Raw genomic sequence first — 114,165 nt, 5'->3', positions numbered from 1 at the left:
GCCGTCGAGGAAGCTCGATGTCGGCCGGATATCATAAGCTACGCCGAAGGATTTCAGGAAACGGTCTGCCAGCGCTCGCGTCGTATGATAACCGTCGGACGGCAGCAGGATACGGTCGTCGGCTTTGAGCAGACCGAAAAATACCGCCGAGATGGCAGCCATCCCCGAGGGAAAGGCAACGCATGGGGCGTCTTCCAAATGCGCCAGCATGTGCTCGACCGCATCCCAGGTCGGATTGCTGAAGCGGCCATATTGATCGAAGCCGGTGGCGTCGCCGGGCGCATGAAAGATGGCGGCCATCGTCAGGGGCAAGGGGATGGGGTCGCCCTTGGCAAGCCTGCCGCGACGCAGATGGGGAAGTGCCGCGGCGCGCGACTTGGCTGTTTCGGACATGGTTTCAAACCTCGTTACTAACCGGAAAAGAAGATGCCGAGGCTATGCGGGGCAGCGATCCGCAGCAAGCCGCCTCCGGTTGGACCACACGGCTCTAAACGCTTCGTTAGGCTTAATAGAGGATAAAGACCGGAGTGCCGTCAAAGCTGCTCTCCCCAGTCGTGGCAGGCGCGTTTTGAAGACTGTTCCCGTTGACGCCCATAACACCCCATGATATCCCATTCCGATACTCAAGCCTTCGTTCCGTGTCAGGGTGAAGCGTACGCCAATCGGGCAGCCGCGGCGGCTGCGCGTTTGCCTGCGTTCGCCCGTCATGATGAAGCGGGTTTTGGAAGTCGACCGGGGCGGGGCGGCGCGGACGGGAAGATGCAGAGGGGTGCGGCGGCGCAAGCGGCCGTAACGCGTAATGGACCGGTTTCTGTCGAACGCGGTGAACAGGATCGATGCGAAGGGACGGGTGTCCGTGCCGGCGCATTTCCGTGCCGTTGTGCAGAAACGCGGCTATTCGGAACTTTATGCGCTACGCTGCCTGGATCGCCCGGCGATGGATGTCGGTGGGCTCGACCTGCTCGATCGCTACGAGCAGCGTATCGCCCAGGAAGACCCGTTCCTGCAGACGGCGGACGACATGTCGTTCTTCTGCCATGGCGATGGAACGTTTCTGAAGCTCGACCAGGACGGCCGTATCACGATGAGCGATTTCATTCGCGAGCATACCGGCATTTCAGCGGAGGTGGCCTTCGTTGGCCGCGGCAATTTCTTTCAGATCTGGGAGCCGGGACGGCTCAGCGCCTATGGGACGGAAGCACGCGCCCGGCTTTTGCAGCTTCGGCAGGGCACGAAGTCCGGGGAGCGGCCGGAATGATGGCGGGCGACGGCGATGAAGTTCATGCCGTTGGCGGACCAGCCCGTCACATTCCGGTCCTCCTTGCCGAAGTTCTGGAGGCGCTGGCGCCGACAAAAGGCGAGGTGATCGTCGACGGCACGTTCGGTGCCGGCGGCTACACCAAGGCCATTCTGGCAAGCGGAGCCTCGGTCGTCGCCATCGACCGCGATCCGGATGCGATCGCGGCGGGGCGGGCCCTTGAACAGCAGTCCGGCGGCAAGCTCAGGCTTGTCCAGGCACCGTTCTCCACGCTCGACGAGCAGGTTGAAAGTGCCGATGGCGTCGTGCTCGACATCGGCATCTCCTCCATGCAGATCGACCAGCCGGAGCGCGGCTTTTCGTTCCGGGCCGATGGACCGCTCGACATGCGCATGGCGCAGGCGGGCCTGAGCGCCGGCGACGTCGTCAATACCTTCAAGGTGGGCGATCTTGCCCGCATCTTCGGTTTTCTCGGCGAGGAACGCCATGCCGGGCGCATCGCCCGCATGATCGAGAGCCGTCGCGAAAAACGCCCCTTCGAGCGCACGCTCGACCTTGCCGATGCCATCGAGACGCATATCGGTCGCGCGCCAAAAGACAAGATCCATCCGGCCACCCGCGTTTTCCAGGCGCTGCGCATCTTCGTCAATGACGAACTCGGCGAACTGGCCAAGGCACTGTTTGCCGCCGAGCGCGTGCTGAAACCGGGCGGCCGGCTTGCCGTGGTGACCTTCCATTCGCTCGAGGACCGCATCGTCAAGCGCTTCATCGCCGACAGAGCCGATTCAGCCACCGGATCGCGGCATCTGCCCGAGGCGCAGGCGCGCACCGCCACCTTCACCAAGAAGGGCGGCGGCGTGACGCCTGGCGATGCCGAGATATCGGCAAATCCGCGGGCGCGCTCGGCAAGGCTGCGCGCTGCGATCCGTACAGAGGCGCCGGCCCGTGCCGGCGATTTTTCGATTTTCGGCCTGCCAAAACTGCCTGGCCCAAAGCTTCCCGGCGCCGATCGACCGGGAGAGAGGTGAGCACGTGTTTCGTACCAGCGACATAGTCCTGATCGCCGTCATGGTTTCGGCAGCTGCCCTGACCTACAAGACCAAGCGCGAGGCCGAGGAGCAACTGGCGGCAGTGCACAAGATCCAGGCGCAGATCCGTTATGAAGAGGACACGATCGACCTGCTCAAGGCGGACTGGAGCCTGCTTACCCAGCCGTCGCGCCTGCAGAAGCTCACCGAAATCTACAAATCGCAACTCGGACTCGAGCCGGTCAACGCGCGGCAGATCGTCGGGCTGGACGATCTGCCGGCGAAACCCGTCAACATCGAGGACCTTTCATCGCAGCGGCTGGGTGGCATGGCCGATGTCGGCGGCAAGGATCCCGTGGTGACCGGAGGCATCGTCCAATGATCACCGGATTTCCAATGGCTGCCAGATTTCCAAAGATTGGGAGGCTGCTGAATCGCGGTTCGAAGCCCGGCGCGGGCGGATCGATCGTGGTCGAAGGTGCCCGCAAGGCGACCGGTGGCAAGGGCAGGACCCGCATCGTCATGACGATGGCGGTGTTCTTCGGCATCTATTCGACCATTGCCGGGCGGCTGGTTTATCTGGGTTTCCAGAATCCCGACCTGTCGGGCGGCCCGCAGAGCCGGGTGACGGCATCGCGACCCGACATCGTCGACCGTAACGGCGAAGTGCTGGCGACCGACATCAAGACCGCGTCGCTGTTTGCCGAACCGCGCCGCATCGTCGATGCCGACGAGGCGATCGAAAAGCTGTCGACGGTACTTCCCGAGATCGACTACGAGCAGACATACAACAAGCTGAAGAGCGGCGCCGGCTTCGTCTGGCTGCAGCGTCAACTGACACCGAAGCAGCAGGCCGACATCATGCAGCTCGGCATCCCCGGCTTCGGCTTCCGCACCGAAAAGCGCCGGTTCTATCCGGCCGGCGAAACCTCGTCCTACATTGTCGGCCTCACCAACATCGACAATCAGGGCATCTCCGGCATGGAGAAATACATCGACGAACAGGGTTTGAGCGACCTTCAGGCGTCGGGCCTGGCGGTAGCCAAGGATTTGAAGCCGGTGCAGCTCTCGATCGACCTGCGCGTCCAGCATATACTGCGTGACGAGGTCGCCACCGGCATGGAAAAGTACCATGCGATCGCGGCGGGCGCCGTTGTGCTCAACGTCAAGACCGGCGAGGTGCTGGCGATGGCCTCGGTTCCGGATTTCGATCCGAACAATCCCTATAACGCTCAGGACAAGGACCGGCTCAACCGTATGTCGGCCGGCCTCTACGAAATGGGCTCGACCTTCAAGAGCTTCACCACCGCCATGGCGCTCGATTCCGGCAAGATAACGCTGCAAAGCCGCTTCGACGCGTCGCGCCCGATCAGGATCGGCCATCAAACCATCCATGATTTCCATGGCAAAGGCCGGGTGCTGTCGGTGCCGGAAGTGTTCATCTACTCGTCCAACATCGGCTCGGCCAAGGAAGCCGAAGCGGTTGGCATCGACGGACACCGCGAATTCCTGCATCGCCTGGGAATCCTCGAGAAGATGCAGACCGAACTGCCGGAAGTCGCTCGGCCGACCGAGCCCAAGGTCTGGAAGCAGGTCAATTCGATTACTATCGCCTTCGGCCACGGCGTGTCGACGACGCCGCTGCAGACAGCGGTCGGCTGCGCCGCGCTGATGAATGGCGGCTATCTGATGGACCCGACCTTCCTGCCGCGCACGCAGGAGCAGGCGATGGCGGTGGCCAAGAAAGTGGTCAGCGACAAGACCGTCGAGGGCATGCGCTATCTCTATGCACTCAATGCCGAAAAGGGATCCGGCCGCAATGCACGGGTGCCAGGATACCGGGTGGGCGGCAAGACGGGAACGGCGGAGAAGGTCGTCAACGGCCGCTACTCGAAGGAAAAGAATTTCAACGCCTTCGTTGCGGCTTTCCCAATGGACGATCCGCAATACATAGTGCTTACGATCGCCGACGAACCGAAGCCGGAAAAGCCCGGCATGGGTGCTACGGCCGCCTCGAACGCGGGCATCATGGCTGCAAACATCATCCGACGTGCGGCTTCCATGCTTGGCGTGAAGCCAGATTTCAGCCATGAAAATGGTGCAACGCTGGTTTCCTATCAATGATTCTTGGGGCGCGCCGGCAACTGCGCGCTATTTTGTTGCGATGAACGGGGTTCGATGAAGCTGAAAAATCTAGCCGGTATCCTGCCTGTCGGGGGGACAGCTTCCTTCGACATGGAGGTTACAGGGATTTCGTCGGATTCCCGCCAGGTAACACGGGGTGTCGTCTTTTTCGCGCTCACCGGCTCCAAGGCGGATGGCGCAGCCTATGCAGCCGATGCCGCGAGCCGCGGCGCTGCAGCGATCGTGGTCGGCAAGGGCAGTGCGGTCGCCGGGCTGCCAGTTCCAGTTCTTGTCGTAGACGATCCGCGCCTTGCGCTGGCGCTGAGTGCTGCCCGTTATTTCGGCAAGCAACCGCAAACCATGGTCGCGGTGACCGGCACCAGCGGCAAGACCTCCGTCGCCGCATTCACCCGACAGATATGGGAGCAGGCGGGTTTGGTCGCCGCTTCGATCGGCACGACCGGTGTGGTGGCGCCGGGCCGCAACGAATATGGCTCGCTGACCACGCCGGATCCGGTCGCGCTGCACAGGCTGCTCAAGGAGTTGGCGGAGGCCGGCGTCACCCACGCCTCGATGGAAGCGTCCAGCCATGGCCTCGACCAGCGCCGGCTCGACGGCGTCAAGCTTGCGGCCGGCGGCTTCACCAATCTCGGCCGCGACCATATGGACTATCATCCGACGGTCGAGGACTATCATCGCGCCAAATTGCGTCTGTTCGACGCGCTGCTGCCGAAGGGCGCGCCGGCCATCATCTTTGCCGATGACCCGTGGTCGGAGCCGACGATCAAGGCGGCGCGGGCAGCGGGACTGAACGTGCTGACGGTCGGCCGCCACGGCGATTTCCTGCGGCTGAAGCGGGTCGAGCACGAGCGCCACCGCCAACGCGCCGAGGTCGAAGTTGACGGCGTTCTCCATGAAGTCGACTTGCCGCTGGCCGGCGACTTCCAGATCGCCAATGCGCTGGTGTCAGCGGGCCTCGCCATTTCGACTGGAACATCTGTTGCCAAGGCATTGATAGCGCTAGAGAAATTGAAGGGTGCACCGGGGCGGCTCGACCTCGTTGGGACGGCTGCCAATGGCGCGCCGGTCTATGTCGACTACGCGCACAAGCCGGATGCGCTGGAAAACGTGCTGGCTTCGGTGCGCCCCTTTACCACCGGCCGCGTCATCGTCGTATTCGGTTGCGGCGGTGATCGCGACCGGGGCAAGCGGCCGATCATGGGCGAGATCGCCACAAGACTGGCCGACGTCGTCATCGTCACCGACGACAATCCCCGCTCGGAAGTCCCCGAGACGATCCGCGCCGCGATTCTCGCGGCCGCACCTGGCGCCATCGAGATCGGCGACCGGCGCAAGGCCATCCACGAGGCGGTCGGGATGCTTCACGCTGGCGACACGCTGATCGTGGCCGGCAAGGGCCATGAGGAAGGCCAGACCATCCGCACCGAGACCCTGCATTTTTCCGACCATGAGGAAGTTCGCTCGGCGCTGCGGGAGCAAGCGGCGTGAGCTATCTGTGGACCTCCGAGGCGCTGGTTGCCGCCATGGATGGCCGGCCGCTCGGTCCGATGCCTGAGGGCATCGCCGGCATTTCCATCGACAGCCGCAGCCTGCAGCCGGGAGACGCTTTCTTCGCCATCAAGGGCGAGGCCATGGACGGCCATGATTTCGTCACCGCCGCCATCAAGACGGGCGCCGGCGTGCTGGTCGTCGCCGAGGGCAAGCTGCCGTCGCTGGGACGGCTGACGGCACCGATGATCGTTGTTGAAGACGTGCTCGTCGCGCTGGAAAAGCTCGGTGTTGCCGCGCGCGCACGCTCAAACGCGAGGGTGATTGCCGTGACCGGATCGGCGGGCAAAACCACCACCAAGGAAGCACTGCGACACGCTCTCTCCGCGGTCGGTACCGTGCATGCATCGGCCCAGTCGTTCAACAATCACTGGGGTGTGCCGCTGACGCTGGCGCGCATGCCGCAGGATTGCGACTATGCCGTCTTCGAGATCGGCATGAACCATCCGGACGAGATCCGGCCTCTGGTCAAGATGGTCCGGCCGCATGTCGCCATCATCACGCTGATCGCCGCCGCTCATCTCGGCTTCTTCCGCAACATGGACGAGATCGCCAAGGCCAAGGCGGAGGTTTTCGAAGGGCTGGAGCCCGGTGGCGCTGCCCTTCTCAACCGCGACGACTCGCGCTGGAAGCTGCTGGAGAAGTTGGCGAAAGAGGCCGGCGTCGAGCATGTTTACGGGTTCGGCGAGAATGCCCGGGCGACCTTCAAACTGATCAAATGCGAGCTCAATGCCGATCACTCCGTCATCACCGCTAAGATTGGCGGGCATGAGATCGTCGCCAGGATCGGCGCGCCGGGCCGCCATATGGTGCAGAATGTGCTGGCGGTGCTGGGTGCAGCGCATCTGGTCGGCGCCGACGTCACCAGGGTTGCGCAGGCGCTGGCCGATCTTTCGCCCGAACGCGGACGCGGCAAGCGCTATGTGTTGCGTCATCCCAAGGGGCCGATCACGCTGATCGACGAGAGCTACAACGCCAATCCGGCGTCGATGAGCGCTGCGATGGCACTGCTCAACACGACACCGGTGTCGGGCGAAGGCAGGCGCATTGCCGTGCTCGGCGATATGCTCGAGCTCGGCAGCCATTCGGCGAAATTGCATGCCGCGCTTGCCGACCTGATCGTCGGCACCGACACGCGCACGGTTTTTCTCGGCGGTCCGGAAATGCGGGCGCTGGCCGACGTCTTGCCCGGCGAGATCAGGACGGAGTACCGCGCCGGCGCGGAAGATCTGAAACCGGTTCTTCTATCGGAATTGAAGCCCGGCGACGTGGTCATGATCAAATCGTCGAAGGGCATAGGCTTTTCAAAGCTGGTCGAGGCGTTGCTCGGCACGTTTCCGGCGGAAGCCACAACCAGCAGACAGACCTAGGATCGGTCCGGGGGACGCAAGCGCATGCTAACACTGCTCGTCGAATTTGCGGACAAGATCTCGGTCTTCAACGTCTTCCGCTACATAACATTCCGCACCGGCGGAGCGCTGATCACAGCGGCGCTGATCGTGTTCATCTTCGGACCGACCATCATCAATTCGCTGAGGCTGCGGCAAGGCAAGGGCCAGCCGATCCGCGCCGACGGGCCGCAGACGCATTTCAAGAAGGCGGGAACGCCGACCATGGGCGGACTGATGATCCTGTCCGGCATCGTCGGTTCCTCGCTGCTGTGGGCGAACCTGTCGAGCATCTACGTCTGGGTGGTGCTGCTGGTGACACTGGGATTTGGCTCAATCGGCTTTTACGACGACTACCTCAAGGTGACGAAGCAATCGCATCTCGGCTTTTCCGGCAAAGCGCGGCTGGGGCTCGAATTCGTCATCGCAGGCATCGCCGCCTGGGTGATCATGCATAACGGCCAGGCGCCCTTCTCGTCATCGTTGACATTCCCTTTCGCCAAGGAGTTTCTCGTCAATCTCGGCTGGTTCTTCATCCCGTTCTCGTGCTTCGTCATCGTCGGCGCCGGCAATGCGGTGAACCTGACCGACGGCCTCGACGGGCTGGCGATCGTGCCGATCATGATCGCCGCCGCATCCTTCGGCGTCATCGCCTATCTCTCCGGCAATGCAGTGTTCGCCGAATATCTGCAGATTCATTTCGTACCCGGCACCGGCGAACTTGCGGTGGTCCTTGGAGCGGTGATCGGCGCCGGGCTTGGCTTCCTCTGGTTCAATGCGCCGCCGGCGGCGATCTTCATGGGCGACACCGGCTCGCTGGCGCTGGGTGGGCTGATCGGCACGGTCGCGGTGGCGACCAAGCACGAGATCGTGCTGGTCATCGTCGGCGGCCTGTTCGTCGTCGAGATATTCTCGGTCATCATCCAGGTCGGCTACTTCAAGATGACCGGCAAGCGCGTCTTCCTGATGGCGCCGATCCACCATCATTTCGAAAAGCTCGGCTGGACCGAAAGCCAGGTGGTGATCCGCTTCTGGATCATCGCCGTCATCCTGGCGCTGGTCGGCCTGTCGACCCTGAAGCTCAGATAGGAGGCCGCTTGATCCCCGCCGCATCCTTTTCAGGCAAGCGCGTTTCGCTCTTCGGGCTCGGCGGCTCGGGGATTGCTACGGCGCGCGCACTGATCGAGGGCGGCGCGGATGTGCTGGCCTGGGACGACAATCCCGACAGCGTCGCCAAGGCCGGCGCGCTCGGCATCACGACAGCGGACCTGCGCGGCGCGGACTGGGCGAGGTTTTCCGCCTTCGTGCTGTCGCCCGGCGTGCCGCTGACGCATCCCAAGCCGCACTGGACCGTCGAGCTCGCGCGGGGCTCAGGCGTCGAGATCATCGGCGACATCGAGCTTTTCTGCCGCGAGCGGACAGCGCGGGCGCCGGCAACGCCCTTCATTGCCATCACCGGCACCAACGGCAAGTCGACGACCACGGCATTGACGGCGCACATCCTCAAATCGGCTGGGCGCGACACGCAGATGGGCGGCAATATCGGCCGCGCGGTGATGACGCTTGATCCGCCGCAGCCTGAGCGGCACTATGTGGTTGAGTGCTCTTCCTACCAGATCGATCTTGCCCCCTCGATCAATCCGACGGCCGGTGTGCTGCTCAATCTGACGCCGGACCATCTCGACCGCCATGGCACGATGCAGCACTACGCCTCGATCAAGGAGCGGCTGGTGGCCGGCAGCGAGACGGCAATCATCGGTGTCGACGATTCCTGGTGCGCCCAGATCGCCGATCGGCTGGAGCGAGCGGGCCGGCAGGTCATTCGGATCTCCAAGCGCCTGCCGCTGACCGACGGCTATTTCGCCGACGGCACCAACCTGATGGAAGCCGTGCACGGCCGCTACAGCCGGGTCGCCTTCCTCGAAGGCATCGGCTCGTTGCGCGGCCAGCACAATGCGCAGAATGCGCTGGCCGCCGCCGCCGCCTGCCTCAAGGTCGGGCTCGAGCTCGGCGAAATCCAGTCCGGACTGGAGAGTTTCCCGGGGCTGGCGCACCGCATGGAGCAGGTCGGCCGCAAGGGCCATGTGCTGTTCGTCAACGATTCCAAGGCGACCAATGCCGATGCCGCTGCACCAGCGCTGTCGAGCTTTGCGCGTATCTACTGGATTGCCGGCGGCCTGCCGAAAGAGGGCGGCATCGAGCCGTTACGCGGCTTCTTCCCGCGCATCGCCAAGGCCTATCTGATCGGCGAAGCTGCGCCGGCCTTTTCCGCGACGCTGGGCGAAGCGGTGCCCTACGAGATATCAGGCACGTTGGCGGCGGCAGTCGAACACGCCGCTCGCGAAGCGGCCAGGGATAGTAGCGGCGAGGCAGTGGTGCTGCTGTCGCCGGCCTGCGCCAGTTTCGACCAGTTCAAGAATTTCGAAGTCCGCGGCGAGGCGTTCAGGCAAGCCGCAACCGCCATTGATGGCGTGAAGCCCATCGGAGGGACACGATAATGCAAAGCCGTCTCGACAAAAGCCCTGTGGCGACCTGGTGGTGGACGATCGATCGCTGGTTCCTGGCGGCGTTCCTGTCGCTGATGGGGCTCGGCATCGTTTTGTCCTTCGCCGCAAGCCCGGCGGTGGCCGAGCGCATCGGGCTAGACAGTTTCCACTTCGCGACACGCCAGATTATCTTCACCATTCCGGCGCTTGGGGTAATGCTGGCCGTCTCGTTCCTTGAATCCAGGCAGATCCGGCGCATGGCGCTGGTCATGTTGTGCATCATGCTGTTTCTGATGGTGGCGGTGCTCTATATCGGCGTCGAGGTGAAGGGCGCGCGGCGCTGGGTGTCGCTAGCCGGCCTGTCGATCCAGCCGTCCGAGTTCCTGAAACCGGCCTTCGTCATCATCTGCGCCTGGCTGTTCGCCGAGCACAAGCGGCAGCCCGACATTCCGGGCAATCTGTTCGCAATGTTGCTGCTTGCGCTGGTCATCTCGCTGCTGGTGGCGCAGCCTGACCTGGGGCAAACCATGCTGGTGCTCGGCACCTGGGGGGTGATGTTCTTCATGGCCGGGTTGCCGTGGCTGTGGATCGTCGCGCTGGGTGCTGCCGGCGTCGGCGGCGTGTTCGCCGCCTATGCGGTGTTCCCGCACGTTGCCGGCCGCATCGACCGCTTCATGACCGGCGAGGGCGACACGTTTCAGGTCGACATGGGCCGCGAGGCGCTGATCAATGGCGGCTGGTTCGGGGTCGGGCCAGGCGAGGGTACCGTCAAGCGGGTCATCCCCGACAGCCATGCCGACTTTGTCTTCTCCGTCGCCGGCGAGGAATTCGGGCTGATCATGTGTTTCTTCATCATGTCCATCTTCGGCTTCATCGTGCTGCGCGGTCTCAACACGGCACTCAGGGAGCAGGACGATTTCACCCGCTACGCGGTGGGCGGCCTGGTCACGGTCTTCGGGCTGCAGTCGGTCATCAACATGGCCGTCAATCTGCAGCTGATGCCGGCCAAGGGCATGACGCTGCCGTTCATCTCCTACGGCGGTTCTTCGCAGATCGCGATCGCCATCTCGATGGGCATGGTGCTGGCGCTGACGCGCAAGCGCCCGGAAAAGCGCAAGCAGCTGGGCTTCATGCCGCCGCCGCGTGCGATGCCGGCGGAGTGAGATGGCGAAGGGGGTTATCCTTCTCGCGGCGGGCGGAACGGGCGGACATCTGTTCCCGGCCGAGGCGCTGGCACATGAACTGACCAGGCGCGGCTGGACGGTGCATCTTGCGACGGACGACCGTGCCGAGCGCTTTGCCGGGCAGTTCCCGGCGGCCGCCATCCATCCGATCCAGTCGGCGACGATGGGCTCGAAGAATCCTTTTGCCATGCTCGCCGCGTTTTGGAAAATCTGGCGCGGGGTTAGGCAGGCATCGGCCGTCATCGCCAGCATCAAGCCCGCCATCGTGGTCGGCTTCGGCGGCTATCCGACACTGCCGCCGCTTTACGCGGCGACCCGGCGCAAGGTGCCGACGCTGATCCACGAGCAGAATGCGGTGATGGGCCGCGCCAACCGGGCGCTCGCCGGCCGCGTCGACGCCGTTGCCGGCGGGTTCCTGCCGGAAGACATCAGTGCCACTGGCGCCAAGACGGTGACCACCGGCAATCCGGTCAGGCCGCAAGTATTGGAAGCGGCAAATACACCCTATGCTGCATCGGCCGGCGAAGAGCCGTTCCGGTTTCTGGTGTTTGGCGGCAGCCAGGGCGCGCAGTTCTTTTCCGATGCGGTGCCGGCGGCGATCGCCCGGTTTTCCGATGCACAGCGTAGGCGACTGGCGATCACGCAGCAGGCTCGCGCCGACGATGTGACGCGGGTGAAAGCCGCCTATGCTGCGCTTGGCATCGAGGCCGAGGTGTCGCCCTTCTTCACCGACATGGCGGCGCGGCTCGCGGCGGCGCATCTGGTGATGTCGCGCTCCGGCGCGTCGACCGTATCGGAAATCGCGGTGATCGGCAGGCCGGCGCTGCTGGTGCCTTATCCGCACGCGCTCGACCACGACCAGGCGGCGAATGCGGCCGCCCTTGCCGCAGCGGGTGGCGCCGAGGTGTATCCGCAATCCACGCTTTCGGCGGAGCGGATCGCTGCGCTTGTCGGCGGGCTGATGGATGATCCAGGCAGGGCGGCGACAATGGCTGCGGCGGCGAAATCGTCCGGTAAACCGGACGCAGCGCGGTTGCTCGCCGATCTGACAGAGGCTATTGCGTCCAGGAAATCCGTTTCGGAATTCAGGAAGGAGACGCGCGCATGAAGATGCCACAGACGATCGGCCTCGTGCATTTCATCGGCATTGGCGGCATCGGCATGAGCGGCATCGCCGAGGTGCTGCACAATCTCGGCTACAAGGTGCAGGGATCCGATCAGGCCGACAGCGCCAATGTGCAGCGGCTGCGCGACAAGGGCATCGAATGCTTCGTCGGCCATCACGCCGAGAATATCGGCGATGCCGAAGTGGTTGTCGTCTCGACGGCGATCAAGAAATCCAATCCGGAGCTGAAGGCCGCGCGCGAGAAACTGCTCCCCATCGTCCGGCGCGCCGAAATGCTGGCCGAGCTGATGCGCTTCCGGCAGGCGGTCGCGATCGGCGGCACGCATGGCAAGACGACGACGACTTCGATGGTGGCGACGCTACTCGATGCCGGCGGGCTCGACCCGACGGTGATCAATGGCGGCATCATCAATGCCTATGGCACCAATGCCCGCATGGGCGACGGCGAATGGATGGTGGTCGAGGCCGACGAGAGCGACGGCACCTTCCTCAAGCTGCCGGCCGAGATTGCCGTCGTCACCAATATCGACCCCGAGCATCTCGACCATTACGGCTCCTTCGACAAAGTGCGCGAGGCGTTTCGCCAGTTCGTCGAGAATGTGCCGTTCTACGGCTTTGGCGTGATGTGCACCGATCATCCCGAGGTGCAGGCGCTGGTCGGCCGCATCGAGGACCGGCGCGTCATCACCTATGGCGAAAATGCGCAGGCCGACGTGCGCTTCACCAATCACCGCATGGACGGCCCGACCTCGGAATTCGACGTGGTGATCCGCGACCGCAAGACGCACGGCCAGATAACGATATCAGGTCTGCGGCTGCCCATGCCCGGGCGCCACAATGTCTCCAATGCGACGGCGGCGATTGCCGTCGCGCATGAGCTCGGCCTTTCGGCTGAGGCAATCAAGAAGGGTCTGTCGTCCTTCGCGGGCGTCAAGCGGCGCTTCACCCATACCGGTTCGTGGAACGGTGTCGATGTGTTCGACGATTACGGTCATCATCCGGTCGAGATCACGGCGGTACTGAAGGCTGCGCGCAGCGCTACCAAGGGCCGCATCATCGCCGTTACCCAACCGCATCGCTTCACCCGGCTGCGCGATCTGTTCGACGAGTTTTCCGTCTGCTTCAACGACGCCGATACGGTAATGGTGGCGCCCGTCTATGCGGCCGGCGAGGAACCGATCGACGGCGTTACGTCCGACGCACTGGTGTCGCGCATCCGCTCCGGCGGCCATCGCGACGCACGCTACATCGAGGGTCCGGCGGCGATTGCGCCGATCGTGCGCGAGGTGGCGAAGCCGGGCGATTTCGTCGTTTTCCTCGGCGCCGGCAACATCACCCAATGGGCCTATGCGCTGCCCAAGGAACTCGGCGGGACCATCTCATGATGCGCGGCCAGGCGTTGATCGAGAAGCTTGGCGACCGGCTTGCCGGACTGCGCGGCCGCATCACGCCCAATGCCGAGATGGACAAGATCACCTGGTTTCGAGCCGGCGGGCTCGCGGACGCATTGTTCCAGCCGGCCGACGAGGACGATCTTGCCGCGTTCCTGAAGGCGGTGCCGGAGGAAATTCCGCTGACCATCGTCGGCGTCGGCTCGAACCTGCTTGTCCGTGACGGCGGCATTGCGGGCTTTGTCATCCGGCTTTCGGCCAAGGGCTTTGGCGAGACCGAAGTGATTGCGCCGACCACGATCAAGGCGGGCGCCGCGACACCCGACAAGCGCCTTGCGACCGTCGCCTATGATGCGGGCATCGGTGGCTTTCATTTCTACCACGGCATTCCCGGCGCCATCGGCGGAGCGCTGAGGATGAACGCCGGCGCCAATGGCGTCGAGACGCGCGAGCGTGTGGTCGAGGTGCGGGCGCTCGATCGCAAGGGCAATGTTCATACGCTGAGCAATGCCGACATGGGCTATGCCTATCGCCATTCCGCAGCGCCGTCCGGGCTGATTTTCACATCGGCGCTGCTCGAAGGCGTTCTCGAGGACAAGGCGGCGATCAAGGCTGCGATGGATGCTGTCCAGAACCATCGCGAGACCGTGCAGCCGATCCGCGAAAAGACGGGTGGCTCGACCTTCAAGAATCCCGAGGGCACCTCGGCCTGGAAGGAAATCGACAAGGCCGGCTGCCGCGGCCTGATGGTCGGTGGGGCGCAGATGTCGCCGATGCATTGCAACTTCATGATCAACACCGGAACGGCCACAGGCTACGAGCTTGAATATCTCGGTGAGACGGTGCGTGCGCGTGTGCTCGAAAGATCGGGCATCCGGCTGCAGTGGGAGATCAAGCGCATCGGCAATTTTCGGCCGGGCCATGCCGTCCAGGAATTTCTCGGGCAGTTGCTTTAGGCAAGCCGACCGCCGTTGCCTTTCGGACTCATGAATTCACATTTTGCTGCCGTTTTTGCGGAAAGTGAATCCATCGGAATCGTAAGCACTTGCCAGCGAATCAACTCTCTGATTCTCTGCCCTGAAGCGTTTCCTGATTTGAGTCGTTTCGACGCGTTACTCGCGTTTCCGTCTGGGGGGCAACCTGCCGGGAGACTCGGACTCAATGTTGCGGAAACACGGGAGCGAAATTGCTCGGGCGCATTTGAGTGCGTGCGATGCTTTTCGGGGCATGCACGATGGTGCAGGCCTGCTGTGAGAGGAAATGACGGGGAATGACAAGCAAGCACGTGGCCGTCCTTCTGGGTGGATTCTCGTCCGAGCGGCCCGTGTCCCTGTCGTCGGGCAAAGCTTGCGCCGATGCGCTCGAGGGAGAGGGCTACCAGGTGACCCGCGTCGACGTCTCGCGCGACATCGGCTCGGTGCTCAGCGCGCTCAAGCCTGACGTGGTCTTCAACGCGCTGCACGGCCCCTTCGGCGAGGATGGCACCATCCAGGGGATCCTTGAATACCTAGCAATTCCCTATACCCATTCCGGTGTGCTTGCCTCGGCGCTCGCGATGAACAAGGAACAGGCCAAGAAGGTCGCTAAGGCGGCCGGCATTCCGGTGGCGGAATCGAAGGTGGCCAATCGCTTCGCCATCCAGAACAAGCACCCGATGAAGCCGCCCTATGTCGTCAAGCCGGTCAACGAAGGGTCGAGCTTCGGTGTCGTCATCGTGCATGAAGGCCAGTCGCATCCGCCGCAGATCATCGGCTCGTCCGAGTGGAGATACGGCGATACGGTCATGGTCGAGCGTTATGTGCACGGGCGGGAATTGACCTGCGCGGTGATGGGCGATGTGGCGCTCGGTGTCTGCGAGATCATCCCGACCGGCCATTCCTTCTACGACTATGATTCAAAATACGTCGCGGGAGGATCAAAACACGAATGCCCGGCAAAACTTTCACCGAATATTTACCAAAAAATACAGACACTGACGCTCAAGGCTCACCAAGCTATCGGCTGTCGGGGCGTTTCCCGGTCGGACTTCCGTTATGACGATCGTCACTCCGAAAACGGCGAAATTGTCTGGCTCGAGGTCAACACCCAGCCGGGCATGACGCCGACGTCTTTGGTGCCGGAAATCGCCGCGCAAGCGGGACACTCGTTCGGCGATTTGTTGAGTTGGATGGTGGAGGACGCTTCGTGTCTGCGTTGAAGTGGGGACAGGGCAAGGGGAAGGGCGCGGCCGGGCCGGCGCTGTTCGGCATGCCGTTGTCGTTCGACCATTTCGTGCTGCCGCGCCTGCTCCGCCGGCCGGTGCGCGTGCTGGCGCGCCTCGGCGAAGGCGACTTCGAAGCGCCGCCCTATTGCGCTGCCATGCTGTCGGCAGCATTGCTTATTTCGAGCAGTGCCTATGCCGCCTATCTCGGCGGACATGCCGACGCCATCGTCCAGAGTGTCACCGCCCGCACCGGCTTTGCCGTCGACCAGGTCAAGGTCGTCGGCAACCGCGAAACGTCCGAGATCGATATTCTCGACAGGCTAGAACTCGACGGCTGGACCTCGCTGATCGGCTTCGATGCCGAAGCCGCACGCGAACGCATCACCACGCTGCCCTGGGTCGAAGCCGCGGCAGTGCGCAAGGTCTACCCGCATACGCTGGAAGTGCGCGTCGAGGAACGCGAGCCGTTCGCGCTGTGGCAGCAAGGCAGCGCGCTTTCGGTCATCGAGAAATCCGGCACCGTCATTGCGCCGTTCTCCGGCGGCAAGCAGATATTGCTGCCGCTGATCATTGGCACCGGCGCACCGGCCAAAGCGCCGGATTTCCTAGCCAAGATCAAGAATTATCCGGAGCTCGCCGCGCGGATCAAGGGCTATATCCGCATCGGCGAACGGCGCTGGGATCTCAAGCTTGAAAACGGCATCACGATCAAGCTTCCCGAAGACGGTGAGGATCAGGCGATTGCCGACCTGGTCAGGATGGACCACGAGAACGGGCTTTTGACGCGCGACATCGCCGCCGTCGACATGCGCCTGTCCGATCGTCTGGTCGTCCAGTTGACGCCGGAAGCGGCGACACAGCGCCAAGCCGCGCTCGACGAAAAGCCCAAGATGCTGAAGCGCAAGCCGGAGACGAAGATATGAGCTGGCTTGGCGGCAATAGCGATGCCTCGTCGCGCCGGTCCGGCATCCTGACGGTGCTGGATGTCGGCTCCAGTAAGGTCTGCTGCGTGGTGGCCAAGCTCAAGCCGCGCGACGATGGCAAGCTGCTGCGCGGACGCTCGCATCGCATTCAGGTGATCGGCATCGGCCACCAGAAATCGCAAGGCGTGAAATCGGGCGTCGTCATCGATCTCGACCGTGCCGAGCACGCCATCCGTCTTGCCGTCGACGCCGCCGAACGCATGGCGGGACTGACGGTCGATTCGCTGATCGTCAACATGACTGCCGGCCGGCTGAAGAGCGAGGCTTTTTCGGCCACCATCAATCTCGGCGGCCATGAGGCCGACGAGGCCGACATCAAGCGCGTGCTTGCCGCCGGCGCCAAGCAGGCGCTGCGGGCCGAGCGCGAGGTGATCCATTCGCTTCCCGTTGCCTTTTCGCTGGATGCCGAGCGCGGTGTGCGCGATCCGCGCGGCATGGTTGGCGACCAGCTTGGCGTCGACATGCACGTGCTGACAGGCGACGCGGCGCCCTTGCGCAATCTGGAGCTCTGCATCAACCGCTCGCATCTGTCGGTCGAGCGCATGGTGGCGACGCCCTATGCCAGCGGGCTAGCCGCCCTGGTCGACGACGAGCTCGAAATGGGCGCGGCCTGCATCGACATGGGCGGCGGCACGACGACGATCTCGGTGTTTTCGGAAGGCAAGTTCGTCCATGGCGACGCCATCGCGATCGGCGGTAACCACGTCACGCTGGATATGGCCAAAGGCCTGTCGACCTCGCTCGATGCCGCCGAAAGGCTGAAAGTGATGCACGGCTCGGCGCTGCCTGGCAGTGCCGACGACCGCGACCTGGTCTCCATCCATCCGATCGGCGAGGACGGCGAGGTGCCGTTGCAGATCCCGCGCTCGGTGATGACGCGCATCATCCGCGCCCGCATCGACGAGACGCTGGAATTGCTGCGCGACCGGCTGAACAAATCCGGCTACGGCAACGCCGTCGGCAAGCGTGTGGTGCTGACCGGCGGCGCCAGCCAGCTTGCTGGCCTGCCCGAAGCAGCACGCCGCATTCTCGGCCGCAATGTGCGCATCGGACGCCCACTTGGCGTGGCAGGCCTGCCCGAGGCGGCCAAGGGGCCGGCTTTCTCGACGCCCGTCGGGCTTCTGATCTACCCGCAGATGGCGAGCTTCGAGAGCCGCCCGGCGAAGGGAATTTCCGGTCTTCGGATGACCGGAACAGGCGGAAAACTGCATCGAATGAGTCAGTGGTTGAGAGACAGTTTTTAATTTGACGGGGACAGCCCCATAGGCGGCCGCGGCGGCGAAGCGGCGGGAAAGGCAAAGGACGAAGACAATGACCATCAATCTGCAGAAGCCGGACATCACCGAGCTCAAGCCGCGCATCACCGTGTTCGGTGTCGGCGGCGGCGGCGGCAATGCCGTCAACAACATGATCACCGCCGGCTTGCGCGGCGTCGAGTTCGTGGTGGCCAACACCGACGCGCAGGCACTGACGATGTCGAAGGCCGAGCGGCTGATCCAGCTCGGTGCGCATGTCACCGAGGGTCTCGGCGCCGGATCGCAGCCTGAAGTCGGGCGCGCGGCGGCGGAGGAATGCATCGACGAGATCATCGATCATCTCTCCAACACGCATATGTGCTTCGTCACTGCCGGTATGGGCGGCGGCACCGGCACCGGGGCGGCCCCCGTCGTCGCGCGCGCTGCCCGCGAAAAGGGCATCCTCACCGTCGGCGTCGTCACCAAGCCGTTCCACTTCGAAGGCCAGCGCCGCATGAAGACGGCCGACATGGGTATCGAGGAACTGCAGAAATGCGTCGATACCTTGATCGTCATTCCCAACCAGAACCTATTCCGGCTGGCCAATGACAAGACCACCTTCGCCGATGCCTTCGCCATGGCCGACCAGGTGCTCTATTCGGGCGTTGCCTGCATCACCGACCTGATGGTCAAGGAAGGGCTGATCAATCTCGACTTCGCCGACGTCCGCTCGGTCATGCGCGAAATGGGCAAGGCGATGATGGGAACCGGCGAGGCTTCGGGCGAGGGCCGCGCAATGGCCGCGGCGGAAGCCGCCATCGCCAACCCGCTGCTCGACGAGACCTCGATGAAGGGCGCCAAGGGCCTGCTGATCTCGATCACCGGCGGCCGCGACCTGACCCTGTTCGAAGTCGATGAGGCGGCAACGCGCATTCGCGAAGAGGTCGACCAGGACGCCAACATCATTCTGGGCGCCACCTTCGACGAGGAACTCGAGGGCGTTATCCGCGTGTCGGTGGTCGCCACCGGCATCGATAAATCGGCGGCCGAAATCGCTGCCGCGCCGATCGCCATCCGCACGGCTCCGCCGAAGCCGGTCAGCCGCCCGGCGGCTCAGGTCACGGAAATGCGGCCGGCGGCTGCCCAGCAACCGATCTATGAACCACGTGCTGCCGATCCGGTCGCCGAGGCCATTCAGCTCGCCGAGGCAAATGCGGTAGCGATGGCGCAGGCCCGCCCGGCACCGGTAGCCCATGCGGAAGACTTCCGCCCGCAGAGCAAGATCTTCCAGGCGCCTCCGGCTCAGCCGCAGCCGACGATGCAGCCAGCGGTTCAGCAAGTGATGCAGCCCGCTCCGCATCGTGAAATGCCGCAGCCGGTTGCCGCAGCACCCCAGCGCATGCCGCGGGTCGAGGATTTCCCACCGCAGGTGAAGGCCGAAGTGGAAGCCAAGGCCCGCCCGGCCGACCACGAGAACAGCGGCCCGATGGGCTTGCTCAAGCGCCTGACCAACGGCTTGACCCGCCGCGAAGAGGAGCCTGCACGGCTGCAGCCGGCGCAGCCGCGCGAACCGAAACTGCGCCAGGCGCCGGCGGAAGTGCGCCGCCTAGCCAGCCAGGATCCGCAACTTTACGCGCCGCGCCGCGGCCAGCTGGACGAGCAGGGCCGACTGACGCCGCAGGGCCGGGCTGTCCAGGAAGACGATCAGTTGGAGATTCCCGCCTTCCTGCGCCGACAGGCCAATTGATCTGTTGACGGTTCGTAACATTTGTTAACAGGCGAGCAGGAAACTGTTCGCCTGTTAACATTAAAAGCGATTTTAAAACAAAGACTTATGAGGCATTCCCGCTCCGGACCGCGGTTACAAAGAGTAAGAAACCGTGATTTGGAGTCTCCCTACGGGACCATTATCTTCGCCACCGACCAAAGTCGGTTTGCTGGGAGTCTTGGGGAAGTGGCCCTGCCTGCCGATCAATCAAGAGCCGCGCCCTCAGGGCGGATGAAGCGGACCTAGGCAGTGTGGGCTATGGGGATTGTTTTGCACGACTATCAGACGACACTTAAATCGCGTGCGACGCTGACCGGCATCGGCGTTCACAGCGGCACCCCGGTCACCGTCCATTTCCTGCCGGCAGATGCCGATACGGGTGTCGTCTTCCAGCTTTCGAATGCAAGCGGAAGCCACGAATTTCGCGCGCTCGTCTCCGAGGTCGGTGCCACCGACCTCTGCACCATGCTTGGCGATCCGCAAGGCGAGCACATTGCTACGGTCGAGCATCTGATGGCGACGCTTTTCGGCCTTGGGATCGACAATCTCGTCATCGAAATCGACGGCCATGAGGTGCCTATCCTCGACGGCAGCGCAGTGATGTTCGTCGAGGCCATTGACCAAGCAGGCATCGAAACGCTGCCGGTCAAGCGTCGCTACATCAGGGTGGTCAAGCCGGTTCGCATCGAGAACGGCGCCTGCTGGGCGGAGTTCAGGCCCTATGACGGCACGCGCTTCGAGATCGAGATCGATTTCGAAAGCCCGGCGATCGGGCGCCAGCTTTTTGCATCCGACATGAATGCCGACATTTTCCGCCGCGACGTCGCGCGGGCTCGCACTTTCGGTTTCATGAAGGACGTCGAGCGGCTATGGGCGGCCGGCTATGCGCTCGGCTCCTCTTTGGAAAACTCCCTGGTGATCGGCGACGACAACCGTGTGATCAACATGGGAGGCGTGCGCTATCCCAACGAGTTCGCGCGCCACAAGACGATGGATGCGATGGGCGACCTGGCGCTCGCCGGTGCCCGGTTCATCGGCTGCTTCCGCTCCTACCGCGGTGGCCACAGGCTGAACGCCGCGGCGTTGCGCCGCCTCTTGTCCGACCGTTCGGCTTTCGAGATCGTTGAGACGACGCGCCGCGAGCGCGGGCGTACTGCCGAGATGAGCGCCGTCAATGCGCCCGTCTTTGCGCCCTGGATGATCTGATTCTTAAGGTCTTACGGCTCCTGTTGCGGTCAAGCTGTGTTGCATGGATGCATCACCGGCCGGCCAAATTACGCAGCTTTCCAGGTGGCGCCAAACCGCCATAAAAATGTGCGATTGGCCGGGGATAGCGTTGCCGGGCAAGGCAATTATGGTTTATGGCTGCTGCCGTCGACTGAAATGACGCCGAAAGGGCGGAATCCAAACATGTTTTTCAAGCGAGTTGGTCAATCGAAGGCGCTGCGGCGGGCTGTTTTCCTGGCGCTTTCGGTGGTCGTTCCATCGCTGTTTCTGTCGGCCTGCATGTCGTCCGAGAAGGACGTCGATCTGTCGACCTATGTCGATCAGACCGAGCCGGCCGACGTGCTCTACAATCAGGGTCTCGCCAATCTGAATGCCGGGCGACTGCAGGAGGCAAGCCGCAAATTCGATGCCGTCGACCGCCAGCATCCATATTCCGAATTCGCCCGCAAATCGATGGTGATGGGTGCCTTTGCCGACTATCGTCAGGGCAACTACGACGAGGCGATCGGTTCGGCCAAGCGCTACCTGACGCTCTACCCGTCGACCGACGATGCAGCCTATGCCCAGTATATTATCGGGCTGAGCTACTACCGACAGATCAAGGACGTCACCCAGGACCAGAAGGAAGCGCGTCTTACCGCGCAGACGATGCAGGACCTGGTAACGCGCTGGCCGACTTCCGAATATGCCGACGATGCCAAGGAGAAGATCCGCTTCGCCAACGATCAGCTCGCCGGCAAGGAGATGCAGATCGGCCGCTATTATCTTGAGCGCCGCGAATATATCGCAGCCGTCAAACGGTTCCGCAACGTCGTGGAGAACTACTCCAACACACGCCATGTCGAGGAGGCGCTGGCGCGTCTTACCGAGAGCTACTATGCGATGGGGCTGACGTCGGAAGCGCAGACCGCTGCGGCCGTGCTCGGCACCAACTATCCCGACAGCCAGTGGTACAAGGACTCCTACAAGCTCCTGCAGAGTGGTGGGCTCGAGCCGCGCGAGAATGCCGGATCGTGGATCTCCAAGGCCGGGAAGCTGATCACCGGCGCCTGAGCGGCGCGTCACCATGCTCTCCAGGCTGTCGATCCGCGATATCGTTCTGATCGAGAAGCTGGACATCGACTTCTCGTCCGGCCTTTCGGTGCTGACCGGCGAAACCGGCGCCGGAAAGTCCATCCTGCTCGACGCCTTGTCGCTGGCGCTTGGCGCCCGCGGCGACGCCTCGCTGGTGCGGCATGGCGCGGCGCAAGGCCAGATCATCGCTGTCTTCGACGTGCCGCGCAACCACCCGGCCCGTATGCTGCTCGCCGAGAACGCCATCGAGGACGACGGCGACATCATCCTGCGCCGCGTCCAGACGGCGGACGGCCGCACGCGCGTGTTCGTCAACGACCAGCCGTCCAGCGTGACGCTGATGCGCGACGTCGGCCATGCGCTGGTCGAGATCCACGGCCAGCACGACGAGCGCGCTTTGGTCGATCCCGGCGCGCATCGCGAGTTGCTCGACAGTTTCGGCGGTCATCTGGGTGCCGCGCGGGCAACAGGCGAGGCGTGGCGGCACTGGCGTACCTGCGAGCAAGAATTTTCACGGCACCGGGCCAAAGTCGAGGCAGCTGCCCGCGAGGCCGATTATCTGCGTGCAGCGGTTGCCGAATTGACCAGGCTCGATCCGCAACCGGGCGAAGAGACCGAGCTGGCCGAACTGCGCGCCGCGATGATGCGGGCGGAAAAGATCGCCTCGGAAATCCACGACGCCCAGGATGTACTCTCGGGTCCGTCCTCGCCCTTGCCGCAACTGGCCAGCCTGCTCAGGCGGCTGCAGCGCAAGGTGACCGAAGCGCCCGGCCTGCTCGAGGATGTCGTCAAATCGCTCGACGAGGCGATGCTGTCGCTCGACGCGGCGCAGTCGGGCGTGGAAGCAGCGCTGCGCGCCACCGAATATGATCCGCAGCGGCTGGAGAAGGCTGAGGAGCGGCTGTTTTCGCTGCGTGCCGCCTCGCGCAAGCACAGCGTCGCCGTCGATGACCTGGCGCAATTGCGTGACACCATGGCTGCCGACCTTGCCGATCTCGACGCCGGCGAGGAGCGCCTGCATGCGCTGGAGAAACAGGCTGCAGCGGCAAGCCAGGCCTATGACATTACGGCGGCCCAGCTGTCGTCGCTTCGCCATGCGGCGTCCGTCGGGCTGACCAAGGCGGTAATGGCCGAACTGCCGGCGCTGAAGCTCGAACGGGCCGAGTTCATCGTCGAGATCGCAAGCGATGCCGAGAGCCGCATGGAAGAAGGCATCGACCAGGTCGAGTTCTGGGTGCGCACCAATCCCGGCACCAGGCCCGGCCCGATGATGAAGGTCGCTTCCGGCGGCGAGCTTTCGCGATTCCTGCTGGCGTTGAAGGTAGCACTCGCTGACCGGGGCTCGGCGCCGACCTTGGTCTTTGACGAAATCGACACCGGCGTCGGCGGCGCGGTTGCCGACGCTATCGGCCAGCGGCTGGCGCGGCTGGCAAAACGCGTGCAGGTGCTTTCGGTCACGCATGCACCGCAAGTGGCGGCGCGCGCTGCGACGCATTTCCTGATCTCCAAATCGGGCGGGGCCGACCGGGTCTCGACCGGCATCGCCGAGATGGACCGGGCGGCGCGGCAGGAAGAGATCGCACGCATGCTCGCCGGCGCCACCATCACCGACGAGGCGCGCGCAGCGGCCGAGCGGCTGCTGCGGGAGAACACCGCGGCAGCCTAGAGCGGTTCATTGTTTCACGGAAACGCCGAACCGCTCTACCACTTTGTTTGCGCAATTCCAGACGGAAAGCCGTTTCACACTTTTCCTGGAATTGCTCTAGAAGAGTTCGTTTCCGGCGCTCGCGACCGGAGTCAGGGTATGGCTCCATCCTGCTGTTCAGGAATGATTTTCCGTGTCTGGTCTCTCCCTCATGAGAGAATCCTGTTCTATTGTGTCGCGCCACCGTGGAGGGAGCAGTGCATGGACGAAAAACCAGTCGATTCGCTCAGCGAAAGCGAGGCGGCAAGCGAGTTGAAGCGGTTGGCGCAGGAGATCGCCGAGCACGACCGGCGCTACCATGGCGAGGACGCGCCGATAATCACGGATGCGGAATATGATGCGCTGACGCGGCGCAACCTCGCCATTGAACAGCGCTTTCCTGCTTTGGTGCGCGAGGATTCGCCCTCACGCAGGGTCGGCGCGCCGCCGGCGGAAGGCTTTGCCAAGGTGCGTCATGCGGTGCCGATGCTCAGCCTCGCCAAGGCCTATACCGACCAGGATGTCGCCGATTTCATCGTACGTGGCCGGCGGTTCTTTGATCGCGACAAGGATCTGGACATCGCCTTCACAGCTGAGCCGAAGATCGACGGGCTGTCGGCTTCGCTGCGTTATGAAGGTGGTGTGTTCGTGCAGGGAGCAACGCGCGGCGACGGCGCCGTTGGCGAGGACATCACCGCCAATCTGAGGACCATCGCCGACATTCCCAAGACCTTGAAGGGATCGGGCTGGCCCGAGGTCATCGAAATACGCGGTGAGGTCTACATGACCTACGCGGAATTCGAGGCGTTGAAGCAACGCTCGGCGGCGATCGGCGGCCAGGATTACGTCAATCCGCGCAATACGGCCGCCGGGTCGCTCCGTCAGAAAGACCCGTCCGTTACCGCCAGCCGCAACCTCAAGTTCTTTGCCTACGCCTGGGGCTTTACCACAAAGGATCCGGCTCCTACCCAGTACGATTCCGTGCAGAAATTCGCGGAGTGGGGATTCAAGGTCAGCCCGCTGATGGTCCGGGCAAGATCGGTCGAGGAACTGGTCGCGCATTATCACCTAATCGAGACCCAGCGCTCATCGCTTGGCTACGACATCGACGGCGTCGTCTACAAGGTCGACCAGTTGGAATTGCAGCGCAGATGGGGTTTCGTCACTGGCGAACCGCGCTGGGCCGTGGCCCACAAATTTCCAGCCGAACAGGCGATGACGACCGTGCTCAGGATCGACATTCAGGTGGGCCGTACCGGCACGCTGGCGCCCGTTGCCCGGCTTGCGCCCGTTACGGTCGGCGGCGTGGTGGTGGAGAACGTCACGCTTCACAATGAGGATTACATCAAGGGCTTGGACAGCAACGGCCAGCCGATCCGCGACGGCTATGACGTGCGTATCGGCGACACGGTGGTCATCCAGCGGGCAGGGGACGTCATTCCGCAGATCGTCAGCGTCGTCGCCGACAAGCGTCCGCCAGATGCCGTGCCCTACGAATTCCCGCACAAATGTCCGATCTGCGGCTCACCCGCAACGCGCGAAATCAACGAGAAGACCGGCAAGGAAGATTCCCGCCGACGTTGCACCGGCGAACTGATCTGCCCTGCACAGGCCGTCGAAGGATTGCGCCACTTTGTGTCGCGCGGCGCACTGGATATCGAAGGCCTGGGCGCGGAAAACATAGACCTGTTCTTCAATGCCGGGTTGATCAGGACAGCCGCCGATATCTTCACTCTCAGGGACCGCCGTCCCGCCGTCACCAAGGCGCTGGCGGAGCGGCGGGAAGAGCAGGCCAGGCAGCGTGAGGCCGCATCGGGCAAGACGCGCAAGAATGTACGCAGTGTCGAGGAACGCAACTACGACGGCCTCGACAAGCTCTTCGCTGCCATCGACGCTCGCCGCGAACCGGAACTCGATCGCTTCATCTTTGCGCTGGGCATCCGCCATATCGGCGAAACGACGGCCGCTGTGCTGGCCCGAACCTTCTCGACGATCGAGGAGTTGATCCGCATTGGCAAGGAGACAGCAGCGGCAGCCGATCCACACACCGTTTTTCCTTCCATCAACGGCATCGGCGACACGGTGATAGGCGCGCTTCGCGATTTCTTCGGCAATGAACGCAACGACGCCGTGCTTGAAGCGCTGCTTACACAGGTCCACCCGAAGCCGTACATCGTGAACGTCTCAGCCGATAGTGCGGTTGCCGGCAAGACGATCGTGTTTACAGGCACGCTGGAAAAGATGACGCGGCCCGAGGCCAAGGCGATGGCCGAACGTCTCGGCGCGAAGGTCGCCGGCTCGGTTTCTGCGAAGACCGATCTCCTGGTGGCAGGGCCAGGCGCCGGTTCCAAGCTGAAGGACGCGACCAAATTCGGCATCGAGGTGATCGACGAGGACACCTGGCTGCAGCGGATCGGCAAGGGCGGGTGATGGCGGCTGCGTTCAACGGTTTTGGGCAAAAGGCCATTCCCTTCCTCAAGGCGCTCGATTTTCATCAGAGCCGGGAGTGGTTTTTGGAAAACCGCGATCTTTTCGAGCGGGACCTACGTGATCCCTTCGGCGATCTGGTCGAGACGCTCTCCGAGCGCTTCACGGCCGCGGGGCTCGGTTTGCGCGGCGACCGCAAGAAGTCGCTGTTCCGGATTAACCGCGACGTGCGTTTTGCCAAGGACAAACGGCCCTACAACCGGCATTTGTCGGCGATCCTTTCGCCCGACGGCACCAAGATGGAACAGGGCGTGTTCTACGTCCATATCGGGCTCGAGCGCTGCTTTGCCGCCATTGCCTGGTGGCAGCCCGGACCGGAGCTATTGCTGGCGCTACGCAACGCAATCGCGAAGCGGCCAGCTGAATTCCGCAGCCTCGTCGCGGCGCTGAAGAAGAATGGTCTCGAGTTCGACCCGGACGGCTGCATGAAGCGCACACCGCGCGGCTTCGAGCATATCGCCGAGCCCGATCTCGCTGCCGCGATCCGCAACCGGCATTTTGCCGTCCGGCACGCAATCGAGCCGGCGGATATCTACGGAGCTGGATTGGTCGACGAACTCATCGACTTCGTCATGCGGGCAAAACCGCTGCTCGACTGGGGCAGGGCGATCGAAGGCAAGGCTTCGCCGCGCTAGAGCGGGATGCGTTCAAATTGAACCGTGCATCCCCCTCTATCTGTCTGTTTTAGCCGCATTTCTGCGACGCCAAGTGATTCCACTTGGCTGCAAAATGCTCTAGCGGATAAATCAGACGGTCAAATGCGCCGCGCAGTGTAGAGGCTGGTGGTCATGTTGCGGGTTATGAAGCCTTGGAACTCGTCGCGGACGATGCGACCCAGCTCCGCCAGGATTGCTTCGCGGTCGCTGCGGATGTTGATATTGGAAAAAGTGGCATAGAGGGCGACCGTCTGGTCAGGATCGAGGACGAGCGACCAGACACTTGTCCGATGTTCGATGGCATCGAACGCGCCGGTTCGCTCCAGCGCCGCCACGCGGGCCTCGGCATCAAGGGCGAACGGAATACCATTTGAGCCCGCCGAAGGGCTCGAAGGCCCTTCAAGCAGTGCCTTCGTCGCATCATGAAAGGGATCGGGGCGACTGTTGTCGCCGAATACATTCCAGACCATTGCCCACCAGCCGCCCGGCCGAAGCAGCTCGGCGACCTTGACCAGCGCCGTGTCCTCATCCAGCCAATGAAAGGCAGTGGCGCTGACGCCGAGATCAAAACCGGCCTTCTTAAGGACGGCATCCTCAAACGCAGAGACGCTCACCGAGAGCGCCTTGTCCTGAATAGTCTCGCAAAGGAAAGTCGCGAGGCGAGAATCCGGCTCGATGGCGAGCATAGGGCTCGCGCCCAGTTCGAGTAAGCGGCGCGTAGCAGTTCCTGTACCTGCGCCAATCTCGAACGTCGTCGTGCCATGCGCGAGACGGCACCGTTCACATAGAATTTCGAATACCCAATCAGGATAGCCAGGCCGCGTCGCGTGATAGCTGCCGGGATCGGCGCCGAAGGCCAGGCAGCCGAATTTTGGATCGATGAAAAATTCGCTCATTGCAACCACCTCTGGGGAACCACCTCTGGCCCTGGTCTGTGGCCGCCACTTTTGGCAAGGACCGATGGGCGCCAACGGATATGCCCTCCCAGGTGCCAAGCGTCTGATTTTTATCCACTGGGCATGGAGCGCGCTTGCCGCGACGCTTCAGCTGTCATTTCCGCTGATCGTTTGCCTCAAGCGAATTGGTGTGACAAGCCGGACCGCCCTCCCTACATAGGCCTTCCCGAGGAGCGATCGATGTCGGCGGAAGCAATCTCCGAAAACAGTGCGAAAAGCGATTTCTGGGACGGCGTACGGCTCAGCATGCCCGTCGTGGTGGCGTCGGCGCCGTTTGCGTTGCTGTTCGGGGCGCTCGCAGTCGACAACGGGTTTTCCGTGCTCGAAGCGTTCCTGATGAGCGCAACGGTGTTCGGCGGCGCCAGCCAGATGGTCGGCATCGAGCTGTTCGGCCAGCATGTCGCGCCGTGGCTGATCGTGCTGTCGATCTTCGCGGTGAATTTTCGCCATGTGCTCTATTCGGCTGGCATCGGCCGGCGCATCGCGCATTGGCCACTGATCCAGCAGGCGATAGGCTACTTCGTGCTTACCGATCCGCAGTTCGCGGTGGCCGAGCGCAAGGCGGAGGCCGGCGAGACCGTCGGGTTCACGTGGTATATGGGGCTTGGGCTGCCGGTCTATGTGTTCTGGATCATCGAAAGCGCGCTCGGCGCGATGTTCGGCAAGCTTATTCCCGACACCCATGCGCTGGGCATCGACTTCCTGCTGCCGATCTATTTTCTCGGCCTGGTCATGAGCTTCCGCAAGCGGCCGCTGTGGCTGCCGGTGGTCGTCGCCAGCGCTGCCGCCTCCATCATTGCCTATAAAACGGTCGGCTCGCCCTGGCATGTCTCCATCGGTGCGCTGGCCGGCGTGCTGCTCGCCGTCATCCTGCCGCCCCGCCACAGTGGCGTGGAGGCACGGCCATGAGCACGACCTTGTGGATCATTATCGCCGCTTCGATCGCGACCTATCTGACCCGCATCGGCGGTCATCTGGTGATCTCACGCTTCGACCATATCCATCCGCGCGTCGAAGCCGGGCTGAACGCCGTGCCGGCGGCGGTGCTGACCACGCTGGTGGCGCCGGCGGCGCTCAGCGCCGGACCGGCGGAATGGGCCGCCTTGATCGTTGCCGGCCTGGTCTCACTGCGCGGCGGCCTGATGGCGATGTTCCTGGCGGGTGCTGCCGTGCTGATCCTCGCGCGGCAGCTCGTCGGCTGATCGACTTTTGCCCTGGCGGCGAGAGCACATATGCGCTTTGCCGTAGCGACTATTGCCGCGCCGACCCGCAACAGGCTCAGCCGGATCGCCTCCGCTCTCTCCTGGTGGGCGCAACGCACGGCGTCGCTATAGAGCGCTTCGCGCTGCTTCGGCGTCAATGCGCTTAGATCGATCGGCTGGATGCCGAAGGGCTCACGCGACATTTCCATCTCCCCTGGTTTGCCGTGTTGATCGGCAGCTACACCGGCGATTTACGGGAAAGGCATAATCAGCTAAAATGAATAATTAAGATCGTTATGTTCTCTAGGAGAGATGTATGGATTTGGCCGATCTGCGCATCTTCCGCACGGTGGTGCGCGAGGGCGGAATCACCAGGGCGGCGGAAAAACTGTTTCGCGTGCAGTCGAACGTGACCACTCGCATCCGGCAGCTCGAGGAGGATCTCGGCGTGCAGCTGTTTATCCGGGAGGGCAAGCGCCTGCACGTATCGCCGGCCGGTCACAAATTGGTCGGCTATGCGGATCGGCTGCTGGCGCTTGCGGAGGAGGCGCGAACGGCGATGCTCGATCCACGCCCGCGCGGCACGCTTCGCCTAGGTGCCATGGAGAGCACCGCTGCGGCACGGCTTCCAAGTCTGCTCGCCGATTATCACGCACGTTATCCCGAAGTGGAAATCCAGTTGCGCACCGGCAATCCGCAGGTTCTCGCGACCGCCATGCTTGCCGGCGAACTCGATGCAGCCTTCGCCGCCGAGCCGATCGCCGACGCTCCGTTCGAAAAGCAGTCAGCATTCCAGGAGCAGCTGGTCATTGTCTCGGCGGCATCGCGCGTTTCGATCGACGACCGCCTGGACATGCCAAAAACCATGATAGCCTTCGAGCACGGCTGCCCGCACCGCAAGCGGCTGGAACAATGGTATGCGCGCAGAGGGTTCATGGCCGAGAAAACCATCGAGCTTGGTTCATACCATGCCATCCTTGGTTGCGTGGTGGCTGGCATGGGCATAGCGCTGATGCCGAAAAGTGTCCTTTCGGGTTTCCCGGAGAGCCGCTGGTTAAAGCTGCACGAACTGCCCTCTGACGAAGACAATGCCGTCACGGTGTTGTTCTGGCGCAAGGGAGCCAGTTCTCCCAATGTCACGGCTTTGCAAGAACTGCTTGCGGAGCAAAGCCTGTCAACCGGGGTTGCGGCCGCGACTATTGCTTGAAGTCGTGCGGCAGCGGGGCGGTTGCTTTTTCCAGCCAGGCCAGCGTTTCGCCGTCGAGCATCGGTCCGATCTCGGCCAGTACGCGCGCGTGGTATTCGTCGAGCCAATGGAGCTCGTCACGAGTCAGCAGGTCCGACCGGACCAGCCGCTTGTCGATCGGCGCCAGCGTCAGCGTCTCGAAGCCGTGCATGGCGATGTCGCCGCCCTCGATTGCCTCGGCCGGCGTCACCAGGATCAAGTTCTCGATGCGGATACCGTAGGAACCTTCCTTGTAATAGCCGGGCTCATTGGAAACGATCATGCCGGCCAGCAGCTTTTCGGTTCCGGTCTTGGCGATACGCTGCGGGCCCTCATGCACGGCAAGATAGGAGCCGACACCGTGCCCGGTGCCATGGGCGAAGTCGCATCCGTGTCTCCACAGCGCCAGGCGGGCTATGGCATCGATTTCGGAGCCGCGCGTGCCCTGGGGGAAGCGCAGCATGGAGATGCCGATCATGCCCTTCAGCACCAGCGTGAAGCGCTCGCGCATCTCCTCGGTCGGCGTGCCAATCGGCACCGTGCGGGTGATGTCGGTGGTGCCATCCTGGTACTGCCCGCCGGAATCGAGCAGGAACAGCTCGCCATCCCCCAGCTTGCGATTGGTGGCGCGGGAGACGCGGTAGTGCATGATGGCGCCGTTAGGACCAGCGCCGGAGATGGTATCGAACGATACGTCGCGCAGCGGCATTTGCGTTTCTTCGCCGGTTTGACGGCGCGTCTCCTCAAGCCGGGTGACAACGGCAATTTCGTCGAGCGTGCCGGGCTTCTGGCGATCGAGCCAGCACAGCAGCTTGGCGACCGCGGCGCCGTCGCGGCGATGCGCGGCGCGTGCGCCGGCGATCTCAGCTTTGTTCTTTGTTGCGCGTGGAATGCGGGCCGGATCGGGCACGGCAATGACGGTGCCGCCATTGTCCTCGACCAGCATTCTGAGCTTGTCCTCCGCGAGAACCGGGTCCAGCGCGATTTTTGCGCCGCCCTTGGCCCGGGTGACGATCGCCGTTTGGAATTCACCTGGCTCGTGCAATTCGGCGAGCTGCGTCAGATAGGCCGCGACGGTGCGCGAAAACTTGCGCTGGTCCATGAAAAGCAGATGCGAGCCGTCGGCGGCCAGCACGGCAAAGCCGAGCGCCAGCGGTGTGTGCGGTACGTCGCCGCCACGAATGTCGAAGGCCCAGGCAATGGAGGAGGGGTCGGTCAGCACGGCATGGGTGGCGCCGTCCTTCTCGATGGCCGCCGCCAGCCGCACCAGCTTGTCTTTGGCCAGTTCGCCGGCAAAGCCGATCGGGTGGATCTCGACAGGCGCCAGTGGCGGCCCGGGCTGATCCTGCCAGATGGCGTCGATTGGATTTTGTTCGAGCGGCACCAGTATCGCGCCTGATTTCTCCGCCGAGGCTTTCAGCGCCTTGACGTCACTGATCGTATGCAGCCACGGATCGAAGCCCAACCGCACGCCCTTGCCGAGATTGTCCTTGATCCAGTTGGCCGGCGGGTTGTCGACAAGACTCTCGATCGAAAAGATGTCGAGATCGACTTCCTGGCGCACCTGCAGCGTATAGCGCCCGTCGACAAACATGACGGCGCGCTCGCCAAGCACAATGGCGACGCCGGCCGAGCCGCTGAAGCCGGTCAGCCATTTCAGCCGTGCCGAGCGGTCGGCGACATATTCGCCCTGGTGCTCGTCGGCGCGGGGCACGATGAAGCCATCCAACCCGTTCGCCGCCAACCATTGGCGCAGCATTGCCACGCGCGGCTTGCCAACGGCCGGATCGCCGGCGGAATCGAAGGTCTGGAACATGTCGGCTCTCCTCGAATGCTGGCGCGACCGTAGCGCATGACTTCGAAAATCGGAATCGATTTTCGGAACGATTATGCCTGGCTACTGGTGTCTTTTTGCGCATAGACGCCATGCAAAATCGGCGATTTCAAAAAGCGTCAGCAAGACTTACCTTCTTAACGTGGAGGAAAGTGTCTTGCTGCCTGCAAAGGAGACCATGATGTCCACGATTTCAGCCAGACGCGGATTTTTCAGAAACGCCATGAACGCGCTGATCGAAGCTCGCCAGCGCGAAGCGGGCCGGTATGTGAGCGGCGTTCTGCTTGGCTTTGACGACGAAACGCTGAAAGCTCACGGCTACGATCGCGAACAGCTGAAGAAAGCGGCGAACTCGCGCTAGGCTTGAGGAAATTCCGGCTTTGCTTGAAAGCGTCGCGCCTCAGCGCTTGAGGTGAATCGTCACCCAGCCCTCGCGGTGCAAGGTGCGGACGTGCCGGAATTTCTGGCCGACATAGGCTGCGATTACCGCGTCGCGCTGGCGCTCGAGGATGCCCGACAAAACGATCGAGCCACCGAGCGCGATATGTCCGGCCATTTGCGGCGCCAGACGCATCAGCGGCCGCGCCAATATATTGGCGACGATCAGGTCGAAGGGCGCACGCGCGGCAAAGATCGGATGATGAAAACCGGGCGCCGCCACCGTTTCGACGAGCCCCTTGACATGGTTCAGCCGCGCATTGGCGGCGGCCACCTTGACGGCGACCGGGTCGATGTCGGTCGCCAGCACCCGAATATGCGCGAGCTTGGCCACTGCGATGGCGAGCACCGCACTGCCGGTGCCAAGGTCGAGCGCGTTGCGCGGATGCTCGCGCCGTACGACCTTCTCCAGCATTTCGAGGCAGCCGGCGGTGGTGCCGTGGTGGCCGGTGCCGAAGGCAAGGCCGGCCTCGATCTCGATGGCGAGTTCGCCGCTGTGGCGCTTCCTGCGGTCATGCGCGCCATGGACGACGAAGCGCCCGGCCCGCACCGGCTTCAATCCCTCCAGCGAGCGCGCCACCCAGTCGATGTCGGGCAGCGCTTCGCGCGCTATCGGTTTCGACAATGACAGACCGGCAAGGATGTCCCTAAGCCGCGCCTCGACCGCATCGACGTCGTCGTCGGCATAGAGCGATACTTCGTGGATGTCGCGGTCCTCGTCGACCTCGAGCACCGCAATCGGCAGGCCTTCATCGTCGAACGCCGCACCGAGCGCCGCGAAGATGCGATCAGCCTCGATCTTGCCCGCGGTGAAATACAAACGCGTCTGCCTCATTATCGGATATGTCAACCTTCCGCCGCCAGCCGTTTGAGCTTGACGATGGCGGCGTCCGGGCTTTCGCCATAGGCAATGGTGCCGGCAAAATCGCCCTTGGCATTGAGCAGCAGCACCGAAGCGGTGTGGTCCATCGTGTAGTCGCCGTCGTTCGTGTCGACTTTCTTCCAGTAGATGCCGAAGGACTTGGCCATGGCGTGGACCTTGTCCGGATCGCCGGTGATGCCGAGGATGCGATCGGAGAAATTGCTGACATAGGTGTTCATGATTTCGGGCGTATCGCGCTCCGGGTCGACCGTAACGAAATAGGCACGCAGGTTCTTGCCGTCGTCGCCCATCGTCTTCAGCCAGCCGGCCAACTCGAAAAGCGTGGTCGGGCAGACTTCCGGACAATGGGTGAAGCCGAAGAAGACGACGCTGGGGTGGCCGCGAAAGGCGGCTTCGGTGACCGGCGCGCCCTTCTGGTCGACCAGCGTGAAAGGTGCTCCGAACGGCTCGCCGCCATAGTGTCCGCGGTACCAGTCGAAGGTGAGCCAGCCGATTCCGGCGGCCATCAGGACGAGAATACCGACCAGAATTGAACGCATCATCAGTGAAGTCCGTCGTTATTTCCATCGGGCGCCGGATTGGCGCCGTGAAGGCCCTGGCTCGGCGAACACTCTTAGCGGTTCGGTCGCGCCGACGCAAAGATGTCGCGTTGCCGCAACCGGCAAATGCTGTGGGAGGCGATCTGCTTGCAAAGCGCTGCCGTTCGTCCCACCTGAGGTCGGCAAAATTCGAACCCGCAGGAGGCCTCTTTGCGAAAACTGATTGGCGGCGCGTTGGCCGCATGCCTGGTCATTGGTGCCGGCTCGGCCGTCGCCGAGGAAGTCGGCAAGGTCGGCGTCGATTGGCTCGGCAACGATATCATCGTCGAGGCGATCAAGGATCCGAAGGTCGAGGGCGTGACCTGCCACGTCTCCTATTTCGACCGTGGCGTGATCGACCGCCTGCAGAAAGGCAACTGGTTCGAGGACCCGTCCGATTCTTCGATCTCCTGCCGCCAGACCGGACCGATCACCATTGGCGACATTGACATGAGCGAGGCCGGCGAAGAGGTGTTCAAGCAAGGCATCAGCCTGATCTGGAAAAAGCAGGTGGTGAACCGCATCTACGACAAGGCCAACGAGACGCTGATCTACCTGTCGCATTCGCGCCAGGTGCAGGATGGCTCGGCAAAAATGTCGGTCACCACCGTGCCGCTCTACGGCCAGAACGTGGTGTGGACCAGCGGCAAGCCGAAATAAAGACTTAAGGTGCTACAGGGTCCTTGGCGCGTCCAAACGGATGCGCGGCGCTGCACTCGGCTTGCGAGACTATGCGCGCGGGCGTAAAGCGCGCGCATGGACCGTCCCGAACACCTTGTCCTGAAAGATCCCGAGCCGCGCATCCATCCGACGGCGGAGCTGAAGGCGTGCAAGCTTGGACGCTACGCGTCGATCGGCGAGCGGGTCATCTTACGTGAAGTCATGGTTGGGGACTTCTCCTACTTCGAGCGCCACGCCGAGGCGATCTATACGACGATCGGCAAATTCTGCTCGATTGCCGCCAACAGCCGCATCAATGCGCTGGAGCATCCGGTCGAGCGGCTGACGCAGCACAAGATCAGCTATCGGCCTAACGAGTACTTCCGCTGGCTGGGTGTCGATCAGCTATTCCGGGACCGGCGACGGGCGAAAGCCGTCAGCATCGGCCATGATGTCTGGATCGGCCATGGCGCCGTGATCATGCCTGGCATAGTGATCGGCAATGGCGCGATCGTCGGTGCCAACGCGGTGGTGACGCGCGACGTGCCGGCCTATGCAATCGTCGCCGGCGTTCCGGCCAGGCCAGTGCGGCAGCGCTTCAGCGCGGAAACTGCAGCCCGGATCGAACGTCTCGCCTGGTGGGACTGGCCGGTCGAGAAACTGGCCAGAGCAGTTCCCGACATGCAGGCCTTGCCCATCGAGGCTTTCCTCGACCGCTGGGAAAACGACGCCGCCTGATCGTTGCGAGCGCGGCGCGTGCGCGGTTTGACCGTGAATTCCTCCTCGCAGGGAACTCGAAGCAGCTGCCGATTGTTTCTCCCTGCCATGATCGAAAAGCTGTTCACCAGGATCGCCAACTATATCGCCCATCTTGCCGGTCTGCCGCCGACGTTTGCCGTCTGTTTCCTGATCATTGTGGTCTGGGCGGCAAGCGGTCCGGTCTTCGGCTTTTCCGACACGTGGCAGCTCGTCATCAATACCGGCACCACGATCGTCACCTTCCTGATGGTGTTTCTCATCCAGAACACCCAGAACCGCGACAGTGCAGCGATCCAGGCCAAGCTCGACGAGTTGATCCGCGTCAGCAAAGCCAAGAATACCTTTATCGGCATCGAACACCTGACCGAATCCGAAGTCGAGGAAATCCGCGCGAAATGTGAACGTGCGGCGAAGCGGCACGACGAACAGATCGCCGACATGGCCGCAGCAAAAGCCGTGGCTAAGAAGCGCAACGCTAAGAAGCACACGGCGGCGTGAGCGAGCTTGTTGTTAGGCTTCCCAACAGAGCCTACGCGAACGGCCGCGGGATCATTTCATGAATGCTGCAAAGGCTTCCTTGTAGTCCGGGTGCCAGCGCGACAGAGCGGGGCGGTTCTCGATGATGTCGCCAATCGCCCAGGCCATGCGCTTTTCGTCCATCGACCGGGTCGCCTCGTTATCGGGACACAGGATGTAGAAATCGCCGCGCCGCAGCGAGGCCAGCATGAAGTCGATGACCTGCTCGCCCGTCCAGGCGCCGGCCGGCTTTTCGGTCGCACCTTCGGTCAGGCCGGTAAAGGTAAACCCGGGGATGAGCAAATGCGCCGCGACATTGGCGCCGGGCTCGTTGCGCAGCGCGTGTGCAAGGCCCTCGGTATAGGTCTTCACGCCAGCCTTGGAGACGTTGTAGGCGAGGTTGCCGGGCGGCGTGGTGATGCCTTGCTTGGAGCCGGTGTTGACGATCAGGCCAGGTTTTCCCGCCGCCAGCATGCGCGGCGCGAAGGCCTCGACGCCATGGACGACGCCCCAGAAATTGATGTCCAGCAGCCGCTTCCAGGCCTCGCGGTTCTCCCAGGGCTTGCCGGGGTTGTTGCCGACGCCGGCATTGTTCATCAGAAGCGAGACGTCGCCGAAGGCGCCGAATGTCCTTTCGGCCAGACGGTCGAGCTCGTCGGCTTTCGAGACGTCAGTGGCAACGGCAAGCACGGCACTGTCGCCGGCGATGGCGGCGACCGCGTGTCGGGCCTCATCGAGGCGTGCGCCGCCGATGTCGGCCAGCACGATCTTCATGCCCATCGCCGCCAGCCGTTTGGCCGCGGCGAGGCCGATACCGCTGGCCGCGCCGGTGATGACGGCGACATTACCGGAGGCAAGTGCGGGCAGGGCGGTCTGGATCTCGGCGTCGGTGGTCATGATTTTCTCCTGTTCTGGCCGCGGCGAACTTAGCGCGGAACGAGGCTCGCGCAAGCCGATGCCGCCATCTTCGGGTTGACCGCGTCGGCGGGCGCTGCGCATGCTGATATCGAAAAAGGAGACTGACGATTGACCGACTGGATCGAGATCCTGAAAGAACAGACCGCAACCGGCGACCAGATGAGCCGCGAAGTGCCGCAAATGCTTGCCAATCCCGACATCAGCGAAGCGCAAGTGAAAACGCTGTTTTCGGCGCTCGAAAAACAGGCGGAGTTCGTCGAAAAGCTGCGTATGGCGCTGGAAAAGTTCGGCCACGATTTTTCAGTGATCAAGGCGGCCGAGCGGCTGGAGGAGCGCTACGCCGACCTAGCCGCTTCGGTAGCGGAAAAGCTGAAGGAAATGCGAGGCTAGAGCCTGTTCCATCCCGATAAAACTCGGGATCGGGCTCTATCTTCTCGTTTGACCATGATCTTTCCGAAACCGGCATCCACTTTTCGCTGACGCGGTCCTTCGGTTCGGGATCATGATCTGTCTATTTCTCGATTAGCCGCTCGAAGCGCCTGTCCGGCACTAACCAGATCAGCGCCACGAGAACGTAGATCGAGACACCGATCCAGTGATTGACGAAGGTCAGTGCGACGCCGGCGATATAGAGGGCTAGCGAGATCTTTCCCTTGAGGTCATTGCCCAACGCCCTGGCGAAAAGGGTCTCGCTGCCGTGCAGCCGATGCAGGGCCATGGTGAGGATGTTGAAGCCGACGGCGCAGAGCGCCAGGCCGATGCCATAGACGGCGACAGGCACCGGCGCGAAATGGTTCTCGCCCATGAAGGCTGTCGTCGCCGGCATCAGCGACAGCCAGAACAACAGGTTGAGGTTCGCCCACAGCACGCGGCCGTCGACCCGCTGCACGGCATGGAACATGTTGTGCAAATTGTTCCAGTAGATGCCGACATAGATGAAGGACAGCACATAGCTGAGGAATATCGGCCAGAGCGGTGTCAGCGCGGAAAAATCCTCGCCATGCGGCACCTTCAATTCCAGCACCATGATGGTGATGATGATGGCGACCACGCCATCGGTGAATGCCTCGACCCGTCCTTTGCCCATGAATCTCCCCTGACAATCGGCTGAAGTTAAAAGAGGATCTCGCTCAGCGCCATCGGCAAAGCTGCCAAACTTGTCAGGAGCAAGTCGGGGAGGGGGAACGGCTGACGCGAAACAGGCGTTAGGGTGTCAGATCCCGAACAGCAAAAGGTCCGAAAAATGACCGCTCACGCTCAAGTCATGACGCGCGATCACGAACTCGGCGGCCGCGCTGCAGCGGCCGCCGTGGCCGCCATGATCGCGGCTCTTTTCGCCGGCAGCACGGCGCTGACGCCGCTTTACATCATCTACAAGCAGGTCTTCGGCTTCTCGCAGATCACTTTGACGCTGGTCTACGCCGTCTATGTCATCGGCAATCTGGCGGCGCTGCTGATGTTGGGGCGTGTGTCCGATGTCATCGGGCGCCGTCCAATGGCATTGGCCGGGATGGCGGTGGCCGTCGTCAGCGCGGTGGTGTTCCTGTTCGCCGAAAATGTCGCCTGGCTGGACATCGCCCGAATTCTGAGCGGATTAGGAATCGGGGTCGGCGCGGGTACCGGCACCGCATGGCTCGCTGAATTGCTGTCGACCGACGACAAGTCACAGGCGGCGACGATTGCCACCAGCACCAATTTCCTCGGCCTCGGCCTTGGTGCGCTGGGGGCCGGGTTGCTCGCCGAATATGCGCCTTGGCCGCTCAGGCTGACATTCGTCGTCTACCTGGCGATGCTCGCGACTGTAACCCTGCTGGTCTGGCGCACGCGGGAAACCGTTTCGCGGCCGGGGAAACTGGCTGACGTTTCGATGCGGCCGCGGCTTTCCGTGCCCAATGACATCCGCGCAAGTCTCGTTGCGCCGGCGGTGACCGGCTTTGGCGCAATGGCGCTGGTCGGCTTTTATGCAGCACTCGCACCGAGCATTTTGGCGCAGCAGCTGCACGTAATCAACCATGCCGAAGCCGGCGCTCTGTTCTTTGAATTGGCGATCGTGACGGCCGTCACCATTGTAGCGACGGCACGTCTTTCGAGCCGAGCCGCGATGTTCGCGGCGCTTGCGCTGATCCCAACCGTCGCGCTGATTGTTGCGGCGCAGGTCTTCGCATCGATGGCCATAATGATTGCCGGGACCGCCTTGTGCGGCGTGGCCGCAGCGCTCGGCTATCGCGGCGGCTTGCAAGTGGTGAACGAGATAGCGCCTGCGGACCGGCGCGCCGAAGTGGTCTCCGCCTTCTTCATCTGCTGTTTTTGCGGCAACGCGCTGCCGGTGATCGGCATCGGCATCCTGTCGACCGTGGCGAGCGCGACCGTGGCGAGCCTGGCCTTTGCCGGGATGATCGTCACATTTTCCCTGGTGGCGCTCTGGTTTGGCGCGAAATACGCGCGCTGAGCCGGCCTTTCAGCCGTTCGGCGTCTCGGGCGACAGGTGCGCGCGCTGGCGCGGTACGCCGAGGCCGGTATCCGGCGGTTCGCCGGCAGCCGGCCGGCTCTCGATCATGTGCAGGCTGCGCCAGCGGCCGAAGCGATAATAGGCCGCGGCCAGCGCGAGCGAGGTTATAGAGCCGGCCGGAAAGCTCCACCACAGCGCTTCCTCGCCGATCACGCTTCGCAAGAAATAGGCGAAGCTGGTGCGCACCAGCAGCACCGAGATCACCAGGATGATCAGCGGCGGCATCACCGCACCGGTGGCACGCACGGTGGCGAAGAGCACGATGGTGATGCCGAACAGGGTGAAGGACCACGACGCGATCTTGTTGATGTGAGTGGCGATGTCGATCGCTGCACTGTCGCTGCCGAGGAAGAGGCTGAGCACCGCGCGATCGAACACGAACAGCAGCGCGACAAGAACGCCGGTAAGCAGAAGGTTGAAGCCGACGCCGGAGGCGGCGATGCGGCCGATCCGGTCCCAGCGCCCGGCGCCGACATTTTGCGCCGCCATGGACGAGACCGCGGCGCCGATGGCGAGCGCCGGCATCTGGATATAGGTCCAGAGCTGTGCGGCTATGCCGTAGGCAGCCGCGACCTGCGAGCCGTACGAGTTGACCATGCCCATCACCGTCAGCGCCGCGGCCGAAACGACGATCATCTGCAGGCCCATCGGCACGCCCTTGAAGACGACAATGCGCAGCAGCGCCGGGTCCGGCCGCAGCAGAGCAAGATTGGCGCCGGCCAGCCGCAGCGGGTGCTTGCGTGCATAAAGCACGATCAGGATGGCAACCACGCTTGCCGTCTGGCCGATCAGCGTTGAGGCGGCCGAGCCGGCGATGCCGAGTTCGGGGAACGGGCCGATGCCGAGGATGAGCAACGGGTTCAAAACGACGTCGAGCACGACGGCCAGCGCCATAAAAAGGAAAGGCGTCCGCGAATCGCCGGCGCCGCGCAGCACCGTCATGACGAAGGAGAGCAGGTTCATCATCGGCACGGCCAGGAAGATGATGCGCAGATAGGAGCGCGCCAGCGGCAAAGCATCGGCCGGCGTGCCGAGCGCATCGAGGATCGCATCGACCCAGATCCAGCCGCAGACCGCGAACACCACCGAGACGAGGAAGAAGAAGGTGGCGCTGGTGCCGACGATGCGCCGGGCTTCGGGCAGGTCACGAGCGCCGACGGATTGCGCCACCAGGATGGTCGCCGCCATGCCGATGCCGAACACCGTGCCGAGGATGAGAAACAGCACGAGGTTTGCATTGGACGTAGCGGTCAGCGCCGCTTCACCGAGGAAACGACCGACCCACACGGCATTTATCGAGCCGTTGAGCGACTGCAGCACATTGGAGCCGAGCACCGGCAGGGCAAACAGCAAAAGGGTACGCGGGATAGGCCCACTGGTGAGGTCGCCGGTCCGCCGGCGCGGGGGCATGTTGTCGTCCATGGCAGGCAACTCGGCGAAGGCTTGTCTGAGTCCGCAATGATTGCCGATTTAACGGGAGAGGTCGATGCGGCGTCGCAAATTCCGCCCGGCGTGCCTTGATCTAAGCATTTCTCAAATCTTCCGGAATCGTATATTGATCCCCACGCGTGGGGCCGCATTTTCCTGGATCTCATGGGTAAGCCGGGGGGCTCATGTCCGATATTCCGTTGTTTTTTGAGCGCCTGAACCGGCGCGCGTTTCTTGGTGCATCCGCTCTGGGCGCGGCCTCCGTGGCTCTTTCGTCCTGCACCACGACGGACGTGGCGGCGCCGCCGGTGACAGCGGCGCCGAGCGAGCCGGCTCTCGGCGATGCGGCAAGCATGTATGCGGCGCGCGTCGACGAGGGCTATCAACTGCCGGCAATCCCGGTGGCCAAGGTCGATCCGAAATTCGTGCGTCAAATCGTGTCCGACCCGACCGGAGAAAAACCCGGCACGATCGTCGTCGATACGTCCGAGCACTTCCTCTATCTGGTGCGCGACGGCGGCAAGGCAATTCGCTATGGCGTCAGCCTCGGCAAGGCCGGTTTCGGATGGACCGGCAGCGCCGTGGTTCAGGCGAGGAAAAAGTGGCCGGTCTGGACGCCGCCGCCGGAAATGATCCAGCGCAGGCCGGAACTGGCGAAATACAAGGACGGCATGCCGCCCGGCCCGCAGAGCCCGCTTGGCGCGCGCGCGCTGTATCTCTTCCGCGACGGCAAGGACACAATGTACCGGCTGCACGGCACGCCGGAGTGGGATTCCATTGGGAAGAACGCTTCCTCCGGCTGTGTGCGCTTTATGAATCAGGACATTATCGACCTCTACAGCCGCGTCGACGGCGTCGTGCCGGTCTTCGTGCGCCCGAACCTGTCGGCTGCCGGGAAGATCGCCGCCGTGTCGAACAGGACGGCCGACCCGATCGATGCCGGCGTGCCAAAGGACGCGGAGATGTTGAGGTAAGTGCCTTCGACGGGATCCTCAGTCGCAGGTTTGCGACGCCTAGGACACCGTCCTTGCGCGGGCGAGCCGCAACTGAAGGGCACGACCTTCAATCGCGCCAGCTTAGGCGGACGCGTTCGGCGCGTCCGCCTGTATGGGTCCGCTACTTCCCGGCGAGGCCGGGAATCGTGACCTGATAAACCAGGAACATGGTGTCGACATCGGCGCCATCCTCGGCCTTGTAGGGCGCGCCTACCTGGAAACCGTCCTGGGTGAGGAAGTCGTTGTCATTGGCGACGAACAGGAAATAGTCGTCGGGCAGCTTTGGGTCGAGGACGCTCACCACCGACATCGCCTCCCATTTCTCCGAAAGGTTGTTGCGGTCATTGGGCGCGCCATTGTGCAGCCCGAAGCGGCCGAACTCGGTCTTGTCGTTGATGTCAATGAACGGCGTCAGCTTGGCCGGCGTCACCGAGGTATCGAGCTCACCTTTGGGCGCAACCGGCTTGTCCTTGTCGAACTCGGTGCCGGTGATGTCGGTTGCCGCCGACACATCGAGGACGCTGATCTCGCGATGGAGCGAGGTGTCGCCCTTCACCCCCTGGCCGTTGCCGCTGTCGCGCGCCAGCATCAGGAAGGTCTTGTCCGACAGAGCCACGATTTCGCTCTGCGCGGCAATCTTGGTCTTGCCCTTGGCATCGGTGAACACCGGCAGCGGCACGACATATTCATGCGCAAGCTTGAGTTGGGCCGGATCCGAGGCATCGTAGACCAGCGCGCGCGTGTTCTGGCGCGTCGAAGCGGAATCGCCACCATCTTGTCTGGGTGCCGACTGCAGCACGGCGATCAGGAACTTGCCGTCCGGCGTCAGTGCCATGCCTTCGAGGCCCTGGTTGTTCTGGCGGCCGGTTTCGGGATCCTTCGGATCTGGGTCTGCCGCGCCAGGTCCCGGATTGTCGGACGCGAAGTTCGGCGTCCCGTGACGCATCGGGACAAGCGCCGCCGGCGGCTGCGTTGCCGACATCAGACGCCCATCGGCGGAGAAGCGGTAGATGTTCGGACCGTATTCGTCCGAGATGAACATCGTGCCGTCGGGCAGCCGCACGATCGCCTCGTTGTCGAGCGCAAGCTTGCCGTTGGCTTCGGGCAGGATCGGCATGTCGTCGGTCGCGGCGCGCACGCCGTTGAGCGGATCGAGGCCGGTTGCGTCGGCGCCCTTGTCGTCGGTCAAAAGCATGGTGTCGGCTAAGGTTGCCTTGAGGCCGGACTGTTCCTGGCCGGTGGCCGGTGCCGCACCCGGCGCGATCGGGACGAACTCGAGAGCGATCGTGTTGAGGCGCGGACGGTAATCGGTGGTGCCGACGACATTGTAGCCGCGATCCGGCAGCAGCCACAGCGAGCCCTTATAGCCGTCGGGGCCATGCGTCCAGCCGGCAGCGTCGATCGCCATGCCCGAGCCGGAGCCAAACGTCTCGCCGAACTTGTCCTTCTGGCTGGCCGGGATGCGGCCGACACCGACTAGGCCCTTGTTGACGAAGCTGACGCCGCCGACGGTCGCGGCGTCTTCAGCCGAGGCCGAGGTCAAGGCGGTGAACATCGCCAGCGCGACGGCGAGGGACGCGTTTCGGTGCAGGTTTTTCATGGAAATCCTCTTTGTGACAAAGCTGCCGGGACATGAAAAAGCGCCGCGTCGCATCAAGGATGCCGCGAAAGCCTTCGGAGAAGCGATCTAGGACGCGAACATGATACTTGCGTGACAGTGCCGCGTTTGCTTGTCCCCCCGTGGTCGCAACTGGCCTGGGTATGGCGAATTCGTCGCCGCCGAGCGAGCAATTAACAACTTTACAAATAATCATTCTTATGTAAAGTCATGACAATGAAAGGTCCCCGATGACTGCCTATCGTTTCGCCACCCGCCTCAATTCCTTTGCCTCGGGGCCACAGTCCGAGTGGCCCGATCTTGTCGGCAAACCGTCTATGCTGCAAATGGCGGCACGTGCGGCGAAGGTTGCGGAGTTGACCGATCTCGACCTCAACTTCCCCGACCATGTCGATGAAAAGCCTGCGGATATGGCGCGCAAACTCGGCGATTTCGGGCTTTCCATCAATGGCTTCGCCATGCGCTACTACTCTAACCCGGCTTTCAAGCTCGGCGCCTTCACCAATCCGGATCCTTCCGTTCGCCGCGAGGCTATCGACCTGACCAAGGCTGGCATCGACGCCGCGCGCGAGGCCGGCGCCAGCCTGATGACATTGTGGTTGGGGCAGGATGGCTTCGACTACGCCTTCCAGGCTGACTACGCAACACTTTGGCAACACGAAATCGATGGTATTCGTGAAGTAGCGGCGCATGATCCGGGCTGTCAGATCAGCCTTGAATACAAACCCAACGAGCCGCGCTCCTACAGTCTGATGCCCGATGCGGCGACGACGTTGCTGGCCATCCGCGAGATCGGCCTGCCCAATCTCGGCGTGACGCTCGATTTCGCCCATGTGCTCTACGCCGACGAGCAGCCGGCTTTCGCCGCCGCCCTCGTGGCACGGCATAGCAAGCTGCTCGGCGTGCATCTCAACGACGGCTACGCCAAGCGCGACGACGGCTTGATGGTCGGGGCCGTGCATACGCTGCAGACGATTGAGTTGCTCAGGCAGATCCGCCGCGACGGCTACGCCGGCGCCATCTACTTCGACACGTTCCCCGACATGACCGGGCTCGACCCGGTCCACGAATGCGAAGTCAACATCGCGACTGTGAAGCGCATGCTGCGCGTCGTCGATCGGCTGGACGGGGACAATCGCCTGTCGACTGCCGTCGACCGTCAGGACGCGGTCGCGTCGCAGGCCATCATCCAGGAAGCCATGCTCGGGCCGGACAGCTGAGGCCGGGGCCATCACCGTTTTCAACAAGGGAGGAAGACCATGAAATTTCTGTTTGCCACCGCCACCGCTGCCCTGATGGCGCTGTCCATAGGCTCGGCGTTTTCCGCAGACCTCGCGCCGCTCAATTCCGACACCGAGAAGGATCGCATCGACTGGTCGCAGCTCGAGGCCAAGTTCGGGGCCTTCCCCAAGCTGCCCGAGGGCACCAAGGCGGGTGCGGTCTCCAAGACGCTGACCAACGAATACTGGCGCTCTCTGGGTGAGGGCTACAAGTCGTTCGGCGACCGCATCGGCGTGCCGGTCGTGTATCAGGCGGCGCAGAGCGAGGGCGACCAGCTCGGCCAGCTCACCATCGCCGAAGGCCTGGTTACGCAAGGCTACAACGTGCTGCTCGTTTCGCCGCAGACCGACTCCAACCTGCAGCCGATCATGGAACAGGCCAAGGCCGCCAACGTGCCGGTGGTCAACGTCAATGACGCGGTCATCCCGCAGGCCGAGTACTATGTCGGCAATGTCCAGCGCGACAATGGCGTGCGCGTCGCCAAATGGTTCATCAAGAACCGGCCGGATGGGGGCAAGGTCGCCATCGTCGAAGGCCAGGCCGGCGTCTACGCCGCCGTCCAGCGCACCGACGGCTTCAAGACCACCATCACTGAAGCCGGCAAGTTCGACGTCGTCGCCAGCGTCCCCGGCAACTGGGATCGTCAGACCTCCTACGACGCGGCCACCAACATCCTGCAGCAGCATCCCGACCTGATCGGTTTCTATGCCAACAATGACGGCATGGCGCTGGGCATCGTCGAGGCGGTCAAGGCAGCCGGTCTGCAAGACAAGGTGGCCGTCTTCGGCACCGACGGGATTTCCGATGCCTACGCCTCGATCCGCGCCGGCGAGCTGACCGGTACCGTCGACTCGTTCCCGGTGCTGACCGGCGAGGTGGCGCTGGAATCGGCGCTGCGGCTGGTGGCCGGGCAGAAACTGCCGCGCGTCGTCGCCACGCCGCAGGCGCTGATCACCAAGGACAATGCCGACCGTTACTCCGGCGGTGGCGATTCCGTGCGCAAGGCGCTGCTCGAGGACGCGGCAGCGGGCCAATAGAGCAGGGGCGGCGGGTGCCGGCCTTGGGTCGGCACCCTTGCCTGGAGAACTGAAGCAATGTCAGCGCGGTTGCAATTCGAGGGCATTTCCAAGGTGTTTCCGGCCGTGCGGGCGCTGAGCGATGTGTCCTTTTCGGTCGGCGCCGGCGAAATCCATGGCCTGCTTGGCGAAAACGGTGCCGGCAAGTCGACGCTGCTGCGCATACTGTCAGGCGTCTACCGGCCGACAGCGGGAAGCGTTTTCATCGACGGCAAACCGGTGACGTTGAACAACCCGGTCGCGGCGCGCGCCGCCGGCGTCGCGATGATCCATCAGGAATTACAGCAGGTGCCGCGCCTCAGCGTCGCCCAGAACATGTTTCTCGGCCATCCGCTGACGCGGGGCGGCGTCTTCGTCGCACGGCGCGAGCAGGAGCGCCGCGCTGCGGAAGCCCTGGCCGCCATCGACCCGACCATCGATCCGGCAGCGCCGCTCGGCAGCCTGAAGGTCGCGCAGCGGCAGATCGTCGAGATCGCCCGGGCGCTGCTCGATCGTGCGCGCATCGTGGCGATGGACGAGCCGACATCGAGCCTGACGCCGAGCGAGTTCGAACGGCTGGCCGAAGTCATTGCCGGCCTGGCCCGCGACGGTGTCGCGGTCGTCTATGTCTCGCACAAGCTGGACGAGGTGTTCGGTATCTGCCAACGCGCCACCATCATGCGCGACGGCGTCGTGGTCGGGTCCGTCGATCTTGCGCAGGTGTCGGAAAAGGCCGTCGTTTCGATGATGGTCGGCCGCGAGCTTGCCCAGGAACAGCACCGCTCGCATACGTCCAGTGATGTCAGGTTGAGCGTTCGCGGCCTCGCCTCGGCGACCAAGGTCCGTGACGTCTCGTTCGAGCTGCATCGCGGCGAGGTGCTGGGCATTGCCGGCCTGGTCGGCTCGGGCCGCACCGAACTGCTGCGGCTGCTGGCTGGCGCCGACCGCGCCTCATCAGGCGCGGTTGAAATCGACGGCGCGGCGGTAAAGCTTTCCAGTCCGCGCGACGCGATTGCGGCCGGCATCGGCCTGGTGCCGGAGGAGCGCAAGCGCGAAGGCATCGTGCCGTTGCGGTCGATCTCCAGCAACATGGCGCTGGCCTCGATGGGCGTGTTCGCGCCGCGCGTCCTCATCGACCATCGCCGGCTGAAGCGCGTGGCAGCCGAGAAGATGAAACGCGTCAATCTCAGGCCGTTCCTGCTCGACCGGCCGATCCGCCTGTTCAGCGGCGGCAACCAGCAGAAGGCGATCATCGGCCGCTGGCTGGCGGCGGGAACGCGGATCCTTCTGTTCGACGAGCCGACGCGCGGCATCGATGTCGGGGCCAAGGCGGAGATCTACCACCTGATCGAGGAGCTTGCCGCCGAAGGCCATTCGGTAATCGTCGTGTCGTCCGAACTCCCCGAGGTGATCCGGCTCGCCGACCGCGTGCTGGTCATGCGCGACGGCACGGTCGCCGCCGAACTGGGCCGCGCAAGTCTCAGCGAACACGCGATCGCCGCGCACGCCATACCCCAAACGGAGATTGAGGCCGGCAAGGCTCAAGGCCATCGGGCCGGTGCATAACGGACAGGACCAGCGGATGACCGATATAACCGAACACACAGCAGCGCGCCCGAGGGCAGATTTCCTGCACCGGTTTTCAGTGCGCGACGCCGGCACGCTGATCGGCCTGGTGGTGATCCTTGCCGTGTTCGGGGCGCTGGTCCCCGGCTTTTTTGCCGAGCGTAACCTGATCAACATCCTGCAGCAGTCGAGCATCAATGCCTGCCTGGCGTTGGGCATGACGCTGGTCATCATTTCGGGCGGCATCGACCTGTCCGTCGGGCCGACGGCAGCTCTTTCCGCCGTCATCTCGGCCTCGATGCTGGTGGCCGGCGTGCCGTTTCCGCTGGCCATCGCCGCTGGCTTCGCCATCGGCCTTGCCTGCGGCCTGCTCAACGGTGTGCTGGTCGCCTATGTCGGGCTGCAGCCTTTCATCGTCACGCTCGGCACGCTGAGCACCTACCGGGCGCTGGCGCTGATTTACACCGGCGGCAATCCGGTGCTCGGCCTGCCCGCCGGCTTTCGCGCCATCTTCAACGGCTCGCTGTTCGGATTGCCGTTGGCGGTCATCATCGTGGCCGTGGTCGCGCTGATTGCCTGGATCATCCTCAAAAAGACGCCTTTCGGCGAATATCTGCTCGCCGTCGGCGGCAATGAGGAGGCGGCCTACATAGCCGGCGTGCCGATCGCACGCACCAAGATCGCCGCCTATATGATCTCGGGCCTGCTGGCAGCGCTTGCAGCGCAGATCCTGATCGGCCGGCTGGGTGCGGCCGAACCCATTCTGGGCAATCTCTGGGAGCTCGACGCCATAGCAGCGGCGGCAATCGGCGGCGCCTCGCTAATGGGCGGCAAGGGCAGCGTCGTCGGCACCATCCTGGGTGCCGTCATCCTTGGCAGCATGCGCAACGGCCTGACGCTGATGAACGTGCAGTCCTTCTATCAGCTCTTGGCAACTGGCCTTATAATCCTCGCCGCGATGCTTATCGATCGCGTGACGAGGGGACGTGGATGACCTTGACCGGGCTGGACCTGAAAGCAGTAGGACCGCGCATCCGCATGATGATGCCGCATCTGACGCCGCTCGAGGCGAAGGTGGTTGAAACCGTCTTCGGACGGCGCGGCTTCGACGAGACCATACCGCTCAAGCAGATCGCCGAGGAGGCCGGTGTGTCGGAGGCGATGGTGGTCAAGATCGCCAAGAAGCTGGGTTTTTCCGGCTATCGCGACTTTCGCACGGCGGTCTATGAATACAGCCGCCTGCCAACTGCCGAGATGCATCAGGAGCTGTCGGTGGACGACAGTTCAGCCGAGATCGTGCAGAAGGTGTTCCGCACGTCCATCCAGGCGCTGGAGGAGACGCTGGCCATTCTCGACATGGACGATTTCGACCGTGCCGCCGATCTGCTTTACCGCGCCAGGAATCGCGATTTCTACGGCGTCGGCGGCTCGGCGCAGATCGCACGCGACGTTTCGCACAAATTCCTGCGCATCGGCATCCGCACTTCTGTCTATGACGATTCGCACATGATGCTAATGTCGGCCTCGCTGCTCGGCGCCGACGACATTGCTGTCGGCTTCTCGCATTCCGGCAACACGAGCGCCGTCATCGATGCCATCCAACTTGCGCGCAAAAGCGGCGCGCGCACGCTGGCCATCACCAACTACGACAACTCGCCATTGGCAGCCGTCGCCGACATCGTGCTCTGCTCGACCGCGCAAGGCTCGCCGTTGATGGGTGAGAACGCGGCGGCGCGCATTGCCCAGCTCAACATTCTCGACGCGCTGTTCGTCGCGGTCGCGCAACGCGACTACCAGGCGGCGGAGCGCAATCTCGGCCGCACCATGTCTGCGGTGACGTCGAAACGGAAAGACAAGAACTCATGAAAGGCAAGCGGCTCGTGAAAGTCAGGGGCACATGACGGCTTCCCCGCCGCTGGTGACCGTGTTCGGCAGCCTGCATTACGACATCATGGTCGAAGCCCTCGATCGCCCACGCAAGGGCGAAACGGTGACCGGACATGCCTGGCATCCAAAATGCGGCGGCAAGGGCGGCAACCAGGCGGTGTCGGCAGCGCGGGCCGGCGTGCGTGCGGCAATGATCGGAGCTGTCGGCGACGACGATTTCGGCCGCGCGCTTCTCGACAATCTCGACCGCAACGACGTTGACCGGCGCTTCGTGCGGGTCGCTTCCGCTGCCGGCTCGGGCATGAGCGTGGCGATTTTCGACGACAGCGGCGACTATGGCGCGGTGATCGTCTCGGGCAGCAATCTCACTCTCGGCGAAAAGGACATTACGGAGGCGGCCGAGCTGATCGCGCAAACGGCGGTTCTGCTGCTGCAAAACGAGATACCGGAAGCCGGCAACATTGCCGCGGCGCGGACGGTGAAGGCGCATGGCGGCCGCGTCGTCCTCAACGCGGCGCCGGCGCGAAAGCTGACAGCCGAACTGATCGCGCTGACCGACATCGTCATCGTCAACGCCGTCGAGGCGGAGTTCCTGGCCGGCGTTTCGGTCGTCGACACACTCGAGGGTGCTGCGAAGGCGGCCGGCATGCTCGTCGGTTTCTATCCGGCTGCGATTGTCACCGCCGGCGGCGAGGGCGTTGCCTATTGCGACCGCGACGGCCACGCATTCGCCTTGCCGTCGATGCCGGTGAAGGTGGTCAGCACGCACGGCGCCGGTGATGAATTCGTCGGCGCCTTCGCGGCGGCGCTTGCGCTTGGGCAGCCTGTCGAGGCAGCGCTTGCCGCCGCCAATGCCGCCGCTTCCTTGCTGGTCGCAACGCCGGAGCGCGAGCGCGGCCGGCTTGATCGACCTCAGCCTGCTCAGTGACCGCCGCGATTCAATCGCTGTCCCGCGCGATCAGTTCCAGCGGCCAGACTTCACGGATGATGCGGGCGCCTTCGGTGCCGGCGAAGGCCGGGATCGATGCCAGCAGCATTTCGGCCAGCCGCTCGCCCATCGGCTCCAGCGCCGGGCGAAAGCCGGTCAGCGCCGGCGAAAAATAGCGGCAGAGCGGGGTGTCGACGATGACGATCACCGCGATGTCGTGGCCGGGCCGGATGCCCGTCTCGGCCAGAGCCTTGCAGCCGCCAAGCGCCATCGCATCATTGTTGAAGATGATGGCGGTCGGCGGGTCCTTGGAGCGCATGACCTTCGGCGTCACCGCGTAGCCGCCGGCCTCGTTGATGAAGCCGTCGGCGATCAGCTCGGGGTCGAATTCGATGCCGTGCCGCCGCAACGCCTTGCGATAGCCGGCTAGGAACAAATAGCCGAAATTGAGGTCGAGCGACGGGCGGATGGCGGCGATGCGACGGTGGCCGCGCGCGACGAGACGATCGACCGCGTCAGCCCCCGCTTTTTCGAAGTCGAGGTCGAGCGAGGGGTAGGCATCGCCGCCGGAGCGGCTGCGGCCGAGCGTCGCGAACGGGAAGCCGGCCTGGGTCAAATAGTCGATGCGCTCGTCCTCGCGCCGCGTCCAGGCCAGCACAACCGCATCGGCCCGCCGGGTCTCGACGACACGGCGCAGGCGCTCCTGCTGATAGTCGCCCGGCGCGCCCATCACCACGATCAGGTCGAGCCCGCTTTCGGCGAGCTTGGCCTGCAGCCCGGTCAGGAACGGAATGAAGAACGGCTCGCCATATTCCTGGTCGCCCGGATGAGGCTGCAGCATGAAGGCGATCGAATGGGTGGCGCCGCGCCGCAGGCTGCGGCCCGACTGGTTCGGCGAATAATTCAGCTTCTTGGCCGCATCGAGCACGCGCTGGCGTGTGTCGGCATTGACGTCGGCACGACCGTTGAGCGCGCGCGACACCGTGCCGATCGAAATGTTCAGGTGACGCGCAAGGTCGTGAATACTGGACGCCAAAGGACAGTTCTCCCCCTTGCTTGGCTAGCACCGGCGGCTCTTCGGGCCAAGGCGGCAGGACGATTTTTCGCACCGGCTAATTGACATTCTACGCCATCGGGTGTGTTCTCGTAAACGTTTACGGAAAAAGGTTTACGGCCCTGCCGTGAATGCCGTGACGATCGGTCTGGAGGGGCCGAGAGGGAGGAGTGCTGGATGATCAATGTCGTCCTGGTCGGCTGCGGAGCGATGAGCAAGGCCTGGCTCGATGCGGCCAGGCAGATCGACGGGCTCACCATTGTCGGCCTGGTTGATCTCGACGCCGAAAGGGCGCGGGCAAGGGCGCGCGAATACGAGCTTTCCGGCGCCGTCATCGGAACCGACCTCGGCGCCGTGCTCGACCAGACCAGGCCCGACGCGGTATTCGACGTGGTGGTTCCCGCCGCCCGCCGCGAGGTCGCGCTTTCCGCCTTTGCCCACCATTGCCATCTCTTGACCGAAAAGCCGCTGGCCGACAGCCCGGACAATGCGCGTGCCATTGTCGAGGCCGCCCGCGGCGCCGGGCGCATCCATGCCGTCGTGCAGAACCGCCGCTATGTCGCCAACGTCAGGCGCATCCGGCGCTTTCTCGATTCCGGCGTCATTGGTGCTGCGACCAGCATCCACGCCGAGTTCTTCGTTGCGCCGCATTTCGGCGGTTTTCGCGAAGAGATGCACCATGTGCTGCTGCTCGATATGGCGATCCACACATTCGATGCGGCCCGCTACATGGTGGCCGGCGAACCGGCCGGCGTCTATTGCCAGGAGTGGGAGCCGGCCAATTCCTGGTATCGGCAAGGGTCGTCGGCAACCGCAAGCTTCGACCTCGGCGGCGGCAAACTGTTCACCTATGCCGGCAGCTGGTGTGCGGCCGGCTTCCGTACCAGCTGGGACAGTACATGGCGCATCGTCGCCGAGCGCGGCAGCATTGTCTGGGACGGCGAGGACGGGCTGAAGGCGGAAGTCGTGCAGCCGGTCCGTGAAGGCCTGTTCGATCGCACCGAACCGATAGCCGTACCGCCGCTCGACCCGGCCGATCGCGTCGGCGGCCATCTCGGCATTATCCAGGATTTCGTCCGCGCCGTCGAAACCGGCACCGAGCCGGAGACGCGTGGCGCCGACAACATCAAGAGCCTGGCCATGGTTTTCGCTGCGATCGAGAGCGCCGAGACCGGGCGCCGGGTCGCTATCACTGCACAGGAAGGATCATGATGCCAAACCCGCTGCTCGACATCAGGATCGGCACAATGGTGAGGGCCAATCTCGACGACCCGGCCGCCTATGTCAGGCAGATTCTGCCGCTAGGCTTCGAGAGCATCCAGCCGTTCTTCTGGCAGACGCTGGGCGGCAAGGACATTCCGCGGCTGGCAGGCGAGATCCGCGAGGCGATCGGCGATGCCGATGTCGTCGTCTCGTCGATCGGGGTGTTCGGCAACCCGCTGGAGAGCGGTGAAGTTGATCGCGGCGTGCTCCAGGCATGGGAAACGATCATCGACAACGCGCATCTGTTCGGCACCAATATGGTCAGCGGCTTCACCGGCCGCATCCGCGGCAAGCCGCTGCCCGACAGCCTGCCGCGTTTCCGCGAGGTCTGGGGACCGTTGGCCAAGCGTGCCGCCGACAAGGGCGTGCGCATCGCCTTCGAGAACTGCGCCATGGACGGCAACTGGGCCAGCGGCGACTGGAATATCGCCCACAATCCAGACGCCTGGGAGCTCATGTTCAACGAAGTGCCGGACGACAATCTCGGCCTGGAGTGGGAGCCCTGCCACCAGCTGGTCTACCTGATCGACCCGATCCCGCAGATCCGCAAATGGGCGCCGCGCATCTTCCACGTCCACGGCAAAGACGCGACGGTGCGCTGGGACGTGATCCGCGAACATGGCGTGTTCGGCCGCCTGCCGTTCGTGCAGATGCGCACGCCGGGCTTCGGCGACAGCGACTGGACGCGGGTGATCAGCGAGCTGCGGCTGGCCGGCTACAAGGGCGCCATCGACATCGAGGGCTGGCACGACCCGGTCTACCGCGGCGATCTCGAGATCACCGGCCAGGCGCGTGCGCTGGATTATCTCCAACAATGCCGGGGAGGCGCGAGCTATCTGCCGAACCCGGTGTGAGAAGTCGGCCGGCGGGAGGTGCCGGCCAGCGAAAGATTGCGGCGCAATGCCGAAGCGATCGTCAAAACCCCTCGGCTAGCGAGGGAACAAAGGGAGGATAAGTGCATGAGCATTACGATGAGAAGGACAGTTTTGCGCTCGACCGTCGCGGCGGCCGCGATGGCGCTCACCGCCGCACTCTCGACCTTGCCGGCGCAGGCGCTCGATGCCCAGTGGTGCAAGGATGTCCATATCCGTTTCTTCGCGGGCGGCGCCGAGGGCGACGCCTTCGGCACCATCGTCTATAATGGCGCCAAGCAGGCGGCCGCCGATCTCGGGCCTAAGGTCGACTATATCTTTTCGGGCTGGGATGTCGAAAAGATGGTCCAGCAGCTGCGCGAGGCAGTCGCAGTCAAGCCCCAAGGCATCGCCATGATGGGCCACCCGGGCGACGCCGCTATCATGCCGCTGGCCGAACAGGCGCACAAGGACGGCATCAAGATGATGTACCAGAACGTGCCTGTGCCGACGGTTACGGCGGCGTTCGGCGGCGGCTATGTCGGCGCCCAGCAGGAGCAGCAGGGCCGCGCACTTGGCGCCGAGGCGTTCAAGCTGGCCGGGCTGAAGGCCGGCGACAAGGCGATCATGATCGGCCCGTTCGAGAACGAGAGCCGCGGCGCACGCGAGCGTGGCACAGTCGCCGCACTGAAAGAGGCCGGCGTCGATGTCGTTCAAATCAATTCTCAAACCGAGTGGGCCGCCGACCCCAATCTGGCCATTCCGGTGATCACGGCAGCATTGCTCAACAATCCCGACGTCAAGGCGGTCGGCTATCCCGGCGGGCAGCTGCTGGGCAATGTGCCGACTTACATGCAGGCGGCGGGCAGGAAGCCGGGCGACATCTTCAACTTCGGCTTCGACACCAGCCCGCAGATCGTCGAGGGCTTCAAGGGCGGCTGGGTGCAGCTGACGGCCGACCAGCAGCCGTTCCTGCAGGGATATCTGCCGATCCTCAGCCTCTGCCAGCAGGTGGTGCTGGGTCTGGCGCCGATGAATGTCGACACCGGTGCCGGCTTCGTCACGCCGCAGAATTACGAGATCGTCGCCGAACTCGCCAAGCAGGCGCTGCGCTGATCGCCCGATCTGCCGGCCGGGTTGAACCCCGGCCGGCAACGACCGACAAACAAGCGAGGACCGCCATGGCCGAACGCCTCATCGAATTGCGTGACATCAGCAAGTCCTACGGCCAGGTCTATGCGCTTGGCGGCGTCAACCTCAGCGTCGACCGCGGCGAGGTGGTCGGCCTGATCGGCGACAACGGCGCCGGCAAATCGACGCTGATCAAGATTCTTTCCGGCGTGGTCAAGCCGACCAGCGGCGAAATCCTCATCCGCGGCAAACCGGTGACCGGGTGGAGCGCCGCGCGCTCGCGCGACGCCGGCATCGAGACGGTGTTCCAGGACCGGGCGCTCGCCGTTCAGCAGACGATCGTGCGCAACATCTTCATGGGCCGCGAGCTCACCGGTTGGCTTGGCTGGCTGAAGGTCAACAAGGAGATCGCGGAGGCGAGCCGGCTGATGCGCGAGATCGGCTTCACCTCGAAAGTGTTCACGCCGCAGTCGATCGTCGGCCAGCTGTCGGGCGGCGAACGTCAGGGCGTGGCGATCGCCCGCGCCATCTACAAGCAAGCCGACCTGATCATTCTCGACGAGCCGACGACGGCGCTGTCACTGACCGAAACGGCGAAGGTTTTTCATTTCGTCCGCCAGGTGCGGGCGAGCGGCCGGTCGATCCTGTTCATCGGCCACAACATCCACCACGTCTTCGATATCGCCGACCGCTTCGTCGTGCTCGACCGCGGCAAGGTCGCGCTCAGCGCCGACCGGAGCGAGGTCAAGTCGGCCGAAGACCTCATCAATTTCATGGAAGACGTGGCACACCCCGGCGGACTGGCGGGATTGCACGATGCCGGGGAGCAGGCAACGCGATGAGCAAGACAATGGAGCCCGATCTGCAAACCCCGCTCGGCAGCAGCGAAGCCGCCCGGAAGGCATGGAAGCACCCGTCCGATCACTGGATGCGCGGCTTTGTCCTCGACAACCGCGCCGCACTCGGCACGCTTGCGGTGTTCATCGTGATGATGGCGGTGTTCATGATCGCCAATCCGACGGTCTTCACCAGCTGGTATCTCTACAGTTCCGTGCTGACCACGCTGCCCGTGGCGCTGTTCGTGGTGGTGCCGCTGGTCTTTGTCGTCACCTGCGGCGAGATCGACCTGTCGTTTCCGGCGACGATGGGCTTCGCCTCATGGGTGTTTGCGCTGGTCGTGCAGGCCGGCTACGACCCGTTCGTCGGCATCGCCGCCGCAATCGTCACCGGCATGCTGCTCGGCTTCCTGGTCGGCTCGCTGGTCGTCTATGGCGGGCTGTCGTCGCTGATCGCCACGCTCGGCATGAATTTCCTGCTGCGCGGCCTGATCCAGATCATCAACGAGGGCAGGTCGACGGCACTGACCGGCCTTGCCGACAGCTGGGCCTACAAGATCTTCTCCAGCCAGCTTTACGGCATTCCGGTGCAGATATTCTGGGCGATCGGCTTCGTCGTGCTGTCGGCGCTGCTCTACAACCGCCATCGCTTCGGCGCGCAGGTCAAGGTGGTCGGCGACAATCCCGACAGCGCCCAGCAGATGGGCATCGACGTCAAGCGCGTCAGGGTGAAAGTGTTCGTCTTCGTCGGCATCGGCGCGGCAATCGCCGGCACCTTCTCGGTGATGATCAACTTCACCTGGTGGCCGACGGCGGGCGACGGTTATCTCTTGCCGGTGCTGGCATCGGTGTTCGTCGGCGGCACGCCGACCTGGGGCGGCATCGGCACCGTCGTCGGAGGCGCAATCGGCGCGGTCACCGTCTCCTTCATCCAGACCGGCGTGGTGGCGGCGGGCCTGAGTGGCTTCTACGTCCAGTTCTTCAACGGGCTGATCATCATCTTGTCGCTGCTTGGCCATAAGTGGAACCAGGCGCGGTATCGCTAACGACCGGCGACCTCACACCCCCGTGACAAACCCGTCCAGCACGCGTTTCTGGCCGGCCTTGTCGAAGTCGATGGTCAGCTTGTTGCCTTCGATGGCCGAGATGTTGCCGTTGCCGAATTTCTGGTGGAAGACGCGGTCGCCGACATTGAAGGGGGACGGCGTGTCGGCGACGGATTTGGCGACCAGCTCGCCGTCGATGGTGCGGCCTTTGATCGAGGTCCGGCCGGCGCCGTAGCCGGAATCGGTTTCGCCATAGCCGATGCGCTCGACCTGGTGGCCGGAGCGCGTGCCCCAATTGCGGTCGGTCGCCTCGGTGCGGTTGGCCTGAGCACGTTGCCAGCCCGGTGTCGCATAGGTGCTGGAGAAAGCGCCGGATTTCTCGGCGCCGTTGTTGCCGCCAAGATTGTCGAAGCGCGACGCGCCATAGGGGTTCTGCCTGCCTGCCCCTTGGCCACCGCGACCGGCGGCGAACGAGCCGCCACCATAGGCATTGCCGTAGCCGCCATAGGAATTGCCGCTCTCGGCGACCTCGACATGGGCTTCGGGCAGTTCGTCGAGAAAGCGCGACGGGATGGTCGATTGCCAGAGGCCGTGGATGCGGCGGTTGGAGACGAACCAGATGTGCAGGTTCTTCTTGGCGCGGGTCAGCCCGACATAGGCGAGGCGGCGTTCCTCTTCCAGCCCGGAGCGGCCACCCTCGTCCAGGGAACGCTGGTGCGGGAACAGCCCTTCCTCCCAGCCGGGCAGGAACACGGTTTCGAATTCGAGGCCCTTGGCCGAATGCAGCGTCATGATATTGACGGCGTCGAGCTCGGCGTTCTGCTCGGCGTCCATCACCAGCGCGACATGTTCGAGGAAGGAGCGCAGCGATTCGTACTCCTCCATGGAGCGGATCAACTCCTTGAGGTTTTCCAGCCGCCCCGGCGCTTCGACCGAACGGTCGTTCTTCCACATGTCGGTGTAGCCGCTCTCCTCCAGGATGGTCTCGGCGAGCTCGGTGTGCGGCGTGGTTTCCAGCGCCTTCTGCCAGCGCTCGAAATTGGCCGAGACCTCGCGCAGTGCCGCGCGCGGCTTCGGCTTCAGCTCGTCGCTCTCGGCGAGAGTTGCCGCCGCCTCCAGCATCGGGATGCGCAGGGCGCGTGCGGTGTCGTGGATCTGGCGGATGGTGGCCTCGCCAAGGCCGCGCTTCGGGACGTTGACGATGCGCTCGAAAGCGAGGTCGTCGGCGCCTTGCGCGACGACGCGGAAGAAGGCCAGCGCATCGCGGATTTCGAGGCGCTCGTAGAAGCGCGGGCCGCCGATGACGCGGTAGTTGAGGCCGAGCGTGACGAAGCGGTCCTCGAACTCGCGCATCTGGAAGGACGCGCGGACGAGAATCGCCATGTCGTTGAGATTGTGCTTCTGGCGCTGGTAGGCCTCGATGGTCTCGCCGACGGCGCGGGCCTCCTCCTCGGAATCCCAGGCGGCATGGACATGCACCTTCTCGTCGTCCTCGGCGATCTTTTCGGTAAACAGCGTCTTGCCGAAGCGGCCCTCATTGTGGGCGATGAGATGCGAGGCGGTGCCGAGGATATGCGCGGTCGAGCGGTAGTTGCGCTCCAGCCGGATGATGGTGGCGCCGGGAAAGTCCTTGTCGAAGCGCAGGATGTTGTCGACCTCGGCGCCGCGCCAGCCGTAGATCGACTGGTCGTCGTCGCCAACGCAACAGATATTTACGGTGGCTGGGCGCGGATTTCCCTCCCCCTTGAGGGGAGGGTGGCCGGGCAAAGCCCGGTCGGGTGGGGTCCGTGCGGCAGTGCTCGACGCATTGGCGGTGCCTTCTGCGGCAACCCCCTCCGCCCGCTTCGCGGGCACCTCCCCCTCAAGGGGGGAGGATCGCGGCCGCTGTGCCAGCAGGCGCAGCCACATGTACTGGGCGGTGTTGGTGTCCTGGTATTCGTCGACGAGGATGTAGCGGAAGCGCTTGTGGTATTCCTTCAGCACGTCCGGATTGGCGCGAAATATGCGGATCGGGTGGCACAGGAGATCGCCGAAGTCGCAAGCGTTCAGCGTTTTCAGCCGCTCCTGATAGGCCTTGTAGAGCTCGCGGCCCTTGCCGTTGGCGAAGGCACGGGCATCGCCCTCGGGGATGTCGGCGGGACCGAGGCCCTTGTTCTTCCAGCCGTCGATCATCTGGGCGAACTGCTTGGCCGGCCAGCGCTTGTCGTCCAGCCCTTCGGCCTGGATGAGCTGCTTGATCAGCCGTACGACATCATCGGTGTCGAGAATGGTGAAGTCGGATTTGAGCCCGGCCAGCTCGGCATGTCTGCGCAGCAGCTTGACGCCGATCGAATGGAAGGTGCCGAGCCACGGCATGCCCTCGACATTGCCGTCGCCGATCAACAGGCCGATGCGCTGCTTCATCTCGCGCGCCGCCTTGTTGGTGAAGGTGACGGCGAGGATCTGCGAGGGGAAAGCCTTGCCGGTGGCAAGGATGTGGGCAATGCGGGTGGTCAGGACGCGCGTCTTGCCGGTGCCGGCGCCGGCCAGCACCAGCACCGGGCCTTCGGTGGTTTCTACTGCCAGCCGCTGCTCGGGGTTGAGGCCGTTGAGATAATCGGGCGCGTTGTTCTGGTTGCTGCGGGCAGCCATGGCGCGCGCGGCAATGCCCGACGGGGCCACGGGCCGCGCGTTCGGTTCGTCAAAAAAGGGCATGTCTTCCGAAAACCCGGACATCTCCCCCCGAATGTAGTGATTCGGCAGCGAAAGGCCAGAAGTGTCTCCGTTTTGTTCTGGCAAAGCACCCGAGCGGTGCGATACCCGCCTGCTCAGGCCTTGCGGTAACCCAGCGCTACGAACAACCGGTGTCCGAACGAGCGCGCTTCCCCTGCTATCACCACACTCAGAGCGGCCAGCATTTGATCGTAGTAGCGGCTGCCGGCGGGCGACGCCAGGAATGTCGAATAAAGCTTGAGATCTTCAAGCGGCAGATCTCTGTACGTGTAGGCGGCACCTTCCATGACGTTTTGTTCGATTTTCTGGCGAATGCTTGCGTATTGCCGGTGCACCAGAGCCATGATCTGGTCGTCCGGAAGGGGTTTTCCTGCCGCTCCCACCACGCCCGAAAACATCGCGTAGCCTATATTCAACGCCATTGCTTCGCCCGTGTCGACGGCGCTGATGTCATCCATGATCTTCCTGTACAACTCGAGACGGACCGGATCCTTGGATGGCAGCTCGGCGAGGATGCGGTGGCCGTCTGTCCTCTTTCTTTCCTTGCCCTCAGAACCAGACGATTGAATTTCCAGAGCGGTAACGCGTTTGCCCAAAGCCGAGGTGTAGAACGCGGCAAGATCGGACAGATCGGCAGCGGTCAGCTTGTCCCCCATGTGCGATTCGACGGCCGTCTCCATTTTGGCCGCGTCGAAGGAGCCTTCCATCGCCTCCGACCAGGCCTCCTGGAAATTTTTCGAAAGAGGTCCCGGTATGGAGTTTATGCCATTGGCGATACTGGGGCCGATGCTCATCAGCATCTCGTCAAGGCCGTTTGCCCTGTTGATCTCGCCGATCGTCTGTGCCGGTGCCGCCATTGTCCCGGCGACCAGTCCGAGGAGGAGGGCGTATGCGATAAGCACTGCGCGCGTCGTAGGCACTAGGAATGACGTCACTCTATTTACTCCAAGGTTTTGGTGGCTCAAGCCAGATTGCTGGAAAACTTGGTTACCGGCAAGGTAGATCGCTACTTTAGCGTGTGGCTCGAGTTTGCCCACAGCGTTGAAATCAGCAGCGTCGTTGTTGGTCCGATCATGGATTGCTTCGAGCTCGCTTGACACACAAGGCGGGCCGGAGAAAGTTGCGTGGGGGCAGGAACGCAATGCGGGGTTGCCCATGGACGCGTCGCGGCGCGCACCAGTCGAAGGAGCACCGTCTTGGCTGTGGTCATCACCTCCCTGATCCTTTTCCTCATCGGCCTAGCGCTTGGCGGCGGCGGCATCTGGCTCGTGACGCTGGGCGGCAGCTGGTATTACGTCATCGTTGGTCTAGCTTTCCTTGTCGCGGCCTGGCTGCTCTACAGGCGCAGATCCACGGCCCTGTGGCTCTATGCGGCGATCGTGCTCGGCACGCTCGCCTGGGCGGTCTGGGAGATCGGCTTCGACTGGTGGGAGCTCGGTCCGCGCGGCGGCATCATCGTGCTTATAGCGCTGTGGCTATTGACGCCATGGGCGCGGCGCGGGCTTACCGGTCCCGACGGACGCGCGCCGCTTATCCTCGCCGTGCTGGCCTCGCTTGCCGTCGCCGGTTATTCGATGACGGTCGATCCAAAGGATATTGCGGGTGAACTCAACACCGACAAGGTGACGCCGACGGCCGATCTCGGCGGCAACGTGCCGGCCGGCGAATGGCACTATTACGGTCGCACGCAATATGGCCAGCGCTATTCGCCGCTCGACCAGATTACCCCCGAAAACGTCGCCAATCTGCAGCCGGCCTGGACCTATCGCACCGGCGACGTGAAAGGGCCCGACGACATCGCCGAGACGACCTATCAGGTGACGCCGCTGAAGATTGCCGACACGCTCTATATCTGCACGCCGCATAATTTCGCCATCGCCATAGACGCCGCCACCGGCAAGGAGAAATGGCGCTTCGATCCGAAGGTCAAGCTCGACAAGGACCGCCAGCACCAGACCTGCCGCGGCGTGTCCTATTATGCCGACGCCAAGATCGCCGCCGGCCAGCCCTGCGCCACACGCATCTACCTGCCGACATCCGACGCCCGGCTGATCGCGCTCGATGCCGCGAACGGCCAGGTCTGCCCCACATTTGCCGAAGGCGGCACGCTGAACCTTCTCGCCAACATGCCATATCCGAAGCCGGGCTATTACTATTCGACCTCGGCGCCGCTGATCGTCGCCAACAAGATCATCGTCGGCGGTGCGGTCAACGACAATTATTCTACGCAGGAGCCGTCCGGGGTTATCCGTGCCTACAATGCCGACACCGGCGCGCTGTTGTGGAATTGGGATTCCGGCAATCCTGACCAGACGACGCCGCTGCCGCCGGGCCAGACCTATACCAACAACTCGCCCAACATGTGGTCGACGGCGAGCACCGACGAGAAGCTCGGCCTGCTCTATGTGCCGCTCGGCAACAAGACGCCGGACCAGCTCGGCGCCGGGCGCAGCGCCAATGACGAGAAATTCTCCTCGTCGATCACCGCGCTCGACCTCAACAGCGGACAATTGCGCTGGGTGCGGCAGACCGTGCACCATGACCTCTGGGACATGGACGTGCCGGCGCAGCCGACGCTGGTCGACATCACCACGGAAAGTGGCGTGGTGCCTGCGCTGGTCGGGCCGACCAAGCAGGGCGACCTCTATGTGCTCGACCGGCGCAGTGGCGAGCCGATCGTTCCGGTCAAGGAACTACCGGCGCCGGCCGGCGCGATCGAAGGCGACCATACCTCGCCGACGCAGCCGCTTTCGGACCTGAGCTTCAGTCCGAAGCCACTGACCGGCGCCGACATGTGGGGCATCACCATGTTCGACCAGCTGGCCTGCCGGATCGAGCTTCGGAAGCTGCGCTATGAGGGCCGCTACACGCCGCCGTCACTGCAGGGCTCGCTGATCTACCCCGGCAATTTCGGCACCTTCAACTGGGGCGGCGTGGCAGTCGATCCGGTCCGGCAGGTGATGTTCGGCATGCCGACGTACCTGGCGTTCATCTCCAAACTGGTGCCGCGCGCCGACGTGCCGCCGCCCGGCGACACCAAGGGCAGCGAACAGGGCCTGAACCGCAATGACGGTGCGCCTTACGCAGTGATATTGAAGCCGTTCCTGTCGCCGCTCGGCATTCCCTGCCAGGCGCCGCCCTGGGGCTATGTGGCTGGTGCCGATCTCCGGACCGGCAAGATCGTCTACAAGCATCGCAACGGCACCGTCTACGACATGACGCCGCTGCCGCTGCCATTCAAGGTCGGCGTGCCCGGCATTGGCGGGCCGATGATCACTGCCGGCGGCGTCGCCTTCCTCGGTGCGGCAGTCGACGACTATGTGCGCGCCTATGACCTGACGACCGGCAAGCAGCTTTGGCAGGCGCGGCTGCCGGCGGGCGGGCAGTCGACACCGATGACCTACACGGTAGCCGACGGGCGCCAGTTCGTCGTCATCGTTGCCGGCGGCCACGGCTCGGTCGGTACCAAGCCGGGCGACTATGTGATGGCCTATACGCTGCCGAAATAGAGAAGTTCCTTCAGAGCCCGAGATGCCCTTTCAGGTCGGGTACCGATGCAAGTACCTCATTGGTCAACTGCGGGCCGGCGGCTGTCTCGGTCTGCTGGACCAGCATCGTGCCGGCCTGGCTGATCTGTGCGAGCGTGAGGCCTGATGCCTTGAGTATGGCGACGCCGTTGATCAGCGCGCCGGTCTTTTCGCCGAGAGCGCCGCCGAGCGCGCCCTCCAGCGAGGACAGGAGCCCACCGCCGGAAGCTGCGCCGGGAGCCATGACATCATATTGCTTGGCCAGGGCGTCGGCTCCCGGGATTTTGGCGAAGAAGCTGGACAGAGTCGTGCCTTCCGCCTCGTGTTCGAGCACCGAGAAAATCGTGCCGGCGATCTTTTCCGTCAAAGCCTGGTTGAGACCGGCTTTCTGCGAGACGGTGTTGATGATGTCCTGAACGTCCATGACCTTTCCTCAGGCTTTGGTGTTTGTGGGCGGGTACCGGTTGGAGCGGACCTTGATCAACGATCGTTTGAAGGCGGTGAACCGCAGCGCCAGCAAAGTCATAGCGGCGAGTGCGAACCCACTTGCCAGAAGCGGGAAGGGAAAGGTCATGGGCTTATTCCTTCGTCGTCAGGCATTCTTTTCCCGCCAAATGGCCACTCTCGTTCGCCAAATGGCCCGAGTGAGGCATAGCTCGGTAACTTCTTTACATTGTGGTGCGTGCATTTAGCATTGCCACAAAGGACCAAAATTTAACGACAGTGAGGCGCGCGGCATCACGGCCCTCGTGCAGGGACTTTTGGCAGCCTCACTCAGCCGTGACTGGACCAGGCAAGCTTCGGCTCTATGTTGCCGCGGGGGGCCGACGAGGAGCGCGCCATGACAACACCTGCCGGACCCACTGCCGCCGAGCCTGTCATTACCCAGGCGATGATCGATGCCTATGACGAATACACGCATCTGACGCTCGACCGGCGCCGCTTCATGGAGCAGTTGACCAGGCTTGCAGGCTCGGGTGCGGCAGCGGCCGCGATCGCGCCGCTGCTGGCGGCGAACTCGGCCCAGGCGGCAATCGTGGCGGAAGATGATCCGCGTGTGAAAGGCGAGGACATCAGCTATCCCGGCAGCGCCGGCGAGATGAAGGGCTATCTGGTCAGGCCGGCGGACCAGACCGGCAAGCTTGGCACCGTCATCGTGGTGCATGAGAACAGGGGTCTCAACCCGCATATTCGCGATGTGGCGCGGCGCGTTGCGCTGGAAGGGTTCGTAGCGCTCGCGCCGGACTTCATGACGCCGCTCGGCGGCACGCCGGCCGATGAAAACAGGGCACGTGACCTGTTTTCCCAGCTCGATCCAGCACAGGTCGCCACCAATGCCGTCGCAACGGTCGCCTACCTCAAAAGTTACAAGGACGGCAACGGCAAGGTCGGCGCCGTCGGCTTCTGCTGGGGCGGCGGCACGGTGAACATGCTGGCCGTCAACGCGCCGGACCTCGCCGCCGCCGTCGCCTATTACGGCATGCAGCCAAAGGCCGAGGACGTGCCGAAGATCAAGGCCGCGCTTATGCTGCATTATGCCGGCCTCGACACCCGCACCAATGCCGGCATCGATGCCTTCAAGAAGGCACTCGACGCGGCTCATGTCGAATACTCGGTCTATGTCTATGAAGGCGCCAACCATGCCTTCAACAACGACACGTCGGCGGCCCGCTACGACAAGAAGGCGGCCGATCTCGCCTGGGGCCGGACGATCGCCTTCCTCAAGGAGAAGCTGGCCTGATCAGGTGGGCGCCGGCGCCGGTTTGTGAAGGCCGACGCCGGCCACCACCAGTGCGATGCCAAGGCAGTCCGTGGCGCTTGGGATTTGCCGCAGCACAATGACGCCGATCAAGGTCGCGGTGACCGGCAGCAAAGACAACATCAGCGCGAAGCTGGAGCGCGGAAGCCGCGACATGGCAAGCTGGTCGCAAATATAGGGAATGACCGACGAGCAGATGCCGACGCCGACCGCCGCAAGCAGCAGCGGCGGCGCCGAGAAAGCCGGCAGCGCATCGGCAAAACCGATCGGCAGTACAACGAGAAGGGCGACCGCCATGGCGGCACCCAGCCCGGCGATGCCGTCGCCGGCGCCGGCGCGCGCGACGCGGTGGCCGAGCACGATGTAGCCAACGAACAGCGCGCCGTTGAGGAAAGCCCAGAACAGGCCGACGGGATCGCTCGACCATTTGACGTCGATCAGCAGCAAGGTGCCGGCGACGGCGATTGCAAGGGCGGCCAGATTGCGCCGGCTTCTGAGGCCGACAAGCGCGACGCCGATGGTGCCGACGAATTCGATCGCCGCCACCAGCGAGATCGGCAGCCGGTCGAGCGCCAGGTAAAACGAGCAATTCATCACCCCAAGGCAGACGCCGAAAGCCAGAAGCAACAATCGCGTCGAGCGATCGGCGCGGGCAAAGACCGCCCATGGCCGGGTCAATGGGGCAAAGACGAGTGCAGCGGTGGCGATGCGCAGCCAAGCCATGCCGAGCACGCCGACATGCGGGAACAGCAGCACCGCGAAGGCCGGTCCGAGATAGTGGAACACGGCGCTGACGCCGAACCAGAGATGCGGCGGGACCGCGTTTGCCAAGGTAAAGGCGGGGCCGGCGAGTGCCGGGCTTGCTGCTGGGGCTTGCGTCCGATCTTCCATGGGATCAGTATCGCAGGCGATTTTTGCCATTGATATGGATGATGGCCAGTCATTGCGGCCATTTCCTTTCCGAAAGCAAGGAGTATTCCGCTGAAACGCCTTCGAAATGAAAATACCGATCTGGATCCGGCGGACCTGAAAATCCTGCGCCTGCTGGAAAAGGATGCGCGCACCAGCACCGCCGAACTGGCGCGCTCGGTCGGCCTGTCGGCGCCGAGCGTTGCCGAGCGCATCAAGCGGCTGCAGGAAAGCGGCGTGATCGAGGCCTATACGGTGCGCATCAATCCGGCCGCGCTCGGCATGAAGTTGTCGGTATGGCTGCGCATCAGGCCGGTGCCGGGGCAACTCGCCGTGGTGGCCGAAATCATCCGCGACCTGCCGGAAATCGCCCAATGCGACCGGGTCACCGGCGAAGACTGTTTCATCGCGCTGGCGCATGTCGCCTCGGTCGCCGAACTCGAGCGGGTGATCGACCGGATCATTCCGTTCGCGATGACCAATACGGCGATCATCCAGTCGTCGCCGGTGGTGCCGCGATCGCCGCTGGGGGCGGTGAAGCGGCTGCCTTGATGCTTGGGGTCGTTCGTCAGCATATCATCAGAAATGCAAACCGGACGGCCGGTCTGTTTCTTCCCGCGCCGTTCAGGCGTGGCCGCGTTTCATCCTCGCCTGCTTCAGGATGGCGCGCCAGCGGATCATGGCGAAAGGGATCGGCTCGTTGTTGTTGGCGATGTGGAAGATCTCGTTGTTGAGGTTCTTCAGCGAGCGCCAGAAATCATAGTCGGTGATGCGTGGATCAGCCGCCAGCCTGTCCGCCTCGACCTTGATGTCGGTTTTCATGCACGTTCCCCGAACCGCTGCTGCTCCGCCGCCCGTATCGCAATTCGATGCGGATGGTTTTCCAACGCCGCGCTGAGTCGTTCAACGTCTCAATTCGGCTTGTTCACGTTAAAACCTCGGTAAGGTTAACGGCGGTTGGGTTGCGGTTCAAGCCGACTTACGACGAATACCGATCGAGCGGCCGGCGCGCTCCGGCATCGGCAGGGCGGCATGGGCGGCGCGCATCGCTTCCACCTTGGCCAGGACGTCAGCGGGGAAGGGCGCGACCTTCGGGCCAGCCATGTCGACATGCAGCGACAGCGTTTCGGAGGTGGCGGCGAGCCAGCCGTCGAGATGGCGGATTTCCTGATAGGCCCTCAGCCGCTTCTCGTCGTGGTCCAGCAACTGGAACGAGACCGTGACCTTGTGGTCGAGATGCAGCTCCTGGACGTAGCAGACATGGACTTCCGCGGTGTAGATGGTCAGCCGCCGTTCCCTTACATAGTCCGGCCCCATCCCCATCATCTCGAATGCTTCGTCGGAGCACCGGTCGAACAGCACGTTGTAATAGGCCATGTTGAGATGGCCGTTGTAGTCGATCCAGGCCTCCTCGATCTCCATGGCGCGAGAGACGAAAGGGGCGGGGATGGGCATCGGAAACTTCCTTCTCGTCATGCCGGGATGAGCGTGGACTGGACAGAGCGTGGTCGGTGAGACTACGCATCCCTAGATGCAGAACAAGGGTGGACGCTGGTCCATTCGCGGAGGAATCGATGGCTCTAAGCGACCTCAATCCGGTCGAGCGCAACGAAGAAGGGATTGCCGCCGTACTCGGCATCCTCAAGCAGCGGCTCGGCGAGCGATTCCAGACCGGCCAGGCGATCCGCGCCCAGCACGCGCACACCACGACCTATATTCCGACGCAGGCGCCGGACGGCGTCGCCTTTGCCGAGACGACGGAGGAGGTGCAGGAGATCGTGCGCGCATGCGCGGCGCATCGCGTGCCGGTGATCGCCTTCGGCGTCGGCTCTTCGCTGGAAGGCCACACCAATGCGCCGGGCGGCGGCATCTCACTCGATACGTCACGCATGAACCGCATCATTGCGGTCAATCCGCAGGACCTCGATTGCACCGTCGAGCCCGGTGTGACGCGTGAGGATCTGAACCGGCACCTGCGCGACACCGGCCTGTTCTTTCCGATCGATCCGGGCGCCAACGCCTCGCTCGGCGGCATGGCGGCGACGCGTGCGTCGGGCACCAACGCGGTGCGCTACGGCACGATGCGCGAGAACGTCCTATCGCTGACCGCGGTGATGGCCGACGGCGAAGCAGTGACGACCGGCAAGCGCGCCAAGAAAAGCTCGGCCGGCTACGATCTGACCCGGCTGCTGATCGGCTCGGAAGGCACGCTTGGCATCATCACCCAGCTGACCTTGAAGCTGCAGGGCATTCCGCAGGCGATTTCAGGCGGTGTCTGCCCGTTCCCCAGCCTCGAGGCGGCGTGCGATGCGGTGATCGCGACCATCCAGATGGGCATTCCGGTGGCACGCATCGAATTGGTCAACGCGCTGCAGATGCGGGCGATGAAGACCTATTCGAAGCTCGACTATCCGGAGAGCCCCTGCCTGTTCGTCGAGTTCCACGGCAGCGATGCCGGCGTCGCCGAACAGGCCGAGACTTTCGGCATGATCGCCGAGGAAAATGGCGGCGGCCCCTTCCTGTGGACCAGCGTGGCCGAAGAGCGGACAAAATTGTGGAAAGCCAGGCACGATGCCTACTGGTCGTCGCTGACGCTGCGGCCGGGCGCCAAGGGCCTGTCGACCGATGTCTGCGTGCCGATCTCGCGCTTTGCCGAATGTGTCACCGAGACCGAGACGGACATCGCCGAGATGGGCCTGATCGCGCCGATCGTCGGCCATGCCGGCGACGGCAATTTCCATGTGCTGGTGCTGATGGACGTGGACGACCCGAAGGAGATCGCGCTGGCGGAAAAATTCGTGGCGCGGCTCAATATGCGCGCCATCGCCATGGACGGCACCTGCACCGGCGAGCATGGCATAGGGCAAGGCAAGATCGGCTTCCTGCGGCATGAGCTCGGCCATGGCGTCGACATCATGCGCACGATCAAGCAGGCACTCGACCCCCTGAATATAATGAACCCCGGCAAGATATTGCCGGCAATCGGGAAATAACGGCGATGGCCGCAGGCGAGGCTCTTCTGCCCATCGAAGTACCGCCTCTTTCCGCCGGTGCACCACTACCTCACGTCTTTGCCGACGAAGACAAGTTGCTGGTCGCCTATATCGTCAACAAGACGGATCCGTCATTCGATGGGACGAATCCGCGCTCGGTTTCGCCTGTAACCAACGGCCAATCGGTTGCGATCCTGACGGCAAAGCCTTGCCTAGCACTTCAATTCGGCCTGCCGAACGATGAGGCCTTGAGCGGCCATCGGCTCTACAAACTGGGCTTGCAGCCCTATGCTGCATTTGAGGTACTCAACTCGTCATGGATCGGTTCGCTGGAACAGCAAATCGAGTTCACAGTTCTCATCAGCCTGGGCTGTTTTCTGGCTATCGGCACTTCATCTTCACTTTCCACGACTCGACGCTTGAATTTGTCGCGGAGAGCTTTTCGATGAGCTGTCGCGACGGGTCGGTTCTGACCTCGTTGATGGCGGCCATCAGTCCCAGCGTCACGGCGCTGCCAGACAAACGAATACGGCTTCTCGACCGGCTTTGGCGACGCGACTGATCCGCTGGTCCATCAGCCTTGACCGCAGCGACGTTTGGTCGGAGACTCCGGACGTTGCCAGTGCCTGAAACCGGGCAGACGTGGCAAACGGAGGAGCAAGCAACATGGCGATTTCACGCAAGGAAGAGGCTCGGGCGCTGAGCGCCGACGAACGCGCTCTCGTCGAGAAGTCGCACCATCCAGCGGTACAGCATCTTGCCGACGCCGAACTCGCCAGCCTGGTCAAGCTCCTAAGGGGACGGCGCGACAAGGCCCAGACCGAGGCGCATCGCCGCCGCCGCGAAATGCGCGGCAAGGGTGCGCCAAAGGGCGCCGGCGCCTCGAAGGCCGATGAAGGTTCGCAGTTGAAGCTGGCGGTTCTGGCGATGACCATGCGGCGGCTCAATGGCGAGGCCGAACGCCGCCGCCAGTTGGCAGCGCGTGTTTCGCTGGTCGAGAATGCACGCAAGGCGCTGTCCATGAAGCAAGGCGCTGCGGCAGACGGTCCCGAGTTCAACACGCGCACCGCGCACAAAGGCATGCGCGCGATCGTGAGCCGGCGGCCCGAGAATCTGATCCGGCCGATGGAACTCGGCCGGCAGCGGCAGGCGGCAAAGGTGGCGCAGGCAAAGCGCGACGCCCGCTGAGTTTTCTTGGCCGCCTTCTTTTGCTCTGGAAGCCTGTCTGGCGGGAATTGCCTCTTTATCGACACGCTGATGCGGGTAGAGTGCGGCTGATTTTCAATCAACCGCTTCGGAGTTCATGCTCGCACGCCTGTTCGTGATCTTCGGTGGGCTTCTCGTGCTGGTGCTGTGTGCGGCGCTGGTGGTGCCGTACTTTGTCGACTGGACAGGTTACCGTGCCGATTTCGAGCGCGAGGCCAGTGCCGTTCTGGGCCGCAAGGTGACCGTGCGAGGCGATGCGACGGCAAGGTTGCTGCCGTTCCCCTCGGTGACCTTTTCCAACGTCGCCGTTGCCGGTGGCCCCAACGGCCAGCCGGCGATGACCGTCGAAACCTTTTCGATGGATGCAGAACTCGCGCCATTCCTGCGCGGCGAGGTGCTGATCTTCGACATGCGCCTGGTGCGGCCGAAGGCGACGATCGACATCGCCGCCGACGGCACGGTCGACTGGACGATACGGCCGTCCTCGCCCTTCGATCCCGGTCAGATCTCCATCGAGAAGCTGACGGTGACGGAAGGACAGATCGCGCTCAGCCACGCCGCCGGCGGGCGCAGCCATCTTATTTCCGAGATCAACTCGACGATCTCGGCCAAGTCGCTGGCCGGCCCCTGGCGGCTGGACGGCTCGCTGTTGCTGGACGGGTTGCGGACCACGATCGCCGCTTCCACCAGCAAGGCCGAACCGGACGGGCAAATGCGGCTCAGGCTCAAGGCCGATCCGGATGACTATCCGCTGGTCGTCGAGACCGACGGCAATGTGGGCCTCGTCGAGGGCGCCGCGGTCTATTCGGGCCAGTTCAAGATATCGGGCGCAGACCGGGCTGCGGAGCAGCTGCCCGGCACCGGCGGCGAGGCGCTGAAAGTCAGCGCCGGCAAACCGGACCCGGGCTTCAGGCTGAACGGCAAGTTTTCGCTCGATCACCAGAAGCTCGGCGTCGACGAATTCCGCTTCGAGACGGGACCGCTCGACAATCCCTACACCGCCGACGGCAAGGCTGCGGTCGACCTTGGGCTGAAGCCGCATTTCTTGATCGAGGCCGATGGCGCGCAGGTGCAGTTCGACGAGGCCGTGGGGGCGGCGGCCGGTGCCGGATTGACGCTGTCCGAGCGGGTGGCGGCGCTGGAGCAGGCGCTGCTCGATCTGCCGAAGCCGACCATACCGGGCACGGTCGAGGTGAAACTGCCGGCGGTGGTGGCAGGCGACACCACGGTTCGCGACGTGCATCTGTCCGCCGAGCCGGCCGAGGGCGGCTGGGCGGTAAAATCGCTGGCCGCCACGCTGCCCGGCCGCGCCAAGCTGGAAGCCAACGGCATGGTCAGCGTCGAGGACCATTTCGGTTTCACCGGATCGCTGCTTCTGGCGGTGGCGCAGCCCTCGGGCTTTGCCGCCTGGCTGTCGAAGGACGTCGACGAGGCGATCCGCCGCTTGCCGGCCGCCGGCTTCAAGGCCAAGGTGGATTTGAGCGAGAAGCACCAGGCCTTCAGCGATCTCGAACTCATCCTCGGCAAGGCAAAGTTCTCCGGCCGCATCGATTCCAGCCAGCCCGACGACACCAGGCCATCGGTGCTGATGCAACTGGAAGGCGGCGAACTCGACGTCGATGGGCTCGCCGCCTTCGCCTCGATCTTTGTCAGCGACAAGGGCGCCAACCGCTTTTCCGATCGCGACCTCGATTTCCAGATCGAGGCCGGGCCGGTCAGCGCCGGCGGCTTAACCGCCGATAGCGTCGATACTGCACTTAGATTACGGGACGGGTTGCTTGAGATCGACCGACTGTCGGTCGGCGGACTTGCCGGCGCCTCGATCAGCGCCACCGGCCGGATCAAGGATTTCCCGGCGAGCCCGACCGGCAAGCTCGACGCCTCGGTGGTCGCCGTCGACCTCAAGCCGCTGATCGACGTCGCCGTCCAGCATTATCCGGACAACGCGGTGCTGAGGGGGCTGGCGGAGCGTGCTGCGGCCTATCCCGAGCTGTTCCAGGATGCGCGTATCGACGCGGTCACGAGTGCCGCAGACAATGGCGATGGTACGACCGGACTGGCAATGAGCGCACAGGGCAAGGCCGGTGGTTCGGCCTTTTCGGCGTCATTGTCCGGCAAAGGGGCGCTCGACCGGCCTCTCGAAGCGCCGGTGACGCTGACCTTCAATGCAAGGAACGCCGACGCCACCGCGCTTCTGGCGCTTTACGGTCTGCCGGCGCTGCCGCTCGGCATGCTCGGCGAGGCGACCACCGACGTCTCGGCCAAAGGCACGCTTGGCGGCGGCCTGGCGACACGCTTCAGCCTGGCCGGCAATGACTTCAAAGCTGGTTTCGACGGGACAATTGCCGACACGCCTCAGGGCGCGGCCGCCAAGGGCAAGGTCAGCCTTGAAACGGCCGATATCGAGCCATGGCTGATGACGACCGGCGTCGGCCTGCCCGGCATGGGGACCGGCATGTCGACGTCGCTTGCTGCCGATGCCGACTACGGCAATGGTCTCCTGGTGCTGAGCGGCCTCAGCGGCGCCGTCAACGAAGCGGCGGTTTCCGGTGACGTAAATATCGACGTCAAAGAGGGGCTGCCGCATCTTGCCGGCGCGCTGTCGCTGGACGAGCTGGACCTCGATCCCATGGCGGTGATGCTGTTCGGCGACCAGGCCTTCCTTGTCAATGACGGGGCCTGGCCGACAGCACCGTTCAGCCAGAAATCCAGTCTGCCATTTACCGCCGATCTCGATCTGACGGCGGCGTCGCTTTCCGCCGGCCCGCTTGCCACCGCCTATGACGCTGCGCTGTCGCTGCAGCTCGACCAGGAGGGCATCCGCGTTTCCGACCTCAAGGCAAAATTCCTCGGCGGCGAGTTGAGTGGCCTGTTCGAGCTCAAGAACAATGACGGCACCGGGCTTTTCTCCGGTCAGATGAAACTCGCCGCCGCCGATCTGGCAGTCGTGCTGCCGGAGGCCGGCATCAGCGGAAGCGGCGATTTCTCGACGGCGCTTTCGACCAGCGGCAAATCGGTCGACGCGATGGTCGCGGCGCTGTCCGGTTCCGGCACGGCGACGCTGAAGGGCATGACTATTGCCGGCTTTAATCCCGATGCCTTTGGCGCATTCATCGCCAAGGCCGACGCGATAGGGCGCGATATCGACGCGTCGAAGACTGCCGGCTTTGTACCGCAGATCGCCGCTGCGGGAAGTTTTCCGGCGCAGGACACCGATATTGCCTTCACCATCGCCGGCGGCACGCTGAGGGCGCCGCCCGTCAAATTCGAAAGCCCGGGCGCGACGCTGTCCGCCGACATCACCGCCGATCTGAACACCAGCACCGTCGATGCCAAGGGCGAGATCGCCTATCGACCCGGCGATGAGGCGCTGGTCGGCTCCGAACCGATTTTGAATTTCAGCGTCGACGGTCCGTTCGGCGCCACCCAACGGCAGTTCGACAGCGAGCCGCTGGCACAGTTCCTGACCCAGCGTGCGCTGGAAAAGGAGCAGCAGCGGGTCGAAGCCATGCAAGCCGCACTGCTCGAGAAACAAAGGCTGCGGCGTGAGGTGCGCTACTACGCTGCCCTGCAAACCGAGCGTGAAAGAGCGGCGGAGGAACGGCGCAAGCAGGAGGAAGCGGCGCGGCTGAAGGCTGAGGCCGACGCCAGGGCAAAGGCTGAAGCCGAGGCTCAGGCCCAAGCCGAAGCGGAGGCGAGGGCGCAGGCTGAAGCCAAGGCGAAGGCTGAAGCGGACGCCAAGGCAAAGGCCGAAGCTGAGGCGCAGGCCCAAGCCGAAGCGGAGGCCAGGGCGCAGACTGAAGCCAAGGCGAAGGCGGATGCAGCGGCGAAGGCCGAAGCCGAGGCCAAGGCGAAAGCCGAGGCGGCTGCAAAGGCCAAAGCGGATGCCGAAGCCAAAGCCAAGGCGGCGCAACAGGCTGCCGAGGAAGCAGCGCAGGCCGAAGAACAGCAACGCCAGAGGGCGGAAGAGGCGTTGCGGATCGCCTCGGAAGAAAAGGCAAAGCTCGACGCCGAACGCAAGGCCGCGGCGGAGCAAGCGCAGAAAGCGGAACGGGCGCCACCGGCCGCAAATAACGTGCCATCGCCAGTGCAGCCCCCGCCAAAGCTCAAGTTCGATCCCTCGTCGATCGACGATCTGCTAAAATCGCTGAATGGCGGGTGACGGCGCATCCCTTACGCGTCGCGTCCAGCAAGCAAGCGCTTCAGCATCGGCTCGATCCGCCCGAGTTCGTCGAGATGAGCGGCTGACAGATCGGCGAGACTGTCGTCGGCGCGCTCGGTCAGCCGCAGCAGCACGCGGCGGTGGTCCTCCTCGTCGTGGTCCCTCGCGACGAGCCCGGCTTCGCAAAGACGGTTGACCAATTCCACGGCGCTGTGATGGCGGATGCGCAGGCGCTCCGCGAGGTCACCAATGGCCACCGGCCCTCCGCCGGGAAATCCCTTGATCGCAAGCAGGGCCTGATGCTGGCGTGGCGTCAGGCCGGCTTCCTGCGCCTGGATCTGGCTGAATTCGAGAAAGCAGCGGATCAGGTAACGAAATTCGGACAGCCTCTGGTAATCGGCCGCCCCGATCGTTGCGCCGCGCTTTTGTGGCTTCGAAGTGTCTGCCATCGATTCCTTTCCGACAAAGCCGCAAACGGGCCTTGAACATTTATATCGTGTTACGATACAGAGCGAACCAACATGGCTGGTGCCCCGCCATCTTCGGTGGCACGGCCGGCGACCGATCCGCAAGTCGGCACGCGCCAGAAAGCAAGGTTTGCAAATGAAATCCGATCACGCCAACCCCGGCCATCTGCGCGATTTTACCACCGATGCCCGGGTGCTGCTCATTGCCGGCATAGCGGTGGTGGTGGCGACGGCAGGGTTGTTTGCCGGCATTGCCCTTTTGAAGCTGATCCGGCTTGCCACGAACATCGCCTATTTTGGCCAGTTCACGCTCGCCGACCTGAGACTGCAGGATACGCCGCTTGGCTATGCCTCGGTATTTGTTCCGGTGGTCGGGGCACTGATCATCGGTGTGATGGCTCGCTTCGGAAGCGAAAAGATCCGCGGCCATGGCATTCCCGAAGCCATCGAGGCGATCCTGCTCGGACGCTCGCGGCTCGACGCCAAGGTGGCAATCCTGAAGCCGTTGTCGTCGGCAGTCTCGATCGGTACCGGCGGGCCATTCGGCGCGGAAGGGCCGATCATCATGACCGGCGGCGCCATCGGTTCGCTGATCGCGCAGATGCTGCCGGTCAGCGACAATGAACGCAAGACGCTGCTGGTGGCGGGTGCGGCGGCCGGCATGACCACCGTGTTCGGAACGCCGATCGCCGCCATCATGCTTGCAGTGGAATTGCTGCTCTTCGAATGGACGCCGCGCAGCTTCATTCCCGTGGCGGTCGCCGCGATCATTGCTGCGGTCGAGCGCACCATGCTGCATCTGCCGGGGCCGATCTTCCCGTTTCAGGGCGGAATGGAGGTTTCATTTCCCGGCCTTGCCAGCTGGGTGCTGGTCGGCATGGCAGCCGGGCTGCTATCGGGGTTGCTGACCCAGATGGTCTATGCCTGCGAGGACGGTTTCCAGAAGCTGCCCATCCACTGGATGTGGTGGCCGATGCTCGGCGGCCTGGTGGTCGGCATCGGCGGGCTGATCGAGCCGCAGGCACTCGGCGTCGGCTATGACAATATCGCCAACATGCTGGATGGCCGCACGATAGCGACCGCTGCGCTCACCCTGTTAGTGGTGAAGGCGATCATCTGGTCGGTCGCACTCGGCTCGGGAACGTCGGGAGGTGTGCTGGCGCCGCTGCTGATCATGGGCGGGGCGATGGGCGCGGTCCTCGCCGGCTTCCTGCCGGCCGCGGATCCGGGCTTCTGGGCGCTGCTGGCGATGGCGGCGACAATGGGCGGCACCATGCGTGCACCGCTGACCGCCACGTTCTTTGCGGTTGAACTGACCGGCAACACCCATGTCCTGGTGCCGCTGATCGCGGCGACTGCCACCGCGCATGCGGTGACCGTGCTGTTGATGAAGCGTTCGATCCTCACCGAAAAAATCGCACGGCGAGGGCATCACATGGTTCGCGAATACCGTGTCGATCCGTTCGCCCTGACCAGGGTGCGCGAGGTGATGACCAGCGAGGTCGAGAGCGTGCCGGCGACGATGTCGCTGCACGGCGCGGCAGCGTTCCTGACGGCGCCCGAGACACGGCATCCGAGCTTTCCGGTCGTCGATGAAGAAGGCCACGTGCTCGGCGTCATCGATCCGCCGGCGATTCTGCGCTGGAGACGCGCCGGCAAGCACCGCACGACGACGCTTGGCGAACTGCTGGCCGGCAGCAAGGTCACGCTGGCCTATCCGGATGAGTATCTCGAGGGCCTCTCCGACAAGCTGCTGATGGCGAACGTGTCCCATTTGCCGGTCGTCACGCGAGAAAATGCCCGGCTGGTGGGCTATGTCGGCTGGAAGGACCTGATGCGTGTCAGATCGAAGAAGCAGGCCGAAGAACGCGACCGCTCGGCTTTGCTGGGCTTCCGTATCCGGCGCAGGAAACAGGATAGCGTCGCCTGAAGGCTACAACTTGCCGCGCTTGGCCCAATCCAGCACATAGAGCCTGAGTGCCGAGGAGAGGTTGGCATCGCGCGGGCGGCTCTCGTCGATTTCGGCGACAAGAGCGGCGAGCGTCAGTTTTCGCACGGCCGCGATGGCGACCAGGTCGTCGTAAAAAGGCTTTTCAAGCGAATAGCTGGTGCGGTGGCCGCGAATGGTGACCGAGCGCTTTTCGACCGGGCTCACGCGACCGCCCTCACACTTCAAGCATCGGATTTGTCCGAATCGCCCGATTTTTCGCGGCGATGGCCGGCGACCAATTTGTCGGCCTTGTCGGCGATCAGGCGGTCGCGATCCCGGCTGGTTTTGGAACGGCCATGCAGCGCCCGGTTCTGTTCGGCCAGGCGCTCCTTCTCGGCTCGCGCCTTCTGCTTGCGTGCCTGACGGAGATTGACGATCTCGGCCATGTCACGCCGCCTGTCGGGTCACTTCTTGCGGAAGGCGTCGAGCGACACCACGTCGGCGCCCTTGGCGCCGGCGTCGGCCGCGGCAGGCTTCTTTTCCGCCTCAGCGGTTTTCTTCTTCGTCTCAGGCTTTTTCTCGGCGACGATAGCCAGCGGCTCGGGAGCAGGCTTGGCCTTTGTCTCCTGTTCAGCCGGGGTATCCGTCTTGACATCGAATTCGAGCTCGAAGTTGACGGACGGATCGTAAAAGCCGCGCACGGCCGAGAACGGGATTTCCAGTTTCTCCGGCACGTCGGAAAACGACAGCCCGACTTCGAAACCGGTGTCGCTCACCTTCAGGTCCCAATACTGGAACTGGATGACGATGGTCATCTGTTCGGGATAGCGCTCGCGCAGCCGCGACGAGACGCGCACGCCCGGCGCGCCGGTGAGAAAGGTGATGAAGAAATGATGGTTGCCCGGGAGACCGGTGCGCGCGACCTCGGCCAGGACCTTGCGCATGACGCCGCGCAACGCCTCCTGGGCCAGAATGTCGTAGCGGATGTGGTCGTCGGCCATGTGGCTGTCGGGTTCCGTTGAATCGTCCTGATAGCTGTAATCAAGCTTGAGCGCGGCGTAAACCGGATATACATCGCCGGCGTGCGGAAGCGAAGCCCATTGGCGACGATTTGATCGTCAAACGGCTTTGATCGTCAAGCGCTGGCGAGCGCGCCCTGTTTGCTCGCCCGGGCCACAGGCTGCCGCTTGCCGAAGGCGCGCAGGAAGGTGCGCACGCCATTTGTCGCCGATTGCACCACCTCGTCCTCGGTCGGTGTACCGCCGAGCATGAACGTCGTCTGCAACTCGGCATTGGCAAGCGCCATGAACTGGCGCGCTGCGACATCGGGATCGTCGATATCAAGGAAGCCCGCATGAGCGAGGCGGGCGAAGCGGGCGGCGATCGCCGGCCATGTCCTGCCCGGTCCTTCTTCGCGCCATTCGGCGAACAACTCGGGATAGCGCCCGCCCTCGGTCTGGATCAGCTTGCGCAGGAATTTGCCGTCGCGGTTGCAGATGCAGTTGTGGTTCATCCGCACAGCAAAGGCGATGAGGTCGGCCTCGAGATCCTTCGGCTGATCGGGAAAAGTGGAAATCGTGGCAAAGATGCCGGCATTGCAACGTTCGGTGAGGTCACGGACGATGGCAACGAAGAGTTTTTCCTTGTCGCCGTGATGATTGTAGATGGTCTGGCGGGAGACGCCGGCCTCGGCGGCAATCATGTCGATATTGGCACCGGCAAAGCTTTCGCGGCAGAAGACCGAGGCGGCGGCATCGACAATCGACATCCGCTTGGCCTCATGGCCCCGCGGCGGGAAAATGTCAGGAGAAACGTTGGCCTTCATGCAAAACTATATAGAGGTGGTTGACGAATTAGACAAGCCTGTCTAAATTTGTGGACTTGCACGAAGGGGTTTCGTTCCGCAGAAGAGTCGGAACTCCACGGGATGGAACGTCCTAGGGTTACACGTCGGTCCTCGGCGGCAACCAGAATTCGAAAGAGCCTGCTATCATGAACGCCAAATTCCTCCGCATTGCGGTCGTGCTCGGCCTATTGTCCGCGATCGGCCCGTTTGCCATCGACATGTATCTTCCGGCCCTGCCGTCGATCGGTGAGGATCTGCATGCCGGCACCGCCGCGGTGCAGATGAGCCTGCTGATCTTCTTTCTTTCCATGGGCTTCGGCCAGATCGTCGTCGGACCGATCTCCGACATGGTCGGCCGCAAGCTGCCGCTCTACGGCGGCCTGGCGCTGTTTATGGTCGGCGGCGTCGGCTCGGCGCTGGCTCCCTCGATCGAATGGCTGATCGCCTTCCGCTTCCTGCAAGGGCTCGGCGCCAGCGCCGGCATGGCCGTGCCGCGCGCGATCGTGCGCGACCTGCATACCGGCACCGAGGCCGCCAAACTGATGTCGCTGCTGATGCTGGTGTTTTCGGTGTCGCCGATCCTGGCGCCGCTGACCGGTAGCCAGATCATCGAGAACTTCGGCTGGCGCGCCGTGTTCTGGACGGTGACGGGCGCGGCCGTGCTCGCCACCATCCTGCTGGCGACCTCGCTGAAGGAGACGCGGCCGGTCGAAGAGCGCGCCGGTTCGTCCTTCGGGACGGCACTTTCAGGCTACCGCTTCCTGATGGGCGACCGCAACTTCCTTGGCCTGACGGCCATTGCCGGCTTCGGCATTGCGAGCTTCTTCGTCTATCTGTCGAGCTCGTCCTTCATCCTGATCGACCATTACGGGCTGTCGCCTTCGGTCTACAGCGTGTTCTTCTCGATCAATGCGGTTGCCTTTATCGGCATGTCGCAGCTGACCGGGTTGCTATCGGAGCGGTTCGGGCTGCAGCGCGTGGTGCGCGTCGCGGTGACCGGCTATGCGACGACGATGGTGGTGCTGTTCGCGGTGATGGCATCGGGTGTCGACCGGCTCGACGTGATGGCGGCGTTGCTGTTCATCGGCTACGGCTTTCTCGGCCTGGTCATCCCGACGACGTCGGTGCTGGCCATGGAAGAGCATGGCGAGATCGCCGGCACCGCGTCGGCGCTGATGGGCACGCTGCACTTTGCCATCGGCGCGGTCGCCATGGGCGTCGCCGGCGTGTTTTTCGACGGCACGCCGCTGCCGATGGTGGCGGGCATCACGCTCTGCGCGGCGATCTCCTTCACGCTGGCCAAGATAACGCTCGGCCGCAGCCGGGACGCTGCGGAAGCGCCGGCGGAGTAAGCTTCACCTATCGAGACAAAAAGGCCGGGCGATGTTCCCGGCCTTTTCACGTTTGCGATCCCGGTTCAAAGCAGCCTATGCCTATATGACGGGTTCAGGACATGCAGCTTCGACATCTCAAGACCTTCGTGGCGGTCGCCACCACCTTGAACATCACGCGCGCCTCCGAGCGGGTTCATCTTGCCCAATCGAGCGTGACCGAACAGATCCAGGCGCTGGAAGCCGATCTGGGCACGTCGCTGTTCGAAAGGTCACGGCGTGGCTTGAAGCTGACGGCGGCGGGACAACGCCTGCTGGACTACGCAAACGATCTCCTCGACCTCGCGGACGAAGCCCGTTCCGCTGTCGCCGACGCGAGCGGCACGGTTGCCGGTCGCCTGACTGTCGGCGGCCTGGAGACGCTTTGCTCGACACGCTTGCCAGGTTTGCTGGGGGAATTCCATCGGCGCCATCCCGATGTGGAACTGAACCTCAAGGCGGACGATAGCAGTGGGTTGCGTGCCGGCGTGACAAGCGGGGCGCTGGACGTATCTTTCCATTTCGGAGCCGTCCCGGCGGCGGCACCGGAGCTGCGAAGCGAGGAGGTGGCAGAAGAAGAGCTCGTCATCATATTGCCGGCAAATCACCGGTTGGCCGGATATTCTGCCATAACGCCCGACGATCTGGCCGACGAGGCCTTCCTCGTCACCCAGCCCGGTTGCGTCTATAGGCGGATGTTCGACGAAACGTTTGCAGCGACGCTGCCCGACCGTCCGAGGCTGGTTGGCGAATTCGCCAGCATGGGCGCGATACGGAGCCTTGTTGAAGGCGGTCTTGGATGCGCGCTGGTCCCGCGTCTCGTGGCTTCCGCGGCTGACGCCAATATCGTCGTGCTGCCCTGGGTCGGAAGCAGCCCGGTGGCGCCGGTCACCATGGTATGGCGCCACCGGCGCATTCAAGCGCCGGTCTTGCGGCTGTTCCTCGCAATGGTTCGCGAAATCTGGCCGTCACTAGACCAGCCGCTGGCCACCATCAACATGAAGCACCGTTCCGGTGATGAAGCCGTTATGCATCAGGGACGCGATGGCTTGGGCAACGTCGGCTGCCTGGCCGATCCGGCCGACGAGCAGACGCTTTGCCATGGCGTCCAGCGCGACGGTCTTTCCGCTGCCGACGACGGCATCCCAATCGGCGTGTCGACCCAGCCCGGCGAGACGACGTTGACGCGGATCGGCGCCAGTTCGACGGCAAGCGCGTAGGCGAGTGAGCCAAGGGCCCCATTAACGGCTGCCACCACCGAGCCTTTCGCCGCCGGACGATAGGCGGCGATGCCCGAGGTCAGCGTGATCGATCCCCTGGGCGTCAGACGAGGCGCGCCATGTTTGGCAAGAAGAAGCGGTCCGACGACTTTGGAATCCATCACTTTCCGCGCCAACGAGATGTCCATCTCGGCAAGCAACACATAGACGCCGGTAACGTCGGCGGCGGTCGAGACGATGTGGTCGAGCGTACCGACATCCTGGAACAGCCGCTGGACCTCTTCCTCGCTTGTGACGTCGGCTGCGATCGTCCTCAGCCTTTCCGGGTGAGGCAAGCGCTGCCGTGCGGCCGACAACCGGTCCTCGGAGCGGCCGACGATCGTAACCTCGGCGCCGGCGGCAAGCCGCTGTTCGGCCAGCGACAGCCCCATGCCGGAACTGCCGCCAACGATCAGGATGCGTTCGTGTTTTGGTGTGGTTTCCTGGTTCATCTTGTCTCCATCAGGTAGCTCGCAGGGTGTGACCACACGCGGCGAGAAACTGAGGCCTTGTCCCGCAAAGGCATGAGAGAAGGGAAACGGGAAGATACGAATGCTGCCATCGGAGGTTCCGATGATGGGAAGCCCCTGGGCTTTCGCCTCAGCCTGAGACGCCTCAGCCTGAGACGTTGACGATGCGCGATTTTCTGTGTAGCAGCGATCATCATGAAGATCGCAATGGTTCTTGCAGTGGTAGGAAAGCGCACGGGCAGGATGGTGTAACCATCCGGCGACAGCCACCCGTGCGCGACAAACAGGCTCCCGACGGGGCCTTTTTTTATGCCCGAAATTCTTCTTACGCCCGATTTCGGCGATGCCCCGTCAACCCATCCTCATCACGCTACGGGACAGAACCATGACAAGCGATAATTCCATTCAGCATACGAGCAACCGCATGACAGGGGCGGAGATCGTTCTCCGCGCACTCAAAGACAATGGTGTGGAGCATATTTTCGGCTATCCCGGCGCGGCCATATTGCCGATCTATGACGAGATATTCCAGCAGGACGACATCAAGCATATCCTCGTGCGCCACGAACAGGGCGCCGGCCATGCCGCCGAGGGTTATGCCCGGTCCACGGGCAAGGTCGGCGTGATGCTGGTCACATCAGGCCCGGGCACGACGAATGCCGTGACGCCCCTGCAGGACGCGCTGATGGATTCAGTGCCGATCGTCTGTCTGTCCGGACAAGTGCCGACAACATTGATCGGCTCCGATGCCTTTCAGGAATGTGACACGATTGGCATCACGCGATCCTGCACCAAGCACAACTCTTTGGTCAAAGACGTCAATGACCTGGCGTCATCGATCCATAGGGCATTCCACATCGCCCGGTCGGGGCGACCGGGGCCTGTTCTCGTCGACATGCCAAAGGACGTTCTGTTTGCGTCTGGAATGTACACGCCGCCTTCGGGTGTTGCTGCGCTGAAAAATTATCAACCGAAGCTGCAGGGCGATATCGGCAAGATCGGCCAGGCGCTAGAATTGATGGCCAATGCCAGCCGTCCCGTTATTTATGCCGGCGGCGGCATCGTCAATTCCGGCCCGGAAGCATCGAGATTGCTCCGGGAGCTGGTTCAACTGACCGACTTTCCGGTCACCTCGACGCTGATGGGCCTTGGAGCTTACCCCGCCTCCGGCAAGAACTGGCTCAAGATGGTCGGTCTGCATGGTTCCTATGAGGCGAATATGGCGATGCACGATTGCGACGTCATGATCTGTGTCGGCGCCCGCTTCGATGACCGCGTGACCTCGCGTGTGGATGCTTTTTCGCCGAACTCCAGGAAGATCCATATCGATATAGATCCGTCCTCGATCAACAAGAACGTCCACGTCGATATCGGCATACAAGGCGATGTCGGCAATGTTCTGGGTGACATGGTTCGTCTATGGCGCGCAGTGCCTCGCAAACCGGATGGAAGCCGCCTTCAGGACTGGTGGAGAAGGATCGCCGGCTGGCGCGCGCGCAATTCATTCTCCTATGAGATGAACAAGGACGCGATCATGCCTCAATATGCGGTGGAGCGTCTCTACGCGCTGACGAAGGATCGCGACACCTTCATCACCACTGAAGTCGGCCAGCATCAGATGTGGGCGGCCCAATTCTACGGCTTCGAAAGGCCGAACCGCTGGATGAGTTCCGGCGGCCTCGGGACGATGGGCTACGGCCTACCGGCGGCGCTGGGCGTGCAGATCGCGCATCCGGACAGCCTCGTCATCGATATCGCCGGCGACGCATCGGTTCAGATGACCATGAAAGAGCTGTCGACTGCAGTCCAGTACGACGCGCCGATCAAGATCTTCATCCTGAACAACGGATATATGGGCATGGTTCGCCAGTGGCAGCAAATTCTTCACGGCAACCGCCTCGCGCATTCCTATTCCGAGGCCTTGCCCGATTTCGTCAAATTGGCCGAAGCATTCGGAGCGGTCGGCCTGCGCTGCGACAAACCAGCCGACCTTGACGATGCGATACAGGAAATGATCGACGTGGACCGGCCGGTGCTCCTTGACTGTCGTGTTGCCAAGCTCGCCAATTGTTTTCCAATGATCCGGACGGGCAGGGGCCACAATGAGATGCTGTTGCCCGAAGAGGCCACAGGTGAAACATTCGCCGGTGCGATCGATGCGATCAGCCACGGGCTGGTATGAACGCCGTGGCATCTTGGGCCTATCAGGGCGAATAAAAAGCCCGCCGACGAGCCTGCAGCTGCACATATCAAAAGGGGAGAAATGGAGGTTTCTGTTGCCAGGTACCTCCGAACCCCGCCTAGAAGTGCGAACCACTAGGGCTTGAATTGAAGCTATCGCACCGCTTACGCGGCGAGACGTGCTTCCGCATAGTTGTCGTTGGCAACTATAAGTTTAGCCCGATAACGGTGGTACAATGCCGGGCAAAAGTACGATCTTTACACCTTCGTCGATCCTATTTCGCCCCCAGCAAAAGCCGCTCCTGAACCGCGGTTTTTGGTGGAGGCGCCGGGTACCGCCCCCGGGTCCGAACGGCTTATTTCATCGCCTGTTTATCGCCATAGTCGGTCGAGCCGACGAGGCGAATATAGGGACTGGCGGTGGAAAATGAAAGGCCGGAATGCCACTTTCGCCCGTGTCAAAGTGGATTATCAAGGGGTTGACTTGCAGCCGGTCTCAACCGAAGCTTTGTGGCGGTGAGGAGACCCAGCGCATACTTGCGGCAGCGCGCCACAATCCTCATCGACCGGATCCCGTGGCGCCGACGAGGGGAAATTCGATGGCCGATTATCTCGCAGACGTAAAGAAATATGATGCGGCGGCCGATGCCGACGCGGTCGCCACAGATCGTCAAGCATCTGGGCATCGCGCTCAGGAACCGCGATTCCTCGCTGGTGTCCTGCACCGACCCGGAGGAACTGAAGCGCGTCAGGAACAGCTGGATCGCCGGCAAGCTCGGCGTCACCGACGGCGCCAAGGCGGATGCGGCTATCGAAAAGACCTGCAAGGCGATGGCGGCCGACAACAGCAAGAGCCGGGTGACGTTCTATTACCTCGTCGCCAAGGATCTGGGCATGCTCGGCTCGCTCTGAACAACCTCGCCGCCGGTGTCGGTGGGCTCCGGTGGAATCGTCTCGCTTTGCTGTGTTCGGCGGACGGTCATTCGGCTATGATGGCTGACAACCGAATCGGACCGGACCCGATGCGCCAGTATCTCGACCTTCTGAAGCATGTGCTGGAAAACGGCGCCGATCGCGGCGACCGTACCGGCACCGGAACGCGCTCGGTATTCGGCTACCAGATGCGCTTCGACCTGGCCCGCGGCTTTCCGGTCACCACCACCAAGAAGCTGCACCTGAAGTCGATCATCCACGAGCTTTTGTGGTTCCTGGCCGGTGACACCAACATCAAATATCTCAACGATCACGGCGTCTCGATCTGGGATGAGTGGGCCGACGAGAATGGCGATCTCGGCCCGGTCTATGGCAAACAGTGGCGGTCGTGGCCGGACGGCCATGGCGGCGCCATCGACCAGATTGCGAATCTTCTGAAGGAAATACGCAAAAATCCTAATTCGCGGCGGCTGATCGTTTCGGCGTGGAACCCGGCCGAGGTGGAGGCCATGGCGTTGCCGCCCTGCCACTGCCTGTTCCAGTTCTATGTTTCGGAAGGCAAGCTTTCCTGCCAGCTCTACCAGCGTTCGGGCGATATCTTTCTCGGTGTGCCGTTCAACATCGCGTCCTATGCGTTGCTGACGCTGATGGTGGCGCAGGTGACCGGACTGAAACCCGGCGATTTCATCCACACGCTCGGCGACGCACACCTTTATTCGAACCATTTCGAGCAGGCGCGCGAGCAATTGCGGCGCACGCCCAAGGCGTTGCCGACGCTATGGATAAATCCCGAGGTGAAGGATCTCTTTGCCTTCCGCTTCGAGGATTTCCGGCTCGAGAACTATTTCGCCGACGCGACGATCAAGGCGCCGATCGCGGTCTAGGACCTACCTGACTGTCCATATCGAAACTGCCTACTGCGGCTGCGCCCTCGTTTGCCCGTGCCGCGGGTACTGATTTCATGTGATATTTCCTTTGGCCTCGATACCGCTGTATCCAACGGAGGTTATCGCACGCCGAGAAACCTGAGCTCAGAATGCCGTCGGCGGTAAAGAGCCTTTCCTTGTTATGTTCACATGGATATATCGATGGACGGCTGCGGGCGTTCCGAGACGAGGAGAGTTTCATGCTGGCGCGCAAAGGTTCGACGACGATTGCCATCGCGGGCCTCGCCGCCATGCTGATGGCCGCGGTGCCGGCGGCCCATGCCGATGACAAGGTGGTCGTGTTTGCTGCGGCGAGCCTGAAGGACGGGCTCGATGCCGTCAACAAGGCCTGCGAGGCCGATGTCGGCGAGGCGGCAACCATTTCCTATGCGGCGAGCTCGGCGCTGGCCAAGCAGATTGAAAGCGGCGCGCCGGCAGACCTGTTCATCTCTGCCGATCTCGACTGGATGAAGTATCTTGCCGAGAGGAAGCTGACCAAGCCCGAAACCGAAGTGAAATTGCTTGGCAACCAGATCGTGCTGATTGCGCCGCGGGATTCCAAGGTCGAGACCAGGATCGAAAAGGGGTTCGATCTTGCCGGGCTGGTCGGTGACGGCAAACTTGCCATGGGCGATGTCAAGGCGGTGCCGGCCGGCAAATACGGCAAGGCAGCCCTCGAATCGCTCGGTGTCTGGTCTTCCGTCGAAGGCAAGGTGGCGCAGGCCGAGAATGTGCGCGCCGCCCTAAAACTGGTTTCGACCGGCGAGGCAGCACTCGGCATCGTCTATGCCACGGATGCGCATGCGGAGCCCGGCGTGAAGGTGATCGGCACTTTCCCCGACAATACACATCCGCCGATCATCTATCCGGTTGCCCAGCTTGCGGATTCGAAGGGCAAGGATACCCCGGCGTTCCTGAAATGCCTGCAATCCGCCAAGGCTGGCGAACTCTTCAAGGCGCAAGGTTTTACCATGCTTGCGCCGAGCAACTGACGAACGGCACCGCACATGAACTGGCTGCTGGATCTCGCTCCCGACGAATGGAATGCGGTCCGGCTGTCGATCAAGGTGGCGACCGTGGCGATGATTGCCAGCCTGCCGCCAGGCGTGGCGATCGCCCTTGTGCTCGCCCGCGGCCAGTTCTGGGGCAAGACACTGCTCAACGGGCTGGTGCATCTGCCGCTGATCATGCCGCCGGTGGTGACCGGCTATTTATTGCTTCTGACTTTCGGCAAGCGTGGTCCGGCCGGGGCCTTCCTGGCCGAGCATTTCGGCATCGTTTTTTCCTTTCGCTGGACGGGCGCCGCGCTCGCCTGCGGCGTGATGGGTTTTCCGTTGATGGTGCGGGCGATCCGGCTGTCGATCGAAGCGGTCGACCGCAAAATCGAGGCGGCCGCCGGCACGCTCGGCGCCAATCCGCTATGGGTGTTCGGCACGATCACGCTGCCGCTGATCCTGCCCGGCCTGATCGCCGGCGCGATCCTCTCCTTCGCCAAGGCGATGGGCGAATTCGGCGCGACGATCACCTTCGTCTCCAATATCCCGAACGAGACGCAGACGCTGCCGTCGGCGATCTACACTTTCACGCAGGTTCCCGGCGGCGACCCCGGCGCGCTCAGGCTGACGCTGATCTCGATCGTCATCTCGATGGCTGCACTCGTGGCCTCGGAAGTGCTGGCGCGGCGCGTCGGCCGGCGGATGGACATCGAATGACGGTTCAGGTCGACATCAGCCACCGGCTTGGCGATTTCGCCGTCAATGCCCGCTTCGAGAGTGCCGGGCGGCTGACTGCGCTGTTCGGGCCGTCCGGCTCCGGAAAGACGACGCTTATCAATTTGATTGCCGGGCTGATCCGCCCCGACAAAGGCCGCATCGCGGCCGAGGGCCGCGTGCTGGTCGATAGCGATGCCGGCCTGTTTGTGCCAAAGCACAAACGGCGGATCGGCATGGTGTTCCAGGATGCGCGGCTGTTTCCGCATATGAGCGTGGCGAGCAATCTCCGCTATGGCCGTTGGTTCACGCCGGCTGCCGAGCGCTACGCGGATATCAATGGCGTGGTCGAACTGCTCGGGATCGGCCATTTGCTCGACCGGCGGCCGGCAAAACTCTCCGGTGGCGAGAAGCAGCGCGTGGCAATCGGCAGGGCGCTGCTTGCCAGTCCGAAATTGCTGCTGATGGACGAGCCGCTGGCGTCGCTCGACGAGGCGCGCAAGGCCGAGATCTTGCCTTATATCGAGCGGCTACGCGACGAGACGAAAATTCCGATCGTCTATGTCAGCCACTCGATCGCCGAAGTGGCGCGGCTGGCGAGCGACGTCGTGGTGCTGATGCAGGGCAAGGTCGCTGCTTCCGGTCCAACCGGAGCGATCATGCAGCGTCTGGATCTATTGCCGGCCGAAGAGCGCGGCGAGGGCGGTGCCGTGCTGGATGCCGCGGTTCTGCGCCACGACGAAGCCTTTGGCATGACGGTGCTAGGCTCATTGGCGGGCGAGATCCGGGTGCCGCTTCTGGCAACGCCGGTCGGTGCGCCGGTGCGCGTCCGCATCCGTGCCCGCGACGTGATGATCGCCACCGAGCAGCCGGTTGGCCTCAGCGCGCTCAACATACTGCCGGGCACGATTGTGGCGATAGAGCCGGGCGAAGGGCCTACGGTCGAGATTGGCCTCGACTGCAATGGCGCAACCGTGCTTGCCCGCATCACCGAACAGTCGCGGCAGACGCTGCGGCTTCGGCCTGGTCGAAAGGTTTTCGCGGTGGTCAAGACGGTCAGCTTCGACCGGGCGAATACCGGCGCCGGCTTGCCGGCCGAGGCGGATGGGTGAACGGCCGATGATTCGCTATATCGTTTTAGAATAGCGGTATCGCTGCAGAACTTGTAGAATAGCGTCACCGCGGAGGAGCAAATGCCGTCGCTGAGTTTGCGGATAAATCTCGATCCAGATGGCCGCCTCGGGCCGGGCAAGATCGAGCTTCTGGAACAGATCGCCGCCTTCGGTTCGATTTCGGCCGCGGCGCGCGGTATGGAGATGTCTTACAAGCACGCCTGGGATCTGGTCGAGGACATGAACCGTGTGTTCGGCAAGCCGCTGGTTGCGGCACAGACGGGCGGCAAGAAAGGCGGTGGCGCCCAGTTGACGTCGGTCGGGCTTGCGGTGGTCAGCCGCTTCCGCGCCATCGAGCGGGCTGCTTCTTCAGCAGCGGCGGCACATATGGAGGCGCTGCAGGCCGAGATCGACGCTGCGTGAACTCGGCGGAATTCATGCCGCGCTCGATCCCTGCTACTCCTCAGGCTCGCCCGGCTTGCGCAGCAGATAGGTGTCCATGATCCAGCCTTTTTTCCGACGGGCCTCCTCACGAGTGCTCACGATCTTGTCGCCGACGTCGCCAATCCGGCCCGAGATGACGATCTCGTCGGGCGTCCCGAGATAGGCGCCCCAGTGGACGGTGACGTCCTTGTCGTCCAGCGTGTTGAAGGCGCATTTTCCGTCCAGCATGACGATGGTGCTGCCGACGTTTTCGGGCAGACCTTCCTCGGCGAGCCGGCGGCCGGTGGTAATCAAAATGGCGTCGCCGATGCGGTTCAATGCCATTTTGTGGCTGGCTGCGAGTGCCTGGATGGCGGTGATGCCGGGAATGACCTCCAGCTCGAATGCGACATTGCCTCTGAGGCGCACGCGCTCGAGGATGCGCAGCGCGCTGTCGTAGAGCGAAGGATCGCCCCAGATCAGGAAGGCGCCGCAACCATCTTCGGGGAGTTCGCCGCGGATAAGGCCTTCGTAGATCGCGGCGATCGCCTCGTGCCAGTCGCCGACGGTCGAGCGGTAGGAAGGCGCCGGCTCGGCGCGCACCGGCACCTCGAATTCGACACGGCGCGAGTTCGGATTAATGACGAAGTGGTCGCAGATCTGGCGGCGCAATTCGGCGAGATCGTTCTTCTTGGCGCCCTTGTCGGGAATGAACAGCACGTCGGCCCGATTGAGGCCGTTAATGGCCTGGACCGTCATGTGCTCCGGATTGCCGGCGCCGATGCCGATGACAAGAAGCTTGCGCATGGGCGAACTCCTGCCCGATCGGGATCGGCGTGTCTAGACCGACATGACATGCCGGCAGGCGCTGGCGCGTTTGCCGAAAGGCTTTGAAACGCCACATTGAACGGCTAGAGTCATGTTGGCATTCTCGCCGGGGGAGTTTCCATGTTCCGTTACGTCCTGACCGCAGCGCTGGCGCTCTCGGCTACGCCCGCACTCGCCAATGATTCGGTCGCCGAGCTCGGCACCGGTGGGCTGATCTTGTCGCGCAGCGATGCGGTGGCGATGGAAAGCGAGGATCTCTACATCTCGCCGGAAAAGGTGGCGTTCGATTACGTCTTCCGCAACAACACCGACAAGGATGTCGATGCGATCGTCGCCTTTCCGATGCCCGACATCGAAGGCGACCCCGAAGAAATACCGGCAATTCCGGAGGCGCAGAGCGACAATTTCCTTGGCTTCGAAGTGACGATCGACGGGGTGCCGGCAAAGCCGCAGCTCGAGCAGAAGGTGTTCGCACTCGGCATCGATATCGGTGCTGACCTGAAGGCGCAGGGCGTGCCGTTCTATCCGTTCGGCGATGCGGCCAAGGCCGCGCTGGCAAAGCTGCCGCAAGCGGTCGCCGACGACTGGGTCAATCGCGGCATCATCATCGAGGACACCGCCGACGACGGTTCGGGCATGAAGACCGTCTACACGCCGTTTTGGCAATTGCGCTCAACCTATTGGTGGCGCTCGACCTTTCCGGCCAACAAGGCTGTCCATGTCTCGCATCGCTACAAGCCGAGCGTCGGCGGCACCTCCTCGGTCAGCTTCTTCTATGACGGCCAGTTCCAGGGCCAGTATGCCGCCTACAAGACCCGCTACTGCATGGATGGCACGTTCGAGAACGCCGTGCGCAAGGCAGCCAAGGACGATCCCGACGGCTACCCCAAATATTTCGAGAACCGCATCGCCTATATCCTGACCACGGGCGGCAACTGGGCGTCGGGAAACATCGGCACGTTCAAGCTGACCGTCGACAAGGGCGATCCGAAGAACCTGGTCTCGTTTTGCGGCGAAAACGTCAGGAAGGTCGGACCGACGACGTTCGAGATGAAGGCGCAGAACTTCTACCCCGAGCACGACATCGACATATTGCTGCTGGAGCCATCCGATGGCGGGAACGGCGGCTGATGGACCTCGCGATTTATGTAGCCATCGCCGAGAATGGCGTGATCGGGCGCGAGGGTGGGTTGCCGTGGCGGCTTTCCACCGATCTCAAGCGGTTCAAGGCCGATACAATGGGCAAGCCCATCATCATGGGCCGCAAGACCTATGAAGGCATCGGCCGGCCATTGCCGGGCAGGCTCAACATCGTGGTGACGCGGGACAGGGCCTGGCGCGCCGAGGGCGGCGAAGTCGCGCACTCGATCGAGGACGCGATCGCGCTGGCGACGGTGCGCGGGCGCTGCATGGCCGGCGCGGACGAGATCTGCGTCATCGGCGGCGGCGAGATCTACGCTCAGGCGCTGCCGTTGGCCGATCGGCTGCACGTCACCCATGTGCTGGCCGCGGTCGACGGCGACGCCCATTTCCCGCCGATCGACCCGGCGCTGTGGCGGATCGTCCGCTCGCAGGAGGTGGAGGCTGGCCAAAAGGACAGCCATGCGACACGCTATTCGGTTTACGAGCGGCGCCGCGACGTGAATTGAAGACGACAAAGCGTCGCGACAGGTCTAAATGGACCCAAAGGCGGACTGTGACGGCAGCCGATCGCGTTGAAAGCGTGCCGTTGCATACCTATAGAAGAATAATATTGGATTTTGCGCCGGCGAGCCGGCGCTTGAGGGAATTCCAAGCGAAAGGACATTCATGCCCTGGAACGACAAGAGCGGCGGCGGCGGCCCGTGGGGCGGCGGCAACAATCAGGGACCTTGGGGACAGGGACCCAAGGGACCCAGCGGCCCGCAGGGCTCGCCTCCCGATCTCGAGGATATCATCCGGCGCGGGCAGGATAGGTTGCGGCGCGCGCTGCCGGGCGGCGGTGGCGCGAGCCCGGCCGTGTTCGGGCTGATTGCTGCGGCGCTGGTGGTGCTATGGGCGTTCAAGGCGGTCTACACCGTGCAGCCCGACGAAGTTGCGGTGGAGCTCAGGTTCGGCAAGCCGAAGGCGGAACTCTCGCAGCCTGGCCTGCATTTCCATTGGTGGCCTATTGAAACGGTCGAGACCGCCAACATCGCCGAGCAGCTTGTCAGCATCGGTGGCGGCAGCACCAGCGGCAATGGTCTGATGCTTTCCGGCGATCAGAACATCGTCAACGTGCAATTCTCTGTGGCCTATCAGGTTTCCGACCCGAAGGCCTATCTGTTCGACGTGTCCGACCCGGGCGGCATGCTGCAGCAGGTCGCCGAAAGCGCGATGCGTGAAGCGGTCGGCCGGCGCCCGGCGCAGGACATTTTCCGCGACGACCGGCAAGGCATTGCGGCGTCGGTGCGTGAGATCATCCAGACGACGCTGGACGGCTACAAGGCCGGCCTCAACGTCAATGCCATTTCGATCGAGGACGCCGCGCCGCCGCGCGAGGTGGCAGACGCGTTCGACGAGGTGCAGCGCGCCGAACAGGACGAGGACAAGTTCGTCGAGCAGGCCAATCAGTATTCCAACCAGAAGCTCGGCCAGGCGCGCGGCGCGGCCGCGCAGATCCGCGAAGACGCGGCCGCCTACAAGAACCGGGTCGTGCAGGAGGCCGAAGGCGAGGCGCAGCGCTTCATCTCGGTCTATGACGAATATGCCAAGGCGCCGGAAGTGACGCGCAAGCGGCTTTACCTGGAAACGATGGAGAGGGTGCTGAAGGATTCGAGCAAGGTCATTGTCGAGCAAGGCAACGGGCAAGGGGTCGTTCCCTACCTGCCGCTGCCGGCATTGCAGCAGAAGGCGCCGGCACCGGCCACCGGAGGAAACCAGTGATGGCCAACCGTCTTCCCGTCATTGCGGTCATCGCCGCGGTCATCCTGTTCCTGCTCTATTCGTCGGTCTTCGTCGTCAATGCGCGCCAGCAGGCGCTGGTGCTCAGGTTCGGCGAAATCGTCGACGTCAAGAACCAGCCGGGCATCTATTTCAAGGCTCCATTCTCCTTCTTCGATGCCGACACCGTGCAGCTGATCGAAAACAGGGTCCTGCGCTTCGACCTCGACAATATCCGTGTCCAGGTTTCGGGCGGCAAGTTCTATGAGGTCGATGCCTTTATCGCCTATCGTATCTCGGATCCGCGCGTATTCCGCGCCGCGGTCTCCGGCCAGATCGAACTGGCCGAGGCCCGGCTTAGGACGCGTCTCGACGCCGCCTTGCGCCGCGTCTACGGCCTGCGCGACTTCGAAGCGGCACTTTCGGAAGAGCGCGCCGTAATGATGCGCGAGGTGCGCGATCAGCTGAGGCCCGATGCCACCTCGCTTGGCCTGCAGATCGAGGATGTCCGCATCCGCCGCACCGATCTCACGGCCGAAGTCTCGCAGCAGACCTTCGACCGCATGAAGGCCGAACGTCTCGCCGAAGCCGAGCGGCTGAGGGCGCGAGGCAATGAGGCAGCGCAGCGGATCAGGGCTCGCGCCGACCGCGAAGTGGTGGAAATCGTCGCGGAAGCGCAAAAAGAGTCTGAAATCCTGCGCGGTGAAGGTGAAGCCCAGCGCAGTGCCACGTTTGCCGCGGCCTATCAGCGCGATCCGGCCTTCTTCGATTTCTATCGGTCGATGAATGCCTATGGCACTGCGCTGAACAGCACCGGAACGACGATGGTGCTGTCGCCGAATTCCGAGTTCTTCCGCTTCTTCCGCGACCCGGACAGCAAGGAAACGCCTGCGGCACCGGCACCACCGCCAGCGCCGGCCGCTCCCGCCGCGCCAGCGGCACAGCCGGGCACCGGCCAGTAGGGCCGGTGCAGGGGAAGCCGGCGTAACGGAGGATTTATCCTCTGGCGGTAGCCGTAGCCGCAAACGTGCCTTATTTCTTGCCAACATGACGCGACGCGGCGTTTTTGCCGAAGCGCTTTTTTAGAACACCCGGAGGCCTTTCGATGACATCCACCACCCTTCTGCGTGCAGCGAGGCGGACGTTCATTGCCGGGGCCGCTGCGCTTCTGGTCGGCGCCGTTGCCGTTCCGTCTTTCGTGACGCCGACAGTGGCAGCCGACGGGCCGCCCTCGGTTGCCGATCTCGCCGCCGGGCTGCTCGGCGCGGTGGTCAACATCTCGACTTCGCAGACGGTGAAGGGCACTGAGGGGCCGGGCGCGGTGCCGATGCCGCAGCTTCCAGAAGGCTCACCCTTCCAGGACTTCTTCGACGATTTCTTCAAGAACCGTGGCGGCGACAAGGGCGGCGGCGGACAAAAGGTGCAGTCGCTGGGCTCCGGCTTTGTGGTCGACGCCGAGCAGGGCATCGTGGTGACCAACAACCACGTCATAGCCGATGCCGACGACATCGAGGTGAATTTCTCCGACGGGGTGACGCTCAAGGCGACGCTGGTCGGCACCGATACCAAGACCGACGTCGCGGTGCTGAAGGTCGATCCGAAAGGGCACAAGCTGACAGCGGTGAAGTTCGGCGATTCCAATACGATGCGTGTCGGCGACTGGGTGATGGCGATCGGCAATCCGTTCGGTCTCGGCGGCACGGTGACGGTCGGCATCGTCTCGGCGCGCAATCGCGACATCAATTCCGGCCCGTATGACGACTTCATCCAGACCGATGCCGCGATCAACCGCGGCAATTCCGGTGGACCGCTGTTCAACAGCAGCGGCGAGGTCATCGGCATCAACACGGCAATCATCTCGCCGTCGGGCGGCTCGATCGGCATCGGCTTCTCGATCCCGTCGCAGCTTGCCTCGGGCGTCGTCGACCAGCTTCGCCAGTTCGGCGAGACGCGGCGCGGCTGGCTCGGTGTGCGCATCCAGCCGGTGACCGACGACATTGCCGAAAGCCTGGGCATGGCGACCGCCAAGGGCGCGCTGGTTGCCGGCGTCATCAAGGGCGGGCCGGTCGACAACGGCACAATCCAGGCCGGCGACGTGATCATCAAGTTCGACGGCAAGGACATCCATGAGATGCGCGACCTGCCACGCGTCGTGGCGGAGAGCCCGGTCGGCAAGGCGGTCGACGTGATCATCGTGCGCAAAGGGGTCGAGCAGACCGTCAAGGTGACGCTCGGCCGGCTCGAGGACGGCGAGAAGCTTGCCAGCGGTGGTGAAAACGGCAACACCGACCAGGACGATGCCGACAAGGCGCCTGCGGTTTCGACGGCTGCCGTGCTCGGCATGACGATCGGCGAGCTCAACGACGAGACGCGCACGAAATTCGGCATCGCCGCCGACATCTCCGGCGTCGTCGTGACCGACGTCTCAAAGGATTCGGCAGCGGCCGAACGCGGCATCCAGCCGGGCGAGGTGATCACCGAGATCGCGCAGGAATCGGTCGCGACGCCCAAGGACGTCATGGATCGGATCGGCGCGCTGAAGGAGCAAGGGCGCAAGAACGCGCTTTTGATGCTGGCGTCGAAGACCGGCGAGCTGAGGTTTGTGACAATCCGGATGGATTGAGTCCAGAAGAGCCTGCAACACTCTGATCTTGAAAAGAAAAAGGGCGGCTAGCGGGCCGCCTTTTTCTTGCTTGCCAGTCCGTGCGTGACAGCCTGTAGAAGACATGTCGCCTGAGTGCGGTGTGGCTGTCCGGAACGCCGGGATGGTCGAAATCGGAGGCCGGGTCGGCGGTCATGCGCAGGCGCTCCATGACGGCAGTGGACCGGCTGTTATCCTTGACTGCGAAGGACACGATTTCGTCGAGGCCAAGTCTTTCAAAGCCATAGGTGAGCCAGGCTTCGGCTGCTTCGGTGACATAGCCGCGGCCCCAGAATTCTGGTGCCAACCGCCAGCCAATCTCGATCGTGCCGGGCGGCAGGAATGGCAAATGATCGGTTCCGGTTATGCCGACGAAGCCGATGCATTCACCTGTGGCTGCGATCTCAGCGGCCGCGAAGCCGAAGTCGGTGCGATCGATAGCCGCGCGCAACTCCCCCATCTTAGCGTCAGCCTGGGCGCGGTCGCGGCGAAACGGAAAGAATTCCATGACGCGCTCGTCGGAATTGATGCGATGGAAGAGCTCGCGGTCACGATCTTCCCAGTTGCGCAGGATCAGGCGCTCGGTGCGGATCGGCGTCATTCGACAAATTCTTCCCAGCGATAACCCTGCAGATAAAGCAAGGCGGTGAGGTCGCCGTGGTCGATGCGGATCTTTGCCTCAGCCGCCACGGCCGGCTTGGCGTGCAAGGCGACGCCGATGCCGGCAAGACGGATCATGTCGAGATCGTTGGCGCCGTCACCGACGGCAATGGCATCGGCAGGCGTCAGGCGGAGGCGGGCGGAAATCTCGATAAGGGCTTCGGCCTTGGCGGCGCGGCCGAGGATTGGCTCGGCGACCAAGCCGGTGAAGCGGCGATCCTGCTCGATCAGGCGGTTGGCGCGATTTTCGTGAAAGCCGAGCAATGCTGCGACGCGGGTGGTGAAGATGTCGAAACCACCGGAGATCAGCGCTGTCCAGGCGCCGCTGGCCGCCATTGTCTGGACGAGCGTGCGGCCGCCGGAGGCCAGCGTCAGGCGATTGTCGATGATGCGGTCGATGATTGCGGCATCAAGACCCTTGAGCAGCGCCACGCGCTCGCGCAAGGCCGGCTCGAATGCGATCTCGCCGTTCATCGATCGCGCGGTGATGGCGGCGACGCGATCCTTGACGCCGATCTCGTCGGCAAGCTCGTCGATGCATTCCTGGTCGATCATCGTCGAATCCATGTCGGCGATCAGGATCTTCTTGCGCCTGTTCTCAGCTCGCTGGACGGCCACGTCGATCGGTTCGGAAGCAAGTGCGGCATGCAGGCGCGCCGTCATTTCGGAAGCTTCGGCGGTCTCCGGCAAATCGAGCTCGCAGGCGATGCCTTCGGCCAGCCAGCGAACAGCGCTTGCGCCGACCGCCCGCGAGGCCATATTCGCTAGCGTCGGCGTCAATGCTTGGCCGGCGGGATGGGATAGAAGCGTGGCGATCAGCGGCATCGAAAATTCCAGCGGACAGGCGGGCGAAGGGCGCGTGAAGAACGCGATCCTGATAGCCGGGCCGACCGCCAGCGGCAAGTCGACGCTCGCACTCGACCTCGCCGAGCGCAATGGCGGTGTCATTGTCAACACCGATTCCATGCAAGGCTATTCGGTGCTCGACGTGCTGACGGCGCGGCCTGGTCCTGCCGAACTCGCCCGCGTCCCCCACTGTCTTTATGGACACGTCGATCCGTCCACCGCCTATTCCACGGGCGCCTGGTTGCGTGATGTCACGAAGCTGATCGACGACGGCACGCTTTCGGAGCGGCAGGTGATTTTCGTTGGAGGTACCGGGCTTTATTTCCGGGCGCTCACGGAAGGTATCTCGGAGATGCCCGACATTCCGAAATCGATCCGTGATCGCTGGCGCTACGAGCTCCAGGAACAGGGCGCGGTGAGATTGCACCGCATCCTGTTGCGCGAGGATTCTGCGGCCGGCATGATGCTGAGGTCGACGGATGGCCAGCGCATCGTGCGGGCGCTGGAGGTGCTCGACGCGTCGGGCCGTTCCATCCTGGACTGGCAGGGCGCGCGTGGCCGGCCGTTGATCGACAGGAGCAGCGCGCGCTTTTTCGTCATCGAGCCGGAGCGAGCGGCACTGGTAGAGCGAATCGATGCCCGCTTCGATCGCATGCTGGACAAGGGGGCACTGGACGAGGTGAAACAGCTTTCAGCGCTCGGCCTCGATCCCGACCTGCCGGCGATGAAAGCAATTGGTGTTCGCGAGCTTCAGGCCGCGCTGGCCGGCGCCATCAGTTTTCCCGAGGCTATCGAGCGCGCGAAAATCGCGACGCGGCAATATGCCAAACGGCAGGCTACCTGGTTCAGGCACCAATTGGGCCCGGAATGGCAGAGATTGCGTCCTGGTGAGGGGATCGACTCGATGCTCTCACCCCCTCCTTCGAGCGCAACCTGAAAAGCCGACACCGAGGGGACATTTCGCGTTGAAGTTGTCCAGGTTAACTGTCCGTAAGCTCCCGCATGCCATAAAATCGATGGGAACTTTCCAACGGGGAGCAGATGCGTTTCCACAAGGCGGAATCAGCCTTTTTCGTCTTTATTTTTGTGATCCTGGCCGCCGGCCTGGTGACGCTTTACGCCTATGGGCTCCTGCAAACCCTGGCCGCCGACATTCGCAATACGCCTTCGGAACTCGATGAAATCGTCTATCTCAACAAGCTGCTGTTTGCGACCGGCGTGCTGCTGGCGACCGCGCTGTTCTTCGGCATTTTCTTCATTTATCCGCTGATCCGAAAGCAGGCGACGGAAGAAGGCAAGCTGCGCGCCATGACTGTTTCGCTCAGCGCGCGCTCGGAGACGCTGGAGCATGCGGCGCTCACCGACAGCCTCACCGGCATGCAGAACCGGCGCTACTTCGACGATGCGCTGAAGGAATATCTCGAAGAGTTCCGCCGCATCGAGAAACCAGTCGGGCTGATGATCCTCGACCTCGACCATTTCAAACAGGTCAACGACAGCCACGGCCACGATGTCGGCGACGAGGTGTTGCGGGCCGTCGCCAACTGTCTCAAGGACATGACACGCTATCACGACGTGGTGGCGCGCCTGGGCGGCGAGGAGTTCGCGGTGGTCACGCCCAATATGGACGCCGAGCTGCTATCCAAATTCGCCGAGCGCATCCGCAAGGCGATCGCCAACATGTCGGTGCTGACAGGCAATGTCCGACTGAAGATCACCACCAGCGTCGGGCTTGCCGTCTGGGACCGCAAGGAAACCGCCGAGGAGTTCTATCGCCGCGCTGACCGCCAGCTCTATGAGGCAAAGAGGCAAGGGCGCAACCGCGTCTGCGCCTGAAATCCCGTCATTGAATTCGATGCTGGCCGTCTGGTATCGTTTTCTGCGTTTCCGGTGCACGCAGACCGATGTCACCCAGTCAAGCTGAGATGCTGCCTTTGCGGGGCTTGCCGGGAATAGAGGTGTTCCGTGACTATATCCGATCTCTCCGATCTTTACCGGGGCTATATTGCATGCCTGAACAAGCAGGATTGGCCAAATCTGGGGCGGTTTGTTCATGATGAAGTGACCCACAACGGTCGCAAGCTCGGATTGTCCGGCTATCTCGAAATGTTGGTGAGAGACTTCGACGAAATTCCGGACCTTTACTTCGACATTCAGCTATTGGTTGCCGATCCGCCTTATATAGCGAGCCGGCTAAGCTTCGACTGCGCGCCAAGGGGAACGTTCCTTGGGCTCGATGTAAGCGGGAAGAGAATTTCGTTTGCCGAGAACGTATTCTATGAGTTTCAGAGAGAGAAAATTCGCCAGGTGTGGTCAGTCATAGACAAGGCAGCCATCGAAGCTCAGCTTTGATATCTGCGGCCGCACCGATGAGGTCTGCCTAACAGTCGCCCGACTCATTCGTTTTGCGGACGTAGCCCGAAGGTCGCCGGCTTGAGGCCGTAGCGTAGGTCGAAATCGTCGCTCCGCTGGGTGCGTGCGGCTGGCGGTTTGCGATAGTCCGAATCGCCGGCCTGCCGGCCCGAATCGACGACTTCCGCGAACGGCATTGCCTGTTGTGATTTCGGCACGTTGCGCAGCCGTTCGACGATCGCCACGAGGTCGACCTCGTCGCCGGTTTCGGACGGCAAGGCGTCCTCGCGCTTGGCCGTGCCGGGGATCAAATCCTCGGAGAGCTTTTCAAACTTCATCCGCATCGTCGTCGCCACGCCTTCCCCGAAGGCGATGGCCTCGCGCTGGCCCATGGAAGACAGGAACGCCAGCGTCGAAGCCGAGGAATCGGCGATCGCCGACCGGATGATCGCCTGGTCCTGCTCGTTGGCGAGCCGCATGGCAAAGAACGTCGAGCACTGCGACAGGATGGTCGGGTCGAGCTCGCCCGGGCGCTGGGTGACGACGCCGAGATAGCAGCCATATTTGCGGCCTTCCTTGGCGATGCGCGACAGCGCGTGCCGCGTCGGCGCGAAACCGAGGCGCGGATCGGCCGGCATATAGCGATGCGCTTCTTCGCACAGGAAGAGCAGCCGCAGGCGGCCTTCGCTCCACAATGCCAGGTCGAAGGCCAGCCGCGCCAGCACCGAGCATACGGAATTGACCACCTCGGACGGCATGCCGGCCATTTCGAAGCAGGTCACAGGGCGGCCGTGATGCGGCACGCGGAAGATGTTGCCGATCGTCTCGTGGATGGTGTCCTCGATCAGGCGCGAGTTGAACATGAAACGGTAGCGCGGATCGGATGCCGCCGATTCGATACGTGTCTTCAGTGACCTGAGGGTGGGGCGATCGTTCTTGCTTTCCAGCAATCCCATGCGCTCGTCGACCAGCTTGATGAGGTCGGCAATGCGATAGGGCACCGGCGCGTCGGCGGTCAGCGCGTCGGTGCTGCGCCGTAGATAGCTGCCGGAGTTCGGATTGCGGTAGAGGTTCTTGGCCGCGGGAATGAGATCGCGCAAGGCGTCGACCTCTTCCGGGACCGTCTCGCGGCCGCGAAACAGCACCTCGGCAAATTCCTCGAGCTTGAACATCCAGAAGGGCAGGTCGAGCGTCGTCGAATCGACCCTGACGCAATATTCAGGCAACGACGCGGCGAACTCGTTGTGTGGATCGAGGATGAGCACGCGCAGGTCGGGCCGGGCGACGATCGACTTGCGCAAGAGCAGCGACACGGCGGTCGATTTGCCGACCCCGGTGGTGCCGACAATGGCGAAATGCCGCGCCAGCGTATCGTCGATGGCGATATTGGCGTCGATGGCCTCGTCCTGCGACAGCGTGCCGATGGTGATCGAATCACGACCGGCGAGATCGTAGACGGCCTGCAGATCGCGGCTGCGGATACGATGGGCAATGGCGCCGATATGCGGATAGGTCGTGATGCCACGGTCGAAGACCGGCTTCGCGCCGGGTTCGGCACCATCGCGCACCTCGCCGATCAATTCGATGCTGACCTCGATCGGATTCTGGCCCTCGCTGCTCCAGGCACGATCCAACTTGCCGATTTCGTAGACCAGGCCGACGGTTCGTGATGTGCCGAGATTGATCGAGATCATCTTGCCGACGCTCCACAGGCCGGTGACCGTGCCTTCGATATCGTCGGCATAGGCGCTGATGGTGGCGCGCGCGCCGTCGCATTGCACGACATTGCCTAGAATCCGCTTGTCGTTCTGCTCCGCCCTGCGGCGCTCCAGCAAAGTCGGTTCTCCAATGGAGGCTTCGCGTTCAACGAGCATGGACAGGCCGATCCCCTTTTCCCAAGCGATGAGCCTAGGCGAACGGGGTTAAGGTGGGATGAGGCCGGATGGTTTAGCGGACATTAAGGAGTTTGCGAAAACTGGACGAAACGGCCGTTGCTCCGTAGAAAAATTTCGATATATTGGATTAATGGATGATATAGCGAACGATATTTCCTCGACCATCGGCAGAAGAATACATGCCGAAAGGGTGGCTCGCAGCTGGTCCCTGGCTGAATTGGCGGAGCGGTCCGATGTCTCGAAAGCCATGCTGAGCACGATAGAGCGCGGCATGACGAGCCCGACGGCGGCACTTCTTGTACGCATTGCGGCCGCCTTCGGCATGACGCTTTCCACTTTGATAGCAAGGGCGGAATTGCAAGGCGGTGGCCTGCTTCGCGAACGTGACCAGCCGGTCTGGCGCGATCCGGCTACGGGCTATGTGCGGCGGCACCTTTCGCCGGTCTCCGACATGCCGCTCGAACTGATCCGGATCCAGTTGCCGGCGGGCGCCAAGGTAAGTTTCCCGGCGGCGTCCTATGCCTTCATCAGGCAACAGATATGGCTGATCTCCGGGCGGCTGGAATTCACCGAGGGCGACATCGTTCACAGGCTCGAACCCGGCGACTGCCTGGCGCTCGGCGCGCCATCCGATTGCGTCTTTCACGCTCCGGGGCCGGACGCCGCCGACTATCTGGTTGCGTTGGCCAGGAGCTGAGGTGAAGGCGCGCCGTCCGAAACGCTCCGACAATGGTGGTCCGCCGCTCGACGACTATGACGGTCCGCCCTGGGGCAAGGGCGACCCCTATGTCTTTCTTGCCTGGCGGACCGCCCATGCCCAGGCATGGAAAGTGCCGAGCCGCGAGATCATGCTGATGCGGCTGGACAAAGCCGAGCGGCTGGGCCTGACCTATGAGGAATACACGCTCGAACTGCTGGAACGCGGGCGACATCTGCAAGAGGAAGACGCCGAGCGTATCGCGGAAATCCGCCGGGCCAGGAAGCGGAAGCGATTCAGTCATTTCGACTGACGGTGCAGATCATGCTGCCGCTCGATTCACCGTCGTTGCGACAGAGGAGACCAAATGGATTCAGTAGAAATCAACCTGATCAGCAATACTGACGGAACGCAAAAAATGCTGGTCGATTTGCTGATCGGGACGGTTGCCGCCGGCGGCTCGGTCAGCTTCATGCACCCGCTGGCGACGGAGATAGCCGCAGCCTTCTGGAACAAGTCGCTTCAGGCGGCCGCCAGAGGCGAAAGGGTGGTGCTGGCTGCCTGGAACCGCGAGGCTCTGGTCGGCACCGTCACCTTGCTGCTCGACTGCCCTCCCAACCAGCCGCACCGGGCCGAGATCGCCAAGCTGATGACCCGCCTCGATTATCGCGGCAAGGGCATCGCAACCCGCATGATGGAGGCGGCGGAAGCTGTTGCCGTGGAGAAAGGCCGCACGCTGTTGGTCCTGGATACTGCAAAAGAGGAGGGGGCTTCCGGCCTCTATGAAAAGCTCGGCTTCACGCTGGCCGGCGAAATACCGGATTATGCGCTGAAGCCGCATGGCGGGCTGACAGGCACCCTCATCTACTGGAAACGCATCGGCCGGACACCGTGATGGCGACAACGATGCACCTTTGCAACACCCGTCAAACCATCGCGGGCGTGGAAAGAATAGCTCTTGCGTCAAATTGGCGGCGAGCTTAGAGAAGCCGCCCATTCTGATCCGTCGTCCTGAAAGGAGACCTGTCAATGACCCGGCGATCCAGATCGACACATTCCGTGCCGACGCTGGAATTGCGTGCGGCTGACAGGGTTCCAATCAGGATGAACGGCCATGGCAAAGTCCATGATCCAGCGCAGGCAGGACGCCGAGCGCGAACGCATTGAAGCATATGCCGTAACGCTGCGGCGGGTTTTTCCCGTCCCGCGTCCCGCTCCGGATTTCGAGCGGGCGCTCGACGAGGCACGTCGGGGCTTTGCCGGCATGGCGATCCGCGACGGCGCGCTGTGGCGTCCAAAGCTGAAGACGCGCGACCCCGCGCGGCTGCGGCTGGCCGCGGCGCGTCATCTCTATGCGCGCTACCCGGTTACAGCCGCGCTCGAGGGGATCTGGCTGGACAGCTCGGGGTTGAATGCCGGCGAGATTGCGCTTCGCAAGGCTTGGTATATCGCAGTGGCGCGTGGTGACTCGCTTTACAAGGCGGGCGCCTGTGCGTGGCTGTCTCGCAAGGAGGTGCATTGCTTCTTGAACTTGCCCGGCGATTTCACGTTCGACGAGGCATTTTGGGTGGCAATCGCCCGGTCCTACACGGATGATTCCGGGTTGGCGGCCCGACTTGCCAAGTCGAAAATCGCGCGCACGCCACGTAACGATCTGGCCTTCTGGCGCGAGGTGACACGGTTCTTCTGCGGGCAGCCCGCGTCGAAGGAGGAGATCGACGATCTATGCGACTATATCAGCGCCGTGCACCAGCGCTATGCGGCGTACAGCGTGAAGGGTCGCACGCTCGCCTCGCTGCGTCGGCAGATGTTGGACTGGCATCGCGACATTGCCGTGATCGAACGCATCGAGGCAATGCGCCGCCGCGCTGCCGGGCGGGCCACGCGTACTGCCGGGACGCAGTCGCAGGGTCGCGCCTGGCACGGCTCGCGCCTCGACGACTGGGACTGGCAGCCGTCGACCAAGGAGGCAAAGGCGCATGGCGAGCGCTTCTTCGTCCGTCAGTTGAAGACGGCCGAGGATCTGGTCGCCGAGAGTCGGGCGATGCATCATTGCGTCTCGATATACGCGGCCAAATGCATCGCCGGCAATGCCTCGATCTGGGTGCTGCGGCGCTCGGCGCTCGGCAAGATCGAGCGGTTGCTGACGATCGAACTCGACCCGCAAAACCGTGCGGTGCAGGTGCGCGGTTTCGGCAATCGTCTCGCCTCGCTCGAAGAGCGCAAGATCATCGAGCGCTGGGCCAAGGCGAGGGGTGTGGTGCTCTGGGCCTGAAACGGAAGACCCGCGCGGCGGAAAGGCCGCGCGGGTGCACAATGGGCGGATGTGCCGACGTCAGGCCAAGTGCACATTCGCCGTTGACAGCGGCGTCAAACCAATTCTATTGTCCGCGACCATGAAAAAGGCACTCATTCTCGTAGGAAAGCGCGTGGGCAAGGCGGTGTAACCGCCAGGCGATGACCTCCCATGCGCAAGACACAGGCTCCCTCGGGGGCCTTTTTTATTGCCCGAAACACGACTAAACGACCAGCAATCGCCCGATGGCGAACAGTACGGGACCAGACCGATGAGCAGTGGACAGAATGAGCGGCGCGAAATGACAGGCGCCGAAATGGTGGTGCAGGCGCTGAAGGACAATGGCGTCAAGCATGTTTTCGGCTATCCGGGCGGCGCGGTTCTGCCAATCTACGATGAAATCTTCCAGCAGGACGAGGTCGAGCACATCCTCGTCCGCCACGAGCAGGGCGCCGGCCATGCGGCGGAAGGCTATGCGCGCTCGACCGGCAAGGCCGGCGTCATGCTGGTGACCTCAGGGCCGGGCGCCACCAATGCGGTGACGCCATTGCAGGACGCGCTGATGGATTCGATCCCGCTGGTCTGCCTGACCGGCCAGGTGCCGACTTCGCTGATCGGCTCGGATGCGTTCCAGGAGTGCGACACGGTCGGCATCACGCGGCCCTGCACCAAGCACAACTGGCTGGTGAAGGACGTCAACGAGCTCGCGGCAACGATCCACGAGGCCTTCCATGTGGCAACCACAGGGCGCCCCGGTCCGGTCGTCGTCGACATCCCGAAGGACGTGCAGTTCGCCAAGGGCATCTATGTCCCGCCGCAGACGGCGCCGCGCACCAGCTACCAACCGAAGGTCCAGGGCGATCTGGAAAAGATCAAGGCGGCGGTCGAGCTGATGGCCGGCGCCAGGAAGCCGATCATCTATTCGGGCGGCGGCGTCATCAATTCCGGCCCGGAGGCGAGCCATCTGCTGCGCGAGCTGGTCGACCTCACCGGCTTTCCGATCACCTCGACGCTGATGGGCCTTGGCGCCTATCCCGCGTCGGGCAAGAACTGGATGGGCATGCTCGGCATGCACGGCACCTATGAAGCGAACATGGCGATGCACGATTGTGACGTCATGCTCTGCATCGGCGCGCGCTTCGACGACCGCATCACCGGGCGGCTGACAGCGTTTTCGCCGAATTCGAAGAAGATCCACATCGACATCGACCCATCGTCGATCAACAAGAACGTCCACACCGACGTGCCGATCATCGGCGATGTCGGGCGTGTGCTGGAGGATCTGGTGCGGCTGTGGCGGGCAACCGCCAAGGCCGACAAGAAGGCGCTTCACCCATGGTGGGAGCAGATTGCCAAATGGCGCGCCCGCGATTCGCTCGCCTACAAGATGAACCACGAGGTGATCATGCCTCAATATGCCGTCCAGCGGCTCTATGCGCTGACCAAGGACCTCGACACCTACATCACCACCGAGGTCGGCCAGCATCAGATGTGGGCGGCGCAGCACTACCACTTCGAGAAGCCGAACCGCTGGATGACCTCTGGTGGGCTGGGCACGATGGGCTACGGCCTGCCGGCGGCACTCGGCGTGCAGATCGCGCACCCGGATGCGCTGGTCATCGATATCGCCGGCGACGCTTCGGTGCAGATGACGATGCAGGAGATGAGCGCGGCGGTGCAGCACGAGGCGCCGATCAAGATCTTCATCCTCAACAACCAGTATATGGGCATGGTGCGGCAGTGGCAGCAGCTGCTGCACGGCAACCGGCTGTCGCACTCCTACACCGAGGCGATGCCGGATTTCGTCAAGCTCGCCGAAGCCTATGGCGGCCACGGCATTCGCTGCGACAAACCGGACGAGCTCGATGACGCCATCAAGGAGATGATCGGGGTCAAGAAGCCCGTCCTGTTCGACTGCCGCGTGGCGACGCTCGCCAACTGCTTCCCGATGATCCCGTCCGGCAAGGCGCATAACGAGATGCTGTTGCCTGACGAGGCGACGGACGAAGCTGTGGCCAACGCTATCGACGCCAAGGGCAGGGAACTGGTGTAGCCTGGTTCAAGGAAGCTGTGCGAAAACAGCAGATTAGCGCAAAAGATTGAAATCGAGATTCATGTCATGAACGCACAGTTGCAACCGACCGGCTCCGCCTATTTCATCGCCAAGGAGACGGAAAAACCAGAGAACCACACGCTTTCGGTCCTGGTCGACAACGAGCCGGGCGTGCTTGCCCGGGTCATCGGCCTGTTTTCCGGACGTGGCTACAACATCGAGAGCCTGACGGTCTCGGAAACCGAGCACGAAAAGCACCTGTCGCGCATCACCATCGTGACACGCGGCACCCCGCATGTGCTGGAGCAGATCAAGCACCAGCTCGAGCGCATCGTGCCGGTGCACCGCGTCGTCGATCTCACCGTGCGGTCGCAGGAATTCGGACAGGAGCGGCCATTGGAGCGGGAACTCGCGCTGGTCAAGGTCGCCGGCACCGGCGAAGCCCGCGTCGAGGCGCTCCGGCTCGCCGATGCATTCCGCGCCAGCGTCATCGATGCCAACACCGAGCATTTCATCTTCGAGATCACCGGCAAGGGCTCCAAGCTCGATCAGTTCATCGCCATCATGAAACCGCTCGGGCTAGTTGAAATCTGCCGTACCGGAGTGGCGGCGATGAACCGCGGCCCGCAAGGGATGTAGCTTCCAGTATCCAGTTGTTTTAGCCGCGTTTCTGCGGTGCCAAGTGATTCCACTCGGCTGCAAGATGCTCTGGCGCCGCATGTCTGTTCCGTCGCTACGCGATCGCCTGGCCCGGCTGCGCCCCTGGAGTGGCTTTTGCGCGACGGTCGTAAAAGGACAATAGTGTTGACTTAATTGGGAGGAAGCTATGACGCTGGATGCATTCCTTGCCCTGCTGGTCTACGCCTTCGTGACCTCGATCACGCCGGGCCCGAACAATTTCATGCTTCTGGCGTCGGGCGTGAATTTCGGCTTGGTCAAGACCGTGCCGCACATGCTGGGCATCGGCATCGGCTTCCTCGTGCTGTTGCTGGCCGTAGGCCTCGGGCTTGGCGCCGTGTTGACGGCCTTTCCGGTGCTGCATACCGGGTTGAAGATCGCCGGCGGCCTCTATCTGCTTTATCTCGCCTGGAAGATCGCCGTGTCGCGCTCGCTCGGCGGCGAAGGCGAGGCGAAGGGCCAGCCGATGCGCTTCATGGAGGCTGCGGCTTTCCAGTGGGTCAATCCCAAGGCTTGGGTGATGGCGATTACAGCCATGGCCGTCTATACGAACCCGGAACGCCCGTTTGTGTCGGTGGTGCTGATCGCAGCCGCTTTCGCCGTCGTCATGCTGCCGAGCATTTCGACCTGGGCCGGTTTCGGCATGGCGCTGCGCGGTTTCCTGGCGGATGCGGTGCGGCTCAAATGGTTCAACATCGCCATGGGCGTGATGCTGGCGGCGACACTGTGGCCGATGCTGCGTTAGCTGCCGTTTTATTGTGCACTGCACATTAAATCTTCGTAATGACGGGTTTTGGCCCTTTTTCGCCTTCGGCATCCTCTATTATCTGGCAAAAGCGCGGCAATCGGCTGCGAGTTGAGCTAGACTACGGCCACCGGATAGCGGCGTGTCGGATCGAGAGGCCTTTTGTCGATGCGCGGAAAGATCGTGTTTGCGGTGATCGCTGCAGCCTGCGTTGCCGCGGCGTGGCTCTATCTTTCGCCCAGCGCAAGGAGCGGTCTTCAGCAGATTCTGTCGGCGAGGCAGACGACGGCGGCCGCGGACAAACCCGCTGCAGCGGCAAATGCCGCGCGTTCGACTTCGGTGGTTGCCGCCACCGCTTCGACGGCCGATTTCCCGGTCCGGCGCTATGCCATCGGCTTCGTGTCCTCTCCTGCCGTGGTCAGCATCAACGCACGGGTCTCGAGCCAGATCGTCGCAATCGCGGTCAAGGACGGACAGATGGTGAAGGCCGGAGACCTTCTGTTCTCGCTGGACGATCGCTCGTTGAAGGCGCAACTGGCACGCGATCAGGCGACGCTCGCGAAAGACCAGGCACTGCTTGCCAGTGCGACGGCCGATCTTCAGCGCGCCAAAAATCTCGTCGCCAGGCAGGCCGGGACACAGCAGACCTACGATCAGGCTGTCGCGGCGCAGAAATCCGCCGCGGCCACCGTCGACGCCGACAAGGCAACGATCGATGCAGACCAAATCCAGCTTGGCTTCGCCACAATCAGGGCGCCGATCTCCGGCAGGCTTGGCGCGGTCAGCGTCGCGGTCGGCGACCTCGTCACCACCAGCAACGGCAGCAGCACGTCGACTCCGCTGGTGACGATCACGCAGGTCGACCCGCTGCAGGTGAACTTCAATCTCCCCGAAAGCGATCTTGCCTTGCTGCACAAGGCGCTGGCGGCGGCGCAGCAAGGTGCGGTGACGCTGACCAAGGATGGCGACCCGAAGCCGATCGGCAAGGGAACGCTGGATTTCGTCGATTCCAGCGTGGACACGGCCTCCGGCACGATCGCAACCCGGGCCAGCGTGCCCAACGCCGATCTTTCGCTGTGGCCGGGCCAATATGTCAATGTCGTGCTCGATGCCGGCATCATGCCGCAAATGACGTCGGTTCCGACGGTTGCCGTCCAGCCCAGCCAAAAGGGCCCGTTCGTCTATGTGATCAAACCGGACAACACCGTTGAAATGCGGCCGGTGCAGGTCGCGCTGACAGAAGGTGCCAACACCGCGATCAGCCAAGGATTGAAAAGCGGTGAGCGTGTCGTCGTCGAGGGTCAGACCAAGCTGAAAAACGGCGCGGCGGTGCGCGAAGGCAAGGCTTCGACCGGCACCGGCGACCAGGCGGCTCCGAAGGTCGCCGAGGCTGACCGTACGGGCGGAACGCAGCCATGATTTCCGAATTCTGCATCCGCAGGCCCGTCGCCACGCTGCTCATGTCGTTCGCCCTGATTCTGGGCGGGCTATTTGCTTACAAATTCCTGCCGGTCGCGGCGCTGCCAAGCGCGGAATTTCCGGTTGTCAACGTCTCGGCCTCGCTGCCTGGAGCCTCGCCGGAAACCATGGCGACCTCGGTAGCAACGCCTCTGATCAAGCAGTTTTCCACTATCGCAGGCATCGATTCGATCTCGACGACCAACTCGCTCGGCTCGACCTCGATCGCCATTCAGTTCGTGCTCAACCGCGACATCGATGCAGCCGCCGCCGACGTGCAGGCGGCGATCGCACGCACGCAGCGACAATTGCCGCCGGAGATGACCAGCCCGCCGAGCTACCGCAAGGTCAATCCAGCCGACGCGCCGATCCTGCTGATGTCGCTTGTCAGCGACACCATTCCGCTGACCGATCTCAATGCGTTTGCCGAGAATGTGATTTCGCCATCGCTGTCGACGATCGACGGCGTTGCGCAGGTTTCGATCTACGGCCAGCAGAAATATGCCGTGCGCGTCCAGATCGATCCGACGGCGCTCGCCGCACGCGGCATTTCGATCGACCAGCTGCAAACGGCCATTGCCTCGGCCAACAGCAACACGCCGCTCGGTGTGCTCAAGAACAACAAACAGCAGCTGACAATCACCGCGAACACGCAGCTCACCAATGCGGCGGGGTTCTCCAACATCATCATCGCCACCAAGAACGGCCATCCGGTGCGGCTCGGCGAGGTGACCCGCGTCATCGATTCGGTCGAGACCACGACGACGGCAAGCTGGTACGACGGCACCCGCGCCATCATCATGGCCGTGCAGCGCCAGCCGGATGCCAACACCGTCGATGTCGTCGACCGCGTCAAGGCGATGCTGCCTTCCTTCGAGGGTCAGATGCCTGCGACGGCGAGCATCCAGTTGCTCAACGACCGCTCGACGTCGATCCGCGAGGCGGTGGACGACGTGCAGTTCACGCTGCTGCTCACCATCGCGCTCGTGGTGATGGTGATCTTCCTGTTCCTGCGCCGGGTGACGGCGACGGTCATCCCGGCAGTGGCGGTACCGATTTCGCTCATCGCCACGCTGGGCGTGATGTACCTGTTCGGGTTTTCCATCGACAACGTCTCATTGATGGGGCTGACGCTTGCGGTGGGCCTTGTCGTCGACGATGCCATCGTCATGCTGGAAAATATTTTCCGCCATATGGAGGAGGACGGGCTCTCGGCCCTCGAGGCGTCGCTCAAGGGCGCCCGCGAAATCGGCTTCACCATCATATCGATCTCGATCTCGCTGGTCGCCGTGTTCATTCCGGTGCTTTTGATGGGCGGCGTGATCGGGCGCATCTTCAACGAATTCGCGGTGGTGGTGACGGTCGCCATCCTGGCGTCGATGTTCGTCTCGCTGACGTTGACGCCGATGCTGTGCTCGCGGCTGTTGTCACTATCGAAAGCCGAGCAGAAGGCGGCGCATGGCGAGCACCATAGGCAAAACGTTTTCATGCGGGGCTATGACAGGCTGCTGACATTCTGCCTTCGCCACAATTTCCTGGTTTTCCTTGTATTCCTCGTGACCGCCGGGCTGTCCGTGTGGCTGATCCAGATATCGCCGAAGGGCTTCTTTCCGCAGGAGGATATCGGCCAGGTCTCGGTGACGACCATTGCGCGCCAGGACATTTCGTTTGACGCCATGGTGAAGCTTCAGGGGCAAGTGGCGGATGTCTTCACCCATTCGCCTTACGTCGCGCATGTCGGCTGGTCGGCGGGCAGTGGAAACAATGCGCTCAACCAGGGCCAGCTGTTTGTGCAGCTGAAAGACAAGGACCAGCGACCGAACATCGACAAGGTACTTTCGGATCTGCGGCGCCAGCTTGCCAATGTGTCCGGCATCGAAACCTACATGCAACCGGTGCAGAATCTGCGGCTCGGCGCGCGCTCTTCGGCGAGTGCCTACCAGCTTGCCGTGCAGGGCCTCGATACCGGCCTGACGAACGTCTGGGCGCAAAAGTTGACGGACGCGATGGCTGCCGATCATGGCGCCTTCACCGATGTCACGAATGATCTGCAGAACAACGCGTTGCAGGCGACGCTGGTGATCGACCGCGACAAGGCAGCGACGCTTGGCGTCGATACCGACACGTTGCGCTCCAGCCTCTATGGCGGTTTCGGCACCCAGCAGGTGTCGACCATCTTCGGTTCGGCCGACAGCTATAAAGTGGTCATGGAGCTCGACCCGAAGATCGAGTGGTCGCCCGAACGGATGCTGGCGATCAAAGTAAGGACGGTCAGCGGCAGTCTGGTACCGCTTGGAGCCTTCGCCCGCGTCGATCGGACCGCCGGTGCTTTGACCGTCAACCAGCTCGGCCAGCTTCCGGCTGTGACCATCTCCTACAATCTGCCGCAGGGCGTGGCCCTCGGCGACAGCGTGAGCCACATCAATGCGCTGAAGGAAAAGATCGGCATGCCGCCGACGATCTCGACCACTTTCTCGGGCACGGCGAAGACCTTCCAGGATTCGCTTTCCAACCAGGGGCTGCTGATCGGCGGCGCGATCCTGACCATCTATATCGTTCTCGGCATGCTCTATGAGAGCTTCATCCATCCGCTCACTATCCTGACCGGGCTTCCGTCGGCGGTGCTCGGTGCGCTGGTGGCACTGCGGCTGGCGGGGATGGATCTGTCGGTGATCGCGGTGATCGGCATCCTGATGCTGATCGGAATCGTCAAGAAGAACGGCATCATGATGATCGACGTGGCGCTAGAACTCAGGCGCGAGGGGATGTCCCCTGTCGAATCCATCCACAGGGCCTGCCTGATGCGCTTCCGGCCGATAATGATGACCACGCTTGCCGCGCTGATGGGTACCATCCCGATCGCGCTCGGCACTGGCGCGAGCGCGGAACTGCGCCAGCCTCTCGGTGTGGCGGTGGTCGGCGGCCTGGTCGCCTCGCAGGCACTGACGCTGTTCGTCACGCCCGTCATCTACGTCTACATGGAGCATTTTTCCGGCTGGCTCGTCAGCGTATGGGCGGGGCACCGGGGCGAGCCGAGCCCGGTCGAGGCGGTCGACCAGCCGTCACTGTTCGACGACGAGGAAGAACCGGTGCCGCAGAAGGCGGCAGCCGAATAGCGCTGGCCCAAGCCGTGGTGCTTGCGGCCGGGTGTCCGCGATCGTAATTTGACGCCATGCCGCACAATCACGACCACGACAACGAGCTTGATCCTTTTGCGGCGCGCGTGCGCGCGCTGGAGACGATTCTCACCCGCAAAGGCCTGATCGATCCGGCGGCGATCGACGTTATCGTCGACACCTACGAGACCAAGATCGGGCCGCGCAACGGCGCAAAGGTGGTGGCGAAGGCCTGGGTTGATCCCGGGTTTGCCGCATGGCTGAAGCGTGATGCGACGGCGGCCATCGAATCGCTCGGCTACACCGGCCGGCAAGGCGAGCACATGCAGGCGGTGTTCAATACGGCCGACACGCACAACCTCGTCGTCTGCACGCTATGCTCTTGCTATCCGTGGTCGGTGCTCGGCCTGCCGCCGGTCTGGTACAAGGCGCCGCCTTACCGTTCGCGCGCGGTGATCGATCCGCGCGGCGTGCTCGAGGAATTCGGCCTGACCTTGCCGGCGACGACGACAATCCGGGTGTGGGATTCGACCGCCGAGCTGCGCTATCTCGTGGTGCCGATGCGTCCCAGGGGTACCGAGGGTTGGGATGAGGCACGGCTCGCCAATCTGGTGACGCGCGATGCCATGATCGGCACGGCGTTGGCGCGGAAGCCGGCATGAACGGGCCGCAGGATCTCGGCGGCCAGATGGGTTTCGGGCCAGTCGCGCCCGAACCGGACGAACCCTATTTCCATGCCGATTGGGAAAGGCGGGCGCTGGGCGTAACGTTATGCGCGGGCGCCATGGGCGCCTGGACCATCGACGAGAGTCGGCACGCGCGGGAATCGCTGCATCCAGCGGATTATTATGCCTCCAGCTACTACCAGATATGGATCAAGGCGCTGGAGGTGCTGCTCAAATGCCATGGTTTCCTCAGCGATCGCGATCTGGCTACGAGCGACGCAGTCGACCCGGCAGCGACACCCAAACGGGTGCTGAAGGCTAAAGATGTTCCGGCGGTGCTGGCAAAGGGCGGGCGCTGCGACCGGCCTGTCGCCGCGCCGCCGCGGTTCAAGGCAGGCGACCTGGTGCGAACCAAGAACTTTCATCCGACCGGCCACACCAGGCTGCCACGCTATGCACGCGGCAAGCGAGGCGTCGTCGAGGCTGTGCGCGACAGCTTTGTCTTTCCCGACACCAATGCGCACGGCCAGGGCGAAAACCCGCAATGGGTCTATACGGTGGCCTTCAGCGGCGGCGAAATCTGGGGCGAGGGCGCCGACCCGACACTTGTCGTATCGATCGATGCCTGGGAGAGCTACCTTGAGCCGGCGTGAGACGGGCTCGGTCGCCGCCATGCTGCCCGCCGGTGTCGAGGCGCCGGTTTTCGCCGAGCCATGGCAAGCAGAGGCGTTCGCCATCACGGTTGCGCTGCATGATAAGGGCCTGTTTTCCTGGAGCGAATGGGCAGATGTCCTGTCGGCCGAGGTGAAGCGGCCGGGCGCCGCGAGCGACGGCCATGATTATTACGAGCACTGGCTGGCGGCGCTGGAGAATTTGCTGTCGACCAAAGGCGTTGCCGGTAGAAACGACGTCGACAGCCTTGCTGCTGCCTGGGAACGCGCCGCGCATGCTACGCCGCATGGCAAGCCGATCCTGCTGGAGAACGATCCACAGCGGGCTGGGTGAGCTGTCGTCGCCCGGCGTTGTTCTCTTTACGTTCCGGCTCGTCACTGATAGCCTGACCCTGTCGCAGCGGCGTGATTGCCCGGCGATGAAATTGCTGGTGACGGCACTCGACCTTGTCTTTCCCTCACGAATCCGGTCTGTCGCGCTGATGGAATTCTCTCCTCAACAGGACGAGGCGCTGAAGGCGGTGGCCGGCTGGGTGAAAACCGGCAAGCCGCAGTTGTTCCGGCTGTTCGGCTATGCCGGCACCGGCAAGACGACGCTGGCGCGCTATTTCGCCGAGCATGTCGACGGCCAGGTGCAGTTCGCCGCCTTTACTGGCAAGGCGGCGCAGGTGCTGCGTTCCAAGGGCGCGGTCAATGCCCGCACCATCCATTCGCTGATCTACCGGCCGAAAGGCGAGGAATCGGTAGCGGATGAGGTGACCGGCAAGACCTCGATGTCGCTGACCTTTTCGCTTAACCGGCAGAGCCCGATCTCGCGGGCCAAGCTCGTCGTCATCGACGAATGCTCGATGGTCGACGAGCAGCTTGGCCGCGACCTGATGAGCTTCGGCACGCCGATCCTGGTGCTTGGCGATCCCGGTCAGTTGCCGCCGATCTCGGGTGGCGGCTTCTTTACCGACCATGAGCCGAATATTCTGCTCACCGAAATCCACCGCCAGGCACGCGACAACCCGATCATCCGGCTGGCGCTCGACGTGCGCGAGGGCCGTGAGTTCATGCGCGGCGACTATGGCACGGCGCAAGTGATCGGCAAGGAAGACGTCACCCAGGAATTGGTGCTGAAGGCGGACCAGGTGCTGGTTGGCACCAACCGCACGCGCCGCCGCTATAACCAGCGGCTGCGCGAGCTGAAGGGGTTCAATGCCGATTATCCGCAAGCCGGTGACAAGCTGGTCTGTCTGCGCAACGATCCGGCCAAGGGACTGCTCAATGGCTCGCTGTGGAAGGTGATGACCTCGTCGCGCGAGACGGTCAAGCCCGGTATCAATCTGCTGGTTTCACCGGAGGAAGACGACCCGGATCGCGGTGTCGCCAAGGTCAAGCTGCTCAAGGCGGCGTTCGAAGACCCGGACGCCGACATTCCCTGGCAACAGAAGAAACGTTTCGACGATTTCGACTATGGCTACGCGCTGACCGTGCAC

At 63.2% G+C, this 114,165-nt stretch carries 103 protein-coding genes, 1 other RNA gene and 4 pseudogenes (2 of these 108 running past the window's edge); 80 read left to right on the top strand and 28 right to left on the bottom strand.

Annotation, left to right across the window (positions count from 1 at the left end; genetic code table 11):
• Positions 1 to 393, bottom strand: the 5' portion of a protein-coding gene (locus tag NKH70_RS15925) for a cystathionine gamma-lyase (protein WP_352912752.1). 723 nt of this gene lie to the left of the window's left edge; only the first 393 of its 1,116 coding nucleotides appear in the window; it begins with the start codon at positions 391 to 393; the stop codon falls past the left edge of the window.
• 406 nt (positions 394 to 799) lie between these two features.
• Between NKH70_RS15925 and mraZ the strand changes: the two genes are divergently transcribed.
• From mraZ to NKH70_RS15820, 21 genes are all read left to right on the top strand, one after another.
• Complete coding sequence (gene mraZ, locus NKH70_RS15920) at positions 800 to 1,258, top strand: division/cell wall cluster transcriptional repressor MraZ (RefSeq protein ID WP_352912753.1); 459 nt, start codon at positions 800 to 802, stop codon at positions 1,256 to 1,258.
• A complete protein-coding gene (rsmH, locus tag NKH70_RS15915) occupies positions 1,255 to 2,286 on the top strand; it encodes a 16S rRNA (cytosine(1402)-N(4))-methyltransferase RsmH (RefSeq protein WP_352465153.1) in 1,032 nt (343 codons plus the stop codon). The genes mraZ and rsmH overlap by 4 nt, the downstream gene beginning before the upstream one ends.
• Positions 2,287 to 2,290: 4 nt before the next feature.
• Positions 2,291 to 2,668 (top strand): cell division protein FtsL, encoded by a 378-nt coding sequence (ftsL, locus tag NKH70_RS15910; protein WP_292662860.1) that lies wholly within the window; start codon positions 2,291 to 2,293, stop codon positions 2,666 to 2,668.
• A gap of 14 nt (positions 2,669 to 2,682) precedes the next feature.
• Positions 2,683 to 4,410: a peptidoglycan D,D-transpeptidase FtsI family protein gene (locus NKH70_RS15905; RefSeq protein ID WP_353025609.1), complete on the top strand. Its 1,728-nt coding sequence runs from the start codon at positions 2,683 to 2,685 to the stop codon at positions 4,408 to 4,410.
• Between the two features lie 54 nt (positions 4,411 to 4,464).
• Positions 4,465 to 5,919 (top strand): UDP-N-acetylmuramoyl-L-alanyl-D-glutamate--2,6-diaminopimelate ligase, encoded by a 1,455-nt coding sequence (locus NKH70_RS15900; RefSeq protein ID WP_352912756.1) that lies wholly within the window; start codon positions 4,465 to 4,467, stop codon positions 5,917 to 5,919.
• Positions 5,916 to 7,349 (top strand): UDP-N-acetylmuramoylalanyl-D-glutamyl-2,6-diaminopimelate--D-alanyl-D-alanine ligase, encoded by a 1,434-nt coding sequence (locus NKH70_RS15895; RefSeq protein ID WP_352979858.1) that lies wholly within the window; start codon positions 5,916 to 5,918, stop codon positions 7,347 to 7,349. Before NKH70_RS15900 ends, NKH70_RS15895 begins: the two co-directional genes overlap by 4 nt.
• Positions 7,350 to 7,373: 24 nt before the next feature.
• Complete coding sequence (gene mraY / locus NKH70_RS15890; RefSeq protein WP_023676767.1) at positions 7,374 to 8,456, top strand: phospho-N-acetylmuramoyl-pentapeptide-transferase; 1,083 nt, start codon at positions 7,374 to 7,376, stop codon at positions 8,454 to 8,456.
• An 8-nt stretch (positions 8,457 to 8,464) separates the two neighbouring features.
• A complete protein-coding gene (gene murD / locus NKH70_RS15885; protein WP_352912758.1) occupies positions 8,465 to 9,865 on the top strand; it encodes a UDP-N-acetylmuramoyl-L-alanine--D-glutamate ligase in 1,401 nt (466 codons plus the stop codon).
• Complete coding sequence (gene ftsW / locus NKH70_RS15880) at positions 9,865 to 11,016, top strand: putative lipid II flippase FtsW (protein ID WP_352716811.1); 1,152 nt, start codon at positions 9,865 to 9,867, stop codon at positions 11,014 to 11,016. The genes murD and ftsW overlap by 1 nt, the downstream gene beginning before the upstream one ends.
• Before the next feature lies 1 nt (position 11,017).
• Positions 11,018 to 12,145, top strand: a complete 1,128-nt coding sequence (gene murG / locus NKH70_RS15875) for an undecaprenyldiphospho-muramoylpentapeptide beta-N-acetylglucosaminyltransferase (RefSeq protein WP_352716810.1) — start codon at positions 11,018 to 11,020, stop codon at positions 12,143 to 12,145.
• A complete protein-coding gene (murC, locus tag NKH70_RS15870; protein WP_352716808.1) occupies positions 12,142 to 13,548 on the top strand; it encodes a UDP-N-acetylmuramate--L-alanine ligase in 1,407 nt (468 codons plus the stop codon). The genes murG and murC overlap by 4 nt, the downstream gene beginning before the upstream one ends.
• On the top strand, positions 13,545 to 14,510 hold the full coding sequence (gene murB, locus NKH70_RS15865) for a UDP-N-acetylmuramate dehydrogenase (RefSeq protein WP_352716806.1): 966 nt from the start codon (positions 13,545 to 13,547) through the stop codon (positions 14,508 to 14,510). The genes murC and murB overlap by 4 nt, the downstream gene beginning before the upstream one ends.
• A 314-nt stretch (positions 14,511 to 14,824) precedes the next feature.
• Entirely contained in the window at positions 14,825 to 15,751 is a 927-nt protein-coding gene (locus tag NKH70_RS15860) for a D-alanine--D-alanine ligase (RefSeq protein ID WP_292664390.1), read from the top strand.
• On the top strand, positions 15,739 to 16,680 hold the full coding sequence (locus NKH70_RS15855) for a cell division protein FtsQ/DivIB (RefSeq protein ID WP_352716805.1): 942 nt from the start codon (positions 15,739 to 15,741) through the stop codon (positions 16,678 to 16,680). The genes NKH70_RS15860 and NKH70_RS15855 overlap by 13 nt, the downstream gene beginning before the upstream one ends.
• Positions 16,677 to 17,984, top strand: a complete 1,308-nt coding sequence (ftsA, locus tag NKH70_RS15850) for a cell division protein FtsA (protein ID WP_023721196.1) — start codon at positions 16,677 to 16,679, stop codon at positions 17,982 to 17,984. The genes NKH70_RS15855 and ftsA overlap by 4 nt, the downstream gene beginning before the upstream one ends.
• A 67-nt stretch (positions 17,985 to 18,051) precedes the next feature.
• The gene (ftsZ, locus tag NKH70_RS15845; protein ID WP_352912759.1) at positions 18,052 to 19,722 is read left to right on the top strand and encodes a cell division protein FtsZ; all 1,671 of its coding nucleotides are present in this window, start codon (positions 18,052 to 18,054) and stop codon (positions 19,720 to 19,722) included.
• A 279-nt stretch (positions 19,723 to 20,001) separates the two neighbouring features.
• On the top strand, positions 20,002 to 20,949 hold the full coding sequence (gene lpxC / locus NKH70_RS15840; RefSeq protein WP_352912760.1) for a UDP-3-O-acyl-N-acetylglucosamine deacetylase: 948 nt from the start codon (positions 20,002 to 20,004) through the stop codon (positions 20,947 to 20,949).
• A gap of 204 nt (positions 20,950 to 21,153) precedes the next feature.
• Positions 21,154 to 22,023 carry an outer membrane protein assembly factor BamD gene (locus NKH70_RS15835; RefSeq protein WP_352465137.1) on the top strand — a complete coding sequence of 290 codons (870 nt, stop codon included), beginning with the start codon at positions 21,154 to 21,156 and terminating at the stop codon, positions 22,021 to 22,023.
• 13 nt (positions 22,024 to 22,036) lie between these two features.
• Positions 22,037 to 23,710, top strand: a complete 1,674-nt coding sequence (gene recN, locus NKH70_RS15830; protein ID WP_352912761.1) for a DNA repair protein RecN — start codon at positions 22,037 to 22,039, stop codon at positions 23,708 to 23,710.
• A gap of 240 nt (positions 23,711 to 23,950) precedes the next feature.
• A complete protein-coding gene (gene ligA / locus NKH70_RS15825) occupies positions 23,951 to 26,158 on the top strand; it encodes an NAD-dependent DNA ligase LigA (protein WP_352912762.1) in 2,208 nt (735 codons plus the stop codon).
• Positions 26,158 to 26,850, top strand: coding sequence for a DUF2461 domain-containing protein (locus NKH70_RS15820; protein WP_352716794.1), 693 nt, complete (start codon positions 26,158 to 26,160; stop codon positions 26,848 to 26,850). The genes ligA and NKH70_RS15820 overlap by 1 nt, the downstream gene beginning before the upstream one ends.
• 119 nt (positions 26,851 to 26,969) lie before the next feature.
• On the opposite strand, the gene NKH70_RS15815 is transcribed toward NKH70_RS15820, so the two are convergent.
• Positions 26,970 to 27,767 (bottom strand): class I SAM-dependent methyltransferase, encoded by a 798-nt coding sequence (locus NKH70_RS15815; RefSeq protein WP_353025606.1) that lies wholly within the window; start codon positions 27,765 to 27,767, stop codon positions 26,970 to 26,972.
• Between the two features lie 240 nt (positions 27,768 to 28,007).
• Here NKH70_RS15815 and NKH70_RS15810 point away from each other — a divergent pair, with 240 nt between their 5' ends.
• From NKH70_RS15810 to NKH70_RS15800, 3 genes are all read left to right on the top strand, one after another.
• A complete protein-coding gene (locus NKH70_RS15810) occupies positions 28,008 to 28,736 on the top strand; it encodes an AzlC family ABC transporter permease (RefSeq protein ID WP_352575100.1) in 729 nt (242 codons plus the stop codon).
• Positions 28,733 to 29,029 carry an AzlD family protein gene (locus NKH70_RS15805; RefSeq protein WP_352465131.1) on the top strand — a complete coding sequence of 99 codons (297 nt, stop codon included), beginning with the start codon at positions 28,733 to 28,735 and terminating at the stop codon, positions 29,027 to 29,029. The genes NKH70_RS15810 and NKH70_RS15805 overlap by 4 nt, the downstream gene beginning before the upstream one ends.
• Positions 29,030 to 29,345: 316 nt before the next feature.
• Positions 29,346 to 30,236: a LysR family transcriptional regulator gene (locus NKH70_RS15800; RefSeq protein WP_352912765.1), complete on the top strand. Its 891-nt coding sequence runs from the start codon at positions 29,346 to 29,348 to the stop codon at positions 30,234 to 30,236.
• On the opposite strand, the gene NKH70_RS15795 is transcribed toward NKH70_RS15800, so the two are convergent.
• Positions 30,226 to 32,070 (bottom strand): aminopeptidase P family protein, encoded by a 1,845-nt coding sequence (locus NKH70_RS15795; RefSeq protein ID WP_353025603.1) that lies wholly within the window; start codon positions 32,068 to 32,070, stop codon positions 30,226 to 30,228. The two genes, NKH70_RS15800 and NKH70_RS15795, sit on opposite strands and share 11 nt — an antisense overlap.
• A 73-nt stretch (positions 32,071 to 32,143) precedes the next feature.
• Between NKH70_RS15795 and NKH70_RS15790 the strand changes: the two genes are divergently transcribed.
• On the top strand, positions 32,144 to 32,449 hold the full coding sequence (locus NKH70_RS15790; protein WP_352978542.1) for a hypothetical protein: 306 nt from the start codon (positions 32,144 to 32,146) through the stop codon (positions 32,447 to 32,449).
• Positions 32,450 to 32,488: 39 nt separating this feature from the next.
• Here the strand turns inward: NKH70_RS15790 and NKH70_RS15785 are convergent, their stop codons facing one another.
• A complete protein-coding gene (locus tag NKH70_RS15785; RefSeq protein WP_353025602.1) occupies positions 32,489 to 33,361 on the bottom strand; it encodes a 50S ribosomal protein L11 methyltransferase in 873 nt (290 codons plus the stop codon).
• Positions 33,362 to 33,372: 11 nt separating this feature from the next.
• Entirely contained in the window at positions 33,373 to 33,951 is a 579-nt protein-coding gene (locus NKH70_RS15780) for an SCO family protein (protein ID WP_352912769.1), read from the bottom strand.
• 207 nt (positions 33,952 to 34,158) lie between these two features.
• On the opposite strand from NKH70_RS15780, the gene NKH70_RS15775 reads away from it, so the two are divergent.
• The 3 genes from NKH70_RS15775 (at position 34,159) to NKH70_RS15765 (ending at position 35,904) form a co-directional block, all read left to right on the top strand.
• Positions 34,159 to 34,647, top strand: coding sequence for a CreA family protein (locus tag NKH70_RS15775; RefSeq protein WP_352912770.1), 489 nt, complete (start codon positions 34,159 to 34,161; stop codon positions 34,645 to 34,647).
• A 96-nt stretch (positions 34,648 to 34,743) separates the two neighbouring features.
• Positions 34,744 to 35,385 (top strand): DapH/DapD/GlmU-related protein, encoded by a 642-nt coding sequence (locus tag NKH70_RS15770; RefSeq protein ID WP_352978544.1) that lies wholly within the window; start codon positions 34,744 to 34,746, stop codon positions 35,383 to 35,385.
• An 87-nt stretch (positions 35,386 to 35,472) separates the two neighbouring features.
• Positions 35,473 to 35,904 (top strand): low affinity iron permease family protein, encoded by a 432-nt coding sequence (locus tag NKH70_RS15765; protein WP_352912839.1) that lies wholly within the window; start codon positions 35,473 to 35,475, stop codon positions 35,902 to 35,904.
• Positions 35,905 to 35,955: 51 nt separating this feature from the next.
• Here the strand turns inward: NKH70_RS15765 and NKH70_RS15760 are convergent, their stop codons facing one another.
• Positions 35,956 to 36,819 (bottom strand): SDR family NAD(P)-dependent oxidoreductase, encoded by an 864-nt coding sequence (locus NKH70_RS15760; protein WP_352912772.1) that lies wholly within the window; start codon positions 36,817 to 36,819, stop codon positions 35,956 to 35,958.
• Between the two features lie 129 nt (positions 36,820 to 36,948).
• Here NKH70_RS15760 and NKH70_RS15755 point away from each other — a divergent pair, with 129 nt between their 5' ends.
• The gene (locus tag NKH70_RS15755; protein WP_023721174.1) at positions 36,949 to 37,230 is read left to right on the top strand and encodes a hypothetical protein; all 282 of its coding nucleotides are present in this window, start codon (positions 36,949 to 36,951) and stop codon (positions 37,228 to 37,230) included.
• Between the two features lie 121 nt (positions 37,231 to 37,351).
• Here the strand turns inward: NKH70_RS15755 and NKH70_RS15750 are convergent, their stop codons facing one another.
• Positions 37,352 to 37,927 carry a TMEM175 family protein gene (locus tag NKH70_RS15750; protein ID WP_352912773.1) on the bottom strand — a complete coding sequence of 192 codons (576 nt, stop codon included), beginning with the start codon at positions 37,925 to 37,927 and terminating at the stop codon, positions 37,352 to 37,354.
• A gap of 156 nt (positions 37,928 to 38,083) precedes the next feature.
• On the opposite strand from NKH70_RS15750, the gene NKH70_RS15745 reads away from it, so the two are divergent.
• Positions 38,084 to 39,289, top strand: coding sequence for an MFS transporter (locus NKH70_RS15745; protein ID WP_352912774.1), 1,206 nt, complete (start codon positions 38,084 to 38,086; stop codon positions 39,287 to 39,289).
• A 9-nt stretch (positions 39,290 to 39,298) separates the two neighbouring features.
• Here NKH70_RS15745 and NKH70_RS15740 read toward each other — a convergent pair whose 3' ends face one another.
• Complete coding sequence (locus NKH70_RS15740; RefSeq protein ID WP_352912775.1) at positions 39,299 to 40,771, bottom strand: MATE family efflux transporter; 1,473 nt, start codon at positions 40,769 to 40,771, stop codon at positions 39,299 to 39,301.
• A 191-nt stretch (positions 40,772 to 40,962) separates the two neighbouring features.
• Between NKH70_RS15740 and NKH70_RS15735 the strand changes: the two genes are divergently transcribed.
• Positions 40,963 to 41,751, top strand: a complete 789-nt coding sequence (locus tag NKH70_RS15735; protein WP_352719012.1) for a L,D-transpeptidase — start codon at positions 40,963 to 40,965, stop codon at positions 41,749 to 41,751.
• Positions 41,752 to 41,893: 142 nt separating this feature from the next.
• On the opposite strand, the gene NKH70_RS15730 is transcribed toward NKH70_RS15735, so the two are convergent.
• On the bottom strand, positions 41,894 to 43,372 hold the full coding sequence (locus tag NKH70_RS15730; RefSeq protein WP_352978546.1) for an esterase-like activity of phytase family protein: 1,479 nt from the start codon (positions 43,370 to 43,372) through the stop codon (positions 41,894 to 41,896).
• A gap of 248 nt (positions 43,373 to 43,620) precedes the next feature.
• Here NKH70_RS15730 and NKH70_RS15725 point away from each other — a divergent pair, with 248 nt between their 5' ends.
• The 6 genes from NKH70_RS15725 to NKH70_RS15700 are packed head-to-tail and all read left to right on the top strand — an operon-like array spanning position 43,621 to position 50,107.
• Positions 43,621 to 44,610: a TIM barrel protein gene (locus NKH70_RS15725; protein WP_352719010.1), complete on the top strand. Its 990-nt coding sequence runs from the start codon at positions 43,621 to 43,623 to the stop codon at positions 44,608 to 44,610.
• 39 nt (positions 44,611 to 44,649) lie between these two features.
• On the top strand, positions 44,650 to 45,708 hold the full coding sequence (locus NKH70_RS15720) for a sugar ABC transporter substrate-binding protein (RefSeq protein WP_352719009.1): 1,059 nt from the start codon (positions 44,650 to 44,652) through the stop codon (positions 45,706 to 45,708).
• A 57-nt stretch (positions 45,709 to 45,765) separates the two neighbouring features.
• Positions 45,766 to 47,292, top strand: coding sequence for a sugar ABC transporter ATP-binding protein (locus NKH70_RS15715; RefSeq protein WP_353025599.1), 1,527 nt, complete (start codon positions 45,766 to 45,768; stop codon positions 47,290 to 47,292).
• 16 nt (positions 47,293 to 47,308) lie between these two features.
• Positions 47,309 to 48,286, top strand: coding sequence for an ABC transporter permease (locus NKH70_RS15710; protein ID WP_352719007.1), 978 nt, complete (start codon positions 47,309 to 47,311; stop codon positions 48,284 to 48,286).
• Positions 48,283 to 49,158, top strand: a complete 876-nt coding sequence (locus NKH70_RS15705; protein WP_023721163.1) for a MurR/RpiR family transcriptional regulator — start codon at positions 48,283 to 48,285, stop codon at positions 49,156 to 49,158. Before NKH70_RS15710 ends, NKH70_RS15705 begins: the two co-directional genes overlap by 4 nt.
• Before the next feature lie 31 nt (positions 49,159 to 49,189).
• Positions 49,190 to 50,107: a ribokinase gene (locus NKH70_RS15700; RefSeq protein WP_352912779.1), complete on the top strand. Its 918-nt coding sequence runs from the start codon at positions 49,190 to 49,192 to the stop codon at positions 50,105 to 50,107.
• 10 nt (positions 50,108 to 50,117) lie between these two features.
• Here NKH70_RS15700 and NKH70_RS15695 read toward each other — a convergent pair whose 3' ends face one another.
• Positions 50,118 to 51,143 carry a LacI family DNA-binding transcriptional regulator gene (locus tag NKH70_RS15695; RefSeq protein WP_352912780.1) on the bottom strand — a complete coding sequence of 342 codons (1,026 nt, stop codon included), beginning with the start codon at positions 51,141 to 51,143 and terminating at the stop codon, positions 50,118 to 50,120.
• Between the two features lie 195 nt (positions 51,144 to 51,338).
• On the opposite strand from NKH70_RS15695, the gene NKH70_RS15690 reads away from it, so the two are divergent.
• From NKH70_RS15690 to NKH70_RS15670, 5 genes are all read left to right on the top strand, one after another.
• Positions 51,339 to 52,373, top strand: coding sequence for a Gfo/Idh/MocA family protein (locus NKH70_RS15690; protein WP_352912781.1), 1,035 nt, complete (start codon positions 51,339 to 51,341; stop codon positions 52,371 to 52,373).
• Positions 52,373 to 53,278 (top strand): sugar phosphate isomerase/epimerase family protein, encoded by a 906-nt coding sequence (locus tag NKH70_RS15685; RefSeq protein ID WP_502908363.1) that lies wholly within the window; start codon positions 52,373 to 52,375, stop codon positions 53,276 to 53,278. The genes NKH70_RS15690 and NKH70_RS15685 overlap by 1 nt, the downstream gene beginning before the upstream one ends.
• 105 nt (positions 53,279 to 53,383) lie before the next feature.
• Positions 53,384 to 54,391 carry a substrate-binding domain-containing protein gene (locus NKH70_RS15680; RefSeq protein ID WP_352912783.1) on the top strand — a complete coding sequence of 336 codons (1,008 nt, stop codon included), beginning with the start codon at positions 53,384 to 53,386 and terminating at the stop codon, positions 54,389 to 54,391.
• A 65-nt stretch (positions 54,392 to 54,456) separates the two neighbouring features.
• Positions 54,457 to 55,248, top strand: coding sequence for an ATP-binding cassette domain-containing protein (locus NKH70_RS15675; protein ID WP_352719001.1), 792 nt, complete (start codon positions 54,457 to 54,459; stop codon positions 55,246 to 55,248).
• Positions 55,245 to 56,288, top strand: a complete 1,044-nt coding sequence (locus tag NKH70_RS15670) for an ABC transporter permease (RefSeq protein WP_352912784.1) — start codon at positions 55,245 to 55,247, stop codon at positions 56,286 to 56,288. The genes NKH70_RS15675 and NKH70_RS15670 overlap by 4 nt, the downstream gene beginning before the upstream one ends.
• A 12-nt stretch (positions 56,289 to 56,300) precedes the next feature.
• On the opposite strand, the gene NKH70_RS15665 is transcribed toward NKH70_RS15670, so the two are convergent.
• A complete protein-coding gene (locus tag NKH70_RS15665) occupies positions 56,301 to 59,003 on the bottom strand; it encodes an ATP-dependent helicase (RefSeq protein WP_352978552.1) in 2,703 nt (900 codons plus the stop codon).
• Positions 59,004 to 59,095: 92 nt separating this feature from the next.
• Positions 59,096 to 60,157, bottom strand: coding sequence for a DUF2059 domain-containing protein (locus tag NKH70_RS15660; protein ID WP_352978554.1), 1,062 nt, complete (start codon positions 60,155 to 60,157; stop codon positions 59,096 to 59,098).
• 39 nt (positions 60,158 to 60,196) lie between these two features.
• On the opposite strand from NKH70_RS15660, the gene NKH70_RS15655 reads away from it, so the two are divergent.
• A complete protein-coding gene (locus tag NKH70_RS15655; RefSeq protein WP_352978556.1) occupies positions 60,197 to 62,509 on the top strand; it encodes a glucose/quinate/shikimate family membrane-bound PQQ-dependent dehydrogenase in 2,313 nt (770 codons plus the stop codon).
• Positions 62,510 to 62,519: 10 nt separating this feature from the next.
• Here the strand turns inward: NKH70_RS15655 and NKH70_RS15650 are convergent, their stop codons facing one another.
• Both NKH70_RS15650 and NKH70_RS15645 read right to left on the bottom strand, forming a co-directional pair.
• On the bottom strand, positions 62,520 to 62,951 hold the full coding sequence (locus NKH70_RS15650) for a hypothetical protein (protein ID WP_352912788.1): 432 nt from the start codon (positions 62,949 to 62,951) through the stop codon (positions 62,520 to 62,522).
• A 9-nt stretch (positions 62,952 to 62,960) separates the two neighbouring features.
• Complete coding sequence (locus tag NKH70_RS15645) at positions 62,961 to 63,101, bottom strand: hypothetical protein (RefSeq protein ID WP_352912789.1); 141 nt, start codon at positions 63,099 to 63,101, stop codon at positions 62,961 to 62,963.
• Positions 63,102 to 63,368: 267 nt separating this feature from the next.
• Here NKH70_RS15645 and NKH70_RS15640 point away from each other — a divergent pair, with 267 nt between their 5' ends.
• Positions 63,369 to 64,268, top strand: coding sequence for a dienelactone hydrolase family protein (locus NKH70_RS15640; RefSeq protein ID WP_352912790.1), 900 nt, complete (start codon positions 63,369 to 63,371; stop codon positions 64,266 to 64,268).
• On the opposite strand, the gene NKH70_RS15635 is transcribed toward NKH70_RS15640, so the two are convergent.
• Positions 64,269 to 65,177: an EamA family transporter gene (locus NKH70_RS15635; protein ID WP_352978558.1), complete on the bottom strand. Its 909-nt coding sequence runs from the start codon at positions 65,175 to 65,177 to the stop codon at positions 64,269 to 64,271.
• A gap of 90 nt (positions 65,178 to 65,267) precedes the next feature.
• Here NKH70_RS15635 and NKH70_RS15630 point away from each other — a divergent pair, with 90 nt between their 5' ends.
• The gene (locus NKH70_RS15630) at positions 65,268 to 65,747 is read left to right on the top strand and encodes an Lrp/AsnC family transcriptional regulator (protein ID WP_352912840.1); all 480 of its coding nucleotides are present in this window, start codon (positions 65,268 to 65,270) and stop codon (positions 65,745 to 65,747) included.
• A 72-nt stretch (positions 65,748 to 65,819) separates the two neighbouring features.
• Here NKH70_RS15630 and NKH70_RS15625 read toward each other — a convergent pair whose 3' ends face one another.
• Positions 65,820 to 66,017, bottom strand: a complete 198-nt coding sequence (locus tag NKH70_RS15625) for a hypothetical protein (RefSeq protein ID WP_023676715.1) — start codon at positions 66,015 to 66,017, stop codon at positions 65,820 to 65,822.
• Positions 66,018 to 66,164: 147 nt separating this feature from the next.
• Complete coding sequence (locus tag NKH70_RS15620) at positions 66,165 to 66,650, bottom strand: thioesterase family protein (RefSeq protein ID WP_352978560.1); 486 nt, start codon at positions 66,648 to 66,650, stop codon at positions 66,165 to 66,167.
• Between the two features lie 119 nt (positions 66,651 to 66,769).
• Here NKH70_RS15620 and NKH70_RS15615 point away from each other — a divergent pair, with 119 nt between their 5' ends.
• The 4 genes from NKH70_RS15615 (at position 66,770) to NKH70_RS15600 (ending at position 73,556) form a co-directional block, all read left to right on the top strand.
• On the top strand, positions 66,770 to 68,188 hold the full coding sequence (locus NKH70_RS15615) for an FAD-binding oxidoreductase (RefSeq protein ID WP_352912793.1): 1,419 nt from the start codon (positions 66,770 to 66,772) through the stop codon (positions 68,186 to 68,188).
• 5 nt (positions 68,189 to 68,193) lie between these two features.
• The gene (locus NKH70_RS15610; RefSeq protein ID WP_352978562.1) at positions 68,194 to 68,637 is read left to right on the top strand and encodes a hypothetical protein; all 444 of its coding nucleotides are present in this window, start codon (positions 68,194 to 68,196) and stop codon (positions 68,635 to 68,637) included.
• Between the two features lie 217 nt (positions 68,638 to 68,854).
• Positions 68,855 to 69,376 (top strand): hypothetical protein, encoded by a 522-nt coding sequence (locus tag NKH70_RS15605; protein ID WP_352912795.1) that lies wholly within the window; start codon positions 68,855 to 68,857, stop codon positions 69,374 to 69,376.
• Between the two features lie 115 nt (positions 69,377 to 69,491).
• Complete coding sequence (locus NKH70_RS15600; RefSeq protein WP_352912796.1) at positions 69,492 to 73,556, top strand: AsmA family protein; 4,065 nt, start codon at positions 69,492 to 69,494, stop codon at positions 73,554 to 73,556.
• Positions 73,557 to 73,567: 11 nt separating this feature from the next.
• Here the strand turns inward: NKH70_RS15600 and NKH70_RS15595 are convergent, their stop codons facing one another.
• The gene (locus tag NKH70_RS15595) at positions 73,568 to 74,005 is read right to left on the bottom strand and encodes a MarR family winged helix-turn-helix transcriptional regulator (RefSeq protein WP_352912797.1); all 438 of its coding nucleotides are present in this window, start codon (positions 74,003 to 74,005) and stop codon (positions 73,568 to 73,570) included.
• Positions 74,006 to 74,159: 154 nt separating this feature from the next.
• Between NKH70_RS15595 and NKH70_RS15590 the strand changes: the two genes are divergently transcribed.
• A complete protein-coding gene (locus NKH70_RS15590; protein WP_352912798.1) occupies positions 74,160 to 75,953 on the top strand; it encodes a chloride channel protein in 1,794 nt (597 codons plus the stop codon).
• Between the two features lie 3 nt (positions 75,954 to 75,956).
• Here the strand turns inward: NKH70_RS15590 and NKH70_RS15585 are convergent, their stop codons facing one another.
• The 4 genes from NKH70_RS15585 to NKH70_RS15570 form a co-directional block, all read right to left on the bottom strand.
• Entirely contained in the window at positions 75,957 to 76,178 is a 222-nt protein-coding gene (locus NKH70_RS15585) for a ribbon-helix-helix domain-containing protein (protein WP_352450079.1), read from the bottom strand.
• 17 nt (positions 76,179 to 76,195) lie between these two features.
• Positions 76,196 to 76,399: a DUF4169 family protein gene (locus NKH70_RS15580; protein WP_352718988.1), complete on the bottom strand. Its 204-nt coding sequence runs from the start codon at positions 76,397 to 76,399 to the stop codon at positions 76,196 to 76,198.
• Positions 76,400 to 76,417: 18 nt separating this feature from the next.
• Positions 76,418 to 76,954: an SspB family protein gene (locus NKH70_RS15575; RefSeq protein ID WP_023676707.1), complete on the bottom strand. Its 537-nt coding sequence runs from the start codon at positions 76,952 to 76,954 to the stop codon at positions 76,418 to 76,420.
• Positions 76,955 to 77,088: 134 nt separating this feature from the next.
• Positions 77,089 to 77,778: a TetR/AcrR family transcriptional regulator gene (locus NKH70_RS15570; protein WP_352450076.1), complete on the bottom strand. Its 690-nt coding sequence runs from the start codon at positions 77,776 to 77,778 to the stop codon at positions 77,089 to 77,091.
• Positions 77,779 to 77,945: 167 nt separating this feature from the next.
• Here NKH70_RS15570 and NKH70_RS15565 point away from each other — a divergent pair, with 167 nt between their 5' ends.
• Both NKH70_RS15565 and NKH70_RS15560 read left to right on the top strand, forming a co-directional pair.
• A complete protein-coding gene (locus NKH70_RS15565) occupies positions 77,946 to 79,151 on the top strand; it encodes a multidrug effflux MFS transporter (protein WP_352718987.1) in 1,206 nt (401 codons plus the stop codon).
• 101 nt (positions 79,152 to 79,252) lie between these two features.
• Positions 79,253 to 80,116 (top strand): annotated as a pseudogene (locus tag NKH70_RS15560) (LysR family transcriptional regulator); the annotation flags it as partial.
• 24 nt (positions 80,117 to 80,140) lie between these two features.
• Here NKH70_RS15560 and NKH70_RS15555 read toward each other — a convergent pair.
• Positions 80,141 to 80,880 (bottom strand): annotated as a pseudogene (locus tag NKH70_RS15555) (SDR family oxidoreductase).
• Positions 80,881 to 81,283: 403 nt separating this feature from the next.
• Between NKH70_RS15555 and NKH70_RS15550 the strand changes: the two are divergent.
• On the top strand, positions 81,284 to 83,080 hold the full coding sequence (locus NKH70_RS15550; protein WP_352912800.1) for an acetolactate synthase 3 large subunit: 1,797 nt from the start codon (positions 81,284 to 81,286) through the stop codon (positions 83,078 to 83,080).
• Between the two features lie 80 nt (positions 83,081 to 83,160).
• Here NKH70_RS15550 and ssrA read toward each other — a convergent pair.
• Positions 83,161 to 83,516, bottom strand: a transfer-messenger RNA (tmRNA) gene (gene ssrA, locus NKH70_RS15545).
• A 162-nt stretch (positions 83,517 to 83,678) separates the two neighbouring features.
• Here ssrA and NKH70_RS15540 point away from each other — a divergent pair.
• The 6 genes and pseudogenes from NKH70_RS15540 (at position 83,679) to NKH70_RS15515 (ending at position 88,182) form a co-directional block, all read left to right on the top strand.
• A pseudogene (locus NKH70_RS15540) lies at positions 83,679 to 83,991 on the top strand (DUF2853 family protein).
• A 110-nt stretch (positions 83,992 to 84,101) separates the two neighbouring features.
• Positions 84,102 to 84,896 carry a thymidylate synthase gene (locus NKH70_RS15535; RefSeq protein ID WP_023676701.1) on the top strand — a complete coding sequence of 265 codons (795 nt, stop codon included), beginning with the start codon at positions 84,102 to 84,104 and terminating at the stop codon, positions 84,894 to 84,896.
• Positions 84,897 to 85,138: 242 nt separating this feature from the next.
• A complete protein-coding gene (gene modA, locus NKH70_RS15530) occupies positions 85,139 to 85,930 on the top strand; it encodes a molybdate ABC transporter substrate-binding protein (protein WP_352912802.1) in 792 nt (263 codons plus the stop codon).
• 15 nt (positions 85,931 to 85,945) lie between these two features.
• Positions 85,946 to 86,650 carry a molybdate ABC transporter permease subunit gene (gene modB / locus NKH70_RS15525; RefSeq protein ID WP_352466931.1) on the top strand — a complete coding sequence of 235 codons (705 nt, stop codon included), beginning with the start codon at positions 85,946 to 85,948 and terminating at the stop codon, positions 86,648 to 86,650.
• Entirely contained in the window at positions 86,647 to 87,759 is a 1,113-nt protein-coding gene (gene modC / locus NKH70_RS15520) for a molybdenum ABC transporter ATP-binding protein (protein ID WP_352466930.1), read from the top strand. The genes modB and modC overlap by 4 nt, the downstream gene beginning before the upstream one ends.
• Positions 87,760 to 87,840: 81 nt before the next feature.
• Positions 87,841 to 88,182 carry a winged helix-turn-helix domain-containing protein gene (locus tag NKH70_RS15515; RefSeq protein ID WP_352466929.1) on the top strand — a complete coding sequence of 114 codons (342 nt, stop codon included), beginning with the start codon at positions 87,841 to 87,843 and terminating at the stop codon, positions 88,180 to 88,182.
• Positions 88,183 to 88,215: 33 nt separating this feature from the next.
• Here the strand turns inward: NKH70_RS15515 and cobF are convergent, their stop codons facing one another.
• Complete coding sequence (gene cobF, locus NKH70_RS15510; protein ID WP_352912803.1) at positions 88,216 to 88,989, bottom strand: precorrin-6A synthase (deacetylating); 774 nt, start codon at positions 88,987 to 88,989, stop codon at positions 88,216 to 88,218.
• A 141-nt stretch (positions 88,990 to 89,130) separates the two neighbouring features.
• Between cobF and NKH70_RS15505 the strand changes: the two genes are divergently transcribed.
• From NKH70_RS15505 to NKH70_RS15485, 5 genes are all read left to right on the top strand, one after another.
• A complete protein-coding gene (locus tag NKH70_RS15505; RefSeq protein ID WP_353025593.1) occupies positions 89,131 to 90,141 on the top strand; it encodes a DUF4424 domain-containing protein in 1,011 nt (336 codons plus the stop codon).
• Entirely contained in the window at positions 90,141 to 90,659 is a 519-nt protein-coding gene (locus NKH70_RS15500; RefSeq protein WP_352978568.1) for a dihydrofolate reductase, read from the top strand. Before NKH70_RS15505 ends, NKH70_RS15500 begins: the two co-directional genes overlap by 1 nt.
• 160 nt (positions 90,660 to 90,819) lie before the next feature.
• Complete coding sequence (hflK, locus tag NKH70_RS15495; RefSeq protein WP_292664363.1) at positions 90,820 to 91,914, top strand: FtsH protease activity modulator HflK; 1,095 nt, start codon at positions 90,820 to 90,822, stop codon at positions 91,912 to 91,914.
• Positions 91,914 to 92,873, top strand: coding sequence for a protease modulator HflC (gene hflC / locus NKH70_RS15490; protein ID WP_352718976.1), 960 nt, complete (start codon positions 91,914 to 91,916; stop codon positions 92,871 to 92,873). Before hflK ends, hflC begins: the two co-directional genes overlap by 1 nt.
• A gap of 143 nt (positions 92,874 to 93,016) precedes the next feature.
• Positions 93,017 to 94,534 (top strand): DegQ family serine endoprotease, encoded by a 1,518-nt coding sequence (locus NKH70_RS15485; protein WP_352912806.1) that lies wholly within the window; start codon positions 93,017 to 93,019, stop codon positions 94,532 to 94,534.
• A gap of 58 nt (positions 94,535 to 94,592) precedes the next feature.
• Here the strand turns inward: NKH70_RS15485 and NKH70_RS15480 are convergent.
• Positions 94,593 to 95,153, bottom strand: a pseudogene (locus NKH70_RS15480) (GNAT family N-acetyltransferase); the annotation flags it as partial.
• Positions 95,150 to 96,037, bottom strand: a complete 888-nt coding sequence (gene serB / locus NKH70_RS15475) for a phosphoserine phosphatase SerB (RefSeq protein WP_352912807.1) — start codon at positions 96,035 to 96,037, stop codon at positions 95,150 to 95,152. The pseudogene NKH70_RS15480 and the gene serB, both read right to left, overlap by 4 nt.
• Here serB and miaA point away from each other — a divergent pair.
• The 3 genes from miaA (at position 96,027) to NKH70_RS15460 (ending at position 98,410) form a co-directional block, all read left to right on the top strand.
• Positions 96,027 to 96,995, top strand: coding sequence for a tRNA (adenosine(37)-N6)-dimethylallyltransferase MiaA (miaA, locus tag NKH70_RS15470; protein WP_352978669.1), 969 nt, complete (start codon positions 96,027 to 96,029; stop codon positions 96,993 to 96,995). The two genes, serB and miaA, sit on opposite strands and share 11 nt — an antisense overlap.
• Before the next feature lie 104 nt (positions 96,996 to 97,099).
• Complete coding sequence (locus NKH70_RS15465; RefSeq protein ID WP_352912808.1) at positions 97,100 to 97,894, top strand: GGDEF domain-containing protein; 795 nt, start codon at positions 97,100 to 97,102, stop codon at positions 97,892 to 97,894.
• A 129-nt stretch (positions 97,895 to 98,023) separates the two neighbouring features.
• A complete protein-coding gene (locus NKH70_RS15460; RefSeq protein ID WP_352912809.1) occupies positions 98,024 to 98,410 on the top strand; it encodes an ester cyclase in 387 nt (128 codons plus the stop codon).
• Between the two features lie 44 nt (positions 98,411 to 98,454).
• Here the strand turns inward: NKH70_RS15460 and NKH70_RS15455 are convergent, their stop codons facing one another.
• Entirely contained in the window at positions 98,455 to 100,284 is a 1,830-nt protein-coding gene (locus NKH70_RS15455) for an ATP-binding protein (protein ID WP_352978570.1), read from the bottom strand.
• Positions 100,285 to 100,435: 151 nt separating this feature from the next.
• On the opposite strand from NKH70_RS15455, the gene NKH70_RS15450 reads away from it, so the two are divergent.
• From NKH70_RS15450 to NKH70_RS15390, 13 genes are all read left to right on the top strand, one after another.
• A complete protein-coding gene (locus NKH70_RS15450; protein WP_352718970.1) occupies positions 100,436 to 101,002 on the top strand; it encodes a helix-turn-helix domain-containing protein in 567 nt (188 codons plus the stop codon).
• A 1-nt stretch (position 101,003) separates the two neighbouring features.
• A complete protein-coding gene (locus tag NKH70_RS15445) occupies positions 101,004 to 101,315 on the top strand; it encodes a hypothetical protein (protein WP_352718969.1) in 312 nt (103 codons plus the stop codon).
• 54 nt (positions 101,316 to 101,369) lie between these two features.
• On the top strand, positions 101,370 to 101,897 hold the full coding sequence (locus tag NKH70_RS15440; RefSeq protein ID WP_352718968.1) for a GNAT family N-acetyltransferase: 528 nt from the start codon (positions 101,370 to 101,372) through the stop codon (positions 101,895 to 101,897).
• Between the two features lie 219 nt (positions 101,898 to 102,116).
• The gene (locus NKH70_RS15435) at positions 102,117 to 103,277 is read left to right on the top strand and encodes a PcfJ domain-containing protein (protein ID WP_352978572.1); all 1,161 of its coding nucleotides are present in this window, start codon (positions 102,117 to 102,119) and stop codon (positions 103,275 to 103,277) included.
• Between the two features lie 292 nt (positions 103,278 to 103,569).
• Positions 103,570 to 105,351: an acetolactate synthase 3 large subunit gene (locus NKH70_RS15430; protein ID WP_352718966.1), complete on the top strand. Its 1,782-nt coding sequence runs from the start codon at positions 103,570 to 103,572 to the stop codon at positions 105,349 to 105,351.
• 66 nt (positions 105,352 to 105,417) lie between these two features.
• Complete coding sequence (gene ilvN / locus NKH70_RS15425) at positions 105,418 to 105,990, top strand: acetolactate synthase small subunit (protein WP_023676680.1); 573 nt, start codon at positions 105,418 to 105,420, stop codon at positions 105,988 to 105,990.
• Positions 105,991 to 106,177: 187 nt separating this feature from the next.
• Positions 106,178 to 106,774: a LysE family translocator gene (locus tag NKH70_RS15420; RefSeq protein ID WP_352912813.1), complete on the top strand. Its 597-nt coding sequence runs from the start codon at positions 106,178 to 106,180 to the stop codon at positions 106,772 to 106,774.
• A gap of 168 nt (positions 106,775 to 106,942) precedes the next feature.
• Positions 106,943 to 108,193: an efflux RND transporter periplasmic adaptor subunit gene (locus NKH70_RS15415; RefSeq protein WP_352912814.1), complete on the top strand. Its 1,251-nt coding sequence runs from the start codon at positions 106,943 to 106,945 to the stop codon at positions 108,191 to 108,193.
• The gene (locus NKH70_RS15410) at positions 108,190 to 111,348 is read left to right on the top strand and encodes an efflux RND transporter permease subunit (protein ID WP_352718964.1); all 3,159 of its coding nucleotides are present in this window, start codon (positions 108,190 to 108,192) and stop codon (positions 111,346 to 111,348) included. Before NKH70_RS15415 ends, NKH70_RS15410 begins: the two co-directional genes overlap by 4 nt.
• A gap of 56 nt (positions 111,349 to 111,404) precedes the next feature.
• Complete coding sequence (gene nthA, locus NKH70_RS15405) at positions 111,405 to 112,010, top strand: nitrile hydratase subunit alpha (protein WP_352978574.1); 606 nt, start codon at positions 111,405 to 111,407, stop codon at positions 112,008 to 112,010.
• Positions 112,007 to 112,666, top strand: a complete 660-nt coding sequence (gene nthB / locus NKH70_RS15400; RefSeq protein WP_352978576.1) for a nitrile hydratase subunit beta — start codon at positions 112,007 to 112,009, stop codon at positions 112,664 to 112,666. The genes nthA and nthB overlap by 4 nt, the downstream gene beginning before the upstream one ends.
• 19 nt (positions 112,667 to 112,685) lie before the next feature.
• Positions 112,686 to 113,018, top strand: coding sequence for a nitrile hydratase accessory protein (locus NKH70_RS15395; RefSeq protein WP_292659117.1), 333 nt, complete (start codon positions 112,686 to 112,688; stop codon positions 113,016 to 113,018).
• A 148-nt stretch (positions 113,019 to 113,166) separates the two neighbouring features.
• Positions 113,167 to 114,165, top strand: partial view of an ATP-dependent DNA helicase gene (locus tag NKH70_RS15390; RefSeq protein ID WP_353025622.1) — the 5' portion only. The gene runs 129 nt beyond the window's last position; 999 of the gene's 1,128 nt are visible here — the first part of the coding sequence; it begins with the start codon at positions 113,167 to 113,169; the stop codon falls past the right edge of the window.

This window comes from Mesorhizobium sp. M0991, assembly GCF_040318915.1.
Lineage (GTDB): Bacteria > Pseudomonadota > Alphaproteobacteria > Rhizobiales > Rhizobiaceae > Mesorhizobium.
This window is presented reverse-complemented; position numbering and strand designations above follow the sequence as displayed.

Coding starts and splice junctions, on each gene's coding strand:
- NKH70_RS15730 (WP_352978546.1), bottom strand. CDS start 43,372: ATGAAAAACCTGCACCGAAACGCGTCCCTCGCCGTCGCGCTGGCGATG.
- NKH70_RS15740 (WP_352912775.1), bottom strand. CDS start 40,771: ATGGACGACAACATGCCCCCGCGCCGGCGGACCGGCGACCTCACCAGT.
- NKH70_RS15690 (WP_352912781.1), top strand. CDS start 51,339: ATGATCAATGTCGTCCTGGTCGGCTGCGGAGCGATGAGCAAGGCCTGG.
- NKH70_RS15680 (WP_352912783.1), top strand. CDS start 53,384: ATGAGCATTACGATGAGAAGGACAGTTTTGCGCTCGACCGTCGCGGCG.
- NKH70_RS15535 (WP_023676701.1), top strand. CDS start 84,102: ATGCGCCAGTATCTCGACCTTCTGAAGCATGTGCTGGAAAACGGCGCC.
- NKH70_RS15710 (WP_352719007.1), top strand. CDS start 47,309: ATGACCGATATAACCGAACACACAGCAGCGCGCCCGAGGGCAGATTTC.
- NKH70_RS15780 (WP_352912769.1), bottom strand. CDS start 33,951: ATGATGCGTTCAATTCTGGTCGGTATTCTCGTCCTGATGGCCGCCGGA.
- NKH70_RS15435 (WP_352978572.1), top strand. CDS start 102,117: ATGGCAAAGTCCATGATCCAGCGCAGGCAGGACGCCGAGCGCGAACGC.
- NKH70_RS15835 (WP_352465137.1), top strand. CDS start 21,154: ATGTTTTTCAAGCGAGTTGGTCAATCGAAGGCGCTGCGGCGGGCTGTT.
- NKH70_RS15635 (WP_352978558.1), bottom strand. CDS start 65,177: ATGGAAGATCGGACGCAAGCCCCAGCAGCAAGCCCGGCACTCGCCGGC.
- NKH70_RS15625 (WP_023676715.1), bottom strand. CDS start 66,017: ATGAAAACCGACATCAAGGTCGAGGCGGACAGGCTGGCGGCTGATCCA.
- NKH70_RS15455 (WP_352978570.1), bottom strand. CDS start 100,284: ATGCTCGTTGAACGCGAAGCCTCCATTGGAGAACCGACTTTGCTGGAG.
- NKH70_RS15395 (WP_292659117.1), top strand. CDS start 112,686: ATGCTGCCCGCCGGTGTCGAGGCGCCGGTTTTCGCCGAGCCATGGCAA.
- NKH70_RS15505 (WP_353025593.1), top strand. CDS start 89,131: ATGTTCCGTTACGTCCTGACCGCAGCGCTGGCGCTCTCGGCTACGCCC.
- NKH70_RS15735 (WP_352719012.1), top strand. CDS start 40,963: ATGTCCGATATTCCGTTGTTTTTTGAGCGCCTGAACCGGCGCGCGTTT.
- ftsZ (WP_352912759.1), top strand. CDS start 18,052: ATGACCATCAATCTGCAGAAGCCGGACATCACCGAGCTCAAGCCGCGC.
- NKH70_RS15605 (WP_352912795.1), top strand. CDS start 68,855: ATGGCGATTTCACGCAAGGAAGAGGCTCGGGCGCTGAGCGCCGACGAA.
- nthB (WP_352978576.1), top strand. CDS start 112,007: ATGAACGGGCCGCAGGATCTCGGCGGCCAGATGGGTTTCGGGCCAGTC.
- ligA (WP_352912762.1), top strand. CDS start 23,951: ATGGACGAAAAACCAGTCGATTCGCTCAGCGAAAGCGAGGCGGCAAGC.
- murG (WP_352716810.1), top strand. CDS start 11,018: ATGGCGAAGGGGGTTATCCTTCTCGCGGCGGGCGGAACGGGCGGACAT.
- NKH70_RS15765 (WP_352912839.1), top strand. CDS start 35,473: ATGATCGAAAAGCTGTTCACCAGGATCGCCAACTATATCGCCCATCTT.
- NKH70_RS15770 (WP_352978544.1), top strand. CDS start 34,744: ATGGACCGTCCCGAACACCTTGTCCTGAAAGATCCCGAGCCGCGCATC.
- NKH70_RS15610 (WP_352978562.1), top strand. CDS start 68,194: ATGGCCGCAGGCGAGGCTCTTCTGCCCATCGAAGTACCGCCTCTTTCC.
- NKH70_RS15795 (WP_353025603.1), bottom strand. CDS start 32,070: ATGTTCCAGACCTTCGATTCCGCCGGCGATCCGGCCGTTGGCAAGCCG.
- nthA (WP_352978574.1), top strand. CDS start 111,405: ATGCCGCACAATCACGACCACGACAACGAGCTTGATCCTTTTGCGGCG.
- hflK (WP_292664363.1), top strand. CDS start 90,820: ATGCCCTGGAACGACAAGAGCGGCGGCGGCGGCCCGTGGGGCGGCGGC.
- NKH70_RS15575 (WP_023676707.1), bottom strand. CDS start 76,954: ATGGCCGACGACCACATCCGCTACGACATTCTGGCCCAGGAGGCGTTG.
- rsmH (WP_352465153.1), top strand. CDS start 1,255: ATGATGGCGGGCGACGGCGATGAAGTTCATGCCGTTGGCGGACCAGCC.
- NKH70_RS15415 (WP_352912814.1), top strand. CDS start 106,943: ATGCGCGGAAAGATCGTGTTTGCGGTGATCGCTGCAGCCTGCGTTGCC.
- NKH70_RS15675 (WP_352719001.1), top strand. CDS start 54,457: ATGGCCGAACGCCTCATCGAATTGCGTGACATCAGCAAGTCCTACGGC.
- NKH70_RS15660 (WP_352978554.1), bottom strand. CDS start 60,157: ATGGGCAACCCCGCATTGCGTTCCTGCCCCCACGCAACTTTCTCCGGC.
- NKH70_RS15600 (WP_352912796.1), top strand. CDS start 69,492: ATGCTCGCACGCCTGTTCGTGATCTTCGGTGGGCTTCTCGTGCTGGTG.
- recN (WP_352912761.1), top strand. CDS start 22,037: ATGCTCTCCAGGCTGTCGATCCGCGATATCGTTCTGATCGAGAAGCTG.
- NKH70_RS15500 (WP_352978568.1), top strand. CDS start 90,141: ATGGACCTCGCGATTTATGTAGCCATCGCCGAGAATGGCGTGATCGGG.
- ftsW (WP_352716811.1), top strand. CDS start 9,865: ATGCAAAGCCGTCTCGACAAAAGCCCTGTGGCGACCTGGTGGTGGACG.
- NKH70_RS15650 (WP_352912788.1), bottom strand. CDS start 62,951: ATGGACGTTCAGGACATCATCAACACCGTCTCGCAGAAAGCCGGTCTC.
- NKH70_RS15565 (WP_352718987.1), top strand. CDS start 77,946: ATGAACGCCAAATTCCTCCGCATTGCGGTCGTGCTCGGCCTATTGTCC.
- NKH70_RS15515 (WP_352466929.1), top strand. CDS start 87,841: ATGCCGTCGCTGAGTTTGCGGATAAATCTCGATCCAGATGGCCGCCTC.
- NKH70_RS15815 (WP_353025606.1), bottom strand. CDS start 27,767: ATGAGCGAATTTTTCATCGATCCAAAATTCGGCTGCCTGGCCTTCGGC.
- NKH70_RS15430 (WP_352718966.1), top strand. CDS start 103,570: ATGAGCAGTGGACAGAATGAGCGGCGCGAAATGACAGGCGCCGAAATG.
- mraY (WP_023676767.1), top strand. CDS start 7,374: ATGCTAACACTGCTCGTCGAATTTGCGGACAAGATCTCGGTCTTCAAC.
- ilvN (WP_023676680.1), top strand. CDS start 105,418: ATGAACGCACAGTTGCAACCGACCGGCTCCGCCTATTTCATCGCCAAG.
- cobF (WP_352912803.1), bottom strand. CDS start 88,989: ATGCGCAAGCTTCTTGTCATCGGCATCGGCGCCGGCAATCCGGAGCAC.
- NKH70_RS15450 (WP_352718970.1), top strand. CDS start 100,436: ATGGATGATATAGCGAACGATATTTCCTCGACCATCGGCAGAAGAATA.
- NKH70_RS15670 (WP_352912784.1), top strand. CDS start 55,245: ATGAGCAAGACAATGGAGCCCGATCTGCAAACCCCGCTCGGCAGCAGC.
- murB (WP_352716806.1), top strand. CDS start 13,545: ATGATGCGCGGCCAGGCGTTGATCGAGAAGCTTGGCGACCGGCTTGCC.
- ftsA (WP_023721196.1), top strand. CDS start 16,677: ATGAGCTGGCTTGGCGGCAATAGCGATGCCTCGTCGCGCCGGTCCGGC.
- modA (WP_352912802.1), top strand. CDS start 85,139: ATGCTGGCGCGCAAAGGTTCGACGACGATTGCCATCGCGGGCCTCGCC.
- NKH70_RS15580 (WP_352718988.1), bottom strand. CDS start 76,399: ATGGCCGAGATCGTCAATCTCCGTCAGGCACGCAAGCAGAAGGCGCGA.
- NKH70_RS15760 (WP_352912772.1), bottom strand. CDS start 36,819: ATGACCACCGACGCCGAGATCCAGACCGCCCTGCCCGCACTTGCCTCC.
- NKH70_RS15800 (WP_352912765.1), top strand. CDS start 29,346: ATGGATTTGGCCGATCTGCGCATCTTCCGCACGGTGGTGCGCGAGGGC.
- modC (WP_352466930.1), top strand. CDS start 86,647: ATGACGGTTCAGGTCGACATCAGCCACCGGCTTGGCGATTTCGCCGTC.
- NKH70_RS15645 (WP_352912789.1), bottom strand. CDS start 63,101: ATGACCTTTCCCTTCCCGCTTCTGGCAAGTGGGTTCGCACTCGCCGCT.
- NKH70_RS15640 (WP_352912790.1), top strand. CDS start 63,369: ATGACAACACCTGCCGGACCCACTGCCGCCGAGCCTGTCATTACCCAG.
- NKH70_RS15715 (WP_353025599.1), top strand. CDS start 45,766: ATGTCAGCGCGGTTGCAATTCGAGGGCATTTCCAAGGTGTTTCCGGCC.
- murC (WP_352716808.1), top strand. CDS start 12,142: ATGAAGATGCCACAGACGATCGGCCTCGTGCATTTCATCGGCATTGGC.
- NKH70_RS15615 (WP_352912793.1), top strand. CDS start 66,770: ATGGCTCTAAGCGACCTCAATCCGGTCGAGCGCAACGAAGAAGGGATT.
- NKH70_RS15860 (WP_292664390.1), top strand. CDS start 14,825: ATGACAAGCAAGCACGTGGCCGTCCTTCTGGGTGGATTCTCGTCCGAG.
- NKH70_RS15440 (WP_352718968.1), top strand. CDS start 101,370: ATGGATTCAGTAGAAATCAACCTGATCAGCAATACTGACGGAACGCAA.
- mraZ (WP_352912753.1), top strand. CDS start 800: ATGGACCGGTTTCTGTCGAACGCGGTGAACAGGATCGATGCGAAGGGA.
- NKH70_RS15550 (WP_352912800.1), top strand. CDS start 81,284: ATGACAAGCGATAATTCCATTCAGCATACGAGCAACCGCATGACAGGG.
- NKH70_RS15720 (WP_352719009.1), top strand. CDS start 44,650: ATGAAATTTCTGTTTGCCACCGCCACCGCTGCCCTGATGGCGCTGTCC.
- NKH70_RS15595 (WP_352912797.1), bottom strand. CDS start 74,005: ATGGCAGACACTTCGAAGCCACAAAAGCGCGGCGCAACGATCGGGGCG.
- NKH70_RS15410 (WP_352718964.1), top strand. CDS start 108,190: ATGATTTCCGAATTCTGCATCCGCAGGCCCGTCGCCACGCTGCTCATG.
- NKH70_RS15485 (WP_352912806.1), top strand. CDS start 93,017: ATGACATCCACCACCCTTCTGCGTGCAGCGAGGCGGACGTTCATTGCC.
- NKH70_RS15420 (WP_352912813.1), top strand. CDS start 106,178: ATGACGCTGGATGCATTCCTTGCCCTGCTGGTCTACGCCTTCGTGACC.
- NKH70_RS15785 (WP_353025602.1), bottom strand. CDS start 33,361: ATGAGGCAGACGCGTTTGTATTTCACCGCGGGCAAGATCGAGGCTGAT.
- NKH70_RS15700 (WP_352912779.1), top strand. CDS start 49,190: ATGACGGCTTCCCCGCCGCTGGTGACCGTGTTCGGCAGCCTGCATTAC.
- NKH70_RS15620 (WP_352978560.1), bottom strand. CDS start 66,650: ATGCCCATCCCCGCCCCTTTCGTCTCTCGCGCCATGGAGATCGAGGAG.
- NKH70_RS15590 (WP_352912798.1), top strand. CDS start 74,160: ATGAAATCCGATCACGCCAACCCCGGCCATCTGCGCGATTTTACCACC.
- NKH70_RS15905 (WP_353025609.1), top strand. CDS start 2,683: ATGGCTGCCAGATTTCCAAAGATTGGGAGGCTGCTGAATCGCGGTTCG.
- NKH70_RS15790 (WP_352978542.1), top strand. CDS start 32,144: ATGCCTGGCTACTGGTGTCTTTTTGCGCATAGACGCCATGCAAAATCG.
- NKH70_RS15685 (WP_502908363.1), top strand. CDS start 52,373: ATGCCAAACCCGCTGCTCGACATCAGGATCGGCACAATGGTGAGGGCC.
- NKH70_RS15465 (WP_352912808.1), top strand. CDS start 97,100: ATGCGTTTCCACAAGGCGGAATCAGCCTTTTTCGTCTTTATTTTTGTG.
- NKH70_RS15725 (WP_352719010.1), top strand. CDS start 43,621: ATGACTGCCTATCGTTTCGCCACCCGCCTCAATTCCTTTGCCTCGGGG.
- NKH70_RS15805 (WP_352465131.1), top strand. CDS start 28,733: ATGAGCACGACCTTGTGGATCATTATCGCCGCTTCGATCGCGACCTAT.
- hflC (WP_352718976.1), top strand. CDS start 91,914: ATGGCCAACCGTCTTCCCGTCATTGCGGTCATCGCCGCGGTCATCCTG.
- lpxC (WP_352912760.1), top strand. CDS start 20,002: ATGGGGATTGTTTTGCACGACTATCAGACGACACTTAAATCGCGTGCG.
- serB (WP_352912807.1), bottom strand. CDS start 96,037: ATGCCGCTGATCGCCACGCTTCTATCCCATCCCGCCGGCCAAGCATTG.
- NKH70_RS15705 (WP_023721163.1), top strand. CDS start 48,283: ATGACCTTGACCGGGCTGGACCTGAAAGCAGTAGGACCGCGCATCCGC.
- modB (WP_352466931.1), top strand. CDS start 85,946: ATGAACTGGCTGCTGGATCTCGCTCCCGACGAATGGAATGCGGTCCGG.
- NKH70_RS15745 (WP_352912774.1), top strand. CDS start 38,084: ATGACCGCTCACGCTCAAGTCATGACGCGCGATCACGAACTCGGCGGC.
- NKH70_RS15900 (WP_352912756.1), top strand. CDS start 4,465: ATGAAGCTGAAAAATCTAGCCGGTATCCTGCCTGTCGGGGGGACAGCT.
- NKH70_RS15810 (WP_352575100.1), top strand. CDS start 28,008: ATGTCGGCGGAAGCAATCTCCGAAAACAGTGCGAAAAGCGATTTCTGG.
- NKH70_RS15665 (WP_352978552.1), bottom strand. CDS start 59,003: ATGTCCGGGTTTTCGGAAGACATGCCCTTTTTTGACGAACCGAACGCG.
- NKH70_RS15750 (WP_352912773.1), bottom strand. CDS start 37,927: ATGGGCAAAGGACGGGTCGAGGCATTCACCGATGGCGTGGTCGCCATC.
- NKH70_RS15820 (WP_352716794.1), top strand. CDS start 26,158: ATGGCGGCTGCGTTCAACGGTTTTGGGCAAAAGGCCATTCCCTTCCTC.
- NKH70_RS15570 (WP_352450076.1), bottom strand. CDS start 77,778: ATGAAGGCCAACGTTTCTCCTGACATTTTCCCGCCGCGGGGCCATGAG.